This is a genomic window from Pandoraea pneumonica (genome assembly GCF_049918595.1).
Lineage (GTDB): Bacteria > Pseudomonadota > Gammaproteobacteria > Burkholderiales > Burkholderiaceae > Pandoraea > Pandoraea pneumonica_A.
This window is the reverse complement of record NZ_JBNCRZ010000001.1, coordinates 626411-738536: the sequence shown is the minus strand read 5'-3', so window position 1 is coordinate 738536 and position 112126 is coordinate 626411. Positions and strand designations below refer to the sequence as shown.

Here is a 112126-nt window from a genome sequence, read left to right as displayed (position 1 = left end):
CTTGATCGACGCCAGCTTGTCGAGGCCCGGCACGCTGGCCGTCAGTTGCTCGCCGGTGACGCCGCCGGCGTTGTAGCCGATTGCCGAGCGAGCATCGCCCGTGCTGGCAATCGTGCCGCCAGTGGCCAGCACCAGAATGCGCGGTGCGCGCTTGGCCGGTGCGGTGTCTGCGGCGAGCGCGTGGCCGCCCGCGGCGAATACCAGTGCGGCAGCCGTGATGGTTTGCAGTACGACAGGTTTGCGGTGCTTCGCGAACGTCATAGATGTGCTCCTCTCTTCTCGTTGGGGGGGATCGCACCGGAGGCCGGCGCGATCCTTGCCATATTGGCGATATTTCCGATACAACGAAAGGCTCGGATGCACGCCCCATTAAAAAAGGGAGGCCCTGATGGACCTCCCTTAAAACTGGAGCACTCAAACGAGGTACTACACGTCTCGCGAAGACGAAGCCTTAGAACTTATGACGCAGGCCTGCGATGACGGCAGCTTGGCTCTTGGTGCTCGATGCACCGCCCGCGCCGTTGATCGATGCGGCAGCGGCGTCACCGGCGGCTTTTTGATAGATGCCGACCAGATACACGTCGCTACGACGCGAGAGCAGGTAGTCCACTGCGGCGTTGATCTGGTGATACTTCGGGCTCAGGTTGGCGAGCGTGGCGCTGCGCGTGCTGGCGTCGGTGTACGTGTAGGCGAGGCCGAGCAGCAGCGTCGGCGACAGGTTGTACGTGCCGTTGATTTCATAGTTCGACACGCGTGCGCCGGTGCCGCTCAGATACTTGAGCTGCGTGTTGCTGTACACCAGGCCAACCGTTGCCGGGCCGAAGTTGTAGCTGCCGCCGGTGGCGAGTACGCGTTGCTTGTCCACACCGTACGACGTCGTGCCGACGCGCGTCGTGTAGAAGTCACCGCTGTAGTCGCCCACCACGGCGCCACCGGTGTTGACCGTGCTCGACGGCGTGCTCACTTCCAGGTAGCCGATACCGAACTTGATCGGGCCGTTGGCGTACGCGGCGCCCACGCTAAACGCGCGGTTGTTCGCGAAACCCGAGCCGCTCGTGCTATTGCTGGCCTGGTTCGAGAAGCCATACAGGCCGCCGAAGGTGAAGCCGGCGTAGTTGGCGCTCGTGTACTTGATCGAGTTGTTGATACGGAACGAGTTGTACAGATTGTCGACGTCGCCGACGTGTGCGCCGAGCTTGGTGGCGAATTGCTTGGCGGACGTCAGGCCGCTCACGAAGTCGACCACGGAGTCGTACTGACGACCGATCGAGAGCGTGCCGAACGACTTGCTCGACAGACCCACGAAGGCCTGACGGCCGAACTCGCGGGTGCCCTGGCCGAGTTGACCGTTCATCAGGTTGAAGCCGTTCTCGAGGGTGAAGACTGCCGACAGACCGCCGCCCAGATCTTCCGAGCCCTTCAGGCCCCAACGGTTACCCGATTGCAGGCCATCCGCCGTGGTCGTGTTCTTGTTGCCGCCGACGTTGTTGACGTAGGCGAAGCCGCCGTCGAGAACACCGTAAAGGGTGACGTTGCTTTGGGCTTGCGCTGCGCCAGCAGCGAGAAGTGCGCACAGCGCCGCAGCCAAATGCGTCTTTTTCATCGGTCGATTCCTTATTCGATAGCTTTGAAATAATGCGAACCCCATCGCCCGACATCAGGCGCCCCGTGGGTTCGGGCCGAACTATATCGAAGCCATCTGCGAATCTGTAGGTGTACCGACGAAATTTCACACACGCTGTATCGCTGTTGCAACGAGCGAAACGAAGATGAGAGATTGCGCGGCGGTTTCATGGGGATGACATGAAACCGCCGTATAACTGAGCAATCGTGCGTCTTGCACGACGCCTCACCATCCCGCCTGAATTCCCCCTGTCCTCAAGCTCCCGCCGGCGACTCATCCCTCGCGCGACGTCGCTCGCGAACGTGGCGAAGCGCCTTTCGCCTATTGCCAAAACACGCGCATTAATACGATTCGTCTGTTGATATCGTCAATACGTCAGAATTTGCCGAACTTACGACGATTTCACGCTACATTTCATCAGCACCTCTCCTTAGAATCGATGCAACGGCGCGAGACCTCGACGCCGCGTAAAAGCCCGCCACACGGGGCTTTGCGCGGCATCGGTCTTGTCGCCAGCGCGGCATCCATCACCACTAAGACAGGGGAAAAACCATGAAGAAGATTGCCTTGCTCGGCGCCGGCCATATCGGCCAAACCATCGCTCGTCTGTTGCGCGATAGCGGCGATTACCACGTGAGTGTGTTCGATCGCAGCGCACAGGCGCTGGCGCATGTGCGAGAGAACGCCGACGCCGTGTACGAGCTCACCGATAGCGATACGGGCACGCTGCAGAAGGCAATCGCGGGTCACGATGCCGTGGTCAATGCACTGCCCTATACGATGGCCACGAGCGCGGCGACAGCCGCCGTAGCCGCCGGTTGCCACTACTTCGATCTGACCGAAGACGTGGCGGCAACGCACGCCATCGCCCAGCTCGCCGAAGGTGCCAACACCGCCCTCATGCCGCAATGCGGCCTTGCCCCTGGCTTCATTTCGATCGCCGCGCATCACCTCGCCGCCGCCTTCGATCAGGTCGACGTCGTGAAAATGCGCGTCGGCGCGTTGCCCGCCTTCCCGACGAATTCGCTGAAGTACAACCTGACGTGGAGTGTGGACGGTCTGATCAACGAGTACTGTCAGCCGTGCGAAGCCATTCGCGATGGCGCGTCGATCACGGTGCAGCCGCTCGAAGATCTCGAGCACTTCTCGCTCGACGGCGTCGAGTACGAAGCGTTCAACACCTCGGGTGGCCTCGGCACGCTATGCGAGACGCTCGCGGGCCGCGTGCGCGATCTCGACTACAAGTCGGTGCGCTACCCGGGGCATGGCGCGTTGATGAAAGTGTTGCTTGGGGAGCTTCGCCTCAAAGACGATCAGGAAACGCTCAAGACGCTGCTTAAACGCGCCGTGCCAAGCACGCTGCAAGACGTGGTCCTGGTGTTCGTGGTCGTGAGCGGGCTGCGCAGCGGTGTGCTGACGCAAGAAGTGTTCGCGCGCAAGATCTTCGCCGAGCGCAACAACGGACACAGCGCGAGCGCCATTCAGATCACGACGGCGTCGGCCGTATGCGCTGCGGTGGATTTGTTCTTCGCAGGGAAGCTGCCGCAGCGTGGCTTCATCCGTCAGGAACAGATCGCGCTGCCCGAGTTTCTGGCGAACCGCTTCGGTCATGCCTACGCGCATTCGACGCACATCGAATCGCTTTCGTAAGTCGCAATCGCTAGCCAATTGGCAGCCATCACTGCCCGCACTCCGGTGCGGGCAGTGTCGCATTAGTCGCATTGAATGGGCGACGCGATGCCGTCGCCCTCACACGCCTCGCACCGGCACTCGGCTCGATGCTTTGACCTCCTTCAGCGAAAGCGTGGAGTGGATGCCGGTCACACCCGGCAGCATCTTCAGCACGGTATCGACAAAGACGCCGTACGCATCGAGATCCTCGCTCACCACCACCAGCATGTAATCAGCTTGTCCCGTCACCTTGTGACACGACAGCACCTCCGGGCATTGCCGAATCGCCAACTCGAACTGCGCAGGCGCGTCGTGATCGGTATGAATGTCGAAATCGATTTGCACGAAGCCGAGCAGCCCGAAGCCCATACGCCGACGGTCCAGATTGGCCTGAAAGCCGGTGATGAATCCCTCGTCTTCAAGTTTCCTGAGTCGTCTCCAGCACGGCGTCACGCTTAGCGACAACGCATCGGCGAGCTGCGCGGTGGAGATGCTGCCGTCTTCCTGCAAACGGCTCAGAATTTGCCGATCGGTGCCATCCAGCTCGGAATAGAGTCGATTGTTTTTCATTTGTCTCGCCGATGAGTCGATTTTTACAAAAAATCTAAGTCAGACAAAAAGAAAAGCAAAGCAATTTCAACCCCCGATCCACATACTGATGCCTGCTCAAACACACCTAACTGCGCCAGTTTTGCAGCCAGCATGCTCACCATTTACAGCGACGCACATCTGATTCACCAGGGCACCGAATGGGTGAATGGCGAACAACATCCGAGTGTGGAATCGCCCGCGCGCGCGGCCAATGTCCTCGCGTCGATTCGCGCCGCAGCGCTTGGCGAATGCCGCGTGGCCGAGCGCCACGACAGCCGTGCCTACATGACCGTGCACAGCGAGCGTTACGTCCGCTTTCTTGAAAACGCTTGGCACCTTTGGCAAGCCGAAGGGCGCACGCACCACGCGTTGCCGCTGGTGTGGCCCGTAAGAGGCGCGACCACCGAGATGGAACCCGCGCACATCGAAGCCAAGTTGGGTTTCTATGCCGCTGACGCGTTTGCGGCGATTACGCCCGGCACATGGGACGCTGCGCGCACCAGCGCCGACGTAGCGCTCAGTGCGATGCACGTGGTGGCGCAGGAGGCATCGAGTGCGTTTGCGTTGTGTCGCCCGCCAGGGCACCACGCATCGCGCGAAGCGATGGGCGGCTACTGCTATCTCAACAACGCTGCGCTCGCGGCCCAAGGCTTCATCGATCAGGGCGCCTCGCGCGTTGCCATTCTCGATATCGATTACCACCACGGCAATGGCACGCAGCACATCTTCGAGGCACGCGACGACGTGCTCTTCGTCTCGATCCACGGCGAACCCGACAAGTCTTACCCCTACTTCCACGGTCACGCACACGAGCGCGGTATCGGCGATGGCCTTGGCTACACGATGAATCTGCCACTGCCGCACGGAACCGATTGGGCGAGCTATCGCGTCGCACTCACGCACGCCTGCAAGCGCATTGCCGAGTACGCGCCAGACGCCGTCGTGATCTCCCTCGGTGTCGACACATTTAAAAAAGATCCGATCAGTCGATTCTCGATGGAAAGCGAAGACTATTTGAGTATCGGAAAAGAGATATCAAAAATCGGATGCAAAACGCTATTCGTGCTCGAGGGCGGATACTGCGTCGAAGACATCGGTATCAACGTGAGTAACACCCTAGTGGGGTTCTCGAATGGTTAGCGAGAACATCACGCTGGCCAGCGAAAAATAAGCCACTAAATCCTCCGTTTTCTATAGAAACTGCGCGCGTCTCCCGCGCCGCGGGCGGGATTTGTTCGTCCATTCGATTTAAAGAAATTGAACGATGAATTGGCAGTTTGATGTGTCGTCATCGTGTGGCCCGATTTCGAGATTTGATGACCTCGTTGGCGGGGCGATCAAAAAAACAGCCCCCTAACATCAGTTCCGGCAGTTTGATTTTTCACCAACAGAGAAGACCGATATGAAACATCACCTTTGCCGGCTGAGCGTGGCCTTGGGCACGCTGGCCGCACTCACTTCCGCCGCACATGCGCAGTCGAATGTCACGCTCTATGGGATCGTCGACCTCGGCATCGAATTCCTTACGAATGTCCCCGGCACCAATGGTGCAAAGACCACACTCGTGCGTCAGACGTCGGGCAACATGGCCGGTTCGCGTTGGGGGCTTCGCGGCTCGGAAGATCTCGGCGGCGGTTACAAAGCCATCTTCGTGCTGGAAAACGGCTTCAGCGCCAACACCGGCGTGAGTGGGCAGAGCGGACGCGAGTTCGGCCGCAAGGCATTCGTCGGATTAAGCGGCAACTTCGGCGCGGTGATGCTGGGCCGTCAGCAGAACCTGCTGTACGACATTTCCATTCGCTACGACCCGATGTTCTACGCGGCGGCGTATTCCGCTTATGCGCACGATCCGTACCTCGCAGCGCGCACCGACAACACCATCAAGTACACAGGGAAATTCGGTGGGCTCACGTTCTCCACGATGTACAGCAGCGGCTACGATTCGACCATTCCTAACGGTGCACAGGTGCCGGGCCATACGAAAGTGGGCCGCGATATGGGCGCGGGTGTGATGTACCAGAGCGGCCCGCTCGACGTCGGTCTCGTGTACGACCAACGACAGGGCTCCTCCATCGACTCCGCCGACGATACGGCGCGACGCGTGATCGTCGGAATTGCCTACAAGCTGACGAACACCGACCTTTACGCGGCCTATCGATATCTGCAACAGACGGTCGGTACCACGCAAACGCACACGCATCTGTACTGGGCCGGTGTCACGCAGCATTTCTCGCCTGCACTCACGCTCTCGGGCGCGGTGTATCACACCGATGTCGTCGGTTCAGGGCAGGACCCGACGTCGTTTGTGCTGGCGCTGGGCTACTACTTATCCAAGCGCACCGACTTGTATTGGAATTTGTCGTACGCGCTCAATCGAAACGGCTCGAATCTCGGCGTCGATGGGATGGGGGTGAACGTGATCGCGGGGCAAAACCAGTTCGGCACCGTCGCTGGCGTGCGCCACCGGTTCTGACGATGGCGCAGGGCGCGCGCCATCGTGCAAGACGCGTCAGTCTTTGCCGTGGCGCGCCGCCGAAGAAGGTGCCAGACCGCCGAGATATTCCTTCGGCGTGCGGCCCATGGCGGTGCGAAACATCGACGTGAAGGCGCTCGGGCTTTCGTAGCCGAGATCGAGCGCAATGGTCGTGACGGCATCCCCCGCGGCCAGACGGGAGAGGGCCACCATCAAGCGCAACTGCTGGCGCCAGAGCGAGAACGTGATGCCCGTCTCGCTGCGGAACAGGCGCGTAAGCGTGCGGCGCCCGATGTTGCCCACGCGTGCCCAATCGTCGAGATCGCCCTCATGCCCCGGCTCCGCCAGCAGCATGCGGCAGATGCGCAGCAATCGCGGGTCTTTCGGCATCGGCAGGTGCAAAGGCACCGTCGGTGCGCGACAGATTTCGTCAACGATCAACGACATCACGCGCCCATCGCGCCCCTGCGTCTCGTAGAGCGACGGGATCTCGATGGCTTCCGAGATGAGGCTGCGCAGCAGCGGCGAGACTTCGATGATGCAGCAGTCGATGGGAAGCTCGGGCGACGCGTCGGGTTCGATGTAGAGCGAACACGCGAGGATGGCTTGGCCGCGGCCATTGCAGTTGTGCGTGACCCCGGCAGGTATCCATGCAGCGCGATGTGGCGGCACCAGCCATGTGCCGGTCGCCGTCTCGATGGTGTACACGCCCTCGACGGCGAAGAGTAACTGCGCGCGTGGGTGCGAGTGTGGCGGGTCGGCATCGAGCAGCGTGGAGTCGGAGAAGTCGGACACCATGACCGCCACCGGGCGGGGCAAGTCCTGATAGTCGACGGAGTGAGTGCTTTTCTGCATGGATGTTGGCCCGATTTCGCTACTGGATGTCCCTGCACGCGAGGCGGCGAGATTTTTGGAACTCTAAAATTTTTTCGGTTCGTTGTCATTGGCATGTCATCTCGAGCGCCAGGACATCTGCTACCTAACTGCAACATTAGCAACCCGAACCACGAAATGAATAAAGAGAATTACCTACCTCATGCGGTTGACGATGTCGCACCGTCGCCGATCGATCCCGACATGACGCGCTTCATGGCACTGCAAAGCGAAGACGGTGCAGCGTTCGCCCGTTGGGATCTCGTCACGGCGACGCAAGCACGTGAAGCCTTCGAAGTGATCCGCCGCCGTTGGGCCAATGGCGGTCCGAAAATGCACAGCACCGTCGAGCGTCAGGTGCCGACCCGTCATGCCGACGTGCGTATTCGCGTCTATTACCCGAGCGAGCCTGCAACGCTGCCCGCATTGATCTATCTGCACGGCGGCGGCTTCGTCGTGTTCAGTCTCGACACGCATGACCGCGTGATGCGCGAATACGCGGCACGTGCGGGCGTTGCCGTCGTCGGTATCGACTACTCACGCGCCCCGGAAGCACGTTTCCCCCGTGCGCTCGAAGAGATTGTCGATGTGACGCGTTGGCTCCATCGCCATGCGGATTCGCTTGGGATCGACGCAGGTGCACTCCTGATCGGCGGCGATTCCGCAGGGGCCAACTTGTCGCTCGGCACCGCACTCCAGTTGCGCGACGCGGCGCAACCGCTGCTGCGCGGCATGGTGTTTAACTACGGCGCGTTCGACATGATTCCGTGGCGCGATTCGTATGCGCGCTTCGGTGGCGGCGAGTATTCGCTGTCGTCGCACGACATGGTCTGCTTCGTGAATCGCTACATCAATCACCGCGACGATCTGTCCGATTCGCGCTGCCGCCCGATCACCGCGAATCTCGACCAACTGCCGCCCGCCTGCTTCGCCATCGCGGAACTCGATCCGCTCTACGACGAGAACATCGAGATGGCCGAACGGCTGCGAAGCGCCGGGGTGTCAGTGAGCGCGACCGTCTACCCGGGCACCGTGCATAGCTTTCTCGAAGCCGTATCGATCGCCGCGATAAGCGACCGGGCATTTACCGAGCAAGCCGCGTGGATCAAGCGATGCGTCGGCACGGCATGAGTTGCTGCCCCGATCTCCAGCGCATTCCTACCCTTTGCCAACAGGAATTCTGATGTACCGCCCGGAACCGTATCAAGAGAACTCCCCCGACACGCTGCGCGCACTCATGCGCCGTTGGCCATTCGCCGCCCTCGTCACGTTCGGCGCATCGGGCATGACCGCAACACATCTGCCATTCCTGATCGATGTGAATGCGCAGGGCGACACGTTGCTCACCACACATTTGTCGCGCCGCAACGCGCAATACGATGACCTGCGCCAGGGTAGCCCCGCCATGGTCATCTTTCAGGGCCCTAGTGCCTATATCTCGCCGAGTTGGTACGACGAGAAGCGCACCTTCCCCACGTGGAACTACGCGGCGATTCATGCGTACGGGGATATCGAAGTCGTCGACGATGCCGACGGCATCAAGCACATCCTCGACCGGGTGGTCGACACGTTCGACGTTCCGGTGGCGGGCGAGTGGACGTTCGCGGGCATCCCTGCGGAAATGACGGCGCTTCGCCTGCCGAAAATCGCAGGGGTCGTGATGAAGGTCTCGCGGCTGGACGGCGCGCTCAAGCTCAATCAGGACCACAGCGATGCCGACAAACACGGCGTGATAGCGGCGCTGGAATCGCGCGACGACGCGGGTGGCCGGGAGATTGCAGCGCTCATGCGCGAGACGTTGAACGTGACCGAGTGCGCGTCATCACGGGCCGATGACAGTCAGCGTAAACCCCCACGTAAATAATTTTTTTCCCGATATTGGCGCCAATATGATTGGCTAAATCATATCCGTGTCTGTGCAAACGCTGCCGTCGGTGGGTGTGGCGTCACAGATTTTGGCCTTCCGGAGCTTAGTCAAACGATGACGACATTCCAGCAGTTCCCCTTCATTTCGGTGAGCGGCCGCCCTTACGACCGTGGCGTGCAGTACGGCAAGCAGGCGCAAGACCGTGTTCGTGCGAGCGCTGCTATGTATGGCCGTACGGTCGATGAGCTCGGTTACACCGCCAGCGCCCGCGCGGCGCTCTTCAAGCACTTCGAAGGGCACATCGGCAACGTCGATCCGACGTATCTCGATGAGATGCACGGCATCGCCGATGGCGCAGGGGTGCCGTTCGCCGACATCTTGATGATCAACGCCCGCACCGAAGTGCTGGCAAAAGCTCGGGCGGATCAGGTCGCCGCTGAAGGCGAAGAGCTTCAGGACGGTTGTACCGGTGCGGTGGTGTTGCCGGAGCGCTCGGTCAGCGGCAACCTGCTGCACGCCCAGAACTGGGACTGGCGCGCCGACTGCGTCAACACGGGCGTAGTGTTGCGTGTGCAACGCGACGACGGTCCCGATTTTCTGACGTTCGTGGAAGCGGGCGGCTTGGCGCGCAGCGGCATGAACAGTGCGGGTGTGTCCATCACCGCCAACTATCTCGAATCGGATCGCGACTTCAAACAGCTTGGCGTGCCGCTGGCGATTCTTCGCCGCAAAGTGCTCGATCAGCCGGTGTTCGCCAACGCACTCAAAGCGGTCGCAACGACCCCCAAGTCGTGTTCGAACAACATCATGCTGGGCATGGCGCAAGGCTTTGCTATCGACTTCGAGTGCACCACCAACGAAGCTTTCCCGCTCTATCCGGGCGACGATCATTTGATCGTGCACGCCAATCACTGGCTGAGCCCCGTGGCGCGCACCAAGCTCGTCGATACCGGTTGCGAGAATTCGGCCGACAGCTACTACCGCGACTGGCGCGTGCGCAAGCTGCTCAACAGCACGCCGATGATTTCGCGCGACAGCCTTAAGCAAGCGTTGTTCGATGATTTCGGTACGCCGTTCTCCGTGGCCCGTCCGCCACGCGAAGGTGTGCGGCACTCGATGACGGCCTCGGTCGCGATGGTCGTCATGGAACCGGCCGTCGGTGAAATGGACGTCGCCCCGATGCCCGCGCTCAATCGCGTCTTCACCCGCTACCGCCTCAAGGGCGAGCCCACGCTGCTCGACGCCTAATGCGATGGCCGGGCGCCGATATGCGCGCCCGCAGCCGCGCACCGTCCGTCGCAGTTTTAAGAACACTCAAATACCACCGATATTCGCAACGACTATGTCCAAATCCACTGCAAACTCCGCTGGCCTGAGCACCGAAGCCCGAGCCCGCAATCTCTACGATCTTGGCTCGACAACGATCTTCGCGCACGCGGGTGATCCGCGCTTCGCTTACGCCCTGTACGTGCCGAAGGCCATCACGCAACCCGGCCATCGTGTCGAACTGGTCGTGGTCGTGCACGGCACGGGCCGTCAGTTCACCAACTACCGCGACGCCTTCGCCGAGTTCGGCCGTTGGCAAGACTGCCTGATTCTGTGCCCGCTGTTCCCGGTCGGCGTGCGTGGCGACGGCAACCCCGGTGGCTTCAAGCATTTGGCGGAAGGTGATATCCGCTACGACCAAGTGCTGCTAAACATGGTCGAAGAAGTGGGCCGCAAGTACGAAACGTCGTTCGACAAGTTCGCGTTGTTCGGTTACTCGGGCGGCGGTCAGTTCGTCAACCGCTTCGGTTATCTGCACCCGGAACGCCTGTGGGCATTGTCCATCGGCGCGCCGGGCTCGGTCACGCTGCTCGACACGAACCAGAACTGGTGGGTCGGCATCGGCGATATCGCGCAACGCTACGGCAAAGCTTTCGATCTCGAGGCGTTGCGTCGCGTGCCGGTGCATATGGTGGTCGGCAAGGCCGACATCGAGACGTGGGAGATCACGCACCGTGAGGGTGGCCCGCACTTCATGCCGGGCGCGAATTCGGCGGGTGCCAACCGGCAAGAGCGACTCGCGTCGCTGCGCGATTCGTTCGAGCGTGCGGGTGTCGACGTCACCTTCGACGTGATCGACAACATGCCCCACGACGGCATGCAGTCCGTGCCTGCCGTGCAGGACTTCCTCGCCGACGTGCTGCGCAAAAAACGCGCGGCGGCATAAGCAGTCGTCCCACGCTGTCGTCCCAATTCAGGAGCGCGAACATGCTTCGTTTTCTTTTGTCCCGGATACTCGCCGCGACGCCCACGCTGTTGATCGTGACAGTGTCGGTGTTCGTGATGATCCGGCTGGTGCCCGGCGACCCGGCGCAGTTGCTGCTCGGCGATCTGGCCGATCCGGTCTCGCTCGCCGCCATGCGCGTGAAGATGGGGCTCGATCAGCCGTGGACGACGCAGTTTTGGATCTGGTTCTCCGGCGCATTGCACGGCGATCTGGGCACGTCGATCACCACCGGTGAACCGGTGCGCTCGCTAGTCTGGGCGCGCTTTATCACCAGCGCACAGGTCGTGTTGTGTGCCGTGCTGTTCGCCGCACTCGTCTCCGTGCCGGCGGGCATGATCGCCGCGTGGAAGCAAAACAAGCTACCCGATCTGCTGCTCGTAGGCGGTGCCACGTTGCTGGTGTCGATGCCTGCGTTCTGGTTGGGTCTGTTGATCTTGCTGTTCTTCGGTCTGAAGCTGCAATGGCTGCCAGTGGTGGGCTACGTCTCGATTGCCGACGATTGGAAGGCGGGGATGTTGTATCTCGTGATGCCGATTCTCACGCTGTTCCTGCATGAGATCGGTGTGCTGATTCGCATGGCACGCGCCAGCACGCTCGACGTGTTGCGGCTCGACTACGTGACGCACGCCCGCGCCAAAGGGTTGTCGGAGCGCGCCGTGCTGATGAATCACGTATTCCGCAATTCCTTCGGCCCGACGTGGACGCTGATCGGTCTGGTGCTGGGCAATCTGCTTGGCGGTATCGCGGTGGTGGAGACGGTGTTCACGATTCCGGGGCTCGGCCGTCTGCTCGTCGACTCGATCTTTGCGCGTGACTATCCGGTCATTCAGGGGTGCCTGCTTTGCGTGGCGACCGTGTATGTCGTGGTGAACCTCGTGATCGATCTTTGCTATCCCATCTTTGATCCCCGGGTGACGGTGCAATGAGAAAACGCTACTTATCCAACGCCACGGTCGGCGGTTTGCTGCTCGCGTTCCTGGTGATCTGCGCGATTCTCGGCGCAGTTTGGACACCGTTCGATCCGCTGCGAATTCATTTCCCCACGCGGCTGCATCCACCCGGCGGCGTGCACCTGCTGGGTACCGACGAATTTGGCCGCGACGAGTTGTCGCGCCTGCTTAGCGGCGCTGCGACGAGCTTTCTGATCGCGTCGCTCACGGTGTTCTTCGCCATCGTGCTGGGCTGCACGATTGGTTTGCTCGCCGGGTTCGCCCGCGGCTGGACCGACCGCATCATCATGACGTTCAACAACGCGATGCTGGCGTTCCCGGGGCTGCTGCTGGCCCTTGGCCTGCTCACGATCGTGGGGCCGAATCAATACGGCATCGTGCTGGCGCTGTGCTTGGCCTATACGCCGTCGGTCGTGCGGGTGGTGCGCGGCGCAGTGATGTCGCTGCGTGAACGTGAGTTTGTGGAGTCGTCGCGAGTGCTGGGCAATTCCGACCTGTACACGATGTTCCGCCACGTACTACCGAACTGCATTGCGCCCATCTCGGTGCTGGCCACGTCGATGTTTGGTTGGGTCATTCTCGCCGAGAGCGCACTGTCGTTCCTCGGCCTGGGCGTGCCGCCTCCGGCGCCCACGTGGGGCAACATGCTCGCGTCGGCCCGGCCGTTTATCTCGCAGGCCAGCTACCTGTCGATCTTCCCGGGTCTGTGCATTGCGCTCACGCTGTTGGCCATCAACCTCGCTGGCGATGCCGTGCGAGATCGTCTCGACCCACGCATGCGGGGGATGAAATGAGTCTTGCGCGTACCGAGCTCTCCGATCACATCGACTTCTCGTCAGGGTCTTCCGCGATGCCGCTTTCGTCGTCTTCTCCCGTCGCTCGAACGACACCCGCCAAGTCGGTGCTCAGCGTTGAAAACCTCACGCTGACGATCGGTCAGGGGGGCCGCGAGATCGTCTCCGATGTGTCGTTCGATATCGCGCCAGGCGAGATCGTCGGCATCGTGGGCGAGTCGGGCAGCGGCAAGACGCAGGCGGCACGTGCCGTGTTGCGCCTGAACCCCGAGCCGGTGGTACGTGCCGGTGGCCGCATCGTGTTCGCAGGCGAAGACATGGCGAGCGCCAGCGTGAAGCGTTTGCGTGAGCTGCGCGGTGGCAGCATCGGCATGGTGTTTCAGGAGCCGATGACCTCGTTGAACCCGTCGATGACGATCGGACGGCAGTTGGGCGAAGCGCTGCGCCTGCATCGGCCCAAGATGTCGGCGGCAGAACGCAACGAGCGCATTCTCGACATGCTGCACCGCATCGGCATGCGCGACCCCAAGGGCGCGCTCAGCGCGTGGCCGCATGAGTTTTCGGGCGGGATGCGTCAGCGCATCATGCTCGCGTCGGTGATGCTGCTGGCCCCCGCGCTGCTCATCGCCGACGAACCGACCACGGCGCTCGACGCCCTCGTGCAGCGCGATGTGCTGGAGCTGCTGGTCTCGCTCACGCGTGAACACGACACGGCTGTGCTGATGATCAGCCACGATCTGCCGATGGTCGCCCGTTACACCGAGCGCATGGTGGTGATGGAGCGGGGCAAGGTGGTGGAGCGCGGGACGACGGCGCAAGTGCTCGCCGCGCCGCGGGAGCCTTACACGCGCAAGCTGCTCATGGCGATGCCGCACAGATTGCCCGCGCGTGAGCCGATCACGTTGGCGCCGGTGGTGGACGTGAAAGGGCTTTCGGTCGAGTACGCGGGCCATCAACGGCTTTTCGCCAAGGCGCAGCGCAAGCAGGCACTCAAGGACGTGAGCGTCCACGTGCGTCCGGGCGAAGTGGTGGCCGTGGTGGGCGCGTCCGGCTCCGGCAAGACAACGCTGGGTCGCACCATTGCGGGGTTGATCAAGCCGTCGGGCGGCGAGATTCTGTTCGATGGCCGCGCGATTCATCGATCCGACGCCGCGTGGCGTGAATACCGCCTGAACTGCCAGATGGTGTTTCAAGACCCGAGTGCATCGCTCAATCCACGCATGACGGTGCGTCAGTTGGTTGGCGAGGGGTTGCGCCACGTCTCGGGCCTGTCTCGCGCCGACGTGCAAAGCCGAGTTGACGAAGTGCTGACGGACGTCGGGCTGGAACCGGCCCACGGGACGCGCTTGCCGCACGAACTCTCCGGCGGACAACGCCAGCGCGTCGCCATTGCCCGTGCCATCGTGCGCCGCCCGTCGTTCGTGATTGCGGACGAGCCGGTCTCGGCGCTGGACGTCACCGTGCGTGCGCAGGTGTTGGAAGTTTTCGCCAAACTCCAGCGTAGCCATGGCTTCTCCTGCTTGTTCATCAGTCACGATCTGGGCGTGGTCGAGCAGTTGGCCGACCGGGTCATCGTGATGCGCGACGGGGCCATCGTCGAGCAGGGAACGCGCGACGAGGTGTTCGATTCGCCCCGTCACGAATACACTCGCGAGTTGCTGCGCGCCATCCCGATGCTTACGCCCACATCCGGTGGCGGGGTCGCGCTGCGTCAGCGTTCGTGTGGACCGGAGACATCGACATCGTGAGTACCGAAAAAAGCGCGCAAAACCTTGTGGACCGTATCGTCCAGGACATCCAGGCGGGCATTCTCACACCCGGTAGCTGGCTCAAGCAGATCGACTTGCAGACGCGCTACGACGTTACCCGGCTGGAAGTGCGCCGCGCGCTAGATCAACTAACGGTCATGCGCGTGACCGCGCACGTGCCGAACTGCGGCTATCACATCGAGTCGATCGACGAACAGCGGCTGTACGACATTCGCGAGATGCGCGTCATCGTTGAATTGGGTGCAGCCGCCGACCTGATCGATCACGTCACGCCCGCCCAGATCGTTCGCCTGCGCCAGCTAGCCGAACAGTTCCATGCGCTCACCTTCGACGGCACGGTGCTCGACATGCACCCCGTCAACGCCGAGTTTCACGGCTTGCTGTACTCGGCCTGCCAGAACAAAGAATTACCGAAACTGATTCTGGAACTGCGCACGCGCATGCCGTCGGTACTGGCGACGCAGAACCGCACTCGCGCGCGGATCGAAGCGTCGGCGTTGGAGCACTTCGCCATCGTCGATGCCGTCGAAGCGCGCGATCTCAAAGCCTTGCAGCGCGTCATTGCCGCGCACGTGCGCCAGCCAGCCACACCGGCCAAGTCCGGCAGTGCCGGTAAGGCGCGCAGCACCGTCAAAACCAAGTCGTCCGGGGGGAAGAAATGAGTGATCGTTTGTTGTCTGGCTGGCAGGGAATTCGCAGCATTCCGGGCGCGCGCGCCATGGGGGCGATGGCACTGGCCGGTGCGTTGTGTCTGCCGGGCCTCACTTTCGCGCAGACACAGACGCTTAACGTTGCGCTGGCCGCCGACATCCGCTCGACGGACCCCGGCGTGAATCGTGACGATATGACCGACGCCGTGGTGTTGCATGTGGTCGAAGGGCTGGTCGGCTATCGCGAAAACGGCACCGTTGCGCCATTGCTGGCCGAGTCGGTCGATGTTTCCAAAGACGGCATGACGTACACGTTCAAGCTGCGTCGCGATGTGCACTTCCACAACGGTGCCGCGCTGACCTCTGCCGATGTGCTCTGGAGTTGGCAGCGCTACACGAATCCGAAGACTGGCTGGGCGTGTCTGGACGAGTTCGACGGCCGCAAGGGCTTGAAGGTCACGAAGGTCAGCGCGCCGGACGCTTACACCGTCGTGATGCAACTCAATCGTCCCGCGAGTCTGTTCCTCGATACGCTGGCGCGCACGTACTGCGGCATGACGGCGGTTATCAACAAAGCCTCGGTGAAGCCCGACGGGACGTGGGACAAACCCATCGGCACCGGGCCGTTCAAGCTAACGGAATGGAAGCGCGGCGAGTACGTGCTGATGTCCGCGTACACCGGCTACAAGTCGCCAGCGGGCAATCGCCCTGACGGCTATGTCGGCGCGAAGGCACCGCTGGTCGATACGTTGAAATTCGCCATCGTGCCCGATACCGCAAGCGCCAAGGCTGGGCTGCAATCCGGGGCATTGTCGGTCGCGCGCGTGGCCCCTTCGGATGTGGTGGAGCTTCAGGCCGACAAGCGGCTGAAGATCATCGTCGGTCAGTTGGCGTCGAAGAACGCGCTGTTGATTCAAACGCGCGATCCGGTGGTCGGCAATCAAAAGCTGCGTCAGGCGATCGCCGCCTCGCTCGATATTCCGCAGATCGCCGAGGCGATTTCAGAAGGCCATGGCGGGCCGAATTCGTCGGCGGTGCCGACGACGTCGTCGTACTACGACGCGACGCAGAAGAAGGGCTACACCTACGATCCGGTGCTGGCCAAACGTCTGCTGAAAGAGGCGGGGTACAAGGGCCAGAAGATCGTGATCTTCGCTAACAAGCGCGTGAACGTGCCGAGCTACACGATTGCGGTGATCGCGCAGGCGATGATGCAAGCCGTGGGGATCAACGCGGTGATCGAAGTGCTGGAGTGGACGACGCAGCTCGACCGCTATTACAGCGGCGCGTATCAGATCAGCTCGTTCTCGTATTCGTCGCGTATCGACCCGGCGCTGAGTTATGAGCAGTTCTCGGGCGACAAGACGAAGCAGCCGCAGAAGGTTTGGGACGATCCGCGCGCGCTGGCGTTGATCGATCAGAGCCGCGAGGAAGCCGACCCGGTCAAGCGACAGGCGATGTTCGATCAACTGCACACGATGATGCTCGATCAGGTGCCGCTGATTCTGCTGAGCAACGGGATGGAGCCTTGGGCGGTGGGCCGCAAGGTGGAAGGTTTCTCGGCTTGGGAAGGCAAGCCGCGCCTGTGGCAGACGCGACTCGCGAAATAAAAAAGGGCGACGGCCCGGCTTGCGCGTTTGGCGGTACCCCCCGCCGTTGCCGGGCCGTCGCTTGAGGAAAACGTCAGTGAGACGTCTGAGACATGGTTAGCGCGATCAGAAGCGGTGCTGGATACCGGCGGTCACACCGACCTGGTTATCGGCCGCACCGGTCAGGTCACGCGACAGGCTGACCTTCTGACCGTGCTTCGCAAACGCGTAGCCGCCCGAGAGGTACAGCGAGGTGCGCTTGGACATGGCGTATTGCGCGCGCAGCGAGATCAACGTCGGATCGGCGTCGCCAGCGTCCTTGATGTCCTGATGGTAGATCGCGGCATACAGCGTGAACGCCGGAGTGAAGTCGTACGAGCCGCCCAGCCAGTACATATCGCTGCGCAGCGACGCGGTGCCTGCCGTGATGAACGTCTTCTTGTAGTTCCGATACCCGGCCATGATCTTCGCGGGGCCGAAGCTGTAGCTCGCGCCTGCGTGAATGCCCTGAATGTAATCGGTCGTGTCCGCAGGGCTGGCGCTCGTGCCTGCGCCGTTCTGACGGTCGTACGTGGCCACCACGGCGAACGGGCCGTTTTCGTAGCCGATGCCGAAGTCGTACTTCGAGCTCGTCTTCATGCTGCCCGGCACGTTGCCGAAGCCGTACATGGCGCCGAGCTTCAGGCCGTTGAATTCGCCGTCGTAGCGAACGGCGTTGGCCGAGCGCGAGAACAGACCGTCTTTACGACCGCCCGTGGCCGTCGAGCTGGTGGCCCACGAGTAGTTCGGCGCATAACCCATCGGGTCGAACTGAAGCATGAAGTCGTACGTGGTGGTGAACGTACGGCCGAGTGTCACTTGTCCCCACTTCTTGTGCGCGAGGCCGACCGTGGCGCGGCGATCGAAGATGGCGCCGGGGCCGTCGTCGAACTGGCCGTTGGCCACGTTGATACCGCTCTCCAACTGGAACACGGCCTTCAAATCGTTGCCGAGGTCTTCCGAGCCCTTGAAGCCGAAGCGCGACGTGTTCTTGCCGCCTGAAATGGCACGCGCTGCGCCGCCGTTATCGCTCGCGTGGTTCACGTATTCCACACCGGCGTCGACGATCCCGTAAATCGTCACGTTCGATTGCGCATGCGCCTGGCCGGCCAGCGCCGCGCCCAGCACGCCGAGTGCCGTCGTCGCGGCCAGACCGATACTGCTTCGTTTCATTGTTGTCTCCTCTTTCTTCTGTTTCTCTTGGTGTTGCGCGGGAGAGCGCCCGCGCGTCGCTTGGGGTGAGCTCGAAGCGGCCTTACGTTGAATTAGGCGTTGGATTGCGCGAACGCCCAGCAGTCGTTCGCGGGGAATTCGACCCAGTGATGGCCAGGGTCACGCGGCACATGGCCGAACGCACGGAAGCGCAGCGCGCCGCAATGGAACAGGTATTCCCAGCGGTCGCCCAGATACATCGACGTGATGAGTTGCGCGCCCACGCGGTTGTGACCGGGGCCGTCGGCGACTTGCACGCGCTCCAGACGAATCACGGCTTGTGCGTTCTGCCCCGGTGCCAGCGTGTCGCGGGCGCGCGCCTGCAATGCAAAGCCGTCGCCTGCGAGCGTGACGAATTCGCCGTCGATGGCGCTCACGGTCGCGTCGATGCGGTTGTTGCTGCCCATGAATTCCGCCGTGTAGAGCGAACGCGGCGAGCCGTACAGTTCGGCAGGTGTGCCTTCTTGTTCGATACGGCCGTTGCGCAGCAGCAGAATGCGATCGGACATCGCCATGGCTTCGGTCTGATCGTGGGTCACACACAGGGCCGAGAGCCCCAGCGAGACGATCAGTTCACGCAGCCACGCGCGGGCTTCTTCGCGCAGCTTGGCGTCCAGATTCGAGAGCGGCTCGTCGAGCAGAATGACCGGCGGGTTGTAGACGAGTGCGCGAGCAATAGCGACACGCTGTTGCTGACCGCCGGACAACTGGAACGGGAAGCGCTCGGCGAGATGGCCGAGACCGAGCTGGTCGAGCGCGCTCTGTACACGCTCACGCCGCTCGGCGGCCCCCACTTTGCGCAGCTTCAGGCCGTAGCCGACGTTGTCGGCTACGGTGCGATGCGGCCACAACGCGTACGACTGGAATACGAGACCCAGCGAGCGTTGTTCGACGGGACAATCGACGCCTTTGTCGCCATCGAAGAAGACTTGATCGTCGAGGGCGATGCGGCCCTCCGACGGTTGTTCGAGACCGGCCACGGCGCGCAAGAGCGTGGTTTTGCCGCTGCCCGATGCACCGAGCAGACAGACGACTTCACCGGCTTTGAGTTCGAAAGACACACCCTTGAGGATTGGGTTGGTGCCGTAGCTCAGAAAGAGGTTGTCGACGACGAGCTTATCCATGCAATTTGACTCCGAAGCGCAACGCCACGCCCAGACCGGCGCCGACCATCGCGATGTTGATGACAGAGAGCGCGGCCACCTGATCGACCGCACCGGTCGCCCACAGCGACACCAGCAGCGAACCGATCACTTCGGTACCCGGCGAGAGCAGGTACACAGCGGTGGAATATTCGCGCTCGAAGATCATGAAAATGAGCAGCCATGCGGCGAGCAGACCGAAGCGCACGAGCGGCAGGGTCACGTCGAGGCTTACGCGGCTGCGGGTGCCGCCCACGCTGCGGCCAGCTTCTTCCAGCTCGGGGCCGACTTGCAGCAACGCGCTCTGGATGAGTCGCATGCCGTAGGCGAGCCACACCACCGTGTAGGCCACCCAGATGCTCCACATCGAGTTCTTGAGTTCCTTCAAGCCCGGCACGAACAGGAAGATCCACAGGAACGCGAGACCGGCCAGCAGACCCGGCACGGCGCGCGGCAGCAGCACGAGGTAGTCGAGCAGCTTGGCGGCCCAGTCGTTGCGGCGATGCCCGGCGAAAGCGACGAGCGAGTAGAAGCCCACCGCCATCGCGCCGCCGATCACACCGATACCGAGCGTGTTGAGAATGGCGCGCACCAGGTTGTCTTGCTCGAACAGCTCTTCGAAGTTGGCGAGCGTGAGCACTTCGCCAAGGGCCACGCCTTCGCCCCAGTGCGTGACGAACGAGCGCAGCACGATGCCCGAGATCGGCACGATCACCGTCACGAGCAGCCACGCGACGACGATGCCCAATGCAATCCAGCGCCACACGCCGAGTGGCAGCACAGTCTGGCGACCGGCCTTGCCCTTGACCGTGACGAACTTGTTCGCGCGCTTGAGCAGGTGGCGTTGCAACAGCACCAGCGGGAACGTGATCGCGACGATGCACATCGCGACCGCTGCCATCAGGTGATACGACGGCACGCCGAGCTTGTTGGTGAGTTTGTACAGATAGGTGGCCAGCACGAGGTGGCCTTCGGGGTCGCCCAGCACGAGGGGCAGGCCGAACACTTCGAAGCCGAGGAAGAACACCAGCACGCCTGCGAACAGCAGGGCGGGCATGGTCATCGGCAGGCTCACGTCGAGTGCGACGCGGAACGGACGCGCACCGGCAACGCGGGCGGCTTCTTCCACATCTGAGCCGAGGTTACGCAGCGCAGCCGACGAATACAGATAGACGTGGGGCACGTGCGTCAGGCCCACGATCACGGTGATGGCGAAGATCGAGTAGACCGACCACGGTGCTTCAATGCCCGTGAGTTCGCGGAACCACACCGAGTAAAAGCCCACCGGGCCCGCGGCCACGACGTAGCCGAACGCGAGCACCATCGGCGAGACGAACACCGGCGTGAGCAGCAGCGGTTCGAGCCAACGGCGGCCCGGCAGGTCGGTGCGCACCATCAGAAACGCGAGAATGCCGCCGAGCGGGATCGAGATGAACAACATCCCGAACGCGATGATGAAAGAGTTCTTTACCGCCGACCAGAAGTCGGGGTCGGTGAAGATGAAGCGATAGCCGTCGATACCGAACGTGCGGCTCGCATCGAAGAACGGCGCCGAGAGCAGGCTCTGCACGACGATGAACGACAGCGGCAGCAGCACGGCAATCGTGAGCACGGCGATGACGAGCCAGCGCGAGGTCGCCGCGAGGGCGCGCCATGGCGACGCGACGAGGTGCGGCACGCCGGTGCGCGAACGCGGGGACGGCACCGCAGAGCGGGTGTCGGTGGTGGACGACAGCATGAAGGTCTCCCTGCGCCACGCAGGGCGCATATCAGGAATTAGGGGGAACAGTCCCTAGGGGAGAGGCGGGCCACGTGCGCGGCCCGCCGGCATTACTGGTGCATCAGGGGTGCATCAGAACGAGTGCGCAGAGTCGATCAACGCTTGATCGACTGCTGCCAGCGCTTCAGGAATTCGAGGCGCTTCGATTGATCGAGATAGACGAGCAGGCCTGCACCGATCGGAATCGGCTTGAGCGCGGCGCCCAGCTGTTGCGTGAGGTTCGCCATCGAGGTCTCGCCATCGACGTCGGCACGAATCGAGAACAGGTTGGCTTGGTTGGCGAGCAGCGTCTGGCCGCGCTTCGAGAGCAGATAGTCGACCCACAGCTTGGCGGCGTTGACGTTCTTCGCCTTCTTCGAGATGGTGACCAGACGACTCACGACTTGCGTGTAATCGCGCGGATAGACGTAGCCGATCGACGGGTCTTTCTTCGCCTTGGCAAACGCGTACGAGCCGAGAATGTTGTAGCCGATCAGGTTCTCGCCCGACGAAATGCGCTCCATCATCGCGCCCGTGCTCGATTGCAGCTTCGGGTTGAGCGCGCCCATCGCACCGACGAGGTCCCACGTCACTTCGGGGTTCACACGGGCGTCTTGCGTGAGGTAGTTGAAACCCACGCCCGACTTTTCGATGTCATAGGTCGTGACCTTGCCCTTGAACTTGGCCGGATCCGACTGCAACAGCTTGATGAGTTCGACGCGCGTTTGCGGCACTTGGTCGGCCGGCAGCAGGCGCTTGTTGTAGACGATAGCGAGCGGCTCATAGGTCGTGCCGTAAGCCTGCTTCTGGTACTGCGCCCATTGGGGGATGTGTGTCGACTCAGGCGACTCGTAGCTCGCCATCGTGCCGTCGTTCACCAGCTTGACCTGAAGGTCCATGGCCGAGCTCCAGAGCACGTCGGCGCTGGTGCTGTTGGCGGCATATTCGCTGATGTAGCGGTTGTACAGCTCGGTGCTGTTCATGTCGTTGTACTCGACCTTCACACCGTAGAGCGCCTCGAAGTCCTTGATGAGCGGGCGCACGAGGGCCGTGTCGGTCACCGAGTACACGATCAGCTTGCCTTCTTTCTTCGCACCGTCGATGGTGGCCTGATAGTTCGCCGGGTAACCGGCAGGCACTTGGGCGTGAGCGGCGGGCAGGCAGCTCGCGAAGAGCGCAGCGGCGGCCACGCAGGCGCCGAGCATTGGCGTTTGCTTCATGTCTTCCTCCAGAGACCCCTTGAACGGGGTTTGTCGTTTTCGCGTGGCGCATGGTAATTTGCCGAAACTTTCAATTCGCTTTCGATTTCGTGTCGAATCCGGCCCATGAGCGGTTTTTGGGGTCATGGATTTCCCTAGGGTGTGGTCCAGTTTCATGCGTATCCTGCTTGTCGAAGACAATCCGAGTCTGGCCAAATCGCTCACCGAAGCGCTGACGCAGGCGCATTTCGCCGTCGATTGCATGCACGATGGCGAAGCCGCCGATCACGTGCTGCGCACGCAGGAATACTCGCTCGTGATTCTCGATCTGGGCCTGCCGCGTCTCGATGGGCTCGAGCTGCTGCGCCGGCTGCGTCAGCGGCGCAACATGGTGCCGGTGATGATTCTCACCGCGCACGGCTCGCTCGAAGACCGCGTGAAGGGACTCAATCTCGGCGCGGACGATTACCTGTCGAAGCCGTTCGAACTCGATGAACTCGAGGCGCGTGCGCGAGCGCTGATTCGCCGTTCGCAGCGCCATGAGAGCGCCGATGTGGCTTGTGGGCCGTTGGTGTTCGACGGCGTCGAGCGCAGCTTCCGGCTTGATGGCGAACTGCTGGCGCTGACCAAGCGCGAGCGTGCCGTGCTCGAAGTGTTGATCCTGCGTGCGGGCCGGGCGATCAATAAAGAGGCACTCTCGGAGAAGCTCTTCGGTATCGATGAGTCGGTGAACCCGGACGCCATCGAAATTTACGTCTACCGCCTGCGCAAGAAGCTCGAAGGCAGCGGTGTCGCCATCGTCACGCTGCGCGGGCTCGGTTATCTGCTCGAAGCCAAGCCTGACGTTTCGCCCTCGCTGCCGACAGCCCGTTAGTCGCGCGCTTATCTTTTCCTTCCCGATGCCGCAACCGAATCTTCGCCGCCAACTGGCGCTATGGCTGCTGTTCCCGCTGCTCGGGCTGCTGGCACTCGACACGTGGCTCACGTATCAGCGTGCGATGAGCGCGGCCAATTCGGCGTTCGACCGCTCGCTCGAATTCTCGATCAAATCGATTCGAGAGGGCACGCAACTCATCGATGGCGAAGTGCAGGTGAATCTGCCGTATCTCGCGCTGGAGATGTTCGAGTCGGATCGCGGCGGCAAGATCTATTACGTGATTCGCGAAGACGGCAAGCGCGCGGTGACGGGCTATCACGACTTGCCGCTACCGCCGCCGGACGTCACGCCGGAGCCATACCACTCGGTGTTTTACGACGCGGCCTATCGCGGTGAATCGTTACGCATGGGGGCGTTGCGGCTGCCCGTGCACGACGTGCCGAACGCGAAAACGCGCGTGGTCTGGATTGTGGTGGGTGAGACCACGGAGTCGCGTCATGAGCTTGCGCGTCAGATTCTTACCGGGGCGTTGCAACAGGAAGTGTTGCTTGTCGTGCTGGCGTTGGCCATCGTTTGGCTGGGCGTGACGCGCGGCCTGCGCCCGCTCAACCGGCTCTCGGCGAAGGTGGCGGCGCGTAGCGAAGACGACACGACGCCGCTCGATAACGTCGACTTGCCGACGGAAGTCGAGCCGCTGGTGGAGTCGATCAATCAGTACGTGGGGCGCGTCGGACGCATGCAGGCGTCGCGCCAGCGCTTCTTTGCCGACGCGGCACATCAATTGAAGACACCGCTCGCCATCATTCAAGCGGAGTCGGAACTGACGTTGCGCGAGACGTTGAGCGCGAGCGCGCGCGAGCGCGTCGAGCGTCTGAATTCGGCGGTGAAGCAGGCGGCGAAGAGCGTTCGGCAGTTGTTGTCGCTCTCGCGGCTTGAGGCCGATGTGGGCGCGCCCGCAGCGAAAGTACCGCTGCGTCTCGACGAGGTCGCGCGCAGCACCACGTTGGATTGGTCGCCTGTGGCGCGTTCGCGCGGCATCGATCTCGGTTTCGAGAACGACGGCCCGGTCGATCTGCTGGGGCAGCGTGAGTTGCTGGCCGAAATGTGCGGCAACCTGATCGATAACGCCATTCGTTACGCCGGTGACGGTGCGGTGATCACCGTACGTGTCGGTGTCGAGGCGGGGGCAGCGGTGCTGCAAGTCGTCGATAACGGACCCGGCATTCCCGCGCACGAGCGTGACGCGGTGTTCCAGCGGTTCTATCGCAGCGAAAGCACCGGGCAAGCGGTAGACGGTTCGGGGCTTGGGCTGGCCATCGTGCGGGAGATCGCGCGCATGCACCGGGCGGACGTCACGTTAGCCGATGCCCCCGGCGGCGGGCTGGCCGTCACGGTGCGGTTTCCCGAGGTAGAGGCCCAATCAGCTGGGGTGTAGAAGGAATTTCCTGGAATCGTCAATTTTTAGGAATAAATTGGCTGACATTGGGAAATTGGCGAGTGATTTTGCAAGCCTTTTCCCGGTTGTGACGCGTACGATCGATGCACATTTTTGCAGGGAACCGATCATGCGCGAAAAAGAACAACTTCACTACTTCGACTACGCTGCGACCACCCCGGCCGATGCGGCGGTCATTGCCGCGATGGCAGATTGCCTTGGCGTGGACGGCGTGTTCGGCAACCCGGCGTCGAGCTCGCACGCGGCGGGCACCAGCGCCCGGCGTCTCGTAGAGCGCTCGCGTGCGCAAGTGGCAGCGCTGATCGGTGCTGACGCTGCCGAGATCATCTGGACGTCAGGCGCTACCGAATCGAACAATCTCGCGCTCAAAGGCTTTGCCGAGCTGGCACAAGCGCGCCCGCACCTCGTCACCAGCGTGATGGAGCACAAGGCCATTCTCGACACGATGGCGTATCTGGAGAAGGGCGGTGTTCCGGTGACGTACGTGACACCGTCGGCCACCGGAGAAATCACGGCGGAGGCCGTCGCTGCGGCATTGCGTCCGGACACCGGGCTGGTGTCGCTGATGCTCGTCAATAACGAACTCGGTACGTTGACCGACGTGGCTGCCATCTCGAAGGTGGTGCACGATGCCGGGGCGCTGTTGCACGTGGATGCTGCGCAGGCGCTCGGCAAGACGCCCATCGATGTGAAGGCCATGGGTATCGACATGTTGTCGATGTCTGCACACAAGGTGTACGGGCCGAAGGGGATCGGTGCCTTGTACGTCAACAAGGACGTGATGTCGCGCATTGCGCCGCAGATCCATGGGGGCGGTCATGAGCGCGGCTTGCGCTCGGGCACGCTGGCGACGCATCAGATCGTTGGCATCGGCACTGCCTGCGAGCTGGCAATGCGGGGCATGACGGTCGATAACGAACGCATTGCGAAGTTGAGCCGACGCTTGCTCGACGGCGTGCTGCCGCTGGGCAATGTGACCCATAACGCCGCGAGCGCGCGTCGCATCCCGCATACGCTGAGCCTGACGGTGAACCACTCGGGGTTCTTCACGTTCATGCTCAATACCAATCTGGCGGTCTCGTCGACGTCGGCTTGCAACTCGGCATCGGGACAGCCGTCGCACGTGTTGAGCTCGATCGGCTTGGATGGCGAAGCCGCAAGCCGCACGGTGCGCGTGAGTCTTGGACGCTTTACGGACGAAGCGTCGGTCGACTTCGCTATCGCCTGTTTCGAGCGCGCGCTTTGTCAGTGCCGCGCGTTGGCGGCTTAAAGCGAAGGCGGTAGGTTGGCCGCCTGTATCAGCCACTCGCGAAACGCGGCCAGCCTCGGCAAGGTGGCGCACTCGGCGCGATAGACGACGTAGTACGCAAGCGGGGACGAGCAATCGACGTCGGGAAAAAGCCGGACGAGCCGTTGCGCGGCGAGATCGTCGCGCACCAGCACGCTGCGAGCTAGTGCGATGCCGTGGCCGTCGATAGCCGCTTGCAGCACCGCTGCGGAGTTGTTGATTTTCAAACCACTGCGAGCGGGCACGCCTGACACCCCCGCGCGTGCTAGCCAGGAAGGCCACGTCACGAAGCCCGCGTCTTTGTCCACCGAAAGGTCGTGAATCAACGGCATGCCGCGCAGATCTGCCGGGTGTTGTAACGCCGGATGCTCGCGAAGCCAAGATGGCGCGCACACCGGAAACACCTCTTCATCCATCAATTTCTCGGCCATCAGTCCGGGCCAGTGCCCCTGACCGTAACGCACACCGATATCGATACCTTGCGCGACAAAGTCGGCCAGCTTGAGGCTCGTGTCGAGCCGCACATCGGTATCGGGCCAGGCGCTCTGGAAGCCATCGATGCGCGGCAACAACCATTTCGCTGCGAAGGCGGGACTCACCGTCACGGTCAGCACACCCACCGCCGATCCCTCACGCAGTTTCGCAAAACCCAGATTGAGCCGATCAAAGCCGTCGCGAATGTCGGGTAACGCCCGCTGCGCCGCTTGTGTCGGTACGAGCCGTGCGCGCCCGGCGCTGCTGCGCTCGAAGAGCGGCACCCCAAGCCACCCCTCGAGACTGCGCACCATCTGACCTACCGCAGCGGGCGTCACGTTCAACTCGACAGCGGCCGTAGAAAAACTTTGATGCCGTGCGCTGGCTTCGAACGCTCGCAACGCATTGAGGAAGACCGGTGCTTTCATGATGGAAAGATTTTCTTTTAGTGCGACGCAGAATAACTGATTTGTGAAGACCCCGGCGGACGCCAACAATAGCTATGTCAAACGGCGTGTTTATTCAGATAACCGGCAGATATTCTGGAGTCAGCAAAATGAAAAGTTTTTCTTCCAAGGTGGCGATTGTTACGGGCGGCGGTTCGGGAATCGGCAAAGCAGTGGCGACGCGGCTGGTGGCTGCGGGTGCGAAGGTGGTGATCGGCGGGCGTGACGAGGCGAAGCTCGCCGCCGCTGCCGCGCAAATCGACGCAACCGGCGCGAACGTGCGCTATCTCGCGGGGGATATCGCGAAGCCCGCGACTGCCATCGCACTGGTCGAACTGGCGACGTCGGCATTCGGTGGCGTCGACATTCTTGTGAACAATGCCGGGGTGTTTCGTCCCAAGGCATTTCTTGAGTTGAGCGAGGCCGAATACGACGGTTTCCTCGACATCATCCTCAAAGGTAAGTTCTTCATGGCGCAGGCCGCCGCCAAGGCCATGACGCAACGTGGCGGCGGTGCCATCGTGCAGACGGGGTCGTTGTGGGCCTTGCAAGCCATCGGCGCGACGCCTTCGTCCGCCTACTCGGCGGCGAATGCAGGGGTGCACGCACTCACGCGCAATCTGGCGATCGAACTCGCGCCGCTCAGCATTCGCATCAACACGGTGGCACCTGCTGTGGTCGAGACGCCGGTCTACAACACGTTCATGAGCGACGACGAGGTGAAAACCACGTTGCCTGCCTTCAATGCATTTCATCCGCTGGGTCGTAACGGGCAGCCACGCGATGTTGCCGAGGCGATTTTGTTTCTCGCTTCTGATGCCGCGTCGTGGATTACCGGCACGGTGCTGCCGGTCGATGGCGGTGTGATGGCTGGACGTCAGGCGTGAGCGGAAGGGAAGGGGGAGGGTGAGTGTGGAGCGGCGCAAGTTGATCTCTCGCAAGTTGACGAATATTCAACGCACGTCGCCCTGACGGGTCAAAGTCACCGTCCTGTATTATGCTTTGAACCACTTGCAAATCTATTCTCTCCCTCTCCCCACCCACCTTGATGTTTGGAGGTATGTATGAGCAAAGAGAAAGAACGTCTGGACACCGGTTCGACAACCGGTGCAGGCGCCCCGGCGGCGAGCGATCGCAATACGCTATCGGTCGGCGCAGACGGTCCGCTGCTGCTCCATGACGTTCACTTCATCGAACAAATGGCGCATTTCAACCGTGAGAAGGTGCCCGAGCGCCAGCCTCACGCGAAAGGCGCAGGCGCCTTCGGTGTCTTCGAAACTTCGGAGGATGTGAGTCGTTACACGAAGGCCTCGTTGTTCAAGAAAGGCGCGAAAACCGAGATGCTCGCGCGTTTTTCCACCGTCGCGGGCGAAGCCGGTAGCCCCGATACCTGGCGCGATGTGCGCGGGTTCTCTCTCAAGTTCTATACCGACGAAGGTAACTACGATCTCGTCGGCAACAACACCCCGATCTTCTTTGTCCGCGATCCGATGAAGTTTCCGCACTTCATTCGCAGTCAAAAGCGTCTGCCCGACTCGGGCCTGCGCGACAACCACATGCAATGGGACTTCTGGACGAACAATCCGGAGTCGGCGCATCAGGTCACGTATCTGATGGGCGATCGTGGCTTGCCGCGCACCTGGCGACATATGAATGGGTATGGTTCGCATACCTACATGTGGGTGAATGCCAGCGGTGAGAAATTCTGGGTGAAGTATCACTTCCATACCGAACAAGGGATGGAGTTCTTCACGAATGCCGAAGCGGCGACGATGTCCGGGCAGGACGCGGACTATCACCGTCGCGATCTGTTCGATGCCATCGTGCGCGGCGAACATCCGAGCTGGATCATGTCGGTGCAGGTCATGCCGTATGCCGACGCCAAGAAATACCGCTTCAACCCGTTCGATCTCACGAAGACGTGGTCGCATAAGGACTATCCGCTGATCAAGGTGGGCAAGATGACGCTCAACCGAAATCCGGAGAATTTCTTCGCGCAGATCGAGCAGGCAGCATTCTCGCCGGGCAACACGGTGCCGGGCATCGGCCTGTCGCCCGACAAAATGCTGCTGGGCCGTGCGTTCGCATACAACGACGCGCAACGCAATCGCATCGGTACCAACTTCCATCAACTGCCGGTCAATCGCCCGAAGGTGCCGGTGCAGTCGTATATGTTCGACGGGCATATGGCCTTCGAGCATAGCGGCAACGCACCGACGTATGTACCGAACAGCGGTGGACGTCCGTATGCCGATCAGACCGGTAAGGCGGAAGACGGCTGGGAGTCGGATGGCGATATGGTGCGCAACGCCTACACCTTGCATAAGGAAGACGACGATTTCTCGCAGCCGGGGAATCTCGTGCGCAATGTGTTTGACGATGCGGCGCGTGCCCGTTTGGTTGAAACCGTGTCGGGCGCCTTGCTGGCGGGTGTTCACAGTCCGGTGCTGGAGCGCGCGTTCGACTATTGGAAGCAGATCGATGCCGACGTCGGTGCGCGCATCGAAAAGGCAGTGAAGAGCGCCAAGAAATAGTCAGCGTTGATGTGATAGCGGTAAGCGCCTCGGCGGCATCGAGGCGACGACGGCGGGTGACGATGCATGGCATCGTGCCCGCCGTTTTTATTGGCGTCAGTGTTTGATGCAGGTGCAAGTTGTGTTTTTCGCATCCAATGCCGCGATGCCTTCGAGGATGTCTTTGCCGGTCGGTGTGGTGCGCAGCATGTCGATAGTTGCGGCGCTCATTTTCTCGACAATCCCCTCGACCGTCATACCGGCTTCGCGAATAGCGCGCTCGGGGTCGTACTCGCCCATGACGCGCAGCACGTCGGTTGCCCGCGCCCCGAAGACGGCGTCGATGATGGCTGGCGATTCAAACAACATGATTTCAAGGGTTGGTGCGGCCATGCGTACCTCGTACCGACGTGACGCAGCAACCAGCGACATCATGGACTCCGCACTGCCCAACTGGTCATCGACCCAGGCGGGATCGACGGTATAGGCATTGCGAATGATGAAGATGGGTTCCGGATGCCGCGTCGGTAGGCTGCTGGCAAGCGGGACCGTATCCCACACGTCGTGACTTACGAAGAATCGCGAAGACGTTCGGATATCACTGGGCAGCCAGGTTTGTAGCAATTTGAAACCACTCTTTGACGGACAGACAATGTTGCGCTTCATATGGAGTCCTCGTCATTCTTAGATGGGTTGTAATGTTTGGCGTGTTCTATGCAGGCCTCATATTTCGTTCGCAACAGGTGTACGAAATCTCGCCGGTGGATGCAGTGCGCGATTTCTTTACCCGTCCAACACAGGATGGTTTGCGGCTTGGTGAAATTCACCATCGTGATCGCCGCATCGGTGTAGCCGCCGCTGGAGAACATGCAGCCAATCAGATTCGATGGGCGTCGAGCCAGTTGACTACGTAGCTTCGCGATAGACGTGAAATCGATGCGTCGTTTTTGCCGACAGCTTTGCTTTGAGAGGTCTTTGCATTCGATCATGGCGCTAATGCCCTCGACGTACACCACGCCGTCAATCTGTTCAGCGTTCGGCGTGTCCAGCACATCGACGCTATACGGCCACCGTACCTGCGCCCCACTCAACTCAAACCCCTTGAGCACGAGATATTCCAGCGCCTTGCCCGGATCCCAACCGGGTGTCGCGCATGTCATCACGGCGTCCCATAGTTGCGTGACGTCGAGCCAGTCGTAACGGCTCACCCGATCGATGTATTGCGTGTCTGCTGTCATGCCAATCTCCAACGAACTGTTGGCGATTCTAGGGGCGCTTGCGCCGCGAAAACGCGGCAACGCCGATATATCGGAAACTCCTGATGGGCTATGGCATTTCGGCACAAGAAACAGGGTGCGAATGTCACGCATTGTGAGTGCCCTCGCTTCCTGATAGCATGTCGGCAGCTGCAACGGAGATGGCATACCTCCGGCGTGCTTCAAGTCCATACGCAAACCGCCCTGCAACGGGGCTGATGATGCCTGCAAGATCCTGGCGTGCCGGGAGGTTGCGGGCTATATGCGTGGACGGATTCCGTTTGATTTCCCCCATGTGGTGCTTAGCGACTGACTCGTGTCCTTCCGGCGGCGTTCAGGCGATTCGTCAATGGCATCGACAGATTCGATGCATGACCCCTGTGTGTACACACCATGAAGATGTTTGACCGTTCCCCTTTGCGCGAACTCGCCGACGTGCTGCCGCGCGCCGCTCGCGCGAGTGCCGTCGCCGCGCTGGTCGGCGTGATGGCCGGCAGCGCGAGTGCGCTGTTGCTCGTCGCGCTCGAAATCGTCACCGACACGCGACTGCTTCACCCGTGGCTCCTTTGGCTGCTGCCAGTCGCTGGCTTCGCCGTAGGCTGGCTTTACCTGCGACTCGGCGCGAGTGTGGAGGCGGGCAATAACCTGCTGATCGACGAGATTCACGATCCCCGCCGCGTTGTGCCGTTGCGCATGGCACCGTTGGTTTTCGCTGGCACGGTCATCACGCATTTGTTCGGCGGTTCCGCCGGTCGCGAAGGCACCGCTGTGCAAATGGGCGGTGCGCTCGCCGACCAGCTCACGCATGTCTTCCGGCTCTCTGGCGAGCAACGTCGTGTGTTGTTGATGTCGGGGATTGCGGCAGGCTTCGCGTCGGTGTTCGGCACACCGCTAGCGGGTGCCATCTTCGGCCTTGAAGTGCTCGCGATCGGTCGTCTGCGCTACGACGCCCTGTTGCCGTGCCTTGTCGCGGCACTCGTGGGCGACGCAGTGACGCGCGCATGGGGTGTGCATCACACGGCTTACACCATCGCGCCGCATTGGTTCGGTGCGTCGCTGTCGCTGTCCGGGGCGTTGAGTGCCGCCGCCGCTGGCGTGGCGTGTGGTCTTGTCGGCATGGGCTTCGCGCAGGCCACGCATGCGATGTCTGGGTTCATGAAGCGGCGCATTGCCTACGCGCCGTTGCGTCCCGTGGTGGGCGGCGTTGTGGTCGCGGTGGCGGCGATGGCGTTCGGCACCCCGCAGTATCTCGGTCTCGGCATTCCGACGATCGTCGACGCGTTTCACACGACACTGCCTTGGTACGACTTCCTCGGCAAGACGCTTTTCACCGTAGTGACACTGGGCTCGGGATTCAAGGGAGGAGAAGTCACGCCACTGTTCTATATCGGCGCGACGCTCGGCAACGCGCTCTCCCACGTGCTGACGTTGCCTGCGCCGGTACTCGCCGGTATTGGCTTCGTCGCTGTGTTTGCCGGGGCTGCGAATACGCCGATTGCTTCGACGTTGATGGCCATCGAAATCTTCGGCCCGCAGATCGGCGGTTATGCCGCGATTGCTTGTGTATTGGCGTATCTGTGTTCCGGGCACACTGGCATTTACAAGGCGCAACGAGTCGGATACGGCAAACATGGCGTCGTCCCGGAGGGCACGCGTTTGGCCGATTTTCCTGCGTGGCGCGAAGCGCAACGCTCGCGCGCTGAGGTCAACGACGAGTTACCGCCACGGTGACGCGTTGCTTTGAGCGAACGCATCCCACTCGTCTTGCGCGTCGGTGGTGTCCAAAGTGATGTCACCGCGTGCGAGCGCGGCAATCGTTCGCTGAAACGCTGCGGCGTTGCGCATGCCCTGATCTTCGTGATTGGTATTGAAGAGCACGTGCGTGTCGTCGGCTTTGGCCGCGCTGCGCGCAACGCGTGCAGAAATATCGATCAACTCGCTCGCGCTGTATTCATAGACGAATCTTCCCGACGACGCGGTGATGCCGCGCCGATTCCACGCCTCGGCGTTGCGCCCATGCAGACGAACGACGCACAGGTCGTCGCGCGTGGTTGCCCACACGGCAGGTACGGTGTTTTCGAACCCTGTGGGACTGTCGACGATGGTGTGGGCGGCCCCCGTCTCGCGCAGCATGGCGAGTGTCGCCGCCGCACGCGAGGGCGTATCGAACCAACTGCGATGCCGAAATTCGATCGCGTGACGCTCACCGTCGAGGCGTCTGGCCGTGTCGAACACAAGTGCCCGCCCGGCACGATCGTTTTGCACTCGCGGCGAGAACTGGAAGTGGATCGCCGTCAACTGACCGCTTTGACGCAACGGCTCGATCGCTTCGAGATACCGCCGCCATAGCTCGTCGCGCAGTTCGGCGGGGAGATCAGTGGGCGAGTCGCCATGAGCCGTCCCGAGCGCGTCTGCCAAATCGCCGGGCAGCGCACTAACCGGCGTCGTATGGCCGGTGAATGCGCGAAACGCCTTGATGTGAAAGCGGAACGACGGCGGCGTGCGCTGCGTCCACCGCCACGCCATTCCCGCATCGGGCAACCGGTAATAGCTGCTGTCGACCTCGACCAGATCGAACCGCGACGCGTAGTGACGCAGCCGGGCCTCGGGCGTGTCGACGCCCGGCGGGTAGAACCGTCCGCAGGCGATGAGCGTCCGGTCGGTCCAGGACGAGGTGCCGACTCGCAATGTCATGACGCGAAAATCCTGTGACTCGATGAGCGTCAACGCGCTCGTTATAATGTATAAATATACAGTAGTTGGCGGCGCGCAATCCTAGCCGCCGCCCGATGGTTCGACCGCTCACCCTTTGCTCGCCTCCCTTGTCTTGCATGTCAGATAAGCCGACTCCCGCCGCCCGCGACCCGTGGGCCGAACTCAACGACCGCCAGCGCGAAGCCGTCGACTACGGCGTCAGCGACGACGGTGCGCCCGGCGGCCCGCTGCTGGTCATTGCGGGAGCCGGCTCGGGCAAGACCAGTACGCTCGCGCATCGTGTGGCCAATCTCATCGCCCGGGGCGCCGACCCGAACCGCATTCTGCTGCTGACGTTTTCACGGCGCGCCGCCGGGGAGATGGAGCGCCGCGTGGGCGCTGTGCTGCAAAAGGTGTTGGGGCTGGCGTCGTCGCAACCGCCGTCGTTGCCGTGGGCTGGGACGTTCCATGCGGTCGGGGCGCGATTGCTGCGCGACTTCGCGACGCGCATCGGGCTGTCGGAAGCCTTCACCATTCACGATCGCAGCGACGCGGAAGACCTGCTCGGCCTGTCGCGGCACGAACTGGGCTTCTCGGCCACGCAATCCCGCTTTCCGCTCAAAGGCACTTGCCTGTCGATCTACTCGCGCGCGGTGAACAGTCAGGCACCGCTGGCCGAGGTGCTAGCGAAGCACTTTCCGTGGTGCGCGCAGTGGGAAGCGCAGTTGAAGACGCTGTTCGGCGCGTACGTCGATGCCAAGCAAGCGCAACACGTGCTCGATTACGACGACCTGCTGCTCTACTGGGCAGAGATGATGACCGCGCCCGCTTTGGCAAGTGAATTAGGCGCGCGCTTCGATCACGTGCTGGTCGACGAGTATCAGGACACCAACCGGCTTCAGGCGCAGATTCTGCTTGCGATGAAGCCCGACGGACGAGGCCTGAGCGTCGTGGGCGACGATGCGCAGTCGATCTACGCGTTTCGTGCCGCCACCATCCGCAACATCCTCGATTTCCCCGGTCAATTTGCCGAACCCGCCCATGTCGTGACGCTGGAGCGCAACTACCGCTCGACACAGCCGATTCTCGATGCGTCGAATGCGGTGATCGCCGAATCGACCGAGCGTTACGCGAAGGCGCTTTGGACCGATCGTGCCTCGACGCAACTGCCGCAACTCGTCAATGTCAGCGACGAGTCGGGGCAAGCGCGCTGGGTGGCCGATCAGGTACTGGCGCAACGCGAGACGGGTACGCGGCTGATGCAACAGGCCGTGCTTTTTCGCACAGGCAGTCACAGCGCGGCGTTGGAACTCGAACTCACGCGGCGCAATATTCCGTTCGTGAAGTTTGGCGGGCTGAAGTTTCTCGAAGCGGCGCACGTCAAGGACATGCTCTCGATTCTGCGCTGGGCGCACAATCCGGCGAGCCGTCTGTCGGGGTTTCGTGTGGCGCAGTTGATCCCCGGCATCGGACCGGTGAGCGCAACGCGCTTGCTCGACGCGATGACACAGTCCGCCACACCGGCGCAGGTGCTTAGCGATTTCAAACCGCCCTCGGCCGCTGCGCATGATTGGCGCGGCTTCGTGGAAGTGTTCCGCACACTGCACGACACGCGACTTGCGTGGCCCGCAGACGTGGATTTAGCTCTGCGCTGGTATGCGCCGCTACTCACGCAGCGCTTCGACGATGCGGCGGTGCGTCAGGCCGATCTCGAACAACTGGCGCGCATTGCGGGCACGTACGGCTCGCGCGAACAATTTCTCACCGAACTGACCCTCGATCCGCCCGACGCGACGAGTGCACAATCGGGGCCACCGCTGCTCGACGAGGACTATCTGATTCTCTCGACGATTCACAGCGCGAAGGGACAGGAATGGCATTCGGTTTACGTCCTGAACGTGGTCGATGGCTGCATTCCGTCCGATATGAGTACCGGCGACGATGAGGATATCGAGGAGGAGCGTCGTCTGCTGTACGTCGCGATGACGCGCGCGAAGTCGTCGTTGCAGCTGGTCGTACCGCAACGCTTCTACGTGCATCAGCAAACGGGGCTGGGCGACCGGCATGTGTACGGCACGCGCAGCCGCTTCGTCTCGGACAAGATGCTGCCGCTCTTCGAGATGCTGCCCAAACCGCGTGAGGGGGATGTGCCGTCGGGCCCCGTGGGCGATGTGACGGTGCATATCGACGTCGCAAGGAGGTTGCGAAATGCGTGGTCCTGAAGTGAAACTGCGCACGGCCACCGCGGCGGATATCGACGCGCTGACATCGCTGCTCATGCAGACCTATCACACGACGTGGGCACCGGAGCTTCGTCCGGAAGTCGCCGCGAAGTTTGCGTCGGGCGAGAGCACGCGTGCTTACATCGAAGGGCATTGGCCGGAGTTCACGGTCGCAACACTCGATGGTGTGTTGGTCGGCATGGTGCACGTGGTCGGCGATTTCATCGACGCCTTGCACGTCTCGCCTGCGCATCAGCGTCTTGGGATCGGCGCATGTTTGCTTTCGCACGCCGAGGCCCAGATGCGTGCCACCGGGCAGTCGCTGGCGCGTCTGGAAACGGATACGTTCAACACGCAGAGCCGTGCGTTTTACGGCAAGTACGGTTATGACGAGGTCGCGACCTATCCCGACGAAGAGTGGGATAGCGGCTTCACGACTGTCTTGCTCACCAAGGCGCTTTAGGCGGCGCTTCGCGTCGTCCATCAAGCGGCACGTCACACGGCGCGCCGTGTCGCCCATCTTCTTTTTCCTTTCCGCCGACATGCGCGGTAATGTTCCCTAGGTTGCCGTCCTTGGCGCATCAGGTATAGTCGCCGCATCGGCGGCGGGCAGCCCGATGCAGGTTGCCAGTGCGCGTCATGAGCACTCAGGGGGAGAGGAACGGATGCAATGGCTGGTTGACCAAATGACGCTGATGCCCACGGGGTTGTTACTCGTGTCGTTGGCGATCGTGACAGCGCTCACCGCGGTTCTCGTGGCGTGGCTGGCGCGCGTCTGGTTATTCGATCGGCTGGCCGACCCCTCCGAAGTGCGCGGCACCGTGGCCGACGTGGTGCACGGCAGTCTGCTCGCGTTCATCGTTTTCGTCTTGGCGCACGTGCTGACGGACGTGCGCGCGAATCTCGGGCATGCCGACGACCAGGCATTGCACGAAGCCTCGGTGGTGCGGCGTCTGGACCGCGAGTTGAAGGCCGTCGGCGACGCCGATGCACAAGCCGCCCGGGTGTTGCTGCGCAGTTACGTGAGATCTGCCGTCGATGACGAGTGGCAGACGTTGAGCACCGCCGACCCCGATCTCTCGCCGCGCACGGAAGAGGTGTTGACCGCTTTCGTCGGCGCGACGCGCAAGGTGCTGAAGGAACACGACGAGAGCGCGAGTTCGATACGCACGCTGCTCGATCGTCTGGAAGAGGCCCGACAGGGGCGTTTCGAGAACGCAACGAAGACAGTGCCATCCGTCTTTTGGTGGGTGATCACGCTGTTTCTGGTGGCGGCCATGGCGATGAACGGGCGCTATCCCGGCTCATGGAAGAGTAACTTCATCATCGCGTTGCACATGGGCGCGATCGGCATGGTCGTCGCGTTGATCATCAATCTGGACGAGCCGTTTCGTGGCGTGTCCGGGATTTCGCCGGCACCGCTGGCGAAGTCAGTCGGCATTGTGTTGCCGAAGTGACACCCGCTGCGGGCGCATCACCTTACAAGTTTTCCCACCGCATCCGCCCATCCGGTCGCGGTGAGTCGTTAGTCAGTATTCGCAGTAGGAGTTGAAGACGATGTTTTCGAATGTGCCGACCTCGTCGGCGGAGTCCACGCCTGAAATCGAGGCTTTTCGCCCGGGCGTCTATCGCCACTACAAAGGCAATTTCTACCTCGCCCTCGGCATCGCTCGAGCCGACGAGACCGACGAACCCGTCGTCGTCTACACGCGGCTTTACCCGCGCGAAGGCTTGCCGATGAGCACCCGTTTGCTGCGCATCTGGAACGAGCCGGTGACGACCGAATCGGGCCCCGTCGCGCGCTTCACTTATGTCGGTCACACGACGCCTGCCGTATGACGGGCGTCGTTCGCAGACTTCACAGCCGATTTTCAGGACGCTTGACGATCATGAACACCGTAGCTTCCATGCACCGCTCGCCGGTGACCGTTTTGCCTGCGCCGCAGGGTGACGCCAACGCCATGTCGAAGCCCGCACCGCGCAACCTGCGCCGTTGGTGGGCACTGTTTGCGATTCTGCCGTTTGTGACATCGGTCGCGGGATGCGGGCTGGTGGCCGCACCGTGCCGTGTGGCGTCGGCGGGCTTGAAGATCGTGCCGGGGGTGGGGGGCGTGCTGGCCGCGCCGACCGACGCGTGTGCGGCGGTGATCGACTGAGATCCGGCGGGCAGTGCTCGATCAGATGACGGACCGAGCGTAGAAAAAAAGAAAGCCCGCGAGGTGCGGGCTTAATCCATATCAGGAGGAGACATGGAGGAGACGAATTCAGTATAGGACAACGTGTTGCGACGCACCATATGTAGTTTTGCGTAAGTGTCCGCATGTTGCGTTCATGCAACGAGAAATAAATTCAAATAAATCAAATACTTATTTCAACTGTTGCCAAATCGTCTCGTCTCTGCCTCGCCGTAATTCCGAATCACCCCTCTATTTATTGTGCGCGTGCACGCTTCTCGGGTGACATCAACTTCAGCACGAACGGCACCGAATCTCTGAGTGACGGATTCACCGCCGCGTCATGGTCGAGTCCGTCGTAGACACGCACCAGCGTCGTCGTCCCCGCTGCGGCGACATCGCGCGCAAATGCCTGCTGCATCATGACCGGCACGTCGATATCGGCCGATCCCATGCCGATGAAGACCGGGTGTTTGATGCGAAGTGTGGGGTAGCGCAGCGAGGGCGTTTGGTTGTGCATGAGTTTCTGAATCGCTGGCTGCATGCTGTTGCCGCCATTCAGCCCTGCGGCCGTTGAGCGGTCGGTCAATTCCCCAATACACAGCGTGCGCGCCATCTCCAATACGGGCAGGGCCTGTGGCGAGAAGTAACGCGCGGCTTGCAGCGACGGGTCGCGATCGGCGGCCGACAGGAAGATGTACATCGCGTAGGGAATCTTCGGATCGGGGGCGCCGGGGTCTGGCTGGCCTGCGAAGATGGCGGCTGCCGAGGTCTGGGCATTGAAGTACGGCGTGCCCGTCAGGACCGTAGCGACCACTTTCACATCGGGCGCGTACTGCGGTTGGAACCCGGCGGCGGCAAACGCAGCGTGTGCGCCTTGCGACTGCCCGACAATCACCACGCGATTCTGTAACGGGAACACGCTGCGTGCGGCCAGCAGGCTGTCGAGCACGCTGTAGGCTTCTGCACGTGCATTCAGGTAGTGATGCAAGCCCTGAGAGCCGAGTCCGGCGTAGTCGGGCGCCACGACGGCGAAGCCGAGCGAGAGCCACGTACCGAGATACTGGATGTCACGTTGACTGCGCACGTTGAGCGACGGCGCGCAGGTACTCGCCACACCCACGGTGCCATGTGCCCAGAGCACAACGGGCCAGCCACCCGCAGGCGTCGGCCCTTTTGGCAGAAAGACCGCGCCGGTATCTTCGCGGGCTTCGATGCCACCGACGCCGTCGATCGAGCTAAACCGGATGCGGAACTGTTCTCCCGCTTCGGGCAAGCCGTGATCGGCGTCGAGCGGCAGACGCTCGACAATGGCGCCGTGCGGAATGACGGCCGGGGCGGCTTCAGGCGTGACGGCATGGGCGGCACGGCCGATGACCAAGCTGGCGAAAAGGGCGGCGCTCGCGTAGCGCCACAGGCGGTTGAACATGTTGAGCTGTCCTCTTGGAAGTGACTGCTGTTAGGGTCTGTTCACGCTAATGGGCTACGCGCTTGCCGTGGCGTTAGCCGTGCGATGCCTGATTACCTTGCGCCTGCGCGGCGGCCTGCTCGGCCGCTTCACGCCAAGCGCGGCGTGATCTGCGCATACGGCGCAACGCCAGCGACGACATGGTGATCCAGCCAAACGGACGTGGATCGACCAGCATGCTCACGGCGCGCGCGTAATCGAGTACGAGTCCTGGCGTCCATGCCATCGTCTTCGCGCGCTTGCGCAACTGTGCGGCGACCCACAACTCTGGTGTGAGCCAGAGGCGTACGAACGTCCACCAGCCCGCATCGTCGCCGTTGGTCAAGCGTCCGACACGCCCTTCGATGGCGGCTTCGAGCGCCTTGGCCACGCTGCTCGAACAGTTGCGGTGGGTGAGGTTATACGTGGGGTTCTGCCGGTACATTTCCCAGAAAGCGCTTAGCTGCTGGGGACTGTAGTTACGAATGCGCACCTTGACGGTCGATGGGCACCACGCCTTCGACTCGGTCGCGTAGTCGGGCTGGAACACCCCCGGCACATCGTTCTCGCGTGTGGCGCGCAGCAACTGACCGAACTGATCCGGCGAGCGGTCGATTTCCTGTGCCGGATACAAACTCAAGTACACCCCTTCATGGCTCTCGAGCGCGGCGTGGCCGGTCGAGATCACGCCGTTCTTATCGACGGCAGCGATGTATCGATCGATCAGCGGCTGGCGTCGCGCTGGGGCTTTGGCGGAACCGGAGGGCGTCCAGACGTGGACCGTGAGTGCCGGTTCACCCTCCGAAGGCGGACCTTCCCAGCGCGGCGCACGTGGGCGCTCACGCCACAGCCTGCGTTTTTCTTCTGGGCTACCAAGAATTTGCTCGACACGGAAACTGCTGCGCATCCGGCGTGCGCGCATCGCGAGTACCAGCACATTCCAGCCAGTGAAAACGAGACCCAGACCGATGGCGTACGGCAGCGTGCCCTTGTAGTGCGTTGGATACGGCTGATAGAAGAACACCGCGACGGCGATTTCGAAGATCCCCCCAGCCATCGCCCATGCCCAACGCGGATAGCGAACGACGTACGCCGCCACACATTGAAGCAGGCCGTCGGCAAGGAACAGGGTGCCGAAGAGCATCGATAGCCAGAAGTTGCCGTTCTGCTGATGGAAAAAGAGCACGAGCAGCGCGGTCAGCGTAAAGGTGCCGCCCTTCAGGCCGCGCACGATGCGTTGACCGCCCACGCCGATGCTGACGATGGCCAGCGTCGCCAGCCCCTCGGCGAGCAGCAGCCACGCAAACACCTGCAACGGGAAATGCACGACGCCGTCGAGGGCATCGACGATCAATGCCAGCCCGAAGGCAAAGAACAGCGCGCCGATCCAGATCAGCGCGCGGGCTCGGCGGCGTAAATAATCGACGCCAAGCAACAGTAAGATCAGACGTACCAACGCAAGGTCTCCATCGCGTACGTCGCAACGCCAGCAGTGCGTGGCGTTGCGCGCATCCCGTTCACCGGGAGTGTGGGAAAAGGCTTGTTATGTGGTGCTATGTTAGCGCGTGTACCGTGACAGGCCAAAAACAAAGGCGGCGCGCTCCGTGAGGAACGCGCCGCCTGTTGTCGTACGGCGGTGCTGACCGGCTTACCGTCCCTTGCAGGCCGGTAGCGCGGCGCGACTCGTCTTAGTCTTTTTTGCCTTCGAGTTGCGGCAGGGCGTCGTCGCTCGTCGAGGTGAGCAGACCAGCCTTGGCGTACGTCATCAGCTTCTCGCGCGTGTCGACGATGTCGAGCGTGCGCATCGTCAACTGACCGATACGGTCGAGCGGCGTGAAGCTCGATTCACCCTTTTCCATCGTCAGGCGTTCCGGCTTGTACGTCAGGTTCGGCGAGACGGTGTTGAGCAGCGAGTAATCGTTGCCACGACGCAGTTCGATGGTCACTTCGCCGGTCACGGCGCGTGCCACCCAGCGTTGGGCGGATTCGCGCAGCATGATGGCTTGCGGGTCGAACCAACGGCCTTGATACAGCAGACGGCCCAGGCGGCGACCGTTTTCACGGTATTGCTCGATGGTGTCTTCGTTGTGGATGCCGGTCACCAGACGCTCGTAAGCGATGAACAGCAGTGCCAGGCCCGGGGCTTCGTAAATGCCGCGGCTCTTGGCTTCGATGATGCGGTTCTCGATCTGATCGCTCATGCCCAGACCGTGACGGCCGCCAATGCGGTTGGCTTCTTCGAACAGTTCGACGGCGTTGGCAAACGTCTTGCCGTTCAGCGCCACCGGCTGGCCTTCTTCGAAGCGCACGGTGACTTCTTCGGCCTTGACCACGCAGTCGTCGCGCCAGAACGGCACGCCCATGATCGGCTGCACGATCTTGATGCCCGAGTTCAGGTGTTCCAGATCCTTGGCTTCGTGCGTGGCGCCGAGCATGTTCGAGTCGGTCGAATAGGCCTTCTCGACGGACATCTTGTAGTCGAAGCCGTTGGCGATCAGGAATTCCGACATTTCCTTGCGGCCGCCCAGTTCGTCGATGAACTGCTGGTCGAGCCACGGCTTGTAGATTTGCAGGCTCGGGTTGGTCAAGAGACCGTAGCGGTAGAAGCGCTCGATGTCATTGCCCTTGAACGTGCTGCCATCACCCCAGATATTGACGCCATCTTCCTTCATGGCGGCCACGAGCATCGTGCCCGTAACGGCGCGCCCGATCGGCGTGGTGTTGAAGTACGTCACACCGGCGGTCGAAATGTGGAACGCGCCCGATTGCAGGGCGGCGATACCTTCTGCCACGAGTTGTGCGCGGCAGTCGACCAGACGGGCCTTTTCGGCGCCGTAGGCCATCGCGCGGCGCGGGATGTCGTCGTAATCGGGTTCGTCCGGTTGACCCAGATTGGCCGTGTAGGCGTAGGGAATCGCGCCTTTCTTGCGCATCCAAAGCAGCGCAGCGCTGGTGTCGAGACCGCCCGAGAAGGCGATACCGACCGATTGGCCCGTGGGGATATGTTGCAGAATCGTGGTCATCGGCGTGGAAAAGCGGGATTTTTAACCTGACAAGTATCCCCGTCCGGGCTATGGATGGTCAAGTCTGATGGCCGATTCCCACGCGTCGGGACGAACTTTGGGCTACCACTGCGTGCCCGCCACGTGACACGCCGAGGCCAAAAACTCCGAAAACGCCCGAATCACGAGCGATGCCTGACGATGCTGCGGGTAGACGACGTGAATCGCCGTCGGCGGCGGTGCGAAATCGTCGAGCACCGTGACGAGACGCCCGCCCAGCAAGGCTGGCGCCACGATGAAGACTGGCAAGAAGGTGAGGCCAAGGTCGGCCACGGCGGCGTCGCGGGCCAATTCCCCGTTATTGACCCGCAGCCGTCCCGACACGGGAATTTCCACCGGATGGCCGTCGCGCGCATAGGTCCAGCTCACGCGCTGGCTGTGGCCGTAAGGCAGTAGCGCATGTTCGCGCAAGTCTTCCGGGGTCTTTGGCGTGCCGTGGGTGTCCAGATAGCGCGGGCTTGCGCATGTCACCATCCGCATCGGGGCCACCGCACGGGCAATCAGCGACGAGTCGGCCAGCGCACCGATGCGCACAGCCACATCGTAGCCTTCACCAATGATGTCGACGGTGCGGTCGTTCAGCTCGAGCTCGATGGTGACGTCGGGGTAGGTGGCGAGAAACGTCGGGATGACCGAGCCGAGAAACATCGTGCCGAACGACATCGGGGCGGACACGCGCAAATTGCCACGCGGCCGCTCGCCCTGACTGCTCACCGCCAGATTGGCGGCTTCGACGTCATCGAGAATGCGCCGCGCGCGGGCGTAATAGATCTGCCCGAGGTCGGTCACCGCCAGTCGTCGCGTCGTGCGAAGCAGCAGGCGCACGCCGAGATTCTGTTCGAGGGCCGAGATGCGCCGGCTCACGAACTGCTTCGACAGCCCCAGCTTGGCCGCCGCCCCGGTAAAGCTCATCGCTTCCACCGCGCTCACGAAGATGCGCATGTCGTCGAGCAGATCCATCTGGCAGTTCCTAGTCGTCAGCTCAGTTATCAGTGAAGCTGGGTGACAACATCCGGCAATGCAGCGCAATTGTCACCCAAGCGCCGACAATCTTAACCGCTCACCGTAACGCCAGCCGCAAGCCCAGCAGAATCGCCGCCGTGCCGCCCACGGCGAGCATCGTCGGTTGGTGGCCGAAGATGCCCCAGTCGAGCAGCGCCGTGACCACCGGCACGAGATAGAACAGGCTGGTCACGGTGACGAGATTGCCCGACGCGATCATGCGATAGAGCAGCAGCGTCGCACCGACCGAAATGACCACGCCCATATAGAGCAACGGCAGCCAGAACCCGGCGGTGTTATCGAAATGCCACGGCTGCGTTGGCGCGACGAGTACCGCGAGCGCCAGCCCCACGGCGTACTGAAGCGGCAGCACGTCGAGCGGGGTTTGCCGACTGCCTTTCTGCGCGATGGTGCCGAGGGTCATGCAGGCGAGGGCGGTGAGCGCCCAGATCGATCCGGCGGCCGAGAGCCGTGCCGACACCAGACTCTGTGCCACGACGAGCGCCAGACCGGCCAGGGCGAGCGCGAGGCCCGCAAGGCGCTGTGCACTATGGGAGCGCTCCAACGCCACGAGCGTGAGGATCGGCTGCACGCCGAGCACGGTCGCCAACGCACCGGGCGTAATGCCGTGCGCCAGCGCGAGCAGATAGGCCGCTTGATAACCGCCAATCAGCAGCACGCCCGTGCCCGCGACACGCCAGCGGGTGCCGGGTGCTGGCCACCATTGGCGCCGGGTGATGGCCAGCAACGTCAGTGCAGCGAGTGCCACGCCGAGCCGTATCACCAGAAACGCGAACGCCGACGCGTGCGTCAGCCCCCATTTGGCGGCGAGTGCACCGCCGCTCCACAACAAAACAAACAGCATCGTTGTGCCATGCCGGCGCAACCAAAGACCATCGACTTGCATTGTGCTTTCCCCTACACAGGATGTCCGGCCTGCGCTACGTTGCGACGACGTGCTGACGCGACGATGCTCACCATCGAGTGTGACCGGGCGCGAAAGTCCTCACGCGCGAGTCCACACGATGCGAGGCATGCCGTCGTGTCGAGACGACACAACGCAACACAACAGGCGGATCAGAATTCGGAATTGAAGCGCGACGCAGCGCTACGGGTGCGGAACATCCAAGCGACCCAAGCGGCGTCCTGTCGCGTCAGGCGACGGCGACGTCTGCCACCGTTGCCACGACACTGGCAACTGCCACGACCACGTCGTGTGTTGCCACGCCGGCCGGCGGGGGAGGTGCAACTGCTGCAAAGCGTCCACGCAAGCGCGAGCCGGCACCGCGCGAGGGCGGCGATACGGCAAGACGGATGGACGCGTGAGCAGTCATGAGAGGAAATCGGTAAGAAAAAAGCGCACGTCACTCGACGGGCGTGAACGTACTTTACACGGCGACTTCGCTTGCGGCAAGCGATGCGACGTCTCGCTCACGCCGACGGCCAATCGCCGGTACGCTCCACGCTTGGCGAAGTCTCGCCATCGCGCCACGCCGCAGGCAACGCCCCGCGCACACGACGCACTTCACGGACATGCACACGGACAAGTCGCAACGCACCCGTGAAGCCGCTCTCTGTTTCGTCATGCCAAAGAATCTCGGCGTCACCCGCGACGTGCAAAAAATCGCCCGATGCGAAATCGACGAACAGCAGCCCCACGCGCGGATTCACGAGCAAGTTACCCAGCGTGTTGAAGAACGAGTTGCCACGAAAGTCGGGCCAGGTCAGCGTGTGAGCGTCGTCGACGCGCACGAACCCTGGCTTGCCGCCGCGATGCGATACGTCCGCACCCGCACTGCGCTCGCTGGCGTGGTCGCCCGCGTAGAACGACGCGACGAAGAACGTATCCGCGCTGGCAATTTGCCATTGCGCTTCGTCGTCGAGCATTGCCTGCGGCGCATCGGCTTGCGGCGGCGTGCTGTGCGCTTGTGCCGTGATCTCGCGCTTGCGAATGTACTGCGGACAGTTGCCGAAACTCTGCGCGACGCGCACCGCAAATCCTTGCGCGTCGCTCTCGATCACCGGACCGTTGATGCGATTGCGCCGCCGTGTCGAGGGTTCAAGCCCGAGCACACCCACTGGCGCGCCACGCGTTATCGTGCCGAAAAGCGGATCGGTCGACGGCGGCAGCGCGTCGATGCGCAGCACGGTCGGCTCCGGCGAGTGCACAAAGCCCGGCGCGCCACTGAGCATCGTCGCCCAAGGTTGCTCGGCATGATCGAGTCCGCCGACGACCAGAAATGGCAGCTGCGGGAAAAACTGCCGGTGCTGTTCGGGCATCGCCGTACGAATCACTTTGGGGCCGACTTCCGCCATGGCCTCGCGCGATCCGGCGAGCGTTTGTACGAACGCTTCTCCCGCATGGAAGGGCGAGTCGGGACTCAGCAGCGGGAGCGCGTCAGCGAATGCATACGCTCCGGCAAGAGTGGCATGGCGGATGTCGTTCATGATCGCCTCGGCTTCAGGTTATGCGGCCGCGTTCAGCCCGCATGGCAGGGACGCCATCGGTACGAAACCCGGGAGTGCCACGACGCGTGCGAGCCACGCTCGCACGGCCGGATACGGCTCCAGCGTCACGTTTCCTTCTGGCGCGTGGGCGAGGTAGGCGTAGCAAGCCAAATCGGCAATCGTCGGCGTGTCGCTCGTCAGGAAAGCCGTCGCCAACGGTGCCGTCAGATGCTCCTCCATACGCGTTAGCAGGCGCTCGGCCAAGCGGATCATCGTCTCGGTGTCACCCGGCCGCTTGAACGCCACCACGATGCGCGCGGCTGCCGGACCGAAGGCCAGATCGCCTGCGGCAACCGACAGCCATCGCTGCACGTGGGCGGCGGCGACCGGGTCACGCGGCAGCCACGTCCCGGCGGGGTCGTAACGCGAGGCGAGATAGACAAGAATCGCGTTCGAATCGCTGAGAATCACGCCGTCGTCGTCGATCACCGGTACTTGCCCGAAAGCATTGAGTGCGAGGAAGGGCGCTTGCAGGTGCTCCCCCGCAGCGAGGTCCACATCGATTGCCTCGAACGGCAAGCCGAGCAAATTCAGCATCAGCTCTACGCGGTGGCAGTGACCGGACAGCGCGAAGCGATGCAGCCGGATTGGGCGGCTGGGGTGGCTAGGGTGGGATGAAGCGGCGTTTGCAGTCATGAAAAGTCTCCGGTGAGGTCGCGAGGCACGCGAACCTCGACCCGGCGCGTCTTCCGCGCTGTCCGTGGCTCACGCATTCCACATCTGCATTGTTATTCCTATTGAATTCCGGATAAATGGCGGGAAACTGATTTGACTACTCCGATAAGTGGAGTAATGATGCTCGCCATGGATAAACTTCGCGCTATGCAGACGTTCGTGGCCATCGTGGATCAGGGCAGCCTGAGCGCGGCGGCGCGCGTGCTGGAGTCTTCGCTACCCGCCGTGGTGCGCACACTGGCGGCGCTCGAGACGTCGCTCGACGTGCGCCTGCTCAATCGCACCACGCGCCGCTTGGCGCTCACCGAGGAAGGGCATGCCTATCTGGAGAGTTGCCGTCAGATTCTGAGCGAGGTGCACGATGCCGAAGCGCGTCTAGCTGCGCGGCATCAGGCACCGACCGGCACGCTCGTGGTCACCGCGCCGGTGCTGTTCGGCCAGTTGCATGTGGCACCGGCGCTGCATCGGTTCCTGCGTGCGTATCCGGCCATCAAATGCCGCTTGTTGCTCAACGACCGTGTGGTGAACCTGTGGGAAGAAGGCATCGATGTGGGCATTCGCATCTCGCCGCTTGACGACTCGACGCTGGTGGCACAAAACATCGGTGCCATCCGACGTGTGGTGGTCGCGAGCGACGCCTGTCTGGCGGAGCAGGGTGACGTCACGCATCCGCGCGAGCTGATCGGCAAGAACTGCATCCGCGCCTACGGCGCGAGCTACGTGCAATGGCGATTCTGGGAGAACGGTCGCGAGTTCGCCGTGCCGGTCGACGGGAATCTCGAAGTGAACCATGGGCTCGCCGCTATCGAGGCGTGCATTGGTGGCCTGGGCTTTGGCAGCTTCCTGTCGTATCAGGTCGCCGGGCCACTGGCCGACGGGCGGCTCAAACGCATACTGACGGACTACGAAGGACCGGCGCGTCCGGTCAGCATCGTGTATCCGCATGCGAGGCTGCTGCCGTCGCGTACGCGTGCGTTCGTGGCGTGGATGAAGAAGGAGCTGCGCGAAGTCCCGATGGATTGACGCGCGTGCAAGGCAAGAGAGGAGAATTGCGGCGGCACATAAAAGAACGCGGAAAGCGACAGTGCCGCTCTCCGCTAAAAAGCCCGCCGACGCCAACCGGCGGGCCGCTTCGTTCTTGATGCCATTCGCTTTGTGCTCGTTGTGCTGCTAGGGAGCGCTAAACGTCAGGCAGCACGGGTTTCAGTCACGGTCACGGTGCCAGCCGCGATGCCAACCACGGTCGTGACGATCGTCCCAGCGGCGCTCGCGCCAGTCGTCCCAGCGATCGCGGCCGTAGTAGACGACCGGACTCGGTTCGACGTACACCGGGCGCGGCTGCACATACACCGGCTGCGGGGCGACATAGACGGGGGCCGCGACCACCGGTGCCGGCACGCCGAGATACACGCCGACATCGACATGGGCCGACGCGGCGCTCGATGCGGCAGCGGCGGCGACGCCAAGGGCAGCGATGATGAGAAAACGTTTCATGGTGTCCTCCAGTGGCGCTCGCGAATCGGTGACCAAAGTCGGATGCGAAAAGAGGCGAGCGCTTGCGATAAGTCGGATCGATTCGCGCGGCGGGCCTGAAGTGCTGCAAGTGCGCGATGGTGCGCGGTGCTGGCCTGTCGTCGAATCGTTGAGGCAAGTGTAGCGATCGCTTCGCGTAGCAGGTGATACGAGTCTGTCGGGGATGTGTCGTTTTGTAACGCGAGTGGACGCGCTAAGTCGTTGTCACGTCACGCGCATCGTGACGTCGTGAGGTGACAAGTTGGGTGCGGCAGGAAAGGGAAAAGGCGCAGCAGAAAAAACAAAAGGCGTCACGCGAAAAACGCGGGACGCCTTGTGCTTTTGTTCGTTGGTAGGCTCGATTGGACTCGAACCAACGACCCCCACCATGTCAAGGTGGTGCTCTAACCAGCTGAGCTACGAGCCTAGAAAGACCGCGAGTATAGGGTCAATTTCGAAAGGTGGCAAGTCTTTGGCGAAAAAATCCTAAAATTTGTTGCGCGGCGGGGTCACTCACCGCGCTTCGCACCGCCGCGTCGCGGCTTGAGTCGCACCCAGATGCCTTGCTTGCCGCCGGTTCCTGCGCGCTGCTCGACGTCGAACAAGCCGATGGTCGAGACCAGATCGCTCAGCTTGCCGAACCCGTAGTTGCGCGAGTCGAAGTCAGGCGCCTGCTTGGCGACGTGACTGCCGATGGACCCCAGACTCGCCCAGCCGTCTTCGTCCGACACGTCGGTCACGGCGTTGCGCAGCAGGCGCACCAGACGCGCATCGCGTTTGAGTTCGGCAGCGCTGCGGCGTTTGCGCGGTGCCGGGGCTTCGTCGTCATCGTCATCGCGTTCGTTGTCCTGACGGAGCAACTCGGTGTAGATGAACTTGTCGCAGGCGGTGACAAACGGTTGTGGCGTCTTGCGCTCGCCGAAGCCGTACACAATCAGCCCTTGTTCGCGAATACGCGAGGCGAGCCGCGTGAAGTCGCTATCGCTCGATACGAGGCAGAAGCCGTCGAAGCGCCCGGTGTAGAGCAGATCCATCGCGTCGATGATCATCGCGCTGTCGGTCGCATTCTTGCCAACCGTGTAGCGAAACTGCTGGATCGGTTGAATCGAATATTCGAGCAGGCACTTCTTCCAGCCATCGAGATTTGGCTTGGTCCAGTCGCCGTAAATGCGCTTCACACTCGCCACACCGTACTTGGCCACTTCAGTGAGCAGACCTTCGACGATGGCGGGTGCGGCGTTATCGGCATCGATAAGCACGACGAGCGTCGAACCTTGAACGGCCACTGCGGAAGTCGAGGACATGGATGGGTTCCTTGTGGGCGGGGATGTCACGCATTATGGCGCGGTTTGATGAACACACCGTGCTGACGCGGCAAACCACCACAGGGTATCGTCCTGCCCCCAGGCGATAGGTACGGTGATGTCCGATTACGTGCGCGACGCCTCGCCGATCAGCGCGATCACTCGCTGCGGATCGGCGATCTCGTGGGCCAGCAGCAGCGCGAGTTTTGCGAGCAGCAATTCGCGCCGGTCTTCGGGCGCGGCGTCGATGGCGAGCGCGAGGGTGTCGTAGATTTCCTCAAGCCCGGCGATGGCGGTCAGTGGTGCAGTCATAGCAAAACCTTTTCTAAAAATAGGCGACGTTTCGACGTTCGGAAAACGGCACGATTCAAACGCGCGCCGTCGCGTGAGCCAGCGCATCCGAAAGCCGAGCGGCATCGAGCGTTTGCCAGCGCGCGCAGATGTGGTGATCGGGGCGCACGAGATAGACAGTGCCGTGTTGCGCGCCGTATCTCTCGAGCGCATGTCCGGCCGGATCGGGCAACGTGATGTCGGCACCCTGCACAGCATCTCGCGTGCTGGCGAACGCGATCACCGCCACCGGTACCCCTTGCTCGCGCCAAGTCGTGAGTGTGTCGCGCAGCGCGTCGGCGAGTGGGGCATCGCCAAAGGTCAGCAGATGGAATGCCGCACCGAAATGGTCGTAGAGGTAGTCGTTCTCGCCGAGCTTCACGTTAGGGGCGGGGGCGCCGACCGTCGGCCCGGCGTTCATGCGTGCGTTGTCGTCGCTCGGACTGTTGAGCGGCGAGTCACGATAGTCGTGCGCGCGCGACGTACGCCAATGGAACAAAGGCCGTACGAATTCGTGATCCAGCGACAGGTCGAGCACGGCGTCGCGCAGCACGCGAAAACCGTGCGAGGGCGGCGTCATGAAGCGAGTGCTCTTGCCGGCTTCGGCGATGATCTCGCGAGCCGCGCCCACGCGGTCGTGCGTGTACGACGCGAGCAGCACGGTGGGCGCCACGCCTTTCGCGACGGCGGCCAATTTCCACGACAAATCGATGGCGTCCTGAAAGCCGGTATTCGCGCCGCGCACGCCGAAGATGGGCAGCAAGTGGGCGGCGTCGCCTGCGAAGAGAATGCGCCCGTGCACGTAGTCCGGCAGCGTCAGTGCTCGCGCGGAATACACCGAGCACCAGTCGAGCTCCCACGGTTTGCCGCCTAAACCCATCATGTCGAGTTGCGCGTTGATACGCTCGCGGATCGTCTCCGGTTGCAGCGCGTGTTCGGACGTTTCCGTGGCGGGCAGTTGGTAATCCACACGCCAGATGCCGTCGGGTTCGCGGTGCATGAGCACCGTGTTGCCCGGATTCCAGTCCGGCGCGAAGTAGGCGAGGCGCTCGGTCGGCAGATCGAGATCGATACGGATGTCGGCGATCACGAAGCGCCCTTCGTAGCTCGCGCCTTCGAAGCGCAAGCCCATCGCGGTGCGCACCGTCGAGCGCGCGCCGTCGGCGGCCACGAGCCACTGCGTGCGTTGTGTGTACTCACCCTCGGGCGTGTCGATTTGCATCGTGACGCCGTTGCCATCATGCCCATCGTGCCCATCGTGCGTTAAGCCGACCAGCTTGTTCCCCCAGCGAATGTCGACGAGCGGCTCGCGCTCGATGGCATCCACCAGATAGCTCTCGAGCACGTTCTGTTGCAGGTTGATGAGTGGTGCGAAGCGGTCGTCTTCGCTGACGGGCGATTCCATGCGAAACACACGTTGGCCGCGATAGAACGAATTGCCGCTCGTCCACGGCAGCCCCTTCGCGACCACGGCGTCGGCCACGCCGACGGCTTGCAGAATTTCCTGAGAGCGTCGCGTGAAGACGATGGCGCGGCTGCCCTCCGAGACTTGTTGTTCGGCTTGCAGTACCACACAGCGCACGCCGTGACGCGCGAGCGCGAGCGCCGTGACCATGCCGATAGGCCCGCCGCCGACGATGGTGACCGGCACTTCGGACGGCTCGCTTTGCGGCGCGAAGTGCGGATGCACGCGGTACGTGTGATACAGCGAAGCGCGTGGGGAAGTGTCTGGTCGATGCATGGCGTAGCCTTCTAGCATTTAGTTGCTAACGCAACCATTCTAGTGTGCTAAGGTTGCGTTCGCAACCAAATATGCTCCCGTTGCCACTAGGGGAAAACACCGAAATGCGGCCCGCTCACAAGACGCTCGATCAGTTTCTGACTTACAAGATGCATCGCTTGATGAAGCAGCACGACAAGCGCATTGCGCAGTCGTATGCCGACGCGGCGCAACTGAGTCTCGCCGAATCGCGGGTGCTTGCGGCGGTTGGCTCGGCGGGGGCGTTATCGAATTCGGAGCTCGCGCGACGGGCGAATCTCGACAAGAGTCAGGCGAGCCGAGGGGCGGATGGACTGGTTGCGCGTGGTTTGGTCAAACGTGCGCCGGACGAGTTCGATGGCCGGGCGGTGAAAGTCACCCTCACGCCGGAAGGCGAGGCCGTGTGGGGCGTGGTGATCGGCGCGGCGCGCGAGCATTACGAGCGCTTGTTCGCGGCACTCACGGACGAGGAAATGCGCGTGTACGAGCGCTTGCTCGACAAGTTGCTGCTGCGCTCCGATGAACTGGACGGGCCGGAGTGACGCCCGCCTTGTCTGCGCGGGTGGAAATCGTGATTGCAAACGCAAAGAAGAAGGGCACCTCGCGGTGCCCTTCTTGCATTTCGGCGGCGTCGATTCAGCGTTGGCGCTGACCCTTTCGCCGATCCGTCAGCCTTACGAGAACGACAACGTCTTCGTCAGATCGCCCGGCGGCATGGCACCACGCGAGGCAAAGGCGGCGTTGCGATGCGCGAGGCCTTCGAGCGTGGGCAGGTCGTACAGGCGCGTGATGAGGCGCAGAATCGACGTCGTGTCGTAGAACGTGTGATCGACGTTGCCGCGCTTGGCGAACGGCGACACCACGAGTGCCGGAATGCGCGAGCCCGGGCCCCAGCGGTCGCCCTTGGGCGGGGCCACGTGATCCCACCAGCCGCCGTTTTCGTCGTACGTAATCACGACCATCATGTTTTGCCACTGCGGCGACTTCATCAAGTGGGCGAGGATGTTCGCCACGTGCTGATCGCCCGACTCGACATCGGAGTAACCGGCGTGCTGGTTCAGGTTGCCTTGCGGCTTGTAGAACGTCACCGCAGGCAGCTTGCCCGCAATGGCGTCGGCGATGAACTTGTTCGAGATCGGGCCATCGCCCAGACCGCCGTCGCGCAGGTGTTCTTCACGCGCGGCAGTGCCCGGCGCGAACTGTGCGAAGTAGTTGAACGGCTGATGGTGATACTGGAAGTTCGGCGTATCCGGGCCGCCCTTGTGATCGAGCGCGGCTTGCCATGCGCCTGCGTACCACGCCCACGAGACGCCCTTCGCCGAGAGCAGATCGCCGATGGTGGCGTAGTTTTGCGGCGGCAGCGTGCTCGGGTTCGACGGGTCGGCGAGACGCTTGTCGCCGGTGGCCGACGGCTTGATCGGTGACGGTTGGTAAGCGGGCATCATCGTGTTCACGGCGAAGTTATCCGGCGTGATGGCGCCATCGCGCACGAACTTCGGCTTGCCGTCGGCGGCGGAGGCGGGCGATTCCGCATGCACGGCCAGACGCACACCTTGGGGGCCGTCGGCGAGCACGGCGACCTTGTCCTTGGCCGGGCTTTGTGCGGCGTTCGGGTAGACCGGCGGGCGGCCCGTGACGAGGAATTGGTGGTTCAGGAACGAACCGCCGAAGGCCGCCATGAAGAAGTTGTCGCACATCGTGTATTGCTGGGCGATCTTGTACATGTTGAGCGTCTTGGCGGTCTCGCCGTAGTAGCCCATGACGAGACCACCGGAGTCGGCCCATGCGGCGAACTGGTTGTTCGTGCCGTCGGCGATCTGCATCTGGTTCTGCCAGAACAGGTGCCAGAGGTCGCGCGTGATGACCGATTCCGGCAGCAGCTTGCCCTCGGTGTCCTTGAGCATGAACGGGGCGTTCGGCTGGCGGGCGATGTCTTTTTCGGTGATGTGGTACTTCTTGCCGCCGATGGTCTGCGCCTTGGGCACGAGACCGTCGAAGATCGGCGGGAGCAGCGACATCGGCGACTTGCCGTCGCGGTCGACTTGCGTGTAGGCGGAGGCGGGCACCTTCGAGAGCGGCTTTTCCACGCCGGGGAAGTCGGCGAACAGGTTATTGAAGCTGCGGTTCTCGAGGTAGATCACGACCACGGTCTTGATGTTGGCCTTGAGCTGAGCGTCGAACGTACCGCCTGCGGCGACAGCGGTCGGGGCACCGGCACCGCCTTCGGCGGCGCAGCCCGTGAGGGCCGTGGTGGCACCGGCAGCACCGGCGGCGCCGATGGCGGCCAGCCCTTGCAGAATGCGGCGGCGCGACGGGTCAGACGGATTGTCGTCCTGGCTGTCGAGGGCGGGATCGTGCGGTTGGGGCGTGGCGTCGTGCGTCATGATGTCCTTGTTTGGCGTATCGGGCTTGGGTGCGCGCGTGGGCGCCCGCAAGCGTCGGCAAGGTGCAACGTGCGAGTGCAGTCGTCACCTTGCCCGGGCGGGCGAGGCAGACGACGTTTTTACGCGGGGATTGTGACAATTCGGTGACGAAACGAAGGCACTTCCCGAGGTCGGCCGGGTAGTGATGTCGGGATGTCGCGCTTGCGGGGAAATTCCGATTGTTCTCGGGGGATGTGTCACAAGGCTTCTGGGTTTCTACAATGAGCCGCAGCACGTCGAAAACGAAGTGCTCCGAAGCTTCCGATCTCTGCATCGCCAGTCCCTGAAATTCATGTACTGGGCACGCTGCCCATCCCGCCGATGACTTCCTTATTGACCACTCAGCAGCCGGCCATGCGTGCATGGCCCGACCTCCCGTTCGACATTCGTTTGCTGCACGCGATGCAGGAGCGCGCGATGCGCGGCGAGGAGACGTCGACTTCCGAGCAACTTGCCGACGCGACGTCAGTCAGCCTCGGAACAGTGCGCGACGCGCTGAGCCGCTTGTGGGCCGACGGTGAAATCGTTCGTTTGGGTGGCGGCAAGGCGCCAAGATATACCGTGGTGGGCGAGGCGTCGCGCGGCGCTGTCTGTGAGCCGGATCCACCTGACTACCGTTCGTTTGCGCGAGAGATCCAACGCACGCTCGTCACCGAGGCCGATGGTGCCGATGCATCGCCTGAAACGTCGCTGCGCCGACGGTTGGCGGCACCGTTGTCGATGCGTACGGCGGTGGGCTACGCCCGGGATTTCGTCGACAGCTACGTCCCGAACGAAACATCGCTGTTGCCCGAGGCGTTGGCTCGTGGATTGTTCCGTGCGGGGCGCCTTCCCGGACGTCAACCTGCCGGAACCTTTGCGAAGCGAGTGCTGGAGGAGTTGCTGATTGACCTGTCGTGGTCGTCGTCGCGACTGGAAGGGAATCGCTACACCTTGCTCGAAACCGAAGCGCTGTTTCGCGAGGAGGCGCTTGCCAGCGATCTCGACACCGTCATGTTGCTGAATCACAAACGGGCGATTGAGTTTCTAGTCGACACTGTTCCACACGAGGGCCTGACGACGAGCTTGTTGCGCAACTTGCATGCCTTGTTGATGCACGATTTGCTTGCCAATACGCGCGCCCTCGGTGCTATACGTTGCATGCCGGTTGGCATCACGGATACACGTTTTCAGCCCGAGCAGACACCTTCGGTGCTCGGCGAGATGTTCGAGATAATCGTGACGAAAGCGGCAGAGATTCGAAATCCCATTGAGGCGGCATTTTTTCTTTGGGTGCAGTTGCCCTATCTGCAACCATTCGAGGACGGTAACAAGCGAACGAGTCGTCTTGCGGCCAATGTGCCGCTCATGCTGGAGAACTGCGCGCCGCTGTCATTTCTCGATGTAGACCCATTCGAATACGCTCAAGCGATGATCGGCGTGTATGAGTTTCGCGACACAGCGTTGGCGGTGAGTTTGTTCGAGAGAACTTATCGAAGGTCGTTGGCGAAGTACGCGACAGCGGTGTCATCGGGCGACGCGCCGGACTTGGCGCGTGTCCGATTGCGTACCAACCTGATCGCGGCGATCGACAAGGTCGTTCGCGCGCGTGCCAACGTATCGGATGCGGTATCGGCGCTTGGTCTTACCGACGCGAGTTGTCAAAAACTTGCACTGATCTTAGCGGAGGAGTTAGTGGAACTCAGCACGTTCAACTGCGCCCGCTACTACCTAACGCCTCACGAGACTCAAGCGTGGATCGATGCGGGGCGTCCGAAGTGATTCAGCGGGCGGGCGTTGCAGGCCGCGACTCGGCATAGCCGCTGTCTTCAAATAACCCGGTGTGGAATTGCTCGACCAGATCGTCGAGCAACGCGCGTAGCGCGCTCGGCATTTGTTTGCGCGATGTGTAGACGCCGTAGACGGTCATTTCGCGTGGCACGTAGCCGGGGAGCAGTGCGCGAAGTGATCCATCGCGCAAATACGGCAATGCCGCATAGACCGGCTGCATGCCGATGCCGGCACCGGCGAGCGTCGCCGAGAGCAACACATTCGCCTCGTTTGCCGACAGATTGCCGCCGACCGGCACGCCAAGCGGTGTGCCCTCATGCGTGAACTGCCACAAGCTCTTGCCGAAATACGTGTACGTCAGACAGTTGTGCAAGGCCAAATCTTCAGCGCGTGACGGCGTCCCGTGTCGTTGCAGATACGAAGGCGCGGCACACACCACGGAATGGCATGTCGCCAACCGGCGCACGATTAAACCCGGTGCCGGTTCGGACGTGACACGAATCGCCAAATCGATGCGCTCATCGACCAGATCGACGGTGCGATCCGCCACCACCAGATCGATGGCCACTCCCGGATGCCGTGCAATGAAGCGCGTCACCGCCGCCGCGAGAAACGCCTGCCCTAGCGACGTACTGCACGCCACACGTAGCAAGCCACGCGGTGTCGTGTCGTCATGCGACACGCTCGCCAGGTCGTCCGCGATGCCGAGCATCTCGCGACAACGAGGCAACGCATCGATCCCGGCCTCCGTCAGACTCACCGCCCGTGTCGTGCGATGCAGCAGCCGCGTGCCGAGCCACGCCTCCAGTTCCGCCAGATAACGCGAAACCATCGCGCGCGACATGTCGAGCCGCTGCGCCGCCGCCGTGAGCGAGCCGCGCTCGGCCACCTCGGTAAAGACTCGCATGGCAGTCAGCCGGTCCATGATTTGCTCGATCGATGCAACAAAGTGATCGTCATTATGGGCTTTTTCTGAGCGATTGGCGCGTCTACGATGTCACTCATAGAACGCGTCGAGATTCGTGTGTCGACGCGGAAATGCTGGCATCACTGTTCAAGAGGACCCCTGCCATGACCCAAGCCCGTTTGCATTACATCGCCGATCCGCTATGCGGCTGGTGCTACGCCGCCGCGCCGCTCGTGCGGGCTGCCCGCGATGTGGCCGGTCTCGACGTCGCCCTGCATGGCGGCGGCATGATGGCGGGCCCCAACGCGCAGGCCGTCACGCCGCAACTTCGCAATTACGTCATGCCGCACGACCACCGCATCGCCGCACTCACCGGCCAGCCGTTTGGCGACGCCTATTTCGAAGGTCTGTTGCGCGACAGTTCCGCCGTGTTCGATTCGGCACCGCCCACGGCTGCCGCGCTGGCAGCAGAGGCATTGGTCGGGCGCGGCCTCGATATGTTCGCCGCCCTGCAAAAAGCGCACTACGTCGACGGCCGCCGTATTGCGGATCGCGATGTGCTCATCGATATCGCGGCAGAACTCGGCCTCGATCGTCAGGCATTCGCCGAGGCGTTCGACGCGCAGGACGATGCCGCGCTCATGCGCCACTTCCGCGATAGCCGTGCGTGGCTAACCCGCGTGGGTGGCAGCGGCTTTCCGACGTTTGCGTTGGAGATCGACGGCCAGCTCGAACGTTTGGAGCCGGGCCGCTATCTCGGTAAGCCCGATGCTTGGCGTGATGCGTTGCGTGAGCGTTTGCTCGCGGCGCAATCGACAAAATCTGGCGCCGCCGCCGTTGAAGGTCACGACGCAAACACGCCTGCGCAATGCGGCCCCGACGGCTGCGCCATCTGACCACCGCGGCAGACGCGGCACCTCACGACGACGCTGCATCTGCTCAACTTCGCCTCACCCTCAAGGAGTTTCCCGATGAAAGTCGCATTGATTGGTATTACCGGCCGCGTGGGTACGCGTGTGGCCGCCGAATTGCTGCAACGTGGTCACACGGTCACGGGGATTGCGCGTAACCCCGAGCGTGTCGAGGCCGAGAAAGGTCTGACCGTGGTCAAGGGCGACGCGGCAGACCCCGCATCGCTCGCCCCGTTGCTCACCGGTCACGACGCCGTGATCAGCGCCGGCCGTTTCGTCTCGATGGACGCCGCCAAGCTGGTCGACGCCGTGAAGCGTGCGGGTGTGCCGCGTCTGCTCGTCGTTGGCGGGGCAGGGAGTCTGGAGATCGCACCGGGCAAGGCGTTGATCGATACGCCGGAATTCCCCGAAGCGTATAAGGCGGAAGCCGGCGCCGGGCGCGACTTCCTGAACGTGCTTCGCGCCGAGCCGAAGGATGCATCGCTGAACTGGACGTTCCTGTCGCCGTCGGCATTGTTCGAACCGGGCGAGCGCACGGGCAAGTTCCGTCTGGGAGGCGATGGCCTGCTGGTCGATGCCAACGGCAAGAGCTGGATTTCGATGGAAGACTACGCCATCGCACTGGTCGACGAGCTTGAGAAGAACCAACATCCGCGCGCGCGGTTCACGATCGGATATTGATCGATATTGCGCTCACATCGCCGACGTCAGCGCGCTTGCCGGAAGGTCAGGTTAAAGCGCACGGCGTCGGCATCGAAGCTGCCTTCCACACTCGCAATGCCGTGATAAGCGAGCCGCGACGGCCCGCCCCACACCACCACATCCCCGGGTTCGAGCCGCACCTTGCGTGTGCGGTCGCTGCGTTGCAAGCCTCCCCATAGAAAGACGGCTGGCAAGCCCAGCGAGACCGATACGATCGGTGCGCCCAACTCGCGTTCGTCCCGGTCTTGATGGAGCGTGAGACGGGCGTCGAGCGAGTAGCGATTGATAAGGCACGCGTCGGGTTCGAAGTTGTCGTATCCAGCCGACTGCGCGGCGTCGTGTGCCAGTGTCACAAACGACTTAGGCATCGCTGGCCACTCGCGACGCAAGAGCGGATCGTGAGTGCCATAGCGATATCCCATCCGGTCGCTGATCCAACCTACCTCGCCACAATTCGTCATCGCGACCGACATGCGTTTGCCGCCCGGCGTGAGCCAATGGCGTAACGGCGCTTGTGCGATGACCGCATCGATATCGCTTTGCAATTCGGCAAGGTTCGCGCTGGCATAACCGCGCAGCACGAACGCCCCGGGGCCGAGTTCATCGGCTGTGGCGTCGCGCTTGTCGCGTGGATCTTGCGAGTGATGGGCGAAGAGGTCGAGCGTCATGTGGCGTCGTGCAGAATCAGACCCAGTGTGTGCCGATGACCACTACGAAGTCGGCTCACGCCGTGACGAAGATTCACGCGATACACGCCTCGCGTGCCGTTCACCGGCCGGTGATGCACCGCGAATACCACGGCATCGCCGCGGGTGAGCGGCACCACGTCGGCACGCGACTGCATGCGTGGGCGCTGCTCTGTCAAAACGAATTCGCCGCCAGTGAAGTCTTCGCCAGGCTGCGAAAGCAGAATGGCCACCTGCAACGGGAACACGTGCTCTCCGTAGAGATCCTGATGCAGGCAATTGTAGTCACCCGCGCGATATTTCAGCAGCAGCGGCGTTGGACGGCGCTGGCCCGCAGCATGACACTTGGCGAGAAACTCGGTGTGCGTCGGCGGATAACGAACGTCGATGCCCATCGCGGCGTGCCATCGATGCGCAATCTCGCGCAACGGCGCGTAAAACCCTTCACGCAGCTCTGCCACGAGCGGCGGCAGCGGATAGGCGAAGTACTGATACTCGCCGAGACCGAAGCCGTGCCGCGCCATCACCACCCGGCTTCGGAACAGCGACGACGTTGGGGTAATGCTCGGGCGGCCATCCGTGTCGCCATACATCGCGACCACCGCGGCGCATTCTTCCGCGCTCAACAGATTCGGGATGCACGCGGCGCCGAAGCCATTGAGCTCGGTTTCGATGGCTGGCCAGTTGAGCGTCTGCACCCGGTTCAACGGTTCGCGCGCGGTCATAGCTTCCCCTTGGCGACCCGACCTGCTGCGTCGGCCTGCTCGTGAGCGAGCAGCGCACGCTTGCGCTCCACGCCCCAGCGATAGCCCGACAACCCGCCGTCGTGGCGCACGATCCGATGGCAGGGAATCGCCACGGCGAGCGTGTTCGACGCACATGCCTGCGCGACGGCGCGCACCGCACGCGGCGAGCCAATGCGCTCGGCGATGTCGGAATAACTCGCAACTTCGCCCGCAGGCACATCGCGCAGCGCCTGCCACACACGTTGTTGAAACGCCGTGCCGCGTACATCCAGCGGCAACGACAACCCGACACGCGGCGACTCGACGAACCCCACGACCTGTGCGACCCAACGTTCGAACTCGGCGTCAGCACCGGTGAGTTCTGCCTTCGGGAAGCGATCTTGCAATTCGCGCACGAGGGCTTCCGGATCGTCGCCTAACGAAATTGCGCACAGGCCGCGTGGCGTGGCGGCAACCAGCAGCGCACCAAGCGAACATTGCGCCACGGCAAAGCGAATCGTCTCGGCCTGTCCGCCTGCGCGGAAGGCCGCTGGCTTCATGCCAAGCAGGGCACCGGCGTTTTCATAGAAGCGGCCGTTGGAATTGAAGCCTGCGTCGTAGAACGCGGAAGTCACGCTGCCAGCCACGGGCAGGGCGTCGCGCACGCGCTCGGCTCGGCGTCCGTTCGCGTAAGCGCGCGGCGTCACGCCTGTCACAGCGCGGAACAGACGATGGAAATAGTGCGGGCTCAGACCGGCTTCGGCGGCGAGGTCTTCCAGACGCGGTGCAACGTCTGCGGTGTCGATGCGACGGCACGCGGCGGTGATGAGCGCAGCGTGACGCGTATCGAGCGAGCCTTGATCAGGCTTACACCGCTTGCAAGGGCGAAACCCTGCGCGCTCCGCAGCCGCCATATCGGCGTGGAACGCGACGTTTTCGCGCAGCGCAAGGCGAGCCCCGCACGACGGGCGGCAATAGACCCCAGTCGTGCGCACGGAATAGCAGAATTGACCGTCGGCGTCTTTGTCGCGTGTGGCGACGGCGGCCCACTTGGCGGCGTCGGTGGCGTAGCGGGCGCTAGCCGCTTCCGACGTGCGTGATTCGGCCGACGGATCGCGCGCAGATTTCGCACGATCCGACGACTGGCTGGCACGTATCGCACGTGCGGGGCGGGTGTCGGGCACCGAAGGCTTAGTACTCACTTGGTTGGCACACATCGCAGTGTTCTCCCAATAACTGATGACTTGCCTTCAGTGTAGGGAGCGGGTGGCGATGCCGCGCTCCGGTTCTTGCTATTGAATTCCGCCGTCACCACCCGCGAGATTCAGACCCCCGGCGGCATGGTGGTCCCGAGCTTGGCAGCAAGGCTCATGACCATCACTAGGACCAGGGCTTCAATGGCGATGACACGCGCAAAGGCTGTCGTATCCAAATGGGCTTCCCCGGTATCGAGGACGAGACGCGGCAGAAAGTGCCAGCGATTCCATGCGCCAAGCAACGCCGCACAAGCGACGAGTACCAGCTTGGTGATCAGCCATGCGAGATACGGCGCATTCTGCGGTTCGAACCATGTCGACGGCGTTTCGCCCAGCGTGCGCCACGCGTTGAACGCCCCGGTGACAAGGGCGACGAACATCGCAAGCGTCGCAACCGATGACAGGCGTTCGCCATAGGCAGCACGTGCGCCGACCGGCCAGTGACGCCAGCCCGGAATCGCGCAGCCCGCTACCAGCAGCACGCCGGTCCATGTGGCGGCTGCCCCGACGTGCAACGTATGCACACCGATGGCGAGCCACGGCATGGCGGCGTCAGCGGCATGTCCCGTGCCTGCGCGGGCAAGGGCTAGCAACACGGCACCGGCGGCATAAATCATCCGCGCGTGCCGTTCTTGTTGATGTTCTCTGCGGTGATGGCGGTCACGCGGATCGTCCGCGACCGGCGGCGCACTGCGCAAACGCCGTCGTGCGTCGAACCATGTCCAGGCACCGGCACAAAGCAATGCGGCGCCGAGGCCCGCGACCCATTGCATGCGGCCGTAATGCGACAGCGTGAGCACCTGCCACACGTCGGCAAGCATCGCCGCCGTGCTATCCCACTCGCCGCCCGTCATCGCCTGCGTACTCGCGAGCACGTAGGCCACCCACGCGAGAACCGCCAACCCGGCAGCAAACCCCGGCAGTACGCGCAAGGTCAGCCCGCGCCGCACCGCGTGCGGGCTGCGCAGCAGCAGTACCCCCAGCGCTAGCGCGAGCGCGAGGTTCAGCAGCCCGGCGGTCGCCGGTTGCCAGGTGCCCGCTGCGAGATCGGAAGGCATCACTTCACGGTGAACTTGAAGCTGCCTTTCGTCCGGTGTCCGTCATTCGCTACGGCAACCCAGTTCGCCTGATAGTCGCCCGCTTTGAGCGTGGGCAACGCCACCGTGAGCGTCTTGCGTGCCGCGTCGAGTTCGGCCTTCACTTGCGTGACGGGCTTGCCCTGCGCATCGACGACGCTCAGCGTTGAAAAGGCACCCTCAAGCGCTGAGTCGAACGTGACGCGTACCGACTTGGGCGCGTCTACGGTCGCTTGTGCGGCAGGCTCGCTCGACACCGGATGCGCATGCGCCCACGCACTTTGCGAAATGCTCGTCAGCCCGATGACGGCGGCGATGGCGAGTCCACGCGCCGCGTGTCGCAGCGGGTGCGTCGCCGTCGTGAACAGGTCGATCATTGCGCCCGGGGCGCGCGTGGCGTGGGAGGTCTTTGGCATACGCATATCGAGTGGGGTGAAAAAGGTGATTGGCAGGGCGATGTCGCGCATCGGCCGCCTCACCATACGCGGCCTGCGCCGCTCGCGCAGTATCGCAGACCTTGATGACCGATGCAGCCGGTTGCGGGTTCCGTCATCGGGGATGGCAGGCGCTGCGGCGCGTTGCCGCACGCTTGTTCTATTTTTGCAACTGAGTTGCAAAAAACAAATTCTCCCCGTATGATCGCGCCATATTGCAACTCAATTGCATTTTGCGGCGACATTTCGTTGCAGCCCCAAGACTGACCGATCGCTTGCCAGGCACTGCTCATTTGGGCGGTGTCGTCGAGACCGGCCACCGGCGGCTAGCGACGCGACGGCACCGCGCCCGTATGCGCGCCGACGCGTTTGTTCCGGCCTGACGCCTGCGCCGGTCCCCCCGACGGCGCGCGCCACCGGCGTCACGCCCGTGCACTGCTGGCTTTCCCAGGCTCCGGCAGCGCCACACCCCTCGCGAACGTCGTCGGCGTGCATCCCTCCGGGGCGATGCCGGGCAAATGCCGTGCGCCAATCGGACAACCGGCACCGGGCGTTGCCAGCCAACGATCGCCCTCACGCAAAACAGGATCTATCCACCATGACTTCTCAACTGACTGCCGCCAGCTGTGCTGACCGCCGTCTGCCCGTCACCGTGCTTTCCGGCTTTCTCGGCGCAGGCAAGACCACCTTGCTCAATCACGTGCTCAGCAATCGCGAAGGCCTGCGCGTGGCGGTTCTCGTGAACGACATGAGCGAGGTCAATATCGACGCCTCGTTCGTTGAACGCGGTGCGGCCAACGCGGGCGCGGCGCTCTCGCGCACCGAAGAAAAACTGGTCGAAATGAGCAACGGCTGCATCTGCTGCACGTTGCGCGAAGACTTGCTCATCGCCGTGCGTGAGCTCGCACAGGACGGGCGCTTCGACTATCTGTTGATCGAGTCGACCGGTATTGCCGAGCCCATGCCGGTGGCCGCCACGTTCGAATTCCGCGACGAAGCGGGGCAGTCGCTGGCCGACGTGGCCCGTCTCGACACGATGGTGACCGTGGTCGATGCGTTGCACGTGCTCGAAGACTTCAACGGTCTGGACACACTCGCGCAGCGCGGCGAAGTCGCCGGTGAAGAGGACGAGCGCCGTTTGGCAGAGTTGTTGACCGAGCAGATCGAATTCGCCGACGTCGTGGTGGTGAGCAAAGTCGACTGCGTCGATGCGTCGCGGCTCGACGCGGTGAAGGCGCTGATCACTGGCCTCAATCCGTCGGCACGCATCGTGTTGGGTGAACGTGGGCAGGTACCGTTGACCGAAGTGCTCGGCACCGGGCGCTTCGACCCCGAGCGCGCCGAACAAATGGCTGGCTGGGCACAAGCACTCGTGGGTGACCACGCATCGGAAGCCGATACCTTCGGCGTGACGAGCTTCGTATTGCGTCAGCGCGAGCCGTTGCACCCCGCACGTTTCGCCGCGTTCATGGGTATGCCGTTGCCGGGGCTGATGCGCGCTAAGGGTTACGTGTGGGTCGCGAACCGTCCCGCATGGGCACTCGCGTATTCGCGCGCCGGTAATACGGCGACGCTGGAACCCGTGGGGCAGTGGTGGGCAGCGGCCGACCCCGATGTCTGGCCGCCGTACGGCGACCCGCAGCGCGATGCCATTGAAGCCAGTTGGGAAGCGCCGTGGGGCGATCGCATTAACGAAGTCGTTTTTATCGGTCGCGAGATGGATCGCGCGGCCATTGAGTCGGCGTTCGATGCGTGCCGTTTGGGTGTGGTCGAACTGGCGCAGGGCGACGCCGCTTGGCGCGACTCGCAGCATGCGTTGCAACTCGACATTCCGGGCGACGCCGCATGAGTCGTGTGGGGCTGATGGGCGGCTTCAAAGGGATGGGCGGCGTGGGCGGGCCGCAAGCGACCGACGACACAAGCGGGGGCGTCGAACGCGCGCAGTTCACGCTGTCGCGCAGCTTTGTCTTCGAAGCGGCGCACACGCTGGCGAGGCGCGACATCGATCCGCCGAGCATCGACGCGAGCCGCCGCATTCATGGTCACAGTTACCGGGCGACGGTTGAAGTGACCGGCAAGCCGCAGGGCGAGACAGGCATGGTGCTCGATCTCGCCATCTTCGATGCGGAGTTGTCGCGCGTTTGCGAGCGGTTGGATCACCGTCTGCTCGATGATGTCGCCGGTCTTGGCCCCGCCACGCTCGAGAATCTGTGCAGCTACATTTGGCGCACGTTGGCACCACGTCTTGCGGGGCTATCGCGCGTGACCGTGAGCCGCGACGCACGCGGTGACGCTTGCTCGCTCGTGGTCGGCCCGGCTTAGCGGCCAGCGGCACAAAAAAAAAAGCGGACGGCCCCGAGGGAGCCGTCCGCAGTCTATGTCGCGTGACTTGCGGCAACCCTTCACCGCAAGCCGTGCCGCTCGATCTTAGAAGTCAGGCGTTTCGATCGGACGCAGATCGAACACCAGCACTTCAGCGTCGCGTCCCTTCGAGAGGGTGAGTGCCGTTTCTTCGCGCACTCGCACGCCATCGCCTTCACCCAGCGCGACACCGTTGAGTTCCACACTGCCGCGTGCAACGTGCACGTAGGCATAGCGGTTCGGTGCAATGGCCAGCGTGGCCGATTCGTCACCATCGAACAGTCCGGCGTACACGCGCGCATTCTGATGAATGTGCAGCGAGTTGTCGGCGCCGTCCGGCGACATGATCAGGCGCAGACGGCCGCGCTTTTCTTCCGGCGTGAACCGTTGTTGCTGATACTCCGGCGTGATGCCCTTCTCGTTCGGGACGATCCAGATTTGCAGAAAGTGCACCGGCGACGTCGGCGAGTGATTGAACTCGCTGTGCGCCACACCGCGCCCGGCACTCATCAATTGCACGTCGCCCGGCTCGATGACCGATCCCGTGCCCATGGTGTCCTTGTGTTCGAGTGCGCCTTCGAGCACATACGAAAAGATCTCCATGTCGCGGTGCGGGTGCTTGCCGAAACCTTGTGCGGGTGCCACGCGGTCGTCGTTGATCACGAGCAGATCGGAGAAGCCGACTTGCTTCGGATCGTAATAGTTGGCGAACGAGAACGTATGGTGCGAATTGAGCCAGCCGTGGTTGGCAACGCCTCGGTCGGCAGCTTTTCTGATGTCCAGCATGATGGGCTCCTTGGGGTCTGAATCAGTAAGAGGCGGTGTTGATGGCCTCGATGACTCACATTTTAGGGTCCCCAACGAGAACTACAATCCGTCTGAATTGTGAATTATTGTCATGTACCAGGTGACAATTGCGACGCGATGAATCCGCGAGTTTTCCAATTCGGCGGCGGAAATTTCTGGGCGCCGTGGTGACGTCTGCCGAAAAGTCGCGTGTAAATGGCAAAGCCGTGCGGGCGGCGCGCGCATTGCCGCACGATGTGCGAGACTACGAACCTTCTTTCGCATGACCTACCGGTCGTCATGCGCCATCGCTTGACCCGTCAGCCTGACCGCCCCCAATTTGGAGATTCGTCATGAGCCGCACCTTTGCCTTTCGCATCGTCAATGTTTTCGCCGAGACCACTTTCGGCGGCAATCCGCTGTGTGTCTTCGAAGACGCACGTGGCATGAGCGACGACGAAATGCGAGCGCTGGCGCGACAGTTCAATCTGTCCGAGACGACGTTCATCCTGCCGTCGGAGACTGCCGACGCGCATGTGCGCATCTTCACGCCCGGCTACGAAATGCGCTTCGCCGGACACCCGACGCTGGGCACGGCGCACGTGCTGCGTTCGATGCGTAACCTCGGCGATGCACTCACGCTGCAATTCGCCGCTGGCCTCGTGCCGGTGCAGGCGAACGGCGATCACTGGACGCTCACGGCACCGTCGCACGGCGAGCCGAAGATCGCCAAGGCGCAGGAAGCGGATGCCGATATCGCGGCGCTGGTACGACTCTCACGTGACGATCTGGCGCAGTCGCCGCAGTGGGTGGATACCGGTGCCGACCAACTGCTGATTCCGCTAAAGAATGCCGACGCCGTGGCTCGCGCAACGCCGGACAGTGCGCGACTCGAACGCTGGCCGCTCTCGAGCCTCGAGCGCAAGACGGGCTATGTGTTTTCTATCGACGGTGAGAAGGGGGGCGAGTTGGAGGTGACGGCACGCTACTTCTTCACGACGCAGGGCGGCGGCGTGAGCGAAGACCCGGGCACCGGTTCGGCATGCGCGAATCTGGGCGGCTGGTTGATCGGACAGGGTTACCCGTTGCCGGTGCGTGCTCGCGTGTCGCAGGGTGACGCTATCGAACGCCCGTGCCGGTTGACGCTGGAGGTGACGGCCAATCGCGAGATTCGCGTCGGCGGTAACGTGATCGAACTCGCGCGCGGCGAAGTCAGCCTGTAAGGCCCAAGGGAAGACGCGCGGCGAGCGCCGCGCAGGGAGAATTCAACGGATGTACGCATTGGCAGCACCGGTCGAGATCGAACTGGACATCAGGAAGAGCCGGTTTATCGGCATCGTCATGCCCGTGACAACGCGCGAGGCGGCGATGCGCGAACTCGATGCACTGCGCGTGCGCTATCCCAACGCCACGCACTATTGCTGGGTGTTGCTCTGCGAGGGGGCGTCGGGGTTCGACGACGATGGCGAGCCGGGTGGCACGGCGGCCAAGCCGATGTACAACGTGCTGATGCACAAGGAATTGGCCAATGTGTTCGCCGTGGTGGTGCGCTACTACGGTGGCATCAAACTCGGTGCCGGGGGGCTCACACGTGCGTACGGACAAGCGGTGAGCGAGGCGCTGAAGCTGGCCACGCTCACCGCCGTCGAACCGATGGCCGAGCCGAAATACCGTGTCAGCTTCGCGCATGAAGCAACGCTGCGCCGGATTGCGGAGCGCCACGCGGCCACGGTACTCGACGTCGGCTACGACGAAGGTGTGACGCTGACGTTGAGCCTCAAGGCGCGTGATGTCGACGCGTTCGAGGCCGAGGCCATTGAAGCGCTCAGCGGCGGACTCGAACGGGTTTAGGCAAACAGCGATCCATCCGTGCAGTGCGATGGACGGCGAGCGCAGCGCAGCCACGCTCGCCCAGCACCATTACCGGACGTTGATGACGCCCTTCATCCCCGCTTCGTAATGGCCCGGCTCCAGACAGGCAAAGTCCACTGTGCCAGCTTGCGTGAAGTGCCACACGAGCGTTTTGCGCTGACCCGGATCGACCGTTACCGCATTAGGTTCGGCGTGTGCCATGCCCGGCATCTGCTGCATCATCTTCGCGTGCTCGGCGAGTGTGGCCGACGTTCCCAACATCATCTCGTGACGGACCTTGCCGCTATTGGTGACGACGAAACGTACCGTATCGCCACGCCGCACCGTGAGCGTGCCCGGCGAGAAGCGCATGGTGTCGCGCATGTCGACTTCGACGGTGCGCGTCGCTTGGGCCTCGTCACCCGCTTCTCCGATGTTGGCGGCGGCGCTGTCCCCATGACTGTGTTGCATGCCATGCATGGCATGCGGGTCGTCGGCCAACGCGGGCAGGCTAAGACTCAACGCGGTCGCGGGAATCAGCAGGCGCGACAGCAACAGACGAACGAAAGAAGAACGAATCATGATTTGCCTCCGGTAACGGGCGGACGGTGGGTAGAAGGAAGGGTGGCGGCATTGCCTTGCCATGGACTCGCGACCGAGCCGCGTGGCGCGCCGGGTTTCTGGGCGTACCAGCCCGGATCGCGATAACTGTCACGCGGCAGGTCGCGCCGCACTTTCACGGTGGTGAACATGCCGCCCATCTCGATCGGTCCATAAGGGCCGGTGCCGGTCATCATCGGCAGCGTGTTCTCGGGCAGTGGCATTTCCATGCCGTTCATCGAGCCTCCGGTTTCCCCCATCGCCATATAGTCGGGAATGATGCGCGCAATTTTGCCTGCAATCTCGCGTTGATTCACGCCGAGCATCGTCGGCACCTCGTGCCCCATGGGGTTCATCGTATGGTGCGATTTATGGCAATGAAAGGCCCAGTCGCCAAGCTCGGTAGCGTCGAACTCGATGGCGCGCATCTGACCCACGGCGACGTCGGTGGTGACTTCCGGCCACTGCGCCGACGGTGGCACCCATCCGCCGTCCGTGCCCGTCACCTTGAACTCGTGCCCGTGCAGATGGATGGGGTGATTGGTCATCGTGAGATTGCCCACACGAATGCGCACTCTGTCGCCCTGTCGCGCCACCATTGGATCGATGCCCGGAAACGCCCGGCTGTTCCACGTCCACAAGTTGAAGTCGGTCATCTCGTTCACGCGCGGCGTGCGGGTGCCCGGATCAATGGCATACGCGTTGATGAGGAACACGTAATCGCGATCGACGGGCATCGCCGCCGGATCTTTCGGATGCGTGACCCAGAAGCCCATCAGGCCCATCGCCATCTGCATCATCTCGTCGGCGTGCGGGTGGTACATAAACGTGCCCGCGCGCTTCGCTTCGAACTCGTAGACGTACGTTTGACCGGGCGCAATGGCGCGCTGGTTGAGCCCCGCGACACCGTCCATCCCATTGGGCAGACGCTGGCCGTGCCAGTGCACGCTCGTCGCTTCAGGCAGGCGGTTTGTCACATACAGGCGCACGCGATCACCTTCCACGACTTCGATGGTCGGCCCCGGACTCTGGCCGTTGTAACCCCACAAGTTCGCCTGCATGCCGGGCGCGATCTCGCGTACGACGGGCTCGGCGATCAGGTGGAACTCCTTGACGCCATTGCGCATGCGCCATGGCAGCGTCCAGCCGTTGAGCGTCACGACCGGGCGATAGGGGCGCCCGCTCGGCGGGCTGTGCGGTGACGCCGTGCTGGCGTCGCTTCGTGTGGCCGCCTCGGGCAAGGCCGCAAGGCCGGTGCGCTCGACAGCCGCCGCGCCGACTACGGCGAGGCTCGCGTCACGCAGGAATCGTCGGCGTGAAGTCATGCGCCACCTCCCATACTTTCTTTGAACGCGGCGTCCGCGAGCCAGAAATCGGCCGTCGCATCGATGTAAGCGAGCACCGTGTCGCGTTGCTCGCGCGCATCGGTGAGCAGATCGAACACGCTCGCGAGCATGCCGTTGTAGCGCAGCAGTAGCTCGTCGGACACACGCTGACGTAGCGGCAACACCGTCACGCGGTAGTGCTCGGCAATGTCCCACGCGGCGAGTGTCTGCGCGCGGCGGGTGCGCACATCGGCGCGTGCCGCGACGGCGGTATCGGCCAGACGATCGACGCGCTGTCGATAACGCGCTTCGGCACCTGCAACGCGTGCGCTGCCCCAGTCGAAGAGCGGCACTTCAAGCGAAATTTCATAGCCGCGTTCGTTGGGGGAGCCTGTCGCGCTGTTGTCGCGATAGGACGTGTCGAGCACGTTGATGAAGCGCGTCGCTTGTGTGAGACCAAGGTCGCTGGCCGTCGCATCGAGCGCGGCGCGCGCTTCGCGAATGTCGGGGCGCTCGCGCATGGCTTGCGCCTCGGCATCGGGCCACGCCGGTCGCGTGCGCGGCAACGCCGGTAGACGATCCGGCAACTGGAACGCGAGTTGTTGACCCCATAGCCCCAGTTGCCGTGCGAGGTGTTCGCGGGCGGTGTTGGCTTGCTCTCTCGCGCGTGCCAGTCGTGCGGCGGTATCGGCGTAGACCAGATTCTCCTGCGTGCGGCGCATCGCACTGAAGTTGCCCGCACGTGCCATACCGTCGGCCAGTTCGCTGGCCGCCTGTGTGGCGAGACCGGTTTGCTCGAGAATCTGCGCGCGTTCCTGCGCGGCGACGGCTTCCACCCACGCGCGGCGAGTGAGCGTGGCTTGTTCGACGATGGCTTGGGTGACCTGCGCCTGCACTTGCGCAAAGCGTCGGGCTTCGACGCGTGAAGCGAGCGGCATCGTCAGCACGCGCACGAAGTCGATACCCCATGTGCGCTCGATCGCGATGTCGCCACCGCCCTGCACGCGCTGAAAAGCGAAGCGCGGGTTGGGCAGGCGGCCTGCCTGCACCAGCGAGGCTTCGGCAATTCCGAGTTCTGCGTAAGTGGCCTGCAAACCGCGATGGTTGATGAGCGTGAGCTGCACGGCGTCGTCGATATCGAGCGGCTTGGCGAGCAGCGCGTCGCGTTGTTCGGCGAGGGCTTGCGTCGTTGCGTCGTCGCGCGCCCAGACCGCCGATTTGCCCAAACGCTGCTGGGTTGCCTGTGCCACGGGGCCGAAGCCGCCGTCGTCGCTGAAGGTGGCGCAGCCGGTGAGCGCAAGTGTGGCAAGCGCGAGCAGTGCGCCTTGTGTGCGGCGGCGATTTCGCGGCGACAAGACCGGGCCTGCATGCGGCATGAGACGGAGTGAGGCCATCATCGCGTCCCTCCGCTCATGTTGTGCCCGGCATGCGGGTCGTGGGCGGAGGACGCTGCCGCTGGCATCGGCATGGCATGTCCCATCGCGGCGTGGTCCATTTGGCCGCCGCCGGAGACATCGGCGTTCACCGCTCGCCAATCGCTGGGCGCAACGGAAAGCGCAGGGCGCGCGAAGTCGTGCATCACGCCTGGCTTGGCAATGGGCCCAGAGGGCGCATCCGCGTTCGCCGGATCGTTTGCTGGAGAATTCAGCGCCGCAGCGGCAGGGGCCGATGCGGTCTCGGGGGCCGCGCTGGCCGGTGGGGCCGTCAAGGCAAACACCACCGATAGCGCGGCTGGCACGGTGAGCGCGTGCCGTCGCAAAAAAAGGAACGTCATCGAAAGACTCGTCGAGCATAACGATGCCTGTACCCGCTTAACATCGCGGGATCGCAAACATCGCAAGTTCATCTGACGAACGGACGCGTGGCGCGTGTCGCAAGACAGCGCAGTTCAGCGCAGCATGCGAGGCGGCAGACGGTCGGTTCGAACGGGAACAATGACGGTGCGCAAGCGTTGCGCAATCGTCAGGCGGTCAGACGAGGACGGCTCTGGGAGGACGTTCCAAGGTGGCCACGAACGCGCTGGCGGCGGACGTGCGCAGGAACGGAATGGCAGCGGATGGCTGGGCGTCTGGCGTGCGGATCGCCAGACTTTGCGGCAGTGCCGTGCAGACGACGCACGCCGCGCAAGCCGAACAACTGGCGTGATGCGAATGCGAGGTGGAAGTGCCGGAAGTGTCCGGCGCCGCATTGTGATCGCTAGCGTGACTCGATGCGTGAAGCGTCACGTCGTGGGCGCCGGCGTTCGCTGCCATCGAATCGTGCTGTCCACTGTGCATGGCGTGTTGCTTCGAGGCATCGTCATGCGACATCCCCGACACCATTGCAACCATCGGCACCGCGAGCTGCGCCACGGTCGGCACGGCGGAACCCGGCGCGCAATGCGTACGCAGCGCGGCCATGGCCTGGAGGGGCATGGTCACGCACAGCAGCCACAGCACGAGGAGTCTTTGCCAGCGATTCATGCCGCGCAGTCTAGCATTGCGGCGTCACCGCTCGCAAATAGACGAGCGTCCGAGACGAGCGTCCGAGGCCAGCGTCCGGCGTCAGTGCTCGAACAGATGGAACGACTCGAAGTGTATTCGCCGCCGCGACAGGACGACGAGATTGACGATGCACACGACGGCCACGAGCACGAACAGCGTCGCAGAGACTTCGATCGTGTCGCTCGCGAGAAACGAGACGACCGTCAAGGCCGCCATCAGACCCAGCAGGACCCAATGAAGCACCGCGGCTAAGCGTAGAAGGCGCTCAGATTGCGCGACCAGCACGACGAGCGACACGTAGAACGGCGACGCCAGCAGCGCGAGCGCAAACACGGCAAGCAGCACGCCAAGAACACTGGCGAGCATTCCGTGTCCGTCGGCGGCGCTGGCTTGCACACCGACCACGGTGGCCGCCGCAAGGTAGAGCAGCATCAACCCATCAAGAATGATCGCGAGTCGGTTCATGACGTCTCTCCGACTGGGGAGGGCGGCGGAGCCACAGGGCCGCACAGGTCCAGCCAACCCGTGGCCGCGTCAATGGCCGCCGGGTCTTGTGCTGTCTGCACGCGGTAGATGGTCACGTTGCCGGCATCGTCTGCGCAGAACAGGTCGCGTTCGAGATCGGCAATGACGTCAAGGCGCTGCTGGAACCGGTAGAAGCCGATCGGCGTGAGATCTTGCACCAGCGCAGCAAGCGTTTCGGGATAGAGATAGAGCCGTCGCGGCCAATGTCCGTGCCGCCGGCGAAATTTGCCGAGCGCCCCGAGCACGTGGGCGAGCGTCCCGCCGTGTCCGCGCACGAACGGGTGCACTGTCAACGACAGACAGGTATCCACAAACACTCCGTTGACTTCCCGAAGTTGAGTGCCCGGTGAATATTGCTCTTGTGCTTTGATAGTTGCAGACGAATGCGGCGGACGATATCCGCACTTTCGCTTAATCCGTCGTCATGAGGTGGCGGCGAACGCGCTGTTCATCAGGAAGCCCATAAGGAAACCGGCGGGCTAAGCCGCCGGTTGAGGCCCCATCGGGGCATCGCCAGCCGCGTGTACCGGCGCGGCATGGTAAGGGCCAAGGAGACTTGGCACCAGGGGGCGCTGCCACAATGCGCTGAACCGTCGCCGGTTCCGGTCGCGCCCATGCAGTTGGACTGCCATCCGAGTATAGGTCGCGAAGCTGACGTGACAATCGGCCTTTTGGATGAGCCGGGCACCGGCGCGAACTAACTCGCATGTCAGCCACTCGAATTGGCGCACCATTTCCCCTGTCACCGTGGTTTCGCCTTGGCGGCGTTTGCGTTCTAATGACGCTTTCGATGCTGCGCCTTATCGCACCCGATGCACCCAATGCACCCAGTCGCACCCCCTAGCGATTCATCGCGCCGCATTTGCCCGAGGCAGGACAGTCAAACATTCCTATGATGGCAACGAATTCTCTACAAAAATGGGCGCTGCTCGCTTGCCTGTGCGCGGCGCAGACGGCCTTTGCCGCCGATCAGTGCGAGGGCATCCTCCTGCTGGCCAAGAGCGCGCAGAACGGCTTTGAAGACATCACCGGCCCGCTCGCGGCCAAGAACGACCGCGGCGAGAGCTATCAGGCGACGTATTCGATGCCGGGCGGCGACTGCAAGGTGTTTCGCGCAACCGGTCTGGCGCCGACCTACGAGTGCATCTGGGACTACCAGAAGATCACGCCGATGGATCTGCGCAACCAGGCGCAAAGCTTCGCCACGCAGGTCTCGCGTTGCACGCGTGGCGTGACCACGCTGCGCACCACGACGACCAACCCGGCAGGGCTGCCCGCCGAGTGGCAGAGCGCGAGCAAGAAGTACGCGCGCCCGGTCAATTTCACGGTCACGGCGCAAGATCTGGTCACGCCGCGCGCCGAGCGCATCCGCGAAATTTCGCTGTCTGTCGAGAAGCAGTAACGGCAGCTAGGCGGCGCTAGCCCCACGAGTGCTGCTGCCGTTCGGCGACGTGTTTTGACGCGTCGCACGCGTTAGTTGTCGTATGCGAATCAGGCGGTTACAAACGGTTGCACACCGCCGCGCGCGTTAACATCTTTTCGGTCGACGCTCGTTCGGCTGACCCGGTACATTCATTCTTGAGGCGTATGGCGCAGGCATGACCTGCGCGCGCGGATGCCGTTCCGGCTTCGTGCCAAGGACGCCTCGTGCCAACCGGCCCCACCCTCGGGCCGGCCGATGTCGGTCGAAAGCCGGCGGTATCGAAATGAGTGCCCGTATTCGCTGCTGTCTCCTATTGCTGCTCGTATGCGCCTACCCTGCCTGGGCAGAAGGCGGACGCGGGCGCGACCCCCTCGATGTGAACAAGGCGTCGTTGCGCGAAGACATTAGCCGTTTCAGCGCCGACCGCGGCCGCGGTCAGTCGGCATACCCCAATTGGGCCGCCCCGGCCGAGCCGCGCGAGCGGCAGTACACCCCGCAAGGCGCCCCGCGTGGTCCGCAAGGTGGCGGTGGACGTCGCGGGCGATAAGCCGCTTCCTCTAAGACGTCCCCTTCGCTTCCCCCTGAGTGCACCGAATGTTGCATATGTGCAACATCGGATTCGCTCGTCCGCACCCAATGCCGACTTCAGGTCGCGCTTCACGACTGCCCATTAATCGCGCACATCACAGCGTATGTGAGTGTTTGCTAACCCGGCAATATAAGGGATATATCGATCCCGTTATACCGAGGTTAATTGTGGCGCGGGTGGTCGTCTGAATTTTGTCTCCCCACCATTTCCCAGCCGCTTCATGTGGCGATTTTTCTCTGCGGTTTCGGCGTACCGAGGCCGCAGGTGCTGTGCGAGAATCACGGCCGTTCAACAGGGAGGCGCTTCGCAAGTGAGCGCCGGCAGGGCCCGCGCAGGGGCGGGAGCAGGCACACAAAATACTCAAACCAAGGAGAAGTCAATGAAGCGGAGCATGGCCAAGGGCCTGGGCGGGGCACTCATTCTGGGCGCGTGCATGAGCACGTCGGCGTTCGCACAGTCGAACGTCACGCTGTACGGTCAGGTGGATGCCTTTGTGGGCGCGGTGAAGAACCCGGGCGGTAACACGGCGTGGACGCAGGGCGGCGGCGGCATGTCGACGTCTTACTGGGGCATGAAGGGTAACGAAGACCTCGGTGGCGGCCTGAAAGCCGTGTTCGTGCTCGAAGACTTCTTCCGTCCGCAGAACGGTCAGTACGGCCGCTTCCAAGGCGACTCGATGTTCTCGCGTAACGCGTACGTCGGCCTGTCGTCGGACACCGCCGGTACCGTCACGATCGGTCGTCTGACGACGTCGTACTTCGTCTCGACGATTCTGTTCAACCCGTTCGTCGATTCGTACACGTTCAGCCCGATGGTGTTCCACACCTTCATCGGTCAGGCCGGACAAGGCATCGTCGGCGACTCGGGTTGGAGCAACGCCGTGATGTACACGACGCCGAACTTCAAGGGCCTGTCGGGCAGCGTCTCGTACGCGTTCGGCAACAAGGCGGGCGAAGCCGGTCAGAACAAGTGGAGCGCCTCGGCGCTGTACTTCAACGGTCCGTTCGCCGCGACCGTGGCTTATCAGCAAGTGAAGTTCGACTCCGCACCTGACGATATGGCCGGCATGCCGGGCTTCCGCAGCCAGCAAGCTGTGCAACTGGGCGCCACGTACGACTTCCAGATCGTGAAGCTGTTCGGTCAGTACCAATACATCCGTAACAACGTGACGGGCGGCGGCGTGTCGGAGAACGGTGGCCAGCTCGGCGTGTCGGTGCCCCTGGGCAACGGCAGCGTGCTCGCGTCGTACGCGTACACGAAGAGCTCGGGCGCGACCAACGTCAACCGCAAGACCTGGGCGCTGGGTTACGACTACCCGCTGTCCAAGCGCACCGACATCTACGCGGCTTACATGATGGACAAGGTGAGCACGCTCTCGACCGGCAACACGGCGGGCGGTGGCATTCGCATGAAGTTCTGATCGCGCACGGTGTGCGCGGCGACACGCGCACCGTCCGGTTCCAGAGAGGGGGCAGGCGCCAATTTGGGGTGCGTCTGCCCCCTTTCTTTTTTCCGTGCGAGATATCGCGCGACACCCATCGCATCGAGTTCCGCAGAGCGGTTTCATGTGTCACTGATCCGGCGTGTCCGCGCTATGATTTGTGCACCGAAAATCCACCACTAACGGAGCAGAGACGACATGACGATTCAACACGTTGGCATCATTGGCGCGGGCACGATGGGTAACGGTATTGCGCAGGCCTGTGCCGTGGCCGGTCTGCCGGTCACGATGGTCGACATCAGCGACGCCGCCGTGAACAAGGGGCTGGCTACCATCGCAGGCAGCCTCGACCGCCTGATCAAGAAGGACAAGCTCACGACGGCGGAAAAAGACGCGGCCCTCGCCCGCATCTCGACGTCGACCGACTACGCAGCGCTCGCCAGCGCCGATATCGTGATCGAAGCCGCCACCGAGAACTTCGACCTGAAGGTGAAGATTCTCAAGCAGCTCGAAGGCGTGGCCAAGGCCGATGCCATTCTCGCGTCGAACACGTCGTCGATCTCGATCACCAAGCTGGCTGCCATCGTCGCGAATCCGTCGCAGTTCATCGGCATGCACTTCTTCAACCCGGTGCCGCTCATGGCGCTCGTGGAAATCATTCGCGGCCTGCAAACGAGCGACGAAACGCACGCGCGCGTCGACGCGCTGGCTCGCCAACTCGGCAAGTCGCCGATTACCGTGAAGAATGCGCCGGGCTTCGTGGTGAACCGCATTCTTGTGCCGATGATCAACGAAGCGTTCTTCGTGCTGGCGGAAAACCTCGCGACGCCCGAAGAAATCGACGAAGGCATGAAGCTCGGCTGCAACCACCCCATCGGGCCGCTCGCGCTGGCCGACATGATCGGGCTCGACGTCTGCCTCTCGGTCATGAACGTCTTCTATGAAGAGTTCGAAGACTCGAAGTATCGTGCCTGCCCGCTGCTCAAGGAAATGGTTGCCGCCGGTTACCTCGGCCGGAAAACTGGGCGCGGCGTCTACACCTACTAAGTCAAAGCCGGTCGCGCGCTGGCTGGGCAGCCTGCCTTTGTGGCGGCTTGCCCAGCGGCCGCGTCACGGAAATGCGATAGGGCTCGCCACGCCGGTAGCCCGCGTCTTCGAGCGTCGGCGCGAGCATGTCGCTCACTTCCCGTTCGCTGCGCGCGCGCTCGAACGTCACCATTTTGATTCGGCTCCACGGATCGAACAGGCGACTGCGATAGCGCGAGGACAGAATGGCGCGCGCAAACTCCAGATGCGTCAGGCCATCCACCAGTCCCTCGACCGGTGGTTGTGGTGTCGACATCTCCAGCATCTTGATCAATACGGGCGACTCCGAGTAAAGCAGCATGACGTGGGCGGGCCGGTTCTGCGGGCGCAGTGTCACCATGCGCAGCCGCGACTTCGGTACGCCGCGTACCAGCATGAAGTGGAGCAAGATCTCCGCATTCTCGTGACAGAACGCTTCGAGACCCGGGCGCTCAAGGTAATACATTGCCGTCATCTCGGCTGCCCGGCGCTGCTGCTTGGACAAGGGCGCCGTCGGATCGATCTCGCGTAACCCTGTCTCGAGCACTTCGCGAATATCGGTGATCGAGTTATCGCGAAACATCCGCAAGTCTTGGCGATTGCTTCGCAGCAGCCGTAATTCACCGAGCGTATCGAACGCCTCCTGAATCGCGTCACGCACCCGCGTATCGGCAATGCCGACTAGGTTGAGCACATAGCCGCCAATGCTGTCCGTGGCGCTGTGCGGCGTGCCCAGTCGGCTTTGTGAGCAACCACCACCACACAGACGCAGCGGCGCGTAGGCGTACCACTGACCCGTGGCAGGGTCGAGTCTCAGGGGCACCTGAGGCTTGCCGGGACGTGGGGCGTCGACGTACCAGTGATCGCCGGTCTTTGCGCGCTGCACGCGATAGTAGCCGTCGGTGCCATGCAGGAAAAAGCGGCCGCCGCGCAGCACGAGCCCGTGCCGCAACTGTGTGAGCGGCGCTGTTCTGAGCAGCGATTGCGAATAGCCTTTCAGAAACTCGCGTTCCCCTTGAATCGGTTCAGCGGTGTCGGCGTCGGTTCGAAGGCGGGGTCGTGACTTCACTACGGGGCGCCACTTCACCGACTCGACGGACTCGACAGGCTCGATGTGCGCGATAGTCTCGACAGGCGCGGATTCGATGGTCGACCGATGCGGTTCGCTTGGCACATCGATGCCTCTCAGATCCGAATTCCAGAGTACCGAGGCAATCCGGCCGACGTGCGGTGTCTTGCCTGCGAGTTCATCGGACATGAGCTTCGCCACATCACCGGGCACGCGAAGCAACTGCACGCCGGGAATCAAGCTGGTCGCATAGTCCAACACACGCATGCTCTCGCGCAGTTGCTCGCGCGTTTTCGCGGCGATGTCGTTTCCCGTCGCGACGGCATAAGCCTCGCCGACCGACGCCGCGAAGTTCGTGAACGGTGCACCGCCGCTTGCCAATGCCTTAAGCACGTCGCTGGCGCTGTAGTCGGTTTTCAACGGGGCGGACGTTAGCGGCCTGATCTGAATGCCTGATGCTGTCGCATCGTCTTCGCCGGTGTCGAGTGGCCGACGCGCTCGTGTGGACGGCAGGGAAACGGCGAGATTCGCAACGAACAGCAACGTGAGCGCGATGGGCCATCGGCACGACGATGTATGAATCGCGGGTTGAATCGACGGTTGCATCGACGGGGAAGGCGACGGCTGATTCGCCGTATGGGGTTCAATCCGACCGGTGTGCCGCGCCGTGTTGCGCTTCACCGTCGTCTGCCGAGCGGCTCGCAACGCTGTGGCGAATGACGGTTCTCGCTTGGGCAATTGCGCCGGCAGCCCGTAGCGAAGTGCGGCAGGCTCCGCGCGCCGAGGTGTGCGCTTCATCATGCCGAGTCCTTCGACGTGGCGGCGCTACTGCCGGATGGCTGATTGCGCGATGGCGTGCTGCCTGACGACGACAGGCTGCTCGAACTCGTGCGGGGTGTGCCGAGCGGGCGGGTGATCGATACGGCGAACGGCTCGCCATTGCGCGCCCCCGCATCTTCGAGCATCGACTGCAACGCATCGAGCACGTCGTGTTCGCACTGCGCCCATTCGAACGTTTGCATCTTCGTACGGCCCCATGGGTCGAGCAGCCGTGTGCTCTCACGTGTGGCGAAGATCTCTTGCGCGAACGTCAGGTCGGTGATGCCGTCGGTGCGCCCGTCCACCGGCGGTTGCGGTGTCGCCCAATGAAGCATCTGTATGACATGCTTTGATTCCGTATAAAGCACCATCACATGCGGCGGACGATTGCGCGGGCGCAACGTGATCATACGAATGCGGTTCGGCGGGACGCCGTTGGCGAGCATGAAGTGAAACAACACTTCGGCATTTTCCTGACAAAACGCCTCGGAATCCGGGTGTTCCAGATAGTAGAGCGCCGTACATTTCGCCGCTTGGCGTTGCTGCTCCACCAGTGGCGCGTGACGGTCGATGCGGCGCATGCCGTTCGATAAGCTGGCTCTGACGTCGACGATCGAGTTGTCGCGCCGTGGCCGCAGGTCGTCGCGATTGGTACGCAGCAGATGCAACTCGCTCAGGTCGTCGAAAGCCGATTGAATGCCGTGGCGCACCTCGGGTTCGCGAATGCTCGACAGATCGAGGGTCAAGCCGAGCATGCTGTCGTCGGTGCTGCTCAGCTGCGACGACGCCTTGCTCGAACCGCACCCGCCGCCGCACAGTCGCAAGGCCGCACTCGCCCGCCATTTGCCGGTCGACACGTCGTAAGTCACGGGGACCTGAGGCCTACCGGCGTCAGGCGCATCGACAAGCCACTGACCGCTGCTTTTCTGGTGCTGCATGCGGTAATAGCCGCCCGAGCCGCGAATGAAATAGTTGCCGCCCGCGATGATGATGCCCTGTGGCGTGTCGTCGCCCTCCAACCCGTTGCGCTGCCGGCCGTGCAGCGCATTGTCGGGGAGGGGTTGCGCATAGCCTTGTAAATGCGCGTGCTCTCCCGTCACGACCTCCTGCGCCTTCGACGCTTCGCGCAGCGTATCGCTTACCGGCTCGGCCGGTGTTTCCTCATCGGCGAAGGACAGTTCGTGGTGCGTTGGCGCGCGCCGTGGGCCGGACTGACCCGAGTGCGACGCCATACCTCGCAAGTTGGTATTGAGCAGTACAGAGGTCAGACGGCTGCTCTCGACGGTTTTGCCCGCATGCTGTTCGGCAAGTATTTGGGCGACTTCCCCGGTAAGACGCCCGAGCGCCGCAGTGGGCAGCATGCTGGTGATGAGATCCGCAGTGACGGTTCCTTTGCGCAGCTGTTCCCGCACGTCGGCGTCGACTTCATTGCCGGTGAGTGCGGTGTAGGCATCCGCAATCGACTCACCGAGATTTCGAAACGGTGCGCGGCCGGAGGCAATGCCTTTCAGGATGTCGTCGACGCTGTACTCGTGTTTGACGAGCTCGACCGACACGGGCTCGACGATCACATCGGGCCATGCCCTCGTGAGGTTGGCGGGGCCGGAGGGCGCGGCACTTGCCGTGTGCATCGACACGGCGAGCGCGACATCGGGGCCGAAATCGTGCCGTGGCGAATCGTCGTCGCGCCGTCGCGGCACACGGGCTTGCGCGGGAAGCGCGAGGGCGGCCACCACGTTGGCGACGAGCATCAGTGTCCACGTCATCTGCCAAGCGCTGGTGGACGAGACCCGCGATATCTCCCGTGTTGAATACGATGGGTCGCACGAACTGACGGAGGGCGCCCGACGATTTGTGTGTGAGAGGGGTCTTGTGCGACGAGGGGGCCGGATCGCGGGCGTTGGCTGCCGCATCGCATCGGCGGGCAATCCGTAACGCGGTGTTGCAGCGATAGCACGCCGATGAGCGACGTGAGCGACGTGAGGTGTGTGCGGCATGGTGAGCTCTCCAAAGGAAAGGGCTGCCCATGCGTTGCGTTCGCTAATGCACCTGCGACGCGCGCGTCATGCGCAGCCCGGACCTGAGAGACTCGTCCCGGCGCGACGATCAGGCTTGCGGGCCTGAGGGTCGCGCTGTGGTTTTCGTTCTGTTCGTGAGTGGCCGGTTAGCGGGAAAGCCGTTGCAGCGTCTCGTCGTATTCCTGTTTCAGACGGGCCACAATCTCGCCAGCAGGACGCACATCGTCCATCAACCCCACGCCTTGCCCGGCACCCCAGATGTCTTTCCATGCTTTCGCTTTGGCGAAGTTCATCGCGGTCTTGTCGGCGGTCGGCAGGTCATCCGGATCGAGGCCGGCGTTGACGATGCTCTGGCGGATGTAGTTGCCGGACACGCCCGTGAACAGATTCGTGTAGACGATGTCGTTGGCGCTGGCGTCGACGATGGCTTGCTTGTAGCCGTCGCTCGCATTGGCTTCGCTCGACGCAATGAAGCGCGTGCCGATGTAGGCGAGGTCGGCGCCCATGGCTTGCGCCGCGAGAATCGAGCCGCCGTTGGCGATCGAGCCCGAGAGCACGATCGGGCCGTCGAAAATTTTGCGCACTTCGCCCACGAGCGCGAACGGGGAGAGCGTGCCTGCATGACCACCGGCTCCCGCTGCGACGAGAATCAGCCCGTCGACACCCGCTTCCAGCGCCTTGTTGGCGTGGCGCAGGTTGATGACGTCGTGCAGCACGATGCCGCCATAGCTATGCACCGCATCGAGCACTTCCTTCGGCGGGGCGCGCAGGCTGGTAATGAAGATCGGCACACGATGCTCGACGCATACGCGCACGTCGTGTTCGAGGCGCTGGTTCGATTGGTGGACGATCTGATTGACGGCGAGCGGGCCGACCACGGCATCCGGGTTCGCGGCTTTGTACGACGCCAGCTCTTCGGTGATGCGAGCGAGCCAGTCTTCGAGAATCTGCGGTTCGCGCGCATTGAGCGCAGGGAACGAACCGACGATGCCAGCCTTGCACTGCGCGAGTACCAATTCCGGGTAGCTCACGATGAACATCGGCGAGGCCACCACGGGCAGCGCCAGGTTTTGCAGAATCTTGGGAAGGGCCATGAAGTCTCCTTGTGCTGGGCGCTCCTGGGTGCAGGAGCGAAGCCGGTGGGCACGTTGGCTGTCGATGCCGGTGGCGGTTGTGCCTTCAGAAAATTTTCGCGAACGATCGTTCGATTATAGGGGGATTCGTTTGTCTCTCGCGAGGCGGACACTCGAAGAAAGCTTCGGATTGTGCGGCGCGCGGCGCGTTGGCTTATCGGTCTCGGGTGAACGATTTGCCGAGCATCAGGGAAAGCCCTCTTGGTGCGCCGGGTCGCGCCGACTACGATGAAGTCGCGTGCCACGCGGTGCCGGTAACAAGGCGCCGCAGGACGAGCGCCGCGTTAGCGACCGCTGCATTCGACCGGCACGTCACGTCCTCAAACGCCGTTTGCCTTCACCGGCAAGCGGCGTTGTTTTTTTCTGCCGTCGGCGAGGCCGCTCAGTCCACTCGGCCCACTCAGTCCACTCGGCCAGTTCTGCCCCTTCACACCGCGTAGAGCTTCCCTGCGTCGGCGTCGTGCCGCAGTGCACCGGCCTTGGCCAATTCCGCGATGAGGGTGTCGAGCAGTTCGGGCCATGCCGAGGGCGGTGCGAGCATCGCGGCTGCGCCACGCCATGCGCGCGCCGTGTCGAGCGTGGTCTTGAGCGCGTCGCACGTCATCTCGCCTTCCGCCATCAGCCGGAACACGATCAGCACCTTGAGCGCATTGCGGGCGTTGCGCGCGGGGTCGGTACGCAGATAGTCGAGCCGACTGCGCGCGGCGGCGAGTGCGCCGTCGACGTCGGTGAAGGGCTTGCCGTGCCCCGGGATCACCAGCGAGACCTCCAGTTGCTCGATGAGATCGAGCACGGCGGCTTGCTCGGCGAATCCCGACTCGCCGTCGAGTTCCGGGAAGATCACGCCGAAGCCGCGTTCCCACAAAGCGTCGGCCGAAATCAGGATGGCGTCGGCGGCGCTGTAGAGCATGAGCGCATGCGGATCGTGTCCCGGGGCACCGAGCACGAGCCATTCGCGCTCGCCGAGGGGCACGGTGTCGCCCGGAGAGAGGGTCTCGTCGAAGGCGAAGCGTGCGCATTGCTGACCCGTTGCACGGTACGACAGACGCGCCTCATCCCAATGCCGGACCGGATCGGCTTCGGCCGCCGGTACCCACGTGCGGCAACCGTAGTGCGCCTGCAAGGCCGCGTTGCCACCGCAATGGTCGGAATGCAGGTGCGTATTGATCAGGCGTGCAAGCGGTTGCCCGGGCGGTAATGCGTGTTGGACGAGGGCCAGCGTTTGCGCCGCATGCGAGACGTAGCCACTGTCGACCAGCGCAGGTTCGTCGCCGAGAAACAGAATGTTGTTCGAGGACAGCCACCCGCGCTCGAACACGCGCAGGCTACTGGGCAGAGCAGGCAAGGCGGGGGACGTCATGAGCGGGTCTCGGGGCGCGTCTCGGTGCCCGTTTGTGTGCCTGCGGCAGGTTTCGCGCACACGAGAATCTTCGCCGTGGCGGCAATGACCGTCTCGCCGCGCTGATTCACTGCCTCGCCGTCGAGCGAGACGATGTCGCCCGCGAGCTTCTCCTTCCACTGGCTGTCGGTGACCGTCCAGCGCACGGTGATGTCGTCGCCCGCGCGTACCGCACGCCGCAGCTTCATATCGAACTCAAGCCCGAGCGGCTGTGCCGTCTTCGAGTAGTGCGTTGCGAGCAGCGCAGCCAGATACGACATTTGCTGCGTGCCCGACGAAATCAGGCCGCCAAAACGCGGATCGGCCGCCGCGTACTCGGCATCGTGATGCAGGGGGTTGAAGTCGTGAGCGAGTGCGGAGAACTCGCGGATCGATGCGGGCGTGAACGCGTGCGTAGCGCTAAACGTTTCGCCGACAGTGACGATTTTTCCCATGAGCGGTGATGAAAAGGTCCTGCGTAATGAATGAGAAAGCGAATGAGCGCGCGCGGGTTAGGGGGAGCAGGCCCTACGCGGCGCCGGTGCCGCTGCCGCCCACTTCCACGCGGCGATGCAGGACGGGCGGCTCGGCGTTTTCTTCACGGCGTTGCGGCAGCAGCGACCACACGCGCCGTTTGTCGTCGGCAGCCATCGTCGACCATGCGGCAATTTCGGCGAGCGTGCGCCAGCAGCCCGAACACCAGCCGGTCGCCGGATTCATACGGCAAACGTTGGTGCAGGGCGACGGTACGTCGTCCGTCGCAGTGTCGGCAGGCGAATAGGCGGTCACAGTGGCAAGTCGAGCTTGTCGGCTTTCTCGCGTAGCTTGGTCAGAAAACGTTCCTGATCGACGATCACACGCTCGTGCGTACCCGAGCTCACTTTGTCGAGGCCGTCCCACGCTGCGACTTCGAAACGCAGTTGACGGCCGTTCACCTCGATGAGCTTGCCGTGAATGCGTAGCGTGTCGCCCGCAGGCGTTGCGGCGAGATGCGAGAACGAGACGAGCGTGCCGAGCGATTGTTCGCGCGGCCAGTCGAGATAGGGGCGAATGGCCTGAAGACATGCGCACTCGAGAATGCCAGCGAGATACCCGGTAGCGAGCACGGCGGGCATGTCGCGACACAGTTCCACGTCGTCGTAGAGCTCGGGCACCACGGCCTTCTTCGGCACACGGTAGGTCCACTCGAATGTCAGGCCAGCGACAAGTTCCGGGCTCGGCATGGCAGGTCTCCTTTTCGATGATGTGGTGTTGCTGCGTGACGCACCGCCGGGACGCGGCGGCGTTCAGTCGCGCAATGCGACGTCGACGACCGGGGCGCCGGTCATCGCGACGAGTTGCTTCGGCGTCAGGTTGAACACTGCATGCGGGTGTCCGGCGGCGGCCCAAAGGCTGGCCAGTTTGAGCAAGTCTTCGTCGATCAGCGTGACCGGCGAGACGACATGGCCGATCGGGCTCACGCCGCCGATCGAATAGCCCGTCTTCTCTTTGACGAACTTGGCATCGGCGCGCGCGAGTTTGCCCACTTGCGCGGCGACCTTCTTTTCGTCCACACGATTCACGCCGCTTGCGATGACCAGCACTGGCGTGTCGTCGTCGGCGCGGCGGAAGATGATCGACTTGGCGATCTGCGCGACTTCGCAGCCCAGTCCGGCAGCGGCTTCGGCAGAGGTCTTGCCCGTGGCGGGCAGCAGCACGATCGGTTGATCGTGTCCCATGCCCGCCAACAGGCGCGCGACGTGGCGGGCGCCTTCGGGCAGGTCGTGTTCGTCGGCAGCAGCAGAGATATGCGGTGTCTGGCTCATGGCGGTCGGGGGAGTCTCCGGGCGGTCAGGCCGCTGCGGACGCGGCGTCTTGCATTTTGGCAAGCATCGCGCGACCCACACGCGAGGCGTTGGTGCGGCCAATGGCCTTCGAAATGAAATCGCCCGTGCGCACCACGGCGTCCAGGTCGATGCCCGTCTCGATGCCCAGTCCTTGCAGCAGATAGAGCACGTCTTCGGTGGCGACGTTACCGGTCGCGCCCTTCGCATAGGGGCAACCGCCGAGGCCCGCGACCGACGAGTGGAAAATCGAAATGCCCGAGAGCAGTGCGGCGTAGATGTTGGCCGTCGCTTGCCCGTAAGTGTCGTGGAAGTGGCCGGACAGGCGCTCGATCGGGAACGCGCGTGCGCAGGCTTCCATCACTTCGCGTGTGCGGGTCGGCGTGCCCACGCCGATGGTGTCGGCGATATCGATCTCGTCGCAGCCCAGTGCCGCCATGCGTTGCACGACATCGACCACGCTCGCGACCGGCACTTCACCTTGATACGGGCAGCCGAGTGCGCAGGAGATACTGCCGCGCAGGCGCAGCCCCGCGTCTTTGGCCGCCTGTGCCACCGGGGCGAAGCGCGCGATGCTCTCTTCAATCGAACAGTTGATATTGCGTTGCGAGAAGGCTTCGCTCGCTGCACCGAAGATCACCACTTCGTCGGCGCCTGCGGCAACAGCGGCTTCGAAACCGCGCATGTTCGGCGTGAGCACCGAGTAGATCGTGCCGGGGCGGCGCGTGATACCCGCCATCACCTCGGCGCCGTCGGCCATCTGCGGCACCCACTTCGGCGAGACGAACGAGGTCGTCTCGACATTGGCGAACCCGGCGGCCGACAGTTGATCGACGAGCGCGATCTTGATGTCGGCGGGCACGAGTTGCTTCTCGTTCTGGAGTCCGTCGCGCGGGCCGACTTCGACCACTTTCACGCGTTGCGGCAGTTGAGGCTGAGTCATTGTGGGTGTCTCCTCGGTGTTGTCCTGGCCGGGCTCGGCGCGCGTGACGTTGCGGGTATTAGTAGCCGCGCGTCAGGTCGACGATGCCCGTAATCGTTTCGCCACGCTCGAGCGCGGCGATTTTCCCGGCGATCTGCGCCACCGTTTCGTCGCGCAGTGTGAGGGCGGAAATATGCGGCGTGATGGTCACGCGGGGCGCGCGCCAGAACGGATGGTCTGCCGGTAGCGGCTCGGTGCGGAATACGTCGAGCGTGGCGCCGGCGATTTGTCCGCTATCGAGCGCGGCGAGCAAGTCGGCGTCGATCAGATGCGCGCCGCGCGCCACGTTAATCAAGAACGCACCCAGCGCCAGCTTGGCGAACAGCTTTGCGTTCAGGACGTCGACCGTTTGCGGCGTGAGCGGCAACAGATTGACGAGAATGCGCGCGCCGGTGACGCAGGCGTCGAAGCCCGTATCGCCGTGATACAGCGCGATGCCACTCTCGTCGCTACGCTGGCTGCGGCTCCACGCACGTACGGGGAAACCGAAGCTCGCGAGGGCTTTCGCCACGTGCGCGCCGAGCGTGCCGTAGCCGAGCACCGCAACGGGGAAGTCGGCGAGACGATTCGGTTTGAGAAATTTCCATTGATCTTGCGTTTGTTGCGCACCGAACTCGTCGAGACGGCGGAAATAACGCAAGGCGGCGGCGCTGACGTACTGCGCCATCTGATCGGCCATGCCCGCGTCTTCGAGACGCACGAGCGGCACACCGGCGGGCAGGCGTTCGGCGCCTTCGCCGCGCGTGCCCAGTACGCCGTCGACACCGGCGCCCATGTTGAAGATGGCTTTCAGGCGCTCGCGAGGTTGCAGCACCTCGGCGTTCGGCTTCCAGAGCACAAGGTAGTCGGCCGGAGCGCTGTCGCCCGGTTGCCAGGCGCGGATGTTGGCGTGCGGCAGGTGTTCGGCGAGGCCCGTTTCATAGGGGGCGGTCTTGCCGTCGGGCGAAAAGATCAGGATGTCCATGAGTGGCGGGGAAGGCACGAGGCTGGCGAGGCAGCAAAGCCGCCGCGCGGCATCGCGCGGACGGGTTCACTCGATTTACGTTAACGTCAAGTGTAACGCAGCTTGTGTTACCCCGCGTAGTCGGGCGCACCCCATCCCGGGCTCAGTCCTGCTTGGCTTCGCGCAGTGTGGAGAGGCTGACGGCGAAATTGTGGTTATCGTCGGCGATCCAGACTTCGCCGTCCTGAATCGTGCATTGCAGGCGCATGGTGCGCGAGGCGAGGGCGGTGAGCGCTTCGGCCGATGCTTCGTCGAGCATGCGCACAGTCAGGTTCGACAAACGCGTGATTTCTTTCTCGGTCGCTTGCCACCAGATGGCGGCGGGTTTGCCGCCGTAAGCGATCACATCGACGTGCTCGGCGCGACCGGCGGCCTTGATGAGGCGGCGCGCGTCGGGTTGGCCGACATCGATCCAGCGCACGATGTCGTCGCCGTAATCGAGCTCCCACAGATCCGGTTCATCCGCCGTCGAGATGCCCTTGCCGAACGACAGGCGCTCTGCCGCGTAGAGCATGAAGGCGAGCAGACGCACCATCATGCGCTCGTCGGTTTCCGACGGATGGCGCGCGAGGGTCAGGTTATGCGTGGCGTAGTAATGGCGATCGAGGTCGGTGATTTGCACCTCGGCCTTATAAATGGTGGCTTTGAGTGCCATGACGTGGTGCCGCAGGAATGAGGAAAGTCGCAAGGATACACCAGCGTCTTGCGGCGGCCGGACTGGCGCCGCCGGCCTTGTCGCGCCGCAGCATGGCGGCGGCAAGCTCGCAACAAGCTCGCAACAAGCTCGGTATACTGGCGAGCCCGTCTCACCATAAGTGTCACCCCCCATGCCGGCCCCTACTCCGCAAACGATCGACGTCAACGGCTACCCGATGGCGTATGTCGAAACGCCCGCACCCGCCGACGCCGTCGGTGCACCCCTTGTGCTGGTTCACGGCTCGCTTTGCGATCTACGCTATTTCAAGCCGAACATGGCGCCGCTGGGGCAACGCCGACGCGTCATCTCGGTGAGCTTGCGACACTACTGGCCCGAAGCGTGGGACGGGCACGACGGCACGTTCTCCGGCGAGCAGCATGCGGAAGATCTCGCCGCGTTCATCACGGCGTTGGATGTCGGCCCGGTGCATGTGTTGGGTCACTCGCGCGGCGGCTATGTCGCGCTGCGCACCGCGCTGCTGGCGCCCGACACGGTGCGGTCGTTGATTCTGGCGGACCCGGGCGTGGAAATCAGCGGCGGCCCGATTCAAGTGCCGCTGGACAGCGAACGTGGCAATTTCCGCGAAACGGCGCTGGCCGCCATTGAAGCTGGCGATATCGATGGCGGACTCGCGATCTTCATCGACACGGTTAGTGGCCCTGACACATGGCGCCGCATGGTGCCTTGGTTCAAACAGATGGTGAGAGATAACGCGCGCACGCTGATTGGGCAGGTGGCAGAGCCGCGCACTCCGTTACCGATCGACGCACTGGGCGCGTTGCACGCCCCCGTGCTGCTCATGGGTGGGGCCGAGAGCCCGGCACCCTATCCGGATGTGCTCAATGCGTTGGCGCATGCCATGCCGGAAGCGCGTCGTATGTTGATTCAGGACGCCTCGCATGGCATGAATCTGGCCAATCCGATCGCTTTTCATCGTGCCGTGGATGCGTTCCTCGGGAATGACTGAAGCCACCGGATCGGCCAACGCGCCCACGCCCTGCATTCAACATCGAATCCCTTACTCGTCACGCAACATGCCATGCCCCAGTCGCAGGCTGAGCGTGCGGACCAGATCGGCCATCCACGCCTGATCGCGATCCGATAATTTCTGCATGGCGCGGTTGAGCGACGGATACGGGTCGCAAGGTGCGGACATCGAGCCGTCGGCTGCGGTCCCATGAGCACCGTCGAACGCGAGCAATTCGTGCGGGGGCAAGCCGAGCGTGTCGGCCAGAATGCAAATATTGCGCAGCGAAATGTTGCGTTTGCCGCGCTCCACACCACTGAGATACGAACGGGCGAGTCCACTTTCCAGTGCGAGCTTGTCTTGCGCCCAGTTGTACTTCTTGCGTAAGCCGGCTAGGTGCCTGCCGAATCTGAATAAATTGGAGTCCATACTAAAGAATTCCTTGTTGGGGACAGGAAGATTGAAGCAAAAAACCGGCATCGGGGACGGCCTCTTGGGTATACCCGGTCGCGAGGTACGAGTTGCATAGTGTGCAACGTCGTCTCGGAGCTGACTTTCGGAGAAGGCACAAGCAGTGCGGGGTTCCGAAAGCAGACGTCACGCTACGCTGCGTAGTGCCACATTCGTTCTGTGACTCGCGTAGTCGCCCTTCCGGTCAATGAGAAACGCGAAGTGTGACATCGCGAGACGCCTAAGACGTCGGGAGATGACTCTCTTTGTCGGCTTTCGGGATGTCACTCAGTGCCAACGCGCCGTATCTGATGTTGCGCAATGCGAATGGGTTTTGATACGCGGTGAACGCGAGAAATCTCGGTCTCGATGCAGGGCGCGACGCTGTGTGTTTTCGGACGAGGCGCGCTGTCGAACGATTTCGCTGGTCAGTCGCGTCGACGTGCCGGAAGTGCGACGATTGCCGTCTTTGTGCCGACACGCCAATAAGACGAAACATCGCGCGAAGCCGTCGTCATGCGAACCGACTTTGCGCGATGTCCTATGTGCCGCTTGCCGTGCGGTCGATCATTCCTCGTCGATGGCGGGCGAGCGATGCGACGCGTCGTGGCTGACGTTGTCGGCAGACGGTGTCGTTGTATCGGAAAAGCGGGGGCCCTCGTGAATGGCCGAGGGTTCGGCTTCGGGCTCACGCACGTGCGGTGCGATCTCGCCCGACGGTAGCGCGCGCTCGGATGGGGTGGGGTGAAGTGAGGCCGCGTAGCGATTGTCGAAGCGTGGTTCGATGTGCGCGTTGCGATGCTCGTCGCCGCTCGCGAGAGGATTTGCACTGTCGGTATCCGCGGCTGCACTGAGGTTTTCGTTGCCAATGCCGTCATCGCACTCGTCTTCGTCCATCGCCTCGCGCCGATGAGCGTCGGCGGGGCAGGCGCTCACAAGGGGGCTCCCGTGCGTTGTGTCGAAGCTGCGATTTGGACTCGAGTCGTCGCCATGCAAAACGTGCGATGCGTGGACCGGTGCCCCGGCGTGACTCAAACGGGAACTCAGACTGCGGATGATTTCAGCGAGCCAGACTTGGTCGCGGTTTTCGAGCCGCCCGAGCGAACGGCTGATTTGCGGCAGCGGCGTGCGCTCTGTGGTCGTGGTGCTCGCGTCGGTACCGGCGGGCATTTGCGAGAATCGAAGCATCTCGGACGTGGGCACGCCCAGGGTGTCGGCGAGCACGCAGATATTCACGAGTGCAACATTGCGGCGGCCGCGCTCGATACCACTGACGTACGACCGGGCCAAACCGCTTTCGAGTGCCAGCTTTTCCTGCGACCAGCCACGTGCTTTACGCAAGTGCGCCAGATGGTCTCCAAACAGCGCGAGTGGGTTCGTTTGCATGGCGGAACTCCGTTGACGAGTCACACAGCCTAATCAATCCCCCCGCGTCTTGCGACGTTATATCGCTCTCCTCGCCATGCGTGACAGGTGGCCCTCTATAAAGAGTGGGCCACTTTATGCGCACAAAATTTATCGGACGCTTCCCAAGTCCTCTTGTAGTTTCTGCGTCAGTTCTCGCGCTTTTCGGATCGGGAGGTGCCAGCACTCGCCTAACGCGACGCCTGCGAGAATCAGTGCGCCGCCCAGCAAGTGGTAAGGCGCGAGGTGTTCGCCGAGACCGAACGCGGCGATCAGTGCGGTGAAAATCGGTACGAGATTGATCACGACGGTGGCGCGGCGCGGACCGATTCGGGCGACACCGATCATCCAGATGAACGGCGCTGCGATCGAGACGGGAATTGTGGCGAAGGCCAGTTCAGGCAGGTTATCCATCGACACCCCGGCCTTCTGCGACATCAGATAGAAGGGCAGCAGCGCGATGACGGCGCAGGTGATTTGCGCGTAAAGCGACGGCAACGGTGCCAGCGGCAGACGCCACTTGCGAAGCAGCACGCAGTAAATGGCGTAAGCGAGCATCGCGATCACCATCATCGCATCGCCGATACCGATGCCTTGATCGGCGAGATGCATGACCGACCCGTGACCCACGACAAGCAGCACGCCGAAGATGGACAGCAGGCCACCGGCGATGGCACCCGCCGTCAGCACGTCGCCCAACACAACGACGGCCAGCGTGAGTGTGGTGAGCGGCAGCAGCGACAGAATGATTCCCATGTTCGTCGCGCTCGTATAGTGTGCCGCCGAGTAGGCGAGGCCTTGATAGATCGCCATGCCCAACACACCGAGCGTCGCGTACTGCGGCAGATGGGGGAGAAACAATTTGCGTTGACGCCAGAGGACTGGCAGCGCGAACGGCGTAAGGATGAGCCCGGCAGCGAACCAGCGCAGAAACGCGATTTCGGCGGGAAAGATGTGACCGACAGCGAGCTTGTTGACGATCACGTTGGCCGACCAGATGAGCACGGCGGTCAACGGCAAGATGAAATTAAACATGAGTTGGCAGTGGGTTGCCGGTCGGCTGACCGGCAGGAAGATCGGACGGCGCAGCGCCGTAGGACAAAGGTCTGGCAATGTGGTCAGCGGTGCCGTTGGGCGGGCGTGCCGATGAACCTGCGCCCTGGCGACACCGGGCATGCCGCACGGTATGGGGCGAATTGTCCGCCTGGCGGGCGTTTGCGAGATAGCGAATTTAGGACAAATGATACGTGGTTTAAGACGCGACGTTTATCTCTCGATCGCCTGCCGCGTGTCATGCCGCGCAGGTAGAATGGCGCGATGCGGGGATGGAGATCGCGTGTGAGGCGCTGGGCGCCGAGTCCGCGGCCATCTGCCGCTCCACGGTGCGCTCGCATCGTGCGCGTTTCGTGACAGGTGATCGGAGCAGCATGGTGTCAGTGAGTCAACAAGGTCGGACGGCGCATGCCGACGGCTCGCAGCAGCGTCGCGCTGCATCGTCTTCTTTCGGTGTCGATTCTTCCGTCGCAGGCAAGGGCAAGCGCTTCGTGCGCCGCATCTACCGCCTGCGCACCATTGGCCTCGGGATCGGGTTCTTCTGTGTCGCGGGCGTCTTCTACCGTCACGACCCGGCCATCGGATCCTGGCTTTGGGTACTGCTCATCTTCAATGGATTTGTCTGGCCGCACGTGGCGTGCGCGTTGGCGCTTTCGCGTCCGGTGCCGTATCGCGCCGAGCGGGCGAACCTGTTGATCGATTCCGTGTTCGGTGGGTTCTGGGTCGCGGCGATGCACTTCAATCTGCTGCCGAGTGTGGTCGTGCTGGCGATGATGTCGATGGATAACATCGGCGCGGGCGGCGTGAAGTTGTTCTTGCAGGGGGTGCTCGCGAACGTGGCGGGCGTGTTGGTCGGTATCGCGCTAGTGGGCTTTGTATGGGCCCCCGCGTCGGACACGGTCAATGTGATGACTTGTTTGCCGATGATCATCCTCTATCCCATCGCGCTGGGGAAGGTGACCTACGATCTCGCGCAGAAGCTCGCACAGCGCTCGCGCGAGATGGAATATCTGTCGCAACACGATGGCCTGACAGGGCTGTTGAACCGACGTGCGTGGGAACAGCGTCTCGCGGATATTCACACGCACTGCATGGCGACGGGACAGCCCGCGTGTCTGGTGCTGATGGACCTCGACCACTTCAAGCGCATCAACGACACCTTGGGTCATGCCGCGGGCGACACGGCATTGCGTCGTTTTTCAGGGTTGCTGCGGCAACGGCTGCGCGACATCGATGCGGTGGGCCGGTACGGTGGCGAAGAGTTCGGCGCGGTACTGGTGAACACCGGTGCCGTCGCTGGGCAGGACCTGATGCATCACCTGCTGGCCGACCTGCGCGCACGCGTGGCGCAGGCCGAAGCCCAGTTGCAGATGCAAATGCCGGTCACCGATGGTCAGACGCTGTCGCTGGCAGAGTGCACCGTGAGTATCGGTCTCGTGCCGTTCTCGACGGGGTTCGACTCGCCGCAGGCGTGGCTGCAACAGGCTGACCGTGCGCTCTATCGCGCCAAACGTGATGGGCGCGACGGCATGGTGGTGTTCGAACTGAACGCCTAGGATCGCTGACTGGGCGCGGCGCTCAGTCAGCGCAGGCTTGGCACTGGGGCAGCACTCGAAATGCGCTCGATCAGCGCACGCAAAGGCGCGAGAACGCTGAGCGCAATGCTGCCGGAATGGCGGCGGCGAAGCCGAACGGGCGCGCCAACGTTGCCAGCCCTTCGCCATTGAGGACGCGTGAGCCTTCCAGGTGCGTCGCCAGGACGCAGAAATCTTCGCGCTTCATACCCACGCGGTGGCAGGCTCGGTCGAGTTGCTTCAGGTCGTTCGGGTGCAGCGTCAGGGTGACGGTAATGCGTTCTGAGTCGGTGTTCATGACAGCAATCTTCTCTTTTACGAATACGGCGGACATGTTGCGCGGGTAGGCACATGCCGGGCGCCCACGCGATAACGCGGGCGTGCGTGACCACATACGCACGAGATCGCTCGGAAGAGAGTGCATGGCGAATTCGCAGCCGGGTGCGCATGGCACAAATGCTGGCTGACGAACACGCGATCCGAAAATCGAGGCGTCGGGTTGTCTGATGCAACGCGTGGGCAATACGAGGCTGTGGGCGCGCGCTCCGCCGCCTGAAACACTGGCGGCGGTACGGCTTCGACGCGTGAGAGCGATGCCTCGTAACAGCAGGGAGGGATGACTCTCCATCCGGCCATGACACGAGCGCCGGAAAACAGCAATGAGTACTGCGGACTACCACTGCGGGTAAAGCTTGATTTCACTACGACTGCGCGAGCCGTCTAACGTCGACGGGGACTGCATTGATGCAAGACCTTCTAAACGACAGGACTGCGGGTGATGCGAGTACAGCGATAAAGCCGAACGGCCAACTTACTGAACTGCCAAATACTGCTACTGCTACTGCTACTGCGGGCGCTGCGCGGTAAGGCTTACGCAGCGTCTTTGAACTGAATGCGTGTGCAAGGCGTGCGGCGATGGCTACGGCGATAACGCAAGACGCGATCCACATGTGCCGAAGCGGCCAGACGCGTCGCTTTGCGATGCAGTTGACGCACACGTGCGGCCGAAATGCCGATGGCGACGAGGGCAATCAACGACCAACTGACGAAACTCACAACCCTTCTCCTGAATTCATTCGCTGCCAAACCAACCGGAGCGAATCGATTCCAAAAGCATTGGGTACCGCCGGTTGCGTCTGCTTCAAACTTTGATGCAAACGAATTCTAATGATTTTCCCGAATAGGGTAAACCCTTGAAATTAGAAATACTGTATTCGGATAAGCAAATCAGTCCAAAACATCCAAACGATCGTTTGAATACTAAGCCGATAATTTCATTCGGAAAATCAGCCCAAACCCGCATGAATCCACGGGAATGGGCCGATTGGGGTGCTTAGGATCAGAAGCTGTGCTTCAGGCCCATGCCGATCAGGAGCTGTGAGCGCGAACCGGCGTTGAGCCCATATGAGCCGACAGATGCGGTCGCATCGACGGCTTGCGTGCCCGACGCGTCGAGTGTCTTACCGGCGGCCTTTTGATAACCGCCAATCACATACGTCGCCGTACGTTTCGACAGGGCATAGGTGACGCCCGCGTTGAACTGGTTGTAATGCGCCGCAGTTTGGCGCGGGCCGCGCAGACGCGTGTAGCTGTAGCCGACCCCGGTGCTCAGCGCTGGCGTGAGTGCATAGCTGGCGAAGGCATTGACCGTATCGAACTTGGCCGTGCCGCTGAAAGCCGACAGTCCGTCGCTGGCGTATTGGGCATGCGAATACGACATGCCGAGAACGGCCGGACCGACGGCGTACTTGCCGCCCACGCGCGCGATGCGCACCTTGCTCGCCGTACGCAAGCCAACATTGATCGACGAATTGAACAGCGAGCCCGCGCTGCTGGACCACTGGCGCAGACCTTCGTCCTGCGACCCCGCCACCTGATCCACTTTGCTGCCACCGTCGGCAAAGAAGAAACCGGCACCGAGTGCGAGCGGCCCGTTGCTGTACGCACCCGCGATGCCGTACGAGCGGCCGGACCCGGCCTTACCCGCGACATTGCCCATCGCATACATGCCTTCGAATTGCAGGCCGCCGTAGTTGGGCGTGGCATAGCGGATCGAGTTGTTGATGCGCGCGCCGTTGTCGTAGTTGTCGACATCGCCCGGCGTCGCGAAGAACCCGCCGAAGTAGCCGTCGGCTGTCAGACCCTGCACGAGATTGACGACGGGATCGTACTGGCGGCCGATCGTGATCTCGCCCCATCGATCGCCCTTCAAGCCCACGATCGCCTTGCGCCCAAACGCGAGGCCACCATTGCCGAGCTGACCGGTCACCGCGTTAAAGCCGCTTTCAATTTGAAAGAGTGCGGTGAGTCCGTTGCCGAGCGACTCGGTGCCGCGCAAGCCCCAACGGCTGCCGGAGAGAATGTTGCTGGTGATCTGCGACAACGCGACCGAACCGTTACCTTGCGCAACATTGTTGGCATGAACGAAGCCGGAATCGAGGGTGCCGTAGAGCGTGACGTTGTTCTGCGCATGGACGCCAGTCGGCAGCGTGAACAGCGCGAGGGTTGCCGCGAGCGCAAGGGCACGCGGACCGGTAAACATAGGGAGATGTTGTGTCATGGTGTCGGGCAGCGTGGCTGCGCGTGGTTGATATCGACACCGAGAATATTGTTGAATACCGGTTTGGAATCCTGATGAAAATTCCCATTGCCCGGAAAGGCCCGTCACAGCGATGACATCGCGATATCGCCTATCGCGTTTCTAAGAACCATCCTCAAAAATAATGAAAAAACGCCGCAATTCGCGGCGTTTTTGATGTTGATAGGACTAGCATCTCGTTACCGCAGCGCTTCGGTGACGTTTCGGCTGGGCTGCGGCGACGTCCCGCGCGGAGCGGGTAAGATGCGAAAAAATGCGGGAACCGTGCAATGACCGTTCGTTACAACTGGCCCACCTTCAAGACGCTGCCGTATCCGGTGTACTTCCGCTACGACGAGTTCGACGCGCAGACGGCGTGGGTGCCGCATCGCCATGATTGGGGCACGCTGAACTATGTGGCGAATGGCGTGATGCAGCTTGAAATCGAGGGCGCGCGCTATCTCTCGCCGCCCCAGTACGCTGTCTGGATTCCGCCGAAAGCCGCACATGCCAGCTTCAACGCGCACGCGGTGATCTACCGCTCGGTGTACATCGACGCATCGCTCGCGAACGTGCTGCCATCGCATGCGGCCACATTACGCATCAGCGGCTTGCTGCGGGCCATACTGTCGGACTTCGCCGAACGTGGTGTGGCATCGCCGAAAACCGAGGCCGACAAGCGTCTTGCGCAGGTGCTGGTCGATCAACTAGCACTGGCACCTGCCGAGCCGCGTTTTCTTCCGCAGGCCAAATCTCCCGCACTCGTGCGTATCTTGCAGGCCCTGCAAAGCGAGCCCGGCGACAACCGTACGCTCGCCCAATGGGCGCAGACAACGTCCATGACCGAGCGCACGCTCGCGCGTCACTGCCGGGTGGAGTTGGGGATGACATTGGGGCAATGGCGCCAGCGCATGCGCTTCTTACGCGCCATCGAGGGGTTGGAGGCCGGACAGACGGTCAAGGCGATTGCGTTCGATCTGGGCTACGCCACGCCGTCGGCATTCATCGAGATGTTCACGCGCCAGTCGGGTCTGACGCCGGAGCATTTCCGGCGTCAGACGATTCTGGGAGAGGGGCGAGGCGGCGCGATCACTTGAGCTTTGGCGCTCACCCCACCGCCTGAACCTTATCTCGTAGATCTCACCGCTTGAACGCCAGCAACTGCGCGCCTTCGGGCACTTGATCGCCCACGGCGTACAGCACTTCTTCGATCTCGCCGTCGGCCGGTGCGCTGATGGTGTGTTCCATCTTCATCGCTTCCATCACGAGCAGCGGCGCGCCTTTCTCGACCTTCGTCCCGGCTGGTGCCAGCACGGCAATGACCTTGCCCGGCATCGGTGCCGTCAGGCGGCCTTCGCCCCCTTCCTGCGCCCCGGCCTGTGCGAGTGGGTCGTGCCAACGCAACGCCCGGGCATGACCATCGGCAAACACGTGCGCCACTTCGTGCTCGAAGTCGACATGTCCTTGCACGCGGCGCTCGCCGAGCGTCACGCGGTACACGCCGCCGTCGTGGGTATAGCGATACGGATAGGTTTCGCCGTCGACGGTGAGCGTGCTGGCCTGTGCGCCGCTCGTGAGTACGACGTCATGACGCGTCTCGCCCTGATCGAACGACAGCGTGCGGCGGTAGTCGCCATTCAGACGCCAGCCGGTGGCGAGTTGCCACGGCGAGTGATGATCGATGCTGTCCTGATACTTGCGGCGGCCGACGATGGCCTCGCGCGAGAGCTGCGCGGCCACGGCCAGCGCCAGCGTTGTCGCTGGCACGGGCGCTGCGCCGGTGAACAGCGTGTCGCGGTGGCGCTCGATCAACCCCGTGTCGAGATCGGCCCCGGCGAATGGTTCGCTCGCAACCAGCCGCCCGAGGAATGCGATGTTCGTTTGCACGCCGACCACACGGTACTGTCCGAGCGCCCGGCGCATCCGGGCCAGGGCTTCGTCGCGGTCTTGTCCCCACACGATCAGCTTGGCGATCATCGGGTCGTAGAACGGCGAGATGGTGTCGCCCTCACGCACGCCAGAATCGATACGTACTGCGGCAGGCGTCGCACCGGCACCGATTTCGAATTGCACGGCGGCCGGCGGGCGCAGCGTCGAGAGCGTACCGGTCGACGGCAGGAAGTTGTTGTCCGGGTTCTCGGCGTAGATACGCGCTTCGAGCGCATGGCCATGAATACGCAGCTCGTCTTGCTTGCGCGGCAGCACTTCACCGGCGGCCACGCGCAACTGCCACTCGACCAGATCGAGGCCCGTGATCATCTCGGTGACAGGGTGCTCCACCTGCAAGCGCGTGTTCATCTCCATGAAGTAGAACGAGCCGTCCTGATTGGCGATGAATTCGACGGTGCCTGCGCCCACGTATCCCACCGCACGTGCGGCGTTGCAGGCGGCATCGCCCATGGCCTGACGACGCTCGGCGGTCATGCCTGGGGCGGGGGCTTCTTCCAGCACCTTCTGGTGGCGGCGCTGCACCGAGCAGTCGCGCTCGAACAGATAGACGCAGTTGCCGTGCGTATCGGCGAACACCTGAATTTCGATGTGACGCGGACGCGTCAGGTACTTCTCGACCAGCACGCGCTCGTCGCCGAAGCTGCTCGCGGCCTCACGCTGGCACGAGGCCAGCGCGCTGCGGAATTCTTCGCTGCGCTCGACCACGCGCATGCCCTTGCCGCCGCCACCTGCACTCGCTTTGAGCAGCACGGGGTAGCCGATCTCGTCGGCGCGGGCGTGCAGGAAGGCGGCGTCCTGATTGTCGCCGTGATAGCCCGGCACGAGGGGCACGGCAGCGCCTTCCATGAGGGTTTTCGCGGCGCTCTTGCTGCCCATGGCGTGAATGGCACCGACCGGCGGGCCGATGAAGACGATGCCTGCTTCGTCACAGGCCTTGGCGAACGCTTCGTTCTCGGACAGAAAGCCATAGCCGGGGTGAATGGCTTGCGCGCCAGTGGCCTTGGCGGCGGCGATGATGGCGTCGATGCGCAGATAGCTGTCGCGCGCCGCGGCGCCGCCCACGTGAACGGCCTCGTCGCACACGGCGACGTGCTTGGCTTGCGCGTCGGCGTCGGAATAGACCGCGACCGTGCGAATGCCCAGACGTGCGGCAGTGGCTGCCACACGGCAGGCGATTTCGCCGCGGTTGGCGATGAGGATCTTGTCGAACATATTGCCTCCGGAAAATGATCGATTGGGGCGACGTTCGCACTCGGCAGGCTCGCTTGTGGCAAACCGCCGACGCACTCGCGCCTGCTTCTCTGTCCTGCTGCTATATCGCTACTTTCTTGCTATCTGTCGCCGCCGGTGCCGCAGCATCGTCTGTTGCGATGCTCGCTGCGACACCGGCTTTCCAAACGTTTAAACGTTCAAATCTATCGTGCCGCCGTCAATGCGTCACTGCCTTAGTGCGTCTTGCACGCCGCCAATCCACCCTCGGCTTCACCGCAACCCGCCGCTTCCGTGCCTAGCTTTGCTTCGGTCGACGTACGCATGCCCAAGCGCGCGAGCAGTTGACGGTCGGCTTCGGCTTGCGGGTTCTGCGTGACGAGCAGCTTGTCGCCGTAGAACATCGAATTCGCGCCCGCGAGGAAGCACAGCGATTGCAGCGCTTCGTCCATCTCTTCGCGCCCGGCGGACAGGCGCACCATCGCGCGCGGCATGGTGATACGCGCCACGGCAATCATGCGCACGAAGTCGAACGGATCGACGCTCTCGTTGTTCTCCAGCGGCGTGCCGTCGATCTTGATGAGGTTGTTGATCGGCACCGATTCCGGATACGGCGACATGTTCGCCAGTTGCGCGATCAGGCCCGCGCGCTCGCGACGCGTTTCACCCAGCCCGACGATGCCGCCGCAGCACACTTTCAAACCCGCTTCGCGCACGCGAGCCAGCGTGTCGAGGCGATCTTGATACGTGCGCGTGGTGATGATCTGCCCATAGAACTCGGGCGACGTGTCGAGGTTGTGGTTGTAGTAGTCGAGACCGGCTTCGCGCAGCTGTTCGGCCTGACCGTCGCGCAGCATCCCGAGCGTGACGCACGTCTCGAGACCGAGTGCCTTCACGCTGCGCACCATCTCGCCGACGGCGTCGACCTGATGCGGCTTCGGGCTGCGCCACGCGGCGCCCATGCAGAAGCGCGTCGCGCCGGCATCCTTGGCGGCTTGCGCGGCGGCAATCACTTCATCGATCGGCATGAGCTTCTCGGCGTCCACGCCGGTGTCGTACTTCGCCGATTGCGGGCAATACGCGCAGTCTTCCGGGCAGCCGCCGGTCTTGATCGAGAGCAGCGACGAGAGTTGCACGGCGTTGGCATCGAAGTGCTCGCGGTGCACTTGCTGCGCACGGAAGATCAGGTCGTTGAACGGCAGCGCGAAGAGCGCTTCGATGTCCTCGACGCGCCACGGCTTGTCGTTGCGGCGCAGGGCTTCGTCGTGACCATGATCGGCGGTGTGAGCGTGAACTTGCATTGAAGGTGTCCTTAAATTCTGTGTATTCGGTAATTAGCGCGCGACTTGCGTGGGGTCGAGCAGCGCCGTGATGTCGAGATAGCCGGAGGCCGTGGCCGCATCGGGATGCGGCAAATGCGGAATGCGGCCGAGCAGCGGTGCGGGCAAACGTTGCGCAATGGCGTCGATGTTCGCCTCCGCGTGGCGCATCTGCGGGTCGACATGATTGGCGACCCAGCCCGCTAACGTCAGTCCGCGCGATGCAATGGCTTCCGCCGTCAGCAAGGCGTGATTGATGCAGCCGAGCCGCAAGCCGACCACGAGAATCACCGGCAAGCCCAGTTGACGGGCGAGGTCGGCGGTGTCGGGCGTGTTGCATCCGTCGCCGAGCGGCACGCGAAAACCGCCCACTCCTTCGACGATCACCAGATCGGCGCGCGCAGCCACGCGCGCGTAGCCTGCGCGAATGACTTCGCAGTCGAGCGCGATGCCCTCTTCGGCAGCGGCGATGTGCGGCGCGGTGGCGTCTTTCAACACATACGGGCAGTACCAGTCATCCGGCAGCTTGAGATTGCTGGCGTCGTGCAACTGCTCGACATCGTCGTTGATGTAGCGGCCGTCGCTTTCGATGGCCCCTGCCGCGACGGACTTCAGTCCGGCACAGACGAGGCCGCGTCGCGCCGACGCGTGCAGCAGTGCCGACGACACGAGCGTTTTTCCGATTTCCGTATCGGTGCCTGTCACGAAGAAGGCGTGTCGCGCGGGCGTGCCTCGCTCGGCAACCGGCGTGATGATGTCTTGATTAGCCATGCGCGTGCGCCGTCCAGTCGTGGTCGAGTTGGTTGATCGCCGCCGTGAGTCGCGCGACGTCGTCCTGCGTGTGGGCAGCCGAGAGCGTCACGCGCAGACGCGACGTGCCCGGTGCCACGGTCGGCGGCCGGATGGCGGGAACCCAAAGCCCGGCTTCTGCCAGTCCGGCCTGTGCGTGCAGTGCCGCGGCGTTCTCACCAAGAATGATCGGCTGCACACCCGTGGGCGATGCGATATGCCGCCAATGCTTGAGCTTGAGCGAGCTGCGCAGTTGAAAGATGCGGGCTTGCAACGCCGCGCGCCGCTCACGCCCTTCGTCGCCGCGAATCAGCGCAAGGCTGGCAAGTAATGCCTGCGCTTGTGCGGGGGCTGCGGCTGTCGTGAAGATGTAAGGGCGTGCGCGATTGATCAGCCACTCGATCACGCTCTTATGCGCCGCGACGTAAGCCCCGGCAACACCCGCCGCTTTACCGAGCGTGCCGATGATGACGAGATTCGGCGAGCGAAGATCGAAGGGCTCGAACACGCCTCGACCGTTCTCGCCGATCACACCGAAGCCGTGCGCATCGTCGACGATGAGCCATGCATTGTGCTTTTCGGCGAGCGCCAGCAATTGCGGCAGCGGCGCGATGTCGCCATCCATCGAGAACACGCCGTCCGTCACAATCAGCTTCGTCTCGGCCTCGCTGGCTTCGAGCAAGGCGGCCAGCGCGGCCACGTCGCCATGCGGATAGACATGCGTGCGGGCGCGCGACAGGCGTGCGCCGTCGATCAGCGAGGCGTGGTTGAGTTCCTCGGAAAAGATTTCGGCGTCTTTGTTGGCGAGCGCGGAGATCGTCGCCAGATTGGCCATGTAGCCCGTGCAGAAATACAGCGCACGGCCATCGACCAGATGCGGCGACATGAAGTCGGCGAGCGCTGCTTCGAGTTCGGCGTGCGCCTGCGAGTGGCCGCTGATGAGGTGCGATGCGCCACTGCCAGCGCCGTAGCGTCGCGCACCGTCGATCAAGGCTTCCACGATCTTCGGATGTGCGGCGAGGCCAAGGTAATCGTTACTGGCGAAGGCGAGTACGTCGCGGCCATCCGCGCGCAAGTGCGGCTGGCAGGGCGTCGACACCACGCGATGCGTGCGGCGCAGGTGTGCGCGGTCGATATCGGCCAACCCGGCTTCGATTCGTTCGAGCAAGGGATGTGCGCTCATGCTGCCATCTCCATGCTGTTGAAGCCCTGACGCATCGTCGCGTCGAATGCGGCGATCGTTTGCTGCGCCAGCCAGTCGCTGGTGCTCTCGTCGAGCACATACGGCGGCATGAGATACACCGTCGCACCGAGCGGGCGCAGCAGCACACCGCGCGCGCGCGCTTCGCTGTAGAACCGCTTTGCGAAAGCACCGGCAGCACCGGCCTTCTCGGGCAGCTTGGCGTCGAACGCCCAGATCATGCCGCGTTGACGGAAGTGCTGTGCGCGCGCGTCGTCTGCGAGCGGCGCGAGGGCTTGCGTGAGGCGTGCAGCACGCGTGGCGTTGTTCGCGAGCACATCGTCGTCGGCAAAGATGTCGAGCGTGGCGAGTGCGGCGCGGCACGCGAGCGGGTTGCCCGTGTACGAATGCGAGTGCAGGAAGCCGCGCGCGGTGTCGTCGTCGTAGAACGCGTCGTAGATCGCGTCGCGCGAGAGCACCAGCGAGAGCGGCAGGTAGCCGCCGCTGATGCCTTTCGACAGCGTGAGCAAATCGGGCCACACATCGGCCTGCTCGCAGGCGAAGAACGTGCCCGTACGGCCACAACCGACGGCGATTTCATCGGCGATCATGTGCGCGCCGTGCTTGTCGCACAATGCACGCACTTCGCGCAAATAGACGGGGTCGTGCATCGCCATGCCAGCGGCGCATTGCACCAGCGGCTCGACGATCACGGCAGCCACACGGCCCTCGCACTGCGTGAGCAATGCATCGAGTTCGGCGGCAGCGCGCTTCGCCACATCCGCCGCCGTCTCACCCTCGCGAGCGAGACGCGCATCGGGCGATGCCACCACGTGCGCATGACGCAGCAGCGGATCGTATGCGTCGCGGAAGAGGGCAACATCGGTCACCGCGAGCGCGCCGAGCGTCTCGCCGTGATAGCCGTTTTTCACGCAAACGAATTCGCGCTTATCGCTGTGGCCTTGATTGCGCCACGCGTGGAAACTCATCTTCAGGGCGATCTCGACGGCAGACGCGCCATCGGAGGCGAAGAACGCATGGCCGAGTACGCCGCCGGTGAGCGCCGACAGACGTTCGGCGAGCGCCACAACGGGCTCGTGCGTGAAGCCCGCGAGCATCGCGTGTTCGAGGCGGCCGAGCTGGTCGATCAGCGCCGCATTGATGCGCGGGTTCGCATGGCCGAACAGGTTGACCCACCACGAGCTGATCGCGTCGAGGTAGCGCTGGCCGTCGGTATCGACGAGCCACGCGCCTTCGCCATGCGAGAGCGCGACGAGGGGCAGCTTGGCCTGCTGCTTCATCTGCGTGCAGGGGTGCCAGACCTGCCGCTGACTGCGTGCCGCGAGGTTGCCGGGGCCTGACGCGTCAACGCGTGCAGTCTGGTCGGCGATGGCGGGGGGGTGCCCTTGAGCTTGCCGGATTTGGGCGTCCATCATTGACTCCTTCGTGCACCGAGGCGAGCGACGCAGGTGCAGGTGCACCGCTGCCGACTCGCCCGGCTGGCCGTCGTCAGACGTACGCGAGGTGCGTTTCTGAACGAGGCCGGAGGTGGGGGATGGGCGCATGGTAGGCAAAGCGATTTGGCAGGGCAATAGGCGGAAATGGCGTGAAATATCGTGCTCTTGCAAGCTATAGCAAGACGTTATCGATAAATTCTGAAAACGCGTCGATAACGTTGCGGCTTCTCCGCCGTCACCCCTCCCAAAAAAAATTTGTAACCGTATTGCGGGCGATTTCGCGTGGTACTGGCCTCAAGCGGCGCTACGCCACGAAATCGCCGGTGTTTTGCAGGCTCAGGACGCGTCGCGCCACGACGGCGAACGCTTCTCGAGGAAGGATCGAACGCCTTCGCGGCCCTCGTCGGACGCGCGAATCGTGGCAATACGATCGGCGGTCTCGGCGATGGCTGCGTCATCGATGGTGCGGCTCGCGAAGTCCTGCACGAGGCGCTTGCACTCCTTCACGGCGTTCGGGCTGTTGTCGGCCAATGCCTTGGCGAGTGCTTGCACGGTGCTGTCGAGCGCATCGGCAGCGACCACTTCATGCACGAGACCATGACGTTGCGCGGTGGCAGCGGTAAAGCGCTCTGCGGTGAGGAAATAGCGGCGCGACGCCGCCTCGCCCAGTGCGCGAATGACATACGGGCCGATGGTTGCGGGGATCAGGCCAAGGCGCGCTTCCGACAGGCAGAAGTGCGCCGTGTCGACGGCCACAACGATATCGGCCACCGCTGCGAGTCCGACGCCGCCTGCATACGTGTCGCCTTGCACGCGGGCGATCACCGGCTTCGGGCAGCGGTAAATCGTGTTGAGCATGACCGCGAGCGTCATCGCGTCGGCCCGGTTCTCGGCGTCCGAGTAACCGGCCATCGTCTTCATCCAGTTCAGATCGGCGCCCGCGCAAAAGGCAACGCCTTCGGCGGCCAGTACGATGACGCGCACGTCGTCGTTGGTGGCGAGTGCGCGAAACGCACCCGTCAACTCTTCGATTACGGTTTCGTTGAACGCGTTACGCACGTCGGGACGGTTGAGTGTGACCGTGGCGACGTGGGCGTCGACGCTGAGTTTGAGCGTGGCAAGGTTCATGACAGCAAATCTCTCGGTGGCGTCGGGGCGATTACATGCGGAACAGGCCGAAGCGCGTTTCCGGGATCGGTGCGTTGAGCGCAGCCGACAGGCCAAGCCCCAGCACCGTGCGCGTATCGGCCGGATCGATCACGCCGTCGTCCCACAGGCGGGCGCTGGCGTAATACGGGTGACCCTGACGTTCGTACTGTTCGCGAATCGGCTGCTTGAACGCGTCTTCTTCGGCGGCGCTCCACTGACCGCCCTTGGCTTCGATGCCGTCGCGTTTGACGGTCGCCAGCACCGAGGCGGCTTGCTCGCCACCCATCACCGAGATACGCGAGTTCGGCCACATCCACAGGAAGCGCGGCGAGTACGCGCGCCCACACATGCCGTAGTTGCCCGCGCCGAACGAGCCGCCGATGATGACGGTGAACTTCGGCACGTTGGCCGTGGCGACCGCCGTGACCATCTTCGCGCCGTGTTTGGCGATACCTTCGTTCTCGTACTTGCGCCCCACCATGAAGCCGGTGATGTTCTGCAAGAAGATCAGCGGAATCTTGCGCTGGCAGCACAGTTCGATAAAGTGCGCGCCTTTTTGCGCCGACTCCGAGAACAGAATGCCGTTGTTCGCGACGATACCCACCGGATAGCCCCACAGGTGCGCGAATCCGCACACGAGGGTGGTGCCGTAACGCGCCTTGAATTCGTCGAATTCCGAACCGTCGACCAGACGCGCGATGACTTCGCGCACGTCGAACGGCTTCTTCGTATCGGCGGGAATCACGCCGTAAAGCTCACGCGGGTCGTACTTCGGTTCGACCGGCGTCTTCACTGCGACGGTAGCCGGTTTGCGGCGGTTCAGGTTCGCCGCGATGCTGCGCGCAATCGACAGCGCGTGCGCATCGTTCTGCGCGAAATGGTCGGCGACACCCGACAGTCGCGTGTGCACGTCGGCACCGCCGAGGTCTTCCGCGCTCACTTCTTCACCGGTGGCCGCTTTCACCAGTGGCGGGCCGCCGAGGAAAATCGTGCCCTGGTCTTTCACGATGATCGACTCGTCGCTCATGGCGGGCACATACGCGCCACCGGCCGTGCACGAGCCCATCACCACGGCGATCTGCGGAATGCCCTGCGCGGACATCGTCGCCTGGTTGTAGAAGATGCGACCGAAGTGATCGCGATCGGGGAACACGTCGTCTTGGTTCGGCAGATTGGCACCGCCCGAGTCGACCAGATAAATACACGGCAGATGGTTCTGCTCGGCGATCTCCTGCGCGCGCAGGTGCTTCTTGACCGTCATCGGGTAGTACGTGCCGCCCTTGACCGTCGCGTCGTTGCACACGATCACGCACTCTTGACCGGACACGCGGCCAATGCCGGTGATGATGCCCGCACCCGGTGCGTCGTCGTGGTACATGCCGATGGCGGCGAGCTGCGAGAGTTCGAGAAACGGCGAGCCCGGATCGAGCAGTTGCTGGACACGCTCGCGCGGCAGCAGCTTGCCGCGCGCCACATGCTTCTTGCGGGCGGCTTCGCCGCCGCCGCCCGAGAGTTGCGCAATGCGCTCGCGCAGGTCGTCGACCAGCGTCTGCATCGTGGCCGCGTTGCGTGCAAAGTCTTCGCCGCGCGGGTTGAGCTTGCTTTCGAGAATCGGCATGTGACGAAATCCGGTGGAGAGTGAGTTGTCGTTAGGTTCGGATCGGAAACTTGTCTCGGGCGAGGGCGCGAACGTGACTTGTGGTCAGTCGAACAAATCGCCGTCGATATAGCGCCAGCGGCCATCGGCCGTGCGCTCGAAGCGACTGCGCTCATGCAGCCGGTGGGCGCGACCGCCCACTTTGTAGCGCGCCACGAATTCCACTTCGGCATGCGCATCGTCGCGCTGCAAATGCGCTTTGACTTGCAGGCCGAGCCATTGCGGCGCGTCGTCGAAATCCAGCGTGGCCGGGCGCGTGCGCGCGGCCCACGTGTCGAGCAAGTACGGCGCGTTTTGACGCACGAATGCGGTGTAACGCGAGCGCATCAGCGCTTCGGCCGTCGGCGGCAATTCACCGCCGTCGATGTAGCGGCCACAGCAGGCGTCGAACGCGAGGCCGCCACACGGGCAGCCTTCGCGCTCAGTCTCTGAGGCGGCGGGGTGCGAGGTTCGGGGGCTTGCCATGATGTGTTGCCCCGTCAGACCTTGCCGTTCTTCAGGCACGCTTCCACCTGACCGAAGCGGTCGTAGCCCCAGAACGGCTCGCCGTCCACGATCACGAAGGGCGAGCCGAACACGCCGCGCGCCATCGCGAGATCGATTTCCGCTTTCAGATGATCTTTCGCCGCGGGCGAATGCATGCCTTTGTCGAGCGCGGCACCATCGATGCCGAGATCTTCGCCGAGTTTGACGAGCTCGGCGGGTTCGCCAATGTTCACGTCGTCGACGTAAAGCGCGCGATAGATTTTCTTGGCGAATTCCGCCGCGAGGTCGCCGCCACGATGGTCCTGCACCCACAGCACGGCGCGCTCGGCGACCTGCGTCGGGATCGGGAAATGCGACGGGCGGTTGAACGGAATGCCCTGAAAACGAGCCGTGCGCTCGACGTCGCGGCGCATGTACTCGGTCTTGATCGGATGCTGCACCGGCGCGCCCGTGCCGTTCACCTTGTAGACGATGTCGAGCAGAATCGGATGCCAGGCGACACCACGGCCATGCTTGTTCGCGATGTCGTCGATGCAGGTACTCGCAAAATACCCATACGGGGATGCGAAGTCGAAATAAAAGTCGATGGCGGACGTCATGGTGGCTCCGTTTCAGAATGACGTTTCTGGCCCGCTTATCAAAAGATACGGCGGTATGGCGTACAGCTTGTTATTCAGTACAACACAGCGGTTCACAACAGGTGTTCGGATGCGACGACGACGCGCCACATGCCGTAGCGTAACGGCTTACCAAGCCAGTGCGTTGCCGTCGTAATTGAAGAAGCCACCGTTGTGCGTGGCGCGCTCGCCCGGGGCCCGGGCCAGCACGCGGCGCATACCGGCAACGCTCGTCTGCACGTCGATGTCGGCATTCTCGCCGCCCATGTCCGTGCGCACCCAGCCCGGATGCATGGCGACACACGTCGCCTGCTTCGCTTCGAGCGAGGTGGCCTTGACCACCGAGTTCACTGCGGCTTTGCTGGCGCGATACAGCCAACTGCCGTTCGAATCCATGAGTGCCACGCTGCCCATACGGCTCGACAGAAAGCCGAACGAGCCCTTCGCTTCGTCGACGAACGGCAGCACGAGCGGCGCGACCTGCATGGCGCCCAGCACGTTCGTGTGGAAGACGCGATCGAATTCCTCGCGCGTAATCGCGGCGAGGCCCGTCGTACGTTCAGAGTTCACGCCGGCGTTGTAGACCGCGACATCGAGCGTTTCGCCATCGAGTTGCCATGTGAGCCCTGCTACCGACTCAATGCGCGTCACGTCGAGTTTGAGCGGCTGGGCACCGAGTTCGCGCAAGGCGGCCAGACCCTCGTCGTTGCGCGCGGTGCCGATCACGCGCCAGCCGTCTTCCCGGCATTGCCGCACGAATTCGAGACCGATACCGCGGGAAGCACCGATGATGAGGGCAGTTTTCATGACGCGTGAGTCCTTGTTGAAGGACTGCCGTGGCCGTGCAAGACGGCCCGAGGCAGCCCGGGATGTGTCAGACGAGTTCGATGGCCATGGCCGTCGCTTCGCCGCCGCCGATACACAGGCTGGCGACGCCGCGTTTGCCGCCGGTCTTGCGCAATGCACCGATCAGCGTGACCAGAATACGCGCACCCGACGCGCCGATGGGGTGACCTAGGGCGCAGGCGCCGCCGTGGATGTTCACCTTCTCGTGCGGCAGATTGAATTCGTGCATCGCGGCCATCGTGACGACGGCAAACGCTTCGTTGATTTCGTACAGATCGACGTCGCTCGACGACCAACCGGTCTTCTCGAACAACTTGCGAATCGCACCGACCGGGGCCGTGGTGAACAGGCCCGGGGCTTGCGCAAACGTGCTGTGGCCTGCGATGCGCGCGAGCGGCGCGAGGCCGAGGCGTTTGGCGGTGGATTCACGCATGAGCACGAGGGCTGCCGCACCGTCGGAGATCGACGACGAGTTGGCGGCGGTCACCGTGCCGTCTTTGCGGAAGGCGCCCTTGAGCGTCGGGATTTTTTCGGGATTGGCTTTGAACGGCTGTTCGTCTTGCTCGACCACGGTGTCGCCCTTGCGGCCCGGCACCGTCACGGGAGTGATTTCCCACGCAAACGAGCCATCTTTCGTGGCGTTCTGTGCGCGTTCGAGCGAGGCGATGGCGAAGGCGTCCTGTGCTTCGCGCGTGAAGGCGTAGCGGTCGGCGCACTCCTCGGCGAACGTGCCCATCAGACGGCCTTTATCGTAGGCGTCTTCCAGACCGTCGAAGAACATATGGTCGATGACTTGGCCGTGGCCCATGCGCATGCCTGCACGGGCTTTGGGCAACAGGTACGGCGCATTGCTCATGCTTTCCATGCCGCCTGCGACGATCACATCGGCGCTGCCAGCAGCCAGCATGTCGTGCGCGAACATCGCCGCGCGCATGCCCGAGCCGCACATCTTGTTGACGGTGGTGGCACCGGCGGCGAGCGGCAGTCCGGCGCCGAGCGTGGCTTGGCGCGCAGGCGCTTGCCCCTGACCGGCGGGTAGCACGCAGCCCATCACCACTTCATCGATTTGTTCGGGTTTGAGTCCAGCGCGCTCGACAGCCGCACGAATGGCGGCTGCGCCCAGTTGCGGGGCGGCAACGTCGCCGAACACTCCTTGCAGGCCACCCATCGGCGTACGGGCGGCGGAAACGATAACGATCGGGTCTTGCATGGCGGTCTCCTGTAACCGTTGACCGGTGCCGCTGGCGTTGGCCACCGGCACCGAGTTATCCAATGCTTCAGTCGTTGCGTCGTCCGCGCGCTGCAAGGGCGAGGCCGCCAGTCCGGCGGCCCCCGCTAGGCGTTGCTATGCGCGAGGATTACGCAGTTCTGCAAATGCCGCGACGCAGCGTTCGTACACGCGCGGCAGGGCTTCGAGGCTGTTCACCGACATGCGCAAATCGCGCACCAGACCGTCGCGCAGGCCGTACACCCAGCCATGCACCGTCACCGGCTGGTTACGGGCCCACGCGTCGCGCAATACCGTCGTGTGGCAGATATTCACCACCTGCTCGATGGCGTTGAGCTCGCACAGGCGGTCGTGGCGGGCGTCGCGCGAGGGCAGCGCATCGATCTGATCGAGGTGGCGCTCGTAGACATCGCGCACATGGCGCAACCAGTTGTCGACCAGACCCATCTTGGCGCCGTCGAGCGCCGCACCCACACCGCCGCAGCCGTAGTGGCCCACCACCATGATGTGGCGCACCTTGAGCACTTCGATGGCGAATTGCAGCACCGAGAGGCAGTTCAGGTCGCTGTGCACCACCACGTTGGCAATGTTGCGGTGAACGAACACCTCGCCCGGGGCGAGCCCGGTGATCTGGTTGGCCGGCACGCGCGAGTCCGAGCAGCCGATCCAGAGGTATTCCGGGGCTTGTTGTTTGGCCAATCGCTCGAAAAATGTGGGATCTTCCGCGTTCACGCTGGCAACCCAGGCGCGGTTGTTGTCGAGCAGATGGATCAGGGGTTGGTCTTTATCTTCAGTCATGATCGTGTCATCCGGTGGGCGTGTCGTGCGCTGCGAGCGGTCGATCGCTCAAGCCGAAGCTGCCCGGGCGGGGCGGGCTGTGGCTTGCGTGGCACCGCTGCCGGTGCCGTAGCGATTGACGAAACGCAGCGAGACATCGTACGGATAGAAGTCGTGCATCTGACCGGCTTGCACCCGTTCCTGATGGCTTTGCCACAGGGCCGGGTCGAAGAAGTCCGGATGATGCTGGCTCAGAGAGTGCCGCACGCGCGGGTCGCCGGTCAAAAACGTCTCAAACGTCTGCGGAAACACGTCGTGCGGGCCTACACGGTACCAGACTTCCCCCGACATCGCCTCTTCTTCGTTACGGGGTTCTGGCACTCGACGGATGTGGCAATCCGTCAAATATTCCAGTTCGTCGTAATCGTAGAAGACCACCCGGCCATGGCGCGTCACACCGAAATTCTTGTACAGCATGTCGCCCGGGAAGATATTCGCCGCCATCAACTCTTTGACCGCGTTGCCGTACTCACGCATGGCGTGATCGACCTCGGCGTCTGACGCGGCCTGTTGCAGCCAAAGATTGAGCGGCGTCATGCGGCGCTCGATATAGCAATGGCGAATGACGAGCGCGTCGCCGTCGTACTCCAGCAGCGACGGCACTTCAGCCTGAAGTTCGGCGAGCAGCGCGTCGTCGAAACGCGCGAGCGGAAACGCCACGCTCGAGAACTCCAGCGTATCGGCCATGCGGCCGACCCGGTCATGCTGTTTGACCATCAAGTACTTGGCCTTCACCTGCTCGCGCGTCGTCTCCTTGGGCGGCGCGAAGCGCTCGCGAATGAGCTTGAAGACGTACGGGTACGACGGCAGCGTGAAGACGAGCATCACCAGCCCGCGAATGCCCGGGGCGGTGACGAACTTGTCGCTCGAATGCTTGAGGTGATGCAGAAAATCGCGGTAGAACAGGTTTTTGCCGTGCTTTTGCAGGCCGACCGACGTATAGAGCTCCGCCTTCGGCTTGCTCGGCATGATCGTGCGCAAGAAGTGCACGTAAGCCGACGGCACTTCCATATCCACCATGAAATACGCGTGCGTGAAGCTGAAAACCACGCGCAATTCGTCGCGGCGCAGCAGCACGGTGTCGAGCGCCAGATGGCCATCGGCATCGTGCATGATCGGAATGGCGAACGGCGTGCTCACGTCGCCATTGACGATGCGGCCCACGATGTACGCCGCCTTGTTGCGAAAGAACAGCGACGCGAGAACGTGAATCTGGAAGTTCGGTGCGGCGTCGAAATTGCCGAAAGCCTCGTCGATGGCGCGCATCACGTAGGCCACGTCGCGCGGCAGATCGGCGAACGGGCGCGTCAGTTGGAAGTTCGTGACGATGCGCGAGAGCGTGGCAGCCATGCCGTCCTGCGCGGGGTAGTACACCCGGTAGGTCGGCTTGGCGGCAGGCGCATCGTTTTCGATGTATTCCGTCGCGATGGCCGGGCGCACGAAGATGAAGCGATTGTTGAAGTACGAGCGGTGCAGCATCTTGCAGCACACCGAGTTGAAGAACGTCTCGGCCAGTTCCGGCTGACGATGCTCGGTGAGCAGCCCGATGTAGTGCAACTTCACTTGCTGCCAGACATCGTCCTCGAGCGACTGCGCGTTGAAGCGGCTCGCCAGTGTGGCGATGCATTCGCGCACGCGCTCG

At 63.0% G+C, this 112126-nt stretch carries 105 protein-coding genes, 1 tRNA gene, 2 pseudogenes and 1 riboswitch (2 of these 109 cut by a window edge); of the genes and pseudogenes, 38 read left to right on the top strand and 70 right to left on the bottom strand.

The window, feature by feature from the left end:
• On the bottom strand, positions 1–261 hold the 5' end (the start) of the coding sequence (locus ACPWR9_RS03490) for an asparaginase (protein WP_426296448.1). 837 nt of this gene lie to the left of the window's left edge; only the first 261 of its 1098 coding nucleotides appear in the window; the start codon lies at positions 259–261; the stop codon falls past the left edge of the window.
• A 190-nt stretch (positions 262–451) separates the two neighbouring features.
• Positions 452–1603 carry a porin gene (locus tag ACPWR9_RS03485; protein WP_426296449.1) on the bottom strand — a complete coding sequence of 384 codons (1152 nt, stop codon included), beginning with the start codon at positions 1601–1603 and terminating at the stop codon, positions 452–454.
• A gap of 573 nt (positions 1604–2176) precedes the next feature.
• On the opposite strand from ACPWR9_RS03485, the gene ACPWR9_RS03480 reads away from it, so the two are divergent.
• The gene (locus tag ACPWR9_RS03480; RefSeq protein ID WP_426296450.1) at positions 2177–3274 is read left to right on the top strand and encodes a saccharopine dehydrogenase C-terminal domain-containing protein; all 1098 of its coding nucleotides are present in this window, start codon (positions 2177–2179) and stop codon (positions 3272–3274) included.
• A 99-nt stretch (positions 3275–3373) separates the two neighbouring features.
• Here ACPWR9_RS03480 and ACPWR9_RS03475 read toward each other — a convergent pair whose 3' ends face one another.
• Positions 3374–3865, bottom strand: coding sequence for an Lrp/AsnC family transcriptional regulator (locus tag ACPWR9_RS03475; RefSeq protein ID WP_233328483.1), 492 nt, complete (start codon positions 3863–3865; stop codon positions 3374–3376).
• 132 nt (positions 3866–3997) lie between these two features.
• Between ACPWR9_RS03475 and ACPWR9_RS03470 the strand changes: the two genes are divergently transcribed.
• Positions 3998–5026 (top strand): histone deacetylase family protein, encoded by a 1029-nt coding sequence (locus ACPWR9_RS03470; protein WP_426296451.1) that lies wholly within the window; start codon positions 3998–4000, stop codon positions 5024–5026.
• A 262-nt stretch (positions 5027–5288) separates the two neighbouring features.
• Complete coding sequence (locus ACPWR9_RS03465) at positions 5289–6359, top strand: porin (protein WP_426296452.1); 1071 nt, start codon at positions 5289–5291, stop codon at positions 6357–6359.
• A gap of 36 nt (positions 6360–6395) precedes the next feature.
• On the opposite strand, the gene ACPWR9_RS03460 is transcribed toward ACPWR9_RS03465, so the two are convergent.
• A complete protein-coding gene (locus ACPWR9_RS03460) occupies positions 6396–7214 on the bottom strand; it encodes an AraC family transcriptional regulator (protein ID WP_426296453.1) in 819 nt (272 codons plus the stop codon).
• Positions 7215–7370: 156 nt separating this feature from the next.
• Here ACPWR9_RS03460 and ACPWR9_RS03455 point away from each other — a divergent pair, with 156 nt between their 5' ends.
• From ACPWR9_RS03455 to ACPWR9_RS03415, 9 genes are all read left to right on the top strand, one after another.
• Complete coding sequence (locus ACPWR9_RS03455; RefSeq protein ID WP_426296454.1) at positions 7371–8363, top strand: alpha/beta hydrolase fold domain-containing protein; 993 nt, start codon at positions 7371–7373, stop codon at positions 8361–8363.
• A 52-nt stretch (positions 8364–8415) separates the two neighbouring features.
• Positions 8416–9096: an FMN-binding negative transcriptional regulator gene (locus tag ACPWR9_RS03450; RefSeq protein WP_426296455.1), complete on the top strand. Its 681-nt coding sequence runs from the start codon at positions 8416–8418 to the stop codon at positions 9094–9096.
• A 117-nt stretch (positions 9097–9213) separates the two neighbouring features.
• Entirely contained in the window at positions 9214–10347 is a 1134-nt protein-coding gene (locus ACPWR9_RS03445; protein ID WP_426296456.1) for a C45 family autoproteolytic acyltransferase/hydolase, read from the top strand.
• 94 nt (positions 10348–10441) lie between these two features.
• The gene (locus ACPWR9_RS03440) at positions 10442–11311 is read left to right on the top strand and encodes an alpha/beta hydrolase (protein ID WP_426296457.1); all 870 of its coding nucleotides are present in this window, start codon (positions 10442–10444) and stop codon (positions 11309–11311) included.
• A gap of 41 nt (positions 11312–11352) precedes the next feature.
• Positions 11353–12297 (top strand): ABC transporter permease, encoded by a 945-nt coding sequence (locus ACPWR9_RS03435; protein WP_150661940.1) that lies wholly within the window; start codon positions 11353–11355, stop codon positions 12295–12297.
• Positions 12294–13115, top strand: a complete 822-nt coding sequence (locus ACPWR9_RS03430; protein WP_426296458.1) for an ABC transporter permease — start codon at positions 12294–12296, stop codon at positions 13113–13115. The genes ACPWR9_RS03435 and ACPWR9_RS03430 overlap by 4 nt, the downstream gene beginning before the upstream one ends.
• 56 nt (positions 13116–13171) lie before the next feature.
• Complete coding sequence (locus tag ACPWR9_RS03425) at positions 13172–14863, top strand: ABC transporter ATP-binding protein (RefSeq protein ID WP_426296636.1); 1692 nt, start codon at positions 13172–13174, stop codon at positions 14861–14863.
• Positions 14860–15546: a GntR family transcriptional regulator gene (locus ACPWR9_RS03420; protein WP_426296459.1), complete on the top strand. Its 687-nt coding sequence runs from the start codon at positions 14860–14862 to the stop codon at positions 15544–15546. The genes ACPWR9_RS03425 and ACPWR9_RS03420 overlap by 4 nt, the downstream gene beginning before the upstream one ends.
• Before the next feature lie 56 nt (positions 15547–15602).
• A complete protein-coding gene (locus tag ACPWR9_RS03415; protein WP_426296637.1) occupies positions 15603–17144 on the top strand; it encodes an ABC transporter substrate-binding protein in 1542 nt (513 codons plus the stop codon).
• Positions 17145–17249: 105 nt separating this feature from the next.
• Here ACPWR9_RS03415 and ACPWR9_RS03410 read toward each other — a convergent pair whose 3' ends face one another.
• The 4 genes from ACPWR9_RS03410 to ACPWR9_RS03395 all read right to left on the bottom strand — a co-directional run bounded on the left by ACPWR9_RS03410 (position 17250) and on the right by ACPWR9_RS03395 (position 22480).
• A complete protein-coding gene (locus ACPWR9_RS03410) occupies positions 17250–18335 on the bottom strand; it encodes a porin (protein WP_426296460.1) in 1086 nt (361 codons plus the stop codon).
• A 92-nt stretch (positions 18336–18427) separates the two neighbouring features.
• Positions 18428–19498, bottom strand: a complete 1071-nt coding sequence (locus ACPWR9_RS03405; protein WP_426296461.1) for an ABC transporter ATP-binding protein — start codon at positions 19496–19498, stop codon at positions 18428–18430.
• A complete protein-coding gene (locus ACPWR9_RS03400) occupies positions 19491–21254 on the bottom strand; it encodes an ABC transporter permease (RefSeq protein ID WP_426296462.1) in 1764 nt (587 codons plus the stop codon). The genes ACPWR9_RS03405 and ACPWR9_RS03400 overlap by 8 nt, the downstream gene beginning before the upstream one ends.
• A gap of 137 nt (positions 21255–21391) precedes the next feature.
• Positions 21392–22480 (bottom strand): ABC transporter substrate-binding protein, encoded by a 1089-nt coding sequence (locus ACPWR9_RS03395; protein ID WP_426296638.1) that lies wholly within the window; start codon positions 22478–22480, stop codon positions 21392–21394.
• A 169-nt stretch (positions 22481–22649) separates the two neighbouring features.
• On the opposite strand from ACPWR9_RS03395, the gene ACPWR9_RS03390 reads away from it, so the two are divergent.
• The 3 genes and pseudogenes from ACPWR9_RS03390 to ACPWR9_RS03380 all read left to right on the top strand — a co-directional run.
• Positions 22650–23348 (top strand): response regulator, encoded by a 699-nt coding sequence (locus tag ACPWR9_RS03390; protein ID WP_426296463.1) that lies wholly within the window; start codon positions 22650–22652, stop codon positions 23346–23348.
• Positions 23349–23373: 25 nt separating this feature from the next.
• Positions 23374–24786: a sensor histidine kinase N-terminal domain-containing protein gene (locus tag ACPWR9_RS03385; protein WP_426296464.1), complete on the top strand. Its 1413-nt coding sequence runs from the start codon at positions 23374–23376 to the stop codon at positions 24784–24786.
• Positions 24787–24916: 130 nt separating this feature from the next.
• A pseudogene (locus ACPWR9_RS03380) lies at positions 24917–26074 on the top strand (cysteine desulfurase family protein); the annotation flags it as partial.
• Here the strand turns inward: ACPWR9_RS03380 and gcvA are convergent.
• On the bottom strand, positions 26074–26997 hold the full coding sequence (gene gcvA / locus ACPWR9_RS03375; RefSeq protein ID WP_426296465.1) for a transcriptional regulator GcvA: 924 nt from the start codon (positions 26995–26997) through the stop codon (positions 26074–26076). The pseudogene ACPWR9_RS03380 and the gene gcvA sit on opposite strands and share 1 nt — an antisense overlap.
• 128 nt (positions 26998–27125) lie before the next feature.
• Between gcvA and ACPWR9_RS03370 the strand changes: the two genes are divergently transcribed.
• Together ACPWR9_RS03370 and ACPWR9_RS03365 are read left to right on the top strand one after the other, a co-directional pair.
• Positions 27126–27902 (top strand): SDR family NAD(P)-dependent oxidoreductase, encoded by a 777-nt coding sequence (locus ACPWR9_RS03370; protein WP_426296466.1) that lies wholly within the window; start codon positions 27126–27128, stop codon positions 27900–27902.
• A gap of 177 nt (positions 27903–28079) precedes the next feature.
• Positions 28080–29549, top strand: a complete 1470-nt coding sequence (locus ACPWR9_RS03365) for a catalase (protein WP_426296467.1) — start codon at positions 28080–28082, stop codon at positions 29547–29549.
• Positions 29550–29645: 96 nt separating this feature from the next.
• Here the strand turns inward: ACPWR9_RS03365 and ACPWR9_RS03360 are convergent, their stop codons facing one another.
• Together ACPWR9_RS03360 and ACPWR9_RS03355 are read right to left on the bottom strand one after the other, a co-directional pair.
• Complete coding sequence (locus ACPWR9_RS03360) at positions 29646–30194, bottom strand: hypothetical protein (protein ID WP_426296468.1); 549 nt, start codon at positions 30192–30194, stop codon at positions 29646–29648.
• Complete coding sequence (locus ACPWR9_RS03355; RefSeq protein WP_426296469.1) at positions 30191–30766, bottom strand: hypothetical protein; 576 nt, start codon at positions 30764–30766, stop codon at positions 30191–30193. Before ACPWR9_RS03355 ends, ACPWR9_RS03360 begins: the two co-directional genes overlap by 4 nt.
• A gap of 166 nt (positions 30767–30932) precedes the next feature.
• Positions 30933–31019, top strand: a riboswitch (Fluoride riboswitch).
• 158 nt (positions 31020–31177) lie between these two features.
• Between ACPWR9_RS03355 and ACPWR9_RS03350 the strand changes: the two genes are divergently transcribed.
• The gene (locus tag ACPWR9_RS03350) at positions 31178–32515 is read left to right on the top strand and encodes a voltage-gated chloride channel family protein (protein ID WP_426296470.1); all 1338 of its coding nucleotides are present in this window, start codon (positions 31178–31180) and stop codon (positions 32513–32515) included.
• Here the strand turns inward: ACPWR9_RS03350 and ACPWR9_RS03345 are convergent.
• Positions 32501–33478 carry a DUF72 domain-containing protein gene (locus tag ACPWR9_RS03345; RefSeq protein ID WP_426296471.1) on the bottom strand — a complete coding sequence of 326 codons (978 nt, stop codon included), beginning with the start codon at positions 33476–33478 and terminating at the stop codon, positions 32501–32503. The two genes, ACPWR9_RS03350 and ACPWR9_RS03345, sit on opposite strands and share 15 nt — an antisense overlap.
• A gap of 137 nt (positions 33479–33615) precedes the next feature.
• Between ACPWR9_RS03345 and ACPWR9_RS03340 the strand changes: the two genes are divergently transcribed.
• The 5 genes from ACPWR9_RS03340 (at position 33616) to ACPWR9_RS03320 (ending at position 37856) form a co-directional block, all read left to right on the top strand.
• Positions 33616–35700, top strand: coding sequence for an ATP-dependent helicase (locus ACPWR9_RS03340; protein ID WP_426296472.1), 2085 nt, complete (start codon positions 33616–33618; stop codon positions 35698–35700).
• Entirely contained in the window at positions 35687–36163 is a 477-nt protein-coding gene (locus ACPWR9_RS03335; protein WP_426296473.1) for a GNAT family N-acetyltransferase, read from the top strand. The genes ACPWR9_RS03340 and ACPWR9_RS03335 overlap by 14 nt, the downstream gene beginning before the upstream one ends.
• Positions 36164–36365: 202 nt before the next feature.
• The gene (locus ACPWR9_RS03330; protein WP_426296474.1) at positions 36366–37157 is read left to right on the top strand and encodes a hypothetical protein; all 792 of its coding nucleotides are present in this window, start codon (positions 36366–36368) and stop codon (positions 37155–37157) included.
• Between the two features lie 100 nt (positions 37158–37257).
• Entirely contained in the window at positions 37258–37539 is a 282-nt protein-coding gene (locus tag ACPWR9_RS03325) for a DUF1653 domain-containing protein (protein WP_426296475.1), read from the top strand.
• A gap of 122 nt (positions 37540–37661) precedes the next feature.
• Positions 37662–37856, top strand: a complete 195-nt coding sequence (locus ACPWR9_RS03320; RefSeq protein WP_426296639.1) for a DUF6726 family protein — start codon at positions 37662–37664, stop codon at positions 37854–37856.
• A gap of 274 nt (positions 37857–38130) precedes the next feature.
• On the opposite strand, the gene ACPWR9_RS03315 is transcribed toward ACPWR9_RS03320, so the two are convergent.
• The 7 genes from ACPWR9_RS03315 to ACPWR9_RS03285 form a co-directional block, all read right to left on the bottom strand.
• Entirely contained in the window at positions 38131–39303 is a 1173-nt protein-coding gene (locus ACPWR9_RS03315; protein WP_426296476.1) for a lipase family protein, read from the bottom strand.
• A 73-nt stretch (positions 39304–39376) separates the two neighbouring features.
• The gene (locus ACPWR9_RS03310) at positions 39377–40777 is read right to left on the bottom strand and encodes an HdeD family acid-resistance protein (RefSeq protein WP_426296477.1); all 1401 of its coding nucleotides are present in this window, start codon (positions 40775–40777) and stop codon (positions 39377–39379) included.
• Positions 40778–41009: 232 nt separating this feature from the next.
• A complete protein-coding gene (argG, locus tag ACPWR9_RS03305; protein ID WP_426296478.1) occupies positions 41010–42344 on the bottom strand; it encodes an argininosuccinate synthase in 1335 nt (444 codons plus the stop codon).
• A 102-nt stretch (positions 42345–42446) separates the two neighbouring features.
• A complete protein-coding gene (locus ACPWR9_RS03300) occupies positions 42447–43343 on the bottom strand; it encodes a LysR substrate-binding domain-containing protein (RefSeq protein ID WP_426296479.1) in 897 nt (298 codons plus the stop codon).
• Between the two features lie 100 nt (positions 43344–43443).
• Positions 43444–44292, bottom strand: coding sequence for a DMT family transporter (locus ACPWR9_RS03295; protein WP_426296480.1), 849 nt, complete (start codon positions 44290–44292; stop codon positions 43444–43446).
• 524 nt (positions 44293–44816) lie between these two features.
• On the bottom strand, positions 44817–45833 hold the full coding sequence (locus ACPWR9_RS03290; RefSeq protein WP_426296481.1) for a pyridoxamine 5'-phosphate oxidase family protein: 1017 nt from the start codon (positions 45831–45833) through the stop codon (positions 44817–44819).
• Positions 45834–45851: 18 nt separating this feature from the next.
• Complete coding sequence (locus ACPWR9_RS03285) at positions 45852–46529, bottom strand: glutathione S-transferase family protein (protein WP_426296482.1); 678 nt, start codon at positions 46527–46529, stop codon at positions 45852–45854.
• Between the two features lie 168 nt (positions 46530–46697).
• Between ACPWR9_RS03285 and ACPWR9_RS03280 the strand changes: the two genes are divergently transcribed.
• On the top strand, positions 46698–47591 hold the full coding sequence (locus tag ACPWR9_RS03280; RefSeq protein ID WP_426296483.1) for a LysR substrate-binding domain-containing protein: 894 nt from the start codon (positions 46698–46700) through the stop codon (positions 47589–47591).
• 180 nt (positions 47592–47771) lie between these two features.
• Here ACPWR9_RS03280 and ACPWR9_RS03275 read toward each other — a convergent pair whose 3' ends face one another.
• From ACPWR9_RS03275 to ACPWR9_RS03255, 5 genes and pseudogenes are all read right to left on the bottom strand, one after another.
• Positions 47772–48062: a PXPV repeat protein gene (locus tag ACPWR9_RS03275; RefSeq protein ID WP_426296484.1), complete on the bottom strand. Its 291-nt coding sequence runs from the start codon at positions 48060–48062 to the stop codon at positions 47772–47774.
• A 368-nt stretch (positions 48063–48430) separates the two neighbouring features.
• Positions 48431–48507 (bottom strand) — tRNA-Val (locus ACPWR9_RS03270).
• An 85-nt stretch (positions 48508–48592) separates the two neighbouring features.
• Positions 48593–49384 (bottom strand): annotated as a pseudogene (locus ACPWR9_RS03265) (NYN domain-containing protein); the annotation flags it as partial.
• Positions 49385–49510: 126 nt separating this feature from the next.
• Positions 49511–49696, bottom strand: coding sequence for a DUF2783 domain-containing protein (locus ACPWR9_RS03260; RefSeq protein ID WP_426296485.1), 186 nt, complete (start codon positions 49694–49696; stop codon positions 49511–49513).
• A gap of 55 nt (positions 49697–49751) precedes the next feature.
• Complete coding sequence (locus ACPWR9_RS03255; RefSeq protein ID WP_426296486.1) at positions 49752–51455, bottom strand: FAD-dependent monooxygenase; 1704 nt, start codon at positions 51453–51455, stop codon at positions 49752–49754.
• Positions 51456–51559: 104 nt separating this feature from the next.
• Between ACPWR9_RS03255 and ACPWR9_RS03250 the strand changes: the two genes are divergently transcribed.
• Positions 51560–52015: a MarR family winged helix-turn-helix transcriptional regulator gene (locus tag ACPWR9_RS03250; RefSeq protein WP_426296487.1), complete on the top strand. Its 456-nt coding sequence runs from the start codon at positions 51560–51562 to the stop codon at positions 52013–52015.
• Positions 52016–52147: 132 nt separating this feature from the next.
• Here ACPWR9_RS03250 and ACPWR9_RS03245 read toward each other — a convergent pair whose 3' ends face one another.
• Positions 52148–53857 carry an acid phosphatase gene (locus ACPWR9_RS03245; RefSeq protein WP_426296488.1) on the bottom strand — a complete coding sequence of 570 codons (1710 nt, stop codon included), beginning with the start codon at positions 53855–53857 and terminating at the stop codon, positions 52148–52150.
• Positions 53858–54313: 456 nt separating this feature from the next.
• Between ACPWR9_RS03245 and ACPWR9_RS03240 the strand changes: the two genes are divergently transcribed.
• Positions 54314–55657 carry a Fic family protein gene (locus ACPWR9_RS03240; protein WP_426330716.1) on the top strand — a complete coding sequence of 448 codons (1344 nt, stop codon included), beginning with the start codon at positions 54314–54316 and terminating at the stop codon, positions 55655–55657.
• 1 nt (position 55658) lies between these two features.
• On the opposite strand, the gene ACPWR9_RS03235 is transcribed toward ACPWR9_RS03240, so the two are convergent.
• Positions 55659–56591 carry a LysR family transcriptional regulator gene (locus ACPWR9_RS03235; RefSeq protein ID WP_426296490.1) on the bottom strand — a complete coding sequence of 311 codons (933 nt, stop codon included), beginning with the start codon at positions 56589–56591 and terminating at the stop codon, positions 55659–55661.
• Between the two features lie 146 nt (positions 56592–56737).
• Here ACPWR9_RS03235 and ACPWR9_RS03230 point away from each other — a divergent pair, with 146 nt between their 5' ends.
• Positions 56738–57469, top strand: a complete 732-nt coding sequence (locus ACPWR9_RS03230; RefSeq protein ID WP_426296491.1) for a DsbA family protein — start codon at positions 56738–56740, stop codon at positions 57467–57469.
• 75 nt (positions 57470–57544) lie between these two features.
• Entirely contained in the window at positions 57545–58165 is a 621-nt protein-coding gene (locus ACPWR9_RS03225; protein ID WP_426296492.1) for an NAD(P)-dependent oxidoreductase, read from the top strand.
• A 26-nt stretch (positions 58166–58191) separates the two neighbouring features.
• Here ACPWR9_RS03225 and alkB read toward each other — a convergent pair whose 3' ends face one another.
• The 6 genes from alkB to ACPWR9_RS03195 all read right to left on the bottom strand — a co-directional run bounded on the left by alkB (position 58192) and on the right by ACPWR9_RS03195 (position 62656).
• Positions 58192–58854, bottom strand: a complete 663-nt coding sequence (gene alkB / locus ACPWR9_RS03220; RefSeq protein WP_426296493.1) for a DNA oxidative demethylase AlkB — start codon at positions 58852–58854, stop codon at positions 58192–58194.
• Positions 58851–59597 (bottom strand): 2OG-Fe(II) oxygenase, encoded by a 747-nt coding sequence (locus ACPWR9_RS03215; protein ID WP_426296494.1) that lies wholly within the window; start codon positions 59595–59597, stop codon positions 58851–58853. The genes alkB and ACPWR9_RS03215 overlap by 4 nt, the downstream gene beginning before the upstream one ends.
• On the bottom strand, positions 59594–60814 hold the full coding sequence (gene ada / locus ACPWR9_RS03210) for a bifunctional DNA-binding transcriptional regulator/O6-methylguanine-DNA methyltransferase Ada (protein WP_426296495.1): 1221 nt from the start codon (positions 60812–60814) through the stop codon (positions 59594–59596). Before ada ends, ACPWR9_RS03215 begins: the two co-directional genes overlap by 4 nt.
• 107 nt (positions 60815–60921) lie before the next feature.
• Complete coding sequence (locus tag ACPWR9_RS03205) at positions 60922–61911, bottom strand: copper resistance D family protein (protein ID WP_426296496.1); 990 nt, start codon at positions 61909–61911, stop codon at positions 60922–60924.
• On the bottom strand, positions 61911–62345 hold the full coding sequence (locus ACPWR9_RS03200; RefSeq protein ID WP_426296497.1) for a copper resistance protein CopC: 435 nt from the start codon (positions 62343–62345) through the stop codon (positions 61911–61913). The genes ACPWR9_RS03205 and ACPWR9_RS03200 overlap by 1 nt, the downstream gene beginning before the upstream one ends.
• A 59-nt stretch (positions 62346–62404) precedes the next feature.
• Positions 62405–62656 (bottom strand): hypothetical protein, encoded by a 252-nt coding sequence (locus ACPWR9_RS03195; protein ID WP_426296498.1) that lies wholly within the window; start codon positions 62654–62656, stop codon positions 62405–62407.
• A 305-nt stretch (positions 62657–62961) separates the two neighbouring features.
• Here ACPWR9_RS03195 and ACPWR9_RS03190 point away from each other — a divergent pair, with 305 nt between their 5' ends.
• Together ACPWR9_RS03190 and ACPWR9_RS03185 are read left to right on the top strand one after the other, a co-directional pair.
• Positions 62962–64212: a GTP-binding protein gene (locus tag ACPWR9_RS03190; RefSeq protein WP_426296499.1), complete on the top strand. Its 1251-nt coding sequence runs from the start codon at positions 62962–62964 to the stop codon at positions 64210–64212.
• Positions 64209–64685, top strand: a complete 477-nt coding sequence (locus ACPWR9_RS03185) for a 6-pyruvoyl trahydropterin synthase family protein (RefSeq protein ID WP_426296500.1) — start codon at positions 64209–64211, stop codon at positions 64683–64685. Before ACPWR9_RS03190 ends, ACPWR9_RS03185 begins: the two co-directional genes overlap by 4 nt.
• A gap of 105 nt (positions 64686–64790) precedes the next feature.
• On the opposite strand, the gene ACPWR9_RS03180 is transcribed toward ACPWR9_RS03185, so the two are convergent.
• Positions 64791–65510, bottom strand: a complete 720-nt coding sequence (locus tag ACPWR9_RS03180) for a pirin family protein (protein WP_426296501.1) — start codon at positions 65508–65510, stop codon at positions 64791–64793.
• 353 nt (positions 65511–65863) lie between these two features.
• Here ACPWR9_RS03180 and ACPWR9_RS03175 point away from each other — a divergent pair, with 353 nt between their 5' ends.
• Both ACPWR9_RS03175 and ACPWR9_RS03170 read left to right on the top strand, forming a co-directional pair.
• The gene (locus ACPWR9_RS03175; RefSeq protein ID WP_426296502.1) at positions 65864–66733 is read left to right on the top strand and encodes a PhzF family phenazine biosynthesis protein; all 870 of its coding nucleotides are present in this window, start codon (positions 65864–65866) and stop codon (positions 66731–66733) included.
• Positions 66734–66782: 49 nt separating this feature from the next.
• Positions 66783–67361: an IMPACT family protein gene (locus tag ACPWR9_RS03170; RefSeq protein ID WP_426296503.1), complete on the top strand. Its 579-nt coding sequence runs from the start codon at positions 66783–66785 to the stop codon at positions 67359–67361.
• 69 nt (positions 67362–67430) lie between these two features.
• Here the strand turns inward: ACPWR9_RS03170 and ACPWR9_RS03165 are convergent, their stop codons facing one another.
• From ACPWR9_RS03165 to ACPWR9_RS03135, 7 genes are all read right to left on the bottom strand, one after another.
• Positions 67431–67943: a cupredoxin domain-containing protein gene (locus ACPWR9_RS03165; RefSeq protein ID WP_426296504.1), complete on the bottom strand. Its 513-nt coding sequence runs from the start codon at positions 67941–67943 to the stop codon at positions 67431–67433.
• Positions 67940–69286: a multicopper oxidase family protein gene (locus ACPWR9_RS03160; protein ID WP_426296505.1), complete on the bottom strand. Its 1347-nt coding sequence runs from the start codon at positions 69284–69286 to the stop codon at positions 67940–67942. Before ACPWR9_RS03160 ends, ACPWR9_RS03165 begins: the two co-directional genes overlap by 4 nt.
• Entirely contained in the window at positions 69283–70683 is a 1401-nt protein-coding gene (locus ACPWR9_RS03155) for a TolC family protein (protein ID WP_426296506.1), read from the bottom strand. Before ACPWR9_RS03155 ends, ACPWR9_RS03160 begins: the two co-directional genes overlap by 4 nt.
• Positions 70680–71060 carry a hypothetical protein gene (locus ACPWR9_RS03150; RefSeq protein ID WP_426296507.1) on the bottom strand — a complete coding sequence of 127 codons (381 nt, stop codon included), beginning with the start codon at positions 71058–71060 and terminating at the stop codon, positions 70680–70682. Before ACPWR9_RS03150 ends, ACPWR9_RS03155 begins: the two co-directional genes overlap by 4 nt.
• Positions 71061–71256: 196 nt before the next feature.
• The gene (locus ACPWR9_RS03145) at positions 71257–71748 is read right to left on the bottom strand and encodes a hypothetical protein (protein ID WP_426296508.1); all 492 of its coding nucleotides are present in this window, start codon (positions 71746–71748) and stop codon (positions 71257–71259) included.
• Between the two features lie 81 nt (positions 71749–71829).
• Entirely contained in the window at positions 71830–72234 is a 405-nt protein-coding gene (locus ACPWR9_RS03140) for a hypothetical protein (RefSeq protein WP_426296509.1), read from the bottom strand.
• Positions 72231–72605: a hypothetical protein gene (locus ACPWR9_RS03135; RefSeq protein WP_426296510.1), complete on the bottom strand. Its 375-nt coding sequence runs from the start codon at positions 72603–72605 to the stop codon at positions 72231–72233. The genes ACPWR9_RS03140 and ACPWR9_RS03135 overlap by 4 nt, the downstream gene beginning before the upstream one ends.
• A gap of 581 nt (positions 72606–73186) precedes the next feature.
• Between ACPWR9_RS03135 and ACPWR9_RS03130 the strand changes: the two genes are divergently transcribed.
• From ACPWR9_RS03130 to ACPWR9_RS03120, 3 genes are all read left to right on the top strand, one after another.
• Positions 73187–73696, top strand: a complete 510-nt coding sequence (locus tag ACPWR9_RS03130) for a hypothetical protein (RefSeq protein ID WP_426296511.1) — start codon at positions 73187–73189, stop codon at positions 73694–73696.
• Positions 73697–74685: 989 nt separating this feature from the next.
• Entirely contained in the window at positions 74686–75726 is a 1041-nt protein-coding gene (locus ACPWR9_RS03125) for a porin (RefSeq protein WP_426296512.1), read from the top strand.
• A gap of 219 nt (positions 75727–75945) precedes the next feature.
• Positions 75946–76794 carry a 3-hydroxybutyryl-CoA dehydrogenase gene (locus ACPWR9_RS03120; RefSeq protein WP_426296513.1) on the top strand — a complete coding sequence of 283 codons (849 nt, stop codon included), beginning with the start codon at positions 75946–75948 and terminating at the stop codon, positions 76792–76794.
• Position 76795: 1 nt separating this feature from the next.
• On the opposite strand, the gene ACPWR9_RS03115 is transcribed toward ACPWR9_RS03120, so the two are convergent.
• The 11 genes from ACPWR9_RS03115 to ACPWR9_RS03065 form a co-directional block, all read right to left on the bottom strand.
• The gene (locus ACPWR9_RS03115) at positions 76796–78682 is read right to left on the bottom strand and encodes a hypothetical protein (protein ID WP_426296514.1); all 1887 of its coding nucleotides are present in this window, start codon (positions 78680–78682) and stop codon (positions 76796–76798) included.
• The gene (locus tag ACPWR9_RS03110) at positions 78679–80466 is read right to left on the bottom strand and encodes a hypothetical protein (protein ID WP_426296515.1); all 1788 of its coding nucleotides are present in this window, start codon (positions 80464–80466) and stop codon (positions 78679–78681) included. The genes ACPWR9_RS03115 and ACPWR9_RS03110 overlap by 4 nt, the downstream gene beginning before the upstream one ends.
• 398 nt (positions 80467–80864) lie before the next feature.
• Complete coding sequence (locus tag ACPWR9_RS03105; RefSeq protein WP_426296516.1) at positions 80865–81812, bottom strand: NAD(P)H-dependent flavin oxidoreductase; 948 nt, start codon at positions 81810–81812, stop codon at positions 80865–80867.
• Between the two features lie 466 nt (positions 81813–82278).
• Positions 82279–83196, bottom strand: coding sequence for an MBL fold metallo-hydrolase (locus tag ACPWR9_RS03100; protein ID WP_426296640.1), 918 nt, complete (start codon positions 83194–83196; stop codon positions 82279–82281).
• Positions 83197–83207: 11 nt separating this feature from the next.
• Positions 83208–83684, bottom strand: a complete 477-nt coding sequence (locus tag ACPWR9_RS03095) for a MaoC family dehydratase (RefSeq protein ID WP_426296517.1) — start codon at positions 83682–83684, stop codon at positions 83208–83210.
• A 73-nt stretch (positions 83685–83757) separates the two neighbouring features.
• Positions 83758–84018, bottom strand: coding sequence for a DUF1289 domain-containing protein (locus ACPWR9_RS03090; protein WP_426296518.1), 261 nt, complete (start codon positions 84016–84018; stop codon positions 83758–83760).
• The gene (locus ACPWR9_RS03085; protein WP_150679799.1) at positions 84015–84452 is read right to left on the bottom strand and encodes a thioesterase family protein; all 438 of its coding nucleotides are present in this window, start codon (positions 84450–84452) and stop codon (positions 84015–84017) included. The genes ACPWR9_RS03090 and ACPWR9_RS03085 overlap by 4 nt, the downstream gene beginning before the upstream one ends.
• 63 nt (positions 84453–84515) lie before the next feature.
• Entirely contained in the window at positions 84516–85034 is a 519-nt protein-coding gene (locus ACPWR9_RS03080) for a YbaK/EbsC family protein (RefSeq protein ID WP_426296519.1), read from the bottom strand.
• Between the two features lie 25 nt (positions 85035–85059).
• The gene (locus ACPWR9_RS03075) at positions 85060–85995 is read right to left on the bottom strand and encodes a hydroxymethylglutaryl-CoA lyase (RefSeq protein ID WP_426296520.1); all 936 of its coding nucleotides are present in this window, start codon (positions 85993–85995) and stop codon (positions 85060–85062) included.
• A gap of 58 nt (positions 85996–86053) precedes the next feature.
• Positions 86054–86998 carry a 2-hydroxyacid dehydrogenase gene (locus ACPWR9_RS03070; protein ID WP_426296641.1) on the bottom strand — a complete coding sequence of 315 codons (945 nt, stop codon included), beginning with the start codon at positions 86996–86998 and terminating at the stop codon, positions 86054–86056.
• Positions 86999–87140: 142 nt separating this feature from the next.
• Positions 87141–87692, bottom strand: a complete 552-nt coding sequence (locus ACPWR9_RS03065; RefSeq protein ID WP_426296522.1) for a YaeQ family protein — start codon at positions 87690–87692, stop codon at positions 87141–87143.
• Positions 87693–87864: 172 nt separating this feature from the next.
• Here ACPWR9_RS03065 and ACPWR9_RS03060 point away from each other — a divergent pair, with 172 nt between their 5' ends.
• A complete protein-coding gene (locus ACPWR9_RS03060; RefSeq protein ID WP_426296523.1) occupies positions 87865–88701 on the top strand; it encodes an alpha/beta fold hydrolase in 837 nt (278 codons plus the stop codon).
• 51 nt (positions 88702–88752) lie between these two features.
• Here the strand turns inward: ACPWR9_RS03060 and ACPWR9_RS03055 are convergent, their stop codons facing one another.
• The 3 genes from ACPWR9_RS03055 to ACPWR9_RS03045 form a co-directional block, all read right to left on the bottom strand.
• Positions 88753–89130 carry a helix-turn-helix domain-containing protein gene (locus ACPWR9_RS03055; protein WP_426296524.1) on the bottom strand — a complete coding sequence of 126 codons (378 nt, stop codon included), beginning with the start codon at positions 89128–89130 and terminating at the stop codon, positions 88753–88755.
• A 588-nt stretch (positions 89131–89718) separates the two neighbouring features.
• Complete coding sequence (locus tag ACPWR9_RS03050; RefSeq protein ID WP_426296525.1) at positions 89719–90537, bottom strand: helix-turn-helix domain-containing protein; 819 nt, start codon at positions 90535–90537, stop codon at positions 89719–89721.
• A gap of 129 nt (positions 90538–90666) precedes the next feature.
• Positions 90667–91590 (bottom strand): DMT family transporter, encoded by a 924-nt coding sequence (locus tag ACPWR9_RS03045; protein ID WP_426296526.1) that lies wholly within the window; start codon positions 91588–91590, stop codon positions 90667–90669.
• 392 nt (positions 91591–91982) lie between these two features.
• On the opposite strand from ACPWR9_RS03045, the gene ACPWR9_RS03040 reads away from it, so the two are divergent.
• Positions 91983–93164 carry a diguanylate cyclase gene (locus ACPWR9_RS03040; protein WP_426296527.1) on the top strand — a complete coding sequence of 394 codons (1182 nt, stop codon included), beginning with the start codon at positions 91983–91985 and terminating at the stop codon, positions 93162–93164.
• Positions 93165–93234: 70 nt separating this feature from the next.
• On the opposite strand, the gene ACPWR9_RS03035 is transcribed toward ACPWR9_RS03040, so the two are convergent.
• The 3 genes from ACPWR9_RS03035 to ACPWR9_RS03025 form a co-directional block, all read right to left on the bottom strand.
• Entirely contained in the window at positions 93235–93480 is a 246-nt protein-coding gene (locus tag ACPWR9_RS03035) for a hypothetical protein (protein ID WP_426296528.1), read from the bottom strand.
• A 572-nt stretch (positions 93481–94052) separates the two neighbouring features.
• Positions 94053–94238, bottom strand: a complete 186-nt coding sequence (locus tag ACPWR9_RS03030) for a hypothetical protein (RefSeq protein ID WP_426296529.1) — start codon at positions 94236–94238, stop codon at positions 94053–94055.
• Positions 94239–94521: 283 nt separating this feature from the next.
• On the bottom strand, positions 94522–95724 hold the full coding sequence (locus tag ACPWR9_RS03025) for a porin (RefSeq protein WP_426296530.1): 1203 nt from the start codon (positions 95722–95724) through the stop codon (positions 94522–94524).
• A 326-nt stretch (positions 95725–96050) separates the two neighbouring features.
• On the opposite strand from ACPWR9_RS03025, the gene ACPWR9_RS03020 reads away from it, so the two are divergent.
• Positions 96051–96857 (top strand): AraC family transcriptional regulator, encoded by an 807-nt coding sequence (locus tag ACPWR9_RS03020; protein ID WP_426296531.1) that lies wholly within the window; start codon positions 96051–96053, stop codon positions 96855–96857.
• A 43-nt stretch (positions 96858–96900) separates the two neighbouring features.
• Here ACPWR9_RS03020 and ACPWR9_RS03015 read toward each other — a convergent pair whose 3' ends face one another.
• The 13 genes from ACPWR9_RS03015 to aceK form a co-directional block, all read right to left on the bottom strand.
• Positions 96901–98922, bottom strand: a complete 2022-nt coding sequence (locus ACPWR9_RS03015; RefSeq protein ID WP_426296532.1) for an acetyl-CoA carboxylase biotin carboxylase subunit — start codon at positions 98920–98922, stop codon at positions 96901–96903.
• 233 nt (positions 98923–99155) lie between these two features.
• A complete protein-coding gene (gene bioB, locus ACPWR9_RS03010) occupies positions 99156–100220 on the bottom strand; it encodes a biotin synthase BioB (RefSeq protein WP_426296533.1) in 1065 nt (354 codons plus the stop codon).
• Positions 100221–100253: 33 nt separating this feature from the next.
• Positions 100254–101009: a dethiobiotin synthase gene (bioD, locus tag ACPWR9_RS03005; RefSeq protein ID WP_426296534.1), complete on the bottom strand. Its 756-nt coding sequence runs from the start codon at positions 101007–101009 to the stop codon at positions 100254–100256.
• Positions 101002–102210, bottom strand: coding sequence for an 8-amino-7-oxononanoate synthase (bioF, locus tag ACPWR9_RS03000; protein ID WP_426296535.1), 1209 nt, complete (start codon positions 102208–102210; stop codon positions 101002–101004). Before bioF ends, bioD begins: the two co-directional genes overlap by 8 nt.
• Entirely contained in the window at positions 102207–103643 is a 1437-nt protein-coding gene (gene bioA, locus ACPWR9_RS02995; protein WP_426296536.1) for an adenosylmethionine--8-amino-7-oxononanoate transaminase, read from the bottom strand. Before bioA ends, bioF begins: the two co-directional genes overlap by 4 nt.
• Before the next feature lie 357 nt (positions 103644–104000).
• Positions 104001–104792 (bottom strand): enoyl-CoA hydratase/isomerase family protein, encoded by a 792-nt coding sequence (locus ACPWR9_RS02990; protein WP_426296537.1) that lies wholly within the window; start codon positions 104790–104792, stop codon positions 104001–104003.
• 31 nt (positions 104793–104823) lie between these two features.
• Positions 104824–106431, bottom strand: a complete 1608-nt coding sequence (locus ACPWR9_RS02985; protein WP_150679818.1) for a carboxyl transferase domain-containing protein — start codon at positions 106429–106431, stop codon at positions 104824–104826.
• An 84-nt stretch (positions 106432–106515) separates the two neighbouring features.
• Positions 106516–106935 (bottom strand): YchJ family protein, encoded by a 420-nt coding sequence (locus ACPWR9_RS02980; protein WP_426296538.1) that lies wholly within the window; start codon positions 106933–106935, stop codon positions 106516–106518.
• 14 nt (positions 106936–106949) lie between these two features.
• The gene (locus ACPWR9_RS02975) at positions 106950–107555 is read right to left on the bottom strand and encodes a 2-hydroxychromene-2-carboxylate isomerase (protein ID WP_426296539.1); all 606 of its coding nucleotides are present in this window, start codon (positions 107553–107555) and stop codon (positions 106950–106952) included.
• Positions 107556–107702: 147 nt separating this feature from the next.
• Positions 107703–108380, bottom strand: coding sequence for an SDR family oxidoreductase (locus ACPWR9_RS02970; RefSeq protein ID WP_426296540.1), 678 nt, complete (start codon positions 108378–108380; stop codon positions 107703–107705).
• Positions 108381–108447: 67 nt separating this feature from the next.
• The gene (locus ACPWR9_RS02965; RefSeq protein ID WP_426296541.1) at positions 108448–109629 is read right to left on the bottom strand and encodes an acetyl-CoA C-acetyltransferase; all 1182 of its coding nucleotides are present in this window, start codon (positions 109627–109629) and stop codon (positions 108448–108450) included.
• Positions 109630–109764: 135 nt separating this feature from the next.
• Complete coding sequence (can, locus tag ACPWR9_RS02960; RefSeq protein ID WP_426296542.1) at positions 109765–110445, bottom strand: carbonate dehydratase; 681 nt, start codon at positions 110443–110445, stop codon at positions 109765–109767.
• Between the two features lie 48 nt (positions 110446–110493).
• Positions 110494–112126, bottom strand: the 3' portion of a protein-coding gene (aceK, locus tag ACPWR9_RS02955) for a bifunctional isocitrate dehydrogenase kinase/phosphatase (RefSeq protein ID WP_426296543.1). The gene runs 185 nt beyond the window's last position; 1633 of the gene's 1818 nt are visible here — the last part of the coding sequence; its start codon lies off the right edge, out of view — the gene reads right to left on this strand; the stop codon is at positions 110494–110496.

Coding starts and splice junctions, on each gene's coding strand:
- ACPWR9_RS03485 (WP_426296449.1), bottom strand. CDS start 1,603: ATGAAAAAGACGCATTTGGCTGCGGCGCTGTGCGCACTTCTCGCTGCT.
- ACPWR9_RS03480 (WP_426296450.1), top strand. CDS start 2,177: ATGAAGAAGATTGCCTTGCTCGGCGCCGGCCATATCGGCCAAACCATC.
- ACPWR9_RS03475 (WP_233328483.1), bottom strand. CDS start 3,865: ATGAAAAACAATCGACTCTATTCCGAGCTGGATGGCACCGATCGGCAA.
- ACPWR9_RS03470 (WP_426296451.1), top strand. CDS start 3,998: ATGCTCACCATTTACAGCGACGCACATCTGATTCACCAGGGCACCGAA.
- ACPWR9_RS03465 (WP_426296452.1), top strand. CDS start 5,289: ATGAAACATCACCTTTGCCGGCTGAGCGTGGCCTTGGGCACGCTGGCC.
- ACPWR9_RS03460 (WP_426296453.1), bottom strand. CDS start 7,214: ATGCAGAAAAGCACTCACTCCGTCGACTATCAGGACTTGCCCCGCCCG.
- ACPWR9_RS03455 (WP_426296454.1), top strand. CDS start 7,371: ATGAATAAAGAGAATTACCTACCTCATGCGGTTGACGATGTCGCACCG.
- ACPWR9_RS03450 (WP_426296455.1), top strand. CDS start 8,416: ATGTACCGCCCGGAACCGTATCAAGAGAACTCCCCCGACACGCTGCGC.
- ACPWR9_RS03445 (WP_426296456.1), top strand. CDS start 9,214: ATGACGACATTCCAGCAGTTCCCCTTCATTTCGGTGAGCGGCCGCCCT.
- ACPWR9_RS03440 (WP_426296457.1), top strand. CDS start 10,442: ATGTCCAAATCCACTGCAAACTCCGCTGGCCTGAGCACCGAAGCCCGA.
- ACPWR9_RS03435 (WP_150661940.1), top strand. CDS start 11,353: ATGCTTCGTTTTCTTTTGTCCCGGATACTCGCCGCGACGCCCACGCTG.
- ACPWR9_RS03430 (WP_426296458.1), top strand. CDS start 12,294: ATGAGAAAACGCTACTTATCCAACGCCACGGTCGGCGGTTTGCTGCTC.
- ACPWR9_RS03425 (WP_426296636.1), top strand. CDS start 13,172: ATGCCGCTTTCGTCGTCTTCTCCCGTCGCTCGAACGACACCCGCCAAG.
- ACPWR9_RS03415 (WP_426296637.1), top strand. CDS start 15,603: ATGGGGGCGATGGCACTGGCCGGTGCGTTGTGTCTGCCGGGCCTCACT.
- ACPWR9_RS03410 (WP_426296460.1), bottom strand. CDS start 18,335: ATGAAACGAAGCAGTATCGGTCTGGCCGCGACGACGGCACTCGGCGTG.
- ACPWR9_RS03405 (WP_426296461.1), bottom strand. CDS start 19,498: ATGGATAAGCTCGTCGTCGACAACCTCTTTCTGAGCTACGGCACCAAC.
- ACPWR9_RS03400 (WP_426296462.1), bottom strand. CDS start 21,254: ATGCTGTCGTCCACCACCGACACCCGCTCTGCGGTGCCGTCCCCGCGT.
- ACPWR9_RS03395 (WP_426296638.1), bottom strand. CDS start 22,480: ATGCTCGGCGCCTGCGTGGCCGCCGCTGCGCTCTTCGCGAGCTGCCTG.
- ACPWR9_RS03390 (WP_426296463.1), top strand. CDS start 22,650: ATGCGTATCCTGCTTGTCGAAGACAATCCGAGTCTGGCCAAATCGCTC.
- ACPWR9_RS03385 (WP_426296464.1), top strand. CDS start 23,374: ATGCCGCAACCGAATCTTCGCCGCCAACTGGCGCTATGGCTGCTGTTC.
- gcvA (WP_426296465.1), bottom strand. CDS start 26,997: ATGAAAGCACCGGTCTTCCTCAATGCGTTGCGAGCGTTCGAAGCCAGC.
- ACPWR9_RS03370 (WP_426296466.1), top strand. CDS start 27,126: ATGAAAAGTTTTTCTTCCAAGGTGGCGATTGTTACGGGCGGCGGTTCG.
- ACPWR9_RS03365 (WP_426296467.1), top strand. CDS start 28,080: ATGAGCAAAGAGAAAGAACGTCTGGACACCGGTTCGACAACCGGTGCA.
- ACPWR9_RS03360 (WP_426296468.1), bottom strand. CDS start 30,194: ATGAAGCGCAACATTGTCTGTCCGTCAAAGAGTGGTTTCAAATTGCTA.
- ACPWR9_RS03355 (WP_426296469.1), bottom strand. CDS start 30,766: ATGACAGCAGACACGCAATACATCGATCGGGTGAGCCGTTACGACTGG.
- ACPWR9_RS03350 (WP_426296470.1), top strand. CDS start 31,178: ATGAAGATGTTTGACCGTTCCCCTTTGCGCGAACTCGCCGACGTGCTG.
- ACPWR9_RS03345 (WP_426296471.1), bottom strand. CDS start 33,478: ATGACATTGCGAGTCGGCACCTCGTCCTGGACCGACCGGACGCTCATC.
- ACPWR9_RS03340 (WP_426296472.1), top strand. CDS start 33,616: ATGTCAGATAAGCCGACTCCCGCCGCCCGCGACCCGTGGGCCGAACTC.
- ACPWR9_RS03335 (WP_426296473.1), top strand. CDS start 35,687: ATGCGTGGTCCTGAAGTGAAACTGCGCACGGCCACCGCGGCGGATATC.
- ACPWR9_RS03330 (WP_426296474.1), top strand. CDS start 36,366: ATGCAATGGCTGGTTGACCAAATGACGCTGATGCCCACGGGGTTGTTA.
- ACPWR9_RS03325 (WP_426296475.1), top strand. CDS start 37,258: ATGTTTTCGAATGTGCCGACCTCGTCGGCGGAGTCCACGCCTGAAATC.
- ACPWR9_RS03320 (WP_426296639.1), top strand. CDS start 37,662: ATGTCGAAGCCCGCACCGCGCAACCTGCGCCGTTGGTGGGCACTGTTT.
- ACPWR9_RS03315 (WP_426296476.1), bottom strand. CDS start 39,303: ATGTTCAACCGCCTGTGGCGCTACGCGAGCGCCGCCCTTTTCGCCAGC.
- argG (WP_426296478.1), bottom strand. CDS start 42,344: ATGACCACGATTCTGCAACATATCCCCACGGGCCAATCGGTCGGTATC.
- ACPWR9_RS03300 (WP_426296479.1), bottom strand. CDS start 43,343: ATGGATCTGCTCGACGACATGCGCATCTTCGTGAGCGCGGTGGAAGCG.
- ACPWR9_RS03295 (WP_426296480.1), bottom strand. CDS start 44,292: ATGCAAGTCGATGGTCTTTGGTTGCGCCGGCATGGCACAACGATGCTG.
- ACPWR9_RS03290 (WP_426296481.1), bottom strand. CDS start 45,833: ATGAACGACATCCGCCATGCCACTCTTGCCGGAGCGTATGCATTCGCT.
- ACPWR9_RS03285 (WP_426296482.1), bottom strand. CDS start 46,529: ATGACTGCAAACGCCGCTTCATCCCACCCTAGCCACCCCAGCCGCCCA.
- ACPWR9_RS03280 (WP_426296483.1), top strand. CDS start 46,698: ATGGATAAACTTCGCGCTATGCAGACGTTCGTGGCCATCGTGGATCAG.
- ACPWR9_RS03275 (WP_426296484.1), bottom strand. CDS start 48,062: ATGAAACGTTTTCTCATCATCGCTGCCCTTGGCGTCGCCGCCGCTGCC.
- ACPWR9_RS03260 (WP_426296485.1), bottom strand. CDS start 49,696: ATGACTGCACCACTGACCGCCATCGCCGGGCTTGAGGAAATCTACGAC.
- ACPWR9_RS03255 (WP_426296486.1), bottom strand. CDS start 51,455: ATGCATCGACCAGACACTTCCCCACGCGCTTCGCTGTATCACACGTAC.
- ACPWR9_RS03250 (WP_426296487.1), top strand. CDS start 51,560: ATGCGGCCCGCTCACAAGACGCTCGATCAGTTTCTGACTTACAAGATG.
- ACPWR9_RS03245 (WP_426296488.1), bottom strand. CDS start 53,857: ATGACGCACGACGCCACGCCCCAACCGCACGATCCCGCCCTCGACAGC.
- ACPWR9_RS03240 (WP_426330716.1), top strand. CDS start 54,314: ATGCGCGGCGAGGAGACGTCGACTTCCGAGCAACTTGCCGACGCGACG.
- ACPWR9_RS03235 (WP_426296490.1), bottom strand. CDS start 56,591: ATGGACCGGCTGACTGCCATGCGAGTCTTTACCGAGGTGGCCGAGCGC.
- ACPWR9_RS03230 (WP_426296491.1), top strand. CDS start 56,738: ATGACCCAAGCCCGTTTGCATTACATCGCCGATCCGCTATGCGGCTGG.
- ACPWR9_RS03225 (WP_426296492.1), top strand. CDS start 57,545: ATGAAAGTCGCATTGATTGGTATTACCGGCCGCGTGGGTACGCGTGTG.
- alkB (WP_426296493.1), bottom strand. CDS start 58,854: ATGACGCTCGACCTCTTCGCCCATCACTCGCAAGATCCACGCGACAAG.
- ACPWR9_RS03215 (WP_426296494.1), bottom strand. CDS start 59,597: ATGACCGCGCGCGAACCGTTGAACCGGGTGCAGACGCTCAACTGGCCA.
- ada (WP_426296495.1), bottom strand. CDS start 60,814: ATGTGTGCCAACCAAGTGAGTACTAAGCCTTCGGTGCCCGACACCCGC.
- ACPWR9_RS03205 (WP_426296496.1), bottom strand. CDS start 61,911: ATGCCTTCCGATCTCGCAGCGGGCACCTGGCAACCGGCGACCGCCGGG.
- ACPWR9_RS03200 (WP_426296497.1), bottom strand. CDS start 62,345: ATGCCAAAGACCTCCCACGCCACGCGCGCCCCGGGCGCAATGATCGAC.
- ACPWR9_RS03195 (WP_426296498.1), bottom strand. CDS start 62,656: ATGAGCAGTGCCTGGCAAGCGATCGGTCAGTCTTGGGGCTGCAACGAA.
- ACPWR9_RS03190 (WP_426296499.1), top strand. CDS start 62,962: ATGACTTCTCAACTGACTGCCGCCAGCTGTGCTGACCGCCGTCTGCCC.
- ACPWR9_RS03185 (WP_426296500.1), top strand. CDS start 64,209: ATGAGTCGTGTGGGGCTGATGGGCGGCTTCAAAGGGATGGGCGGCGTG.
- ACPWR9_RS03180 (WP_426296501.1), bottom strand. CDS start 65,510: ATGCTGGACATCAGAAAAGCTGCCGACCGAGGCGTTGCCAACCACGGC.
- ACPWR9_RS03175 (WP_426296502.1), top strand. CDS start 65,864: ATGAGCCGCACCTTTGCCTTTCGCATCGTCAATGTTTTCGCCGAGACC.
- ACPWR9_RS03170 (WP_426296503.1), top strand. CDS start 66,783: ATGTACGCATTGGCAGCACCGGTCGAGATCGAACTGGACATCAGGAAG.
- ACPWR9_RS03165 (WP_426296504.1), bottom strand. CDS start 67,943: ATGATTCGTTCTTCTTTCGTTCGTCTGTTGCTGTCGCGCCTGCTGATT.
- ACPWR9_RS03160 (WP_426296505.1), bottom strand. CDS start 69,286: ATGACTTCACGCCGACGATTCCTGCGTGACGCGAGCCTCGCCGTAGTC.
- ACPWR9_RS03155 (WP_426296506.1), bottom strand. CDS start 70,683: ATGATGGCCTCACTCCGTCTCATGCCGCATGCAGGCCCGGTCTTGTCG.
- ACPWR9_RS03150 (WP_426296507.1), bottom strand. CDS start 71,060: ATGACGTTCCTTTTTTTGCGACGGCACGCGCTCACCGTGCCAGCCGCG.
- ACPWR9_RS03145 (WP_426296508.1), bottom strand. CDS start 71,748: ATGAATCGCTGGCAAAGACTCCTCGTGCTGTGGCTGCTGTGCGTGACC.
- ACPWR9_RS03140 (WP_426296509.1), bottom strand. CDS start 72,234: ATGAACCGACTCGCGATCATTCTTGATGGGTTGATGCTGCTCTACCTT.
- ACPWR9_RS03130 (WP_426296511.1), top strand. CDS start 73,187: ATGATGGCAACGAATTCTCTACAAAAATGGGCGCTGCTCGCTTGCCTG.
- ACPWR9_RS03125 (WP_426296512.1), top strand. CDS start 74,686: ATGAAGCGGAGCATGGCCAAGGGCCTGGGCGGGGCACTCATTCTGGGC.
- ACPWR9_RS03120 (WP_426296513.1), top strand. CDS start 75,946: ATGACGATTCAACACGTTGGCATCATTGGCGCGGGCACGATGGGTAAC.
- ACPWR9_RS03115 (WP_426296514.1), bottom strand. CDS start 78,682: ATGATGAAGCGCACACCTCGGCGCGCGGAGCCTGCCGCACTTCGCTAC.
- ACPWR9_RS03110 (WP_426296515.1), bottom strand. CDS start 80,466: ATGACGTGGACACTGATGCTCGTCGCCAACGTGGTGGCCGCCCTCGCG.
- ACPWR9_RS03105 (WP_426296516.1), bottom strand. CDS start 81,812: ATGGCCCTTCCCAAGATTCTGCAAAACCTGGCGCTGCCCGTGGTGGCC.
- ACPWR9_RS03095 (WP_426296517.1), bottom strand. CDS start 83,684: ATGGGAAAAATCGTCACTGTCGGCGAAACGTTTAGCGCTACGCACGCG.
- ACPWR9_RS03085 (WP_150679799.1), bottom strand. CDS start 84,452: ATGCCGAGCCCGGAACTTGTCGCTGGCCTGACATTCGAGTGGACCTAC.
- ACPWR9_RS03080 (WP_426296519.1), bottom strand. CDS start 85,034: ATGAGCCAGACACCGCATATCTCTGCTGCTGCCGACGAACACGACCTG.
- ACPWR9_RS03075 (WP_426296520.1), bottom strand. CDS start 85,995: ATGACTCAGCCTCAACTGCCGCAACGCGTGAAAGTGGTCGAAGTCGGC.
- ACPWR9_RS03070 (WP_426296641.1), bottom strand. CDS start 86,998: ATGGACATCCTGATCTTTTCGCCCGACGGCAAGACCGCCCCCTATGAA.
- ACPWR9_RS03065 (WP_426296522.1), bottom strand. CDS start 87,692: ATGGCACTCAAAGCCACCATTTATAAGGCCGAGGTGCAAATCACCGAC.
- ACPWR9_RS03060 (WP_426296523.1), top strand. CDS start 87,865: ATGCCGGCCCCTACTCCGCAAACGATCGACGTCAACGGCTACCCGATG.
- ACPWR9_RS03055 (WP_426296524.1), bottom strand. CDS start 89,130: ATGGACTCCAATTTATTCAGATTCGGCAGGCACCTAGCCGGCTTACGC.
- ACPWR9_RS03050 (WP_426296525.1), bottom strand. CDS start 90,537: ATGCAAACGAACCCACTCGCGCTGTTTGGAGACCATCTGGCGCACTTG.
- ACPWR9_RS03045 (WP_426296526.1), bottom strand. CDS start 91,590: ATGTTTAATTTCATCTTGCCGTTGACCGCCGTGCTCATCTGGTCGGCC.
- ACPWR9_RS03040 (WP_426296527.1), top strand. CDS start 91,983: ATGGTGTCAGTGAGTCAACAAGGTCGGACGGCGCATGCCGACGGCTCG.
- ACPWR9_RS03035 (WP_426296528.1), bottom strand. CDS start 93,480: ATGAACACCGACTCAGAACGCATTACCGTCACCCTGACGCTGCACCCG.
- ACPWR9_RS03025 (WP_426296530.1), bottom strand. CDS start 95,724: ATGTTTACCGGTCCGCGTGCCCTTGCGCTCGCGGCAACCCTCGCGCTG.
- ACPWR9_RS03020 (WP_426296531.1), top strand. CDS start 96,051: ATGACCGTTCGTTACAACTGGCCCACCTTCAAGACGCTGCCGTATCCG.
- ACPWR9_RS03015 (WP_426296532.1), bottom strand. CDS start 98,922: ATGTTCGACAAGATCCTCATCGCCAACCGCGGCGAAATCGCCTGCCGT.
- bioB (WP_426296533.1), bottom strand. CDS start 100,220: ATGCAAGTTCACGCTCACACCGCCGATCATGGTCACGACGAAGCCCTG.
- bioD (WP_426296534.1), bottom strand. CDS start 101,009: ATGGCTAATCAAGACATCATCACGCCGGTTGCCGAGCGAGGCACGCCC.
- bioF (WP_426296535.1), bottom strand. CDS start 102,210: ATGAGCGCACATCCCTTGCTCGAACGAATCGAAGCCGGGTTGGCCGAT.
- bioA (WP_426296536.1), bottom strand. CDS start 103,643: ATGATGGACGCCCAAATCCGGCAAGCTCAAGGGCACCCCCCCGCCATC.
- ACPWR9_RS02990 (WP_426296537.1), bottom strand. CDS start 104,792: ATGAACCTTGCCACGCTCAAACTCAGCGTCGACGCCCACGTCGCCACG.
- ACPWR9_RS02985 (WP_150679818.1), bottom strand. CDS start 106,431: ATGCCGATTCTCGAAAGCAAGCTCAACCCGCGCGGCGAAGACTTTGCA.
- ACPWR9_RS02980 (WP_426296538.1), bottom strand. CDS start 106,935: ATGGCAAGCCCCCGAACCTCGCACCCCGCCGCCTCAGAGACTGAGCGC.
- ACPWR9_RS02975 (WP_426296539.1), bottom strand. CDS start 107,555: ATGACGTCCGCCATCGACTTTTATTTCGACTTCGCATCCCCGTATGGG.
- ACPWR9_RS02970 (WP_426296540.1), bottom strand. CDS start 108,380: ATGAAAACTGCCCTCATCATCGGTGCTTCCCGCGGTATCGGTCTCGAA.
- ACPWR9_RS02965 (WP_426296541.1), bottom strand. CDS start 109,629: ATGCAAGACCCGATCGTTATCGTTTCCGCCGCCCGTACGCCGATGGGT.
- can (WP_426296542.1), bottom strand. CDS start 110,445: ATGACTGAAGATAAAGACCAACCCCTGATCCATCTGCTCGACAACAAC.